Below are 98,527 nucleotides of genomic sequence, written 5' to 3'. Positions count from 1 at the left end.
GGCGGCTTCAACCGCGACCGTGGTGGCTTCGGTGCCGGCCGGGACCGCGACGACCGTCGCTCGGGCGGCTTCAACCGTGACGACCGCGGCGACCGTGGCGGCTTCAACCGCGACCGTGGTGGCTTCGGTGCCGGCCGGGACCGCGACGACCGTCGCTCGGGCGGCTTCAACCGTGACGACCGCGGCGACCGCGGTGGCTTCAACCGCGACCGCGACGACCGCGGCGGCCGCTCCTTCGGTGACCGTCCGGCCCGCTCCTTCGGCGACCGCCCGTCCTTCGGCCGGGACCGCGACGAGCGCGGCGGCAGCAACAGCCGCCCGTTCTCGCGCCGTGACGACCACCGCTCCGGCGGCCGTCCGCAGGCCGACCGCGGTGGCTTCAACCGGGACCGCGGCGGCTTCGACCGCGACCGCGGCGGCTTCAACGGCGGCGGCTTCAACCGCGACGACCGCAAGCCGCGCTGGAAGAACTGACGTCGTACGGCCGGTGGGCGACCACCGGCCGGGCTGAGCCGCACGGCTGAGGCCACGACCGAAGCGCAGGACCGAAACACACACGAAGGGCCCGCTCCGTCCCCGGAGCGGGCCCTTCGTGTTCCCCCGATTTTCCCCCGTGTCCCCCCGACCCCCCCCCGAACACCTCGCTGCTGCTCGCCCCCCGAGGTGTTGTTCTGGGAGTGAGAATAACCTGTGGCGCGCGGTGCCGGTAGTCCCGTAGCGTCACGGACATGAGCAGCAGACTGCATGAAGTGGCACGGGTGAACGAGGAGATCGCCGAGCGGGGGAGCTACCGGACGGCCGGGGGCGAGCTCGTGCAGGTGGGGGAGCAGTTGGCGGCGGCCAGGGCCGGCACGGTGTCCTACGCGCCGGCGGACCTGGACGCGCTGCTGGCGGCGGGGGAGCGCGGGCCCGGTCCGGCCGGCGGGCGGATCGAGGTGACGGCAGAGGGCAGCATGGACGCCGCCCGGCGGCTGGTCGCGGCCGGGGCCGGGCCGGTCGGGGTGCTGAACTTCGCCTCCGCGCGCAACCCCGGCGGCGGCTACCTGCGCGGCGCCCGCGCCCAGGAGGAGGACCTGTGCCGCAGCGCGCTGCTGTACAGCTGTCTGGTGGAGGCGCCGGACTACTACGAGGCGCACCGGGCCTCGACGGACCTGCGGTACAGCCACCGGGTGATCGTCTCGCCCGCGGTGCCGGTGATCCGGAACGGCCGGGGCGACCTGACGGCCCGGCCGTACCCGGTCACCTTCCTGACCTCGCCCGCGCCCAACGCCGGTCAGCTGGAACGGCGTTCGGCCGGTGAGGACGTCCGGCGGGTGCTCGCCGAGCGGGCCGTCCGGGTGCTCGCGGCGGCGGCCCGGCACGAGGTCCGCGCCCTGGTGCTCGGCGCCTGGGGCTGCGGGGTGTTCCGCAACGACCCGGCCCAGGTCGCCGAGGCCTTCGAGGGCGCGCTGGCCCGGTACGGGGGCGCGTTCGAGCAGGTGGTGTTCGCGGTCTGGGACCGCTCACCGGTCTCGGCGAACCGGGCCGCCTTCGAGGCGCGGTTCGGCGCGGCGGTCCGCTGAACCGTTGCCGGTCAGCGCTTGCGGGCGGCCAGCACGGTCGCGGCCGTGGAGGCCGCCGCGACCACCCCGGTGACGGCGAACACGGACGGCCAGGCGCCGATCCGCTTCGCCAGCGGGTGCGAGCCGCCGAAGGCCGCCACGTAGAGGCCGGTCAGCGCCGCCGCGGCGGCCGTGCCCGAGCTCCGGCGCCACTGCGCGGCCGCCCCGGCCCCGGCCACCGCCAGTACCGCGCCGCCCAGTTCGCGCCGGCCGCTCCAGCGGGCCACGCCGTAACCGCCGACCAGACCGCTCGCCGCGGTCAGCGCGGCGGGCGCGGCGGCCGCGAGCGCGTTCGGGACCTTCGCCATCGTCGACTCCACTCGTGGGGCTCGTAGGGGCTGTGCGTCGGCTTCCGACCATAACCCGGCGAACAGGACGGCCCCCGGGGGCCTGCGGTCGGGCCGCCCGGTCAGCCGAAGGCCGACACCGTGGACATCCCCGGCACCGTCCGGGCCAGCAGCCGCGCCGCCTCCGCCGGGTCCAGCACCCGCTCCAGCCGCAGGTCCCCCGGCACCTCCTGGATGAAGCGACCGGCCGACCAGCTGCGCTCGTACGGCAGTTGCTCCAGCACCAGGGTGCGCACGCCGTCCACCACCGGGATGTCGCTGGGCGTGCCCTCGTTCCAGAGCCAGGAGCCGTCCGGCGCCACCAGGTTGAAGGCGCCGGTGGCGATCAGCCGGCGGCCGTCCAGGAACTCCGTCCGGGCCAGCGCCACCACCTCCGGGTCCTGCGGGGTGCCGGGCAGGTGGCCGCCGCCGATCAGCACGTCGGCGAGCAGGGTGTGCAGCTGGAAGGTGTCGCTCAGGCCGCTCATCCGCAGCAGGTAGCCGGTGCCGGTGGGGCGGTCGAGCACCAGCAGCGGCTCGTCGTCGAGCATCAGCGCCAGGTGGGTCAGGCCCTTGAAGTCGTGCTGCTCGCCCTCGTACCGGTCGAACAGCTCCAGCAGCACCTCGGTGACGCCCGAGGCGCGGGCCTCGGCCCGGACCGACGCGTGCGCGTACACCGCCCAGGCGGCCTGCTGCCACAGGTGCAGCGTCCACCAGCCGACCACGGCCAGGTGGGCGTTCCACGCGTCGAGCTGCTCCGGGCCCTCGATCCGGGCGTGCGCCTCGGCCGGATCGTCCGCCTCCTGATCCGGCAGCGGGCCGCCGCCGGTCCGCGCCCAGTGTTCGACCAGCCGCTGCGCCCCGGTCAGCGCCCCGCGCAGGCCGGCCAGCACCGGACCGGCGCAGGCCACCGGGTCGGCGCCGGACTCCACGCAGGCGCCCACGACCATCGCCAGGTGGGCCCGCGGGAACGGCGGGGCGTCCGGCAGCAGCGGGGCCAGCCGGGGCCCGGCGGCCTGCCGCTCGGCCGGCCCGGACGGGCCGAACAGCCCGCCGACCAGGCCCAGGGCCGGGCCGAAGCGCTCGTCGTCGCCGGCCGCGACCACCGCCTCCAGTTCGGCCACCGCCTCCAGGAGGGTGGGCTGCTGACGCGGCGACGGGATGTTATCGGCGTTCTGCTCGTTGGACATTCGCCGCAGCATAGGCGGCGCGGCCGGTCCACCGGAAACGCCCCTGCACGTCGGCCTGGTGACGGATACTCGCGCGGTGACCGAGTCCCCTGTTTCTCCTGTCGCCCCTGATACGGACGAGATACCCGAGCCCGCCCTCAGGGTGGCGCCGCTCGAACTCTTCCTGGACCTCGTGTTCGTCTTCACCATCACCCAGCTCACCGGCAGTCTGGTCCACCACCTCACGCCGGGCGGTTTCGCCCAGGTGCTGGTGATGCTGGGGGTGATCTGGTGGATGTACGACGCCTTCATCTGGCTGACGAACGCGATGCCGCCGCGCACCCACGGGCGGCGCGGGCTGCTGATGCTGGCGATGGGCGGCTTCCTGGTGATCTCGCTGTCCGTGCCGCACGCCTTCGAGGGCAGCGGCGCCGCCTTCGGCTGGGCGTACCTGGTGGTGGTCGCCCTGCACACCGGGATGTTCGCCGCCGCCGGGGTGACACCCGCCGCGGTGCTCGGGATGGGTGCCTCCAACCTGGCCATCGGCGCCCTGGTGGTGGCCGGCGGCTACCTCACCGGCACCGTCCAACTCGCCTTCTGGGCCGTGGGTTTCGCGATGCAGTACGTCACCCAGCGGGCCGCCCGGCTGCCCGAGTTCCGGCTGCGCGCGGACCACTTCGTGGAGCGGCACGGGCTGATCGTGATCATCGCGTTCGGCGAGTCGGTGATCGCCATCGGGGTGGGGGCGGGAGCCGGCGAGCTCGGGCCCGCGCTGATCGCCGTCGCGCTGCTCAGCCTGAGCGTCTGCGTCGGGCTCTGGTGGGCGTACTTCGGGCACGACGACGACGCCCGCGCCGAGCACCACATGGCCGCGCTGTCCTCCGCCGAGCGCAACCGGGCGGCGGTGTCCGTCTACTACCTCGGCCACCTCGGGCTGCTGCTGGGCGTGCTGCTGTTCGCCGCCGGGGTGAAGTCGGCGACCGCCCACCCCGCCGCCGCGATCACCCAGCCGCAGGCCGTCGCGCTGGCCGGCGGCATCACGCTGTACCTGGTGGTGAACACCGCGATCCGGCGCTTCTTCGGGCTGGGGCCCCAGCTGCCCCGGCTGATCGGCGCCGCCCTGGTCGCGGGGACCGTTCGGCTGGGCACCGGGGTGTCGGCACTGGCCCAGGTCGGCGCCGTGGTCGCGGTGCTGGCCGCGGTCTTCGGCTACGAGGCCGTCTGTCGGCGCCCGGTGGGAGACTCCGGGCATGACTGACAGTGCGATCACCGACGGCCGCTACCGGATCCGCAACGTCGGCAGCGGCCTGCTGCTGGAGGTCGCCGAGGCCTCCCGGCGCAGCGGCGCCCGGATCCGCCTGGGCGCGGACGACGGCTCCGACGCCCAGCTCTGGCAGCTCTCCGCCGTCCACCCCGGCGGTGCGCTCTTCCACATCGAGAACGCCGGCAGCGGCAAGCGCCTCGACGTCACCGGTGCCTCCCCGGAGGACGGCGTCCCGATCCAGCAGTGGTCCGCCAACGCCTTCGGCGCCCAGGAGTGGCTGCTGGAGGCCCACGTCGACGCCCCGGGGACGTACACCGTCACCAGCTTCATCAGCGGCAAGCCGCTGACCGCCCCGCAGGCCCGGGAGGCGGGCGTCCAGCAGTGGGAGGACGTCGACTCGCCCACCCAGTGGTGGCGCTTCGAGCGGCAGGGGTAGCCCGAGCGCCCGCTTCCTCAGGCCGAGAGGTTGGCCCGGAGGGCGTGGAGGTCGGCGTCGGTGAGGCCGTGGGCGTGGAGGTAGGCGGGGACGGTGCCGTGGTGGATGCGGATCCAGGCGAGGGAGGAGGCGATGAGTTCGGCGCCGACCGGGCGGGAGAGGCGCTCGCTGCCGGTCTCGTCGACGTACGGGGTCGGGCCCTTGTCCAGGCCGAGGCCGGGGTTGGAGAGCAGGAAGTCGGCGGTGACGTCGGCGTCCGAGGCGCCCAGCAGGGCCTGGAGGACGGCGATGGTGAGGCCGGTGCGGTCCTTGCCGACCGCGCAGTGCACGATCACCGGCACCGCCTCGGGGGCGGCCAGCCGGCGGATGATCGCGGTGAGCGAGGGGCCGGCGGTCTCCGGCATGAAGGTGTAGAGCGCGGCCTGGTCCTCGGGCCAGGGCCGGTCGACGTCGCCGCGGTTGGCGGGCAGGGTCGGCAGGTTGAGGGACTCGTAGTCGAGGCCGTGCCGCTGGTCCGGCCAGGTCTCCAGCTCGAACGGGCTGCGCAGGTCGACCACCGTCCGCAGGCCGAGGTCCTTGAGCTTCCGGGCGCCCTCCTCGGTGAGCGTGTGGAGGGAGCCGGAGCGGTACAGCACGCCCCGGCGCAGCGCGCCGATCCCGCCCGCGTCACGGAAGTTGCGCACACCAGGGATGTCGATGAAGGCATCGGTCATGGCGTCCACCGTACGGGTGCGGACGGACCGGGGGAAGGAAACCGGAGGGGGCTGTTCGGCGTCGGGCGGGCGCCGAACAGGGCGCTCAGCGCCCGCCGGAGACCTCCAGGAACGCCCCCGTGGTGTACGAGGCGGCCGGGGAGAGCAGGAACAGGATCGCCTCGGCGACCTCCTCCGGCTGCCCGCCGCGCAGCATCGGCAGGGCCGGCGCGACCCGGTCGACCCGGCCCGGCTCGCCGCCGAGCGCGTGGATGCCGGTGTGGATCAGGCCGGGGCGGACGCAGTTGACCCGGATGCCCTCGGCGGCGACCTCCAGCGCCAGCCCGCGGGTCATCGAGTCCACCGCGCCCTTGGCGGCCGCGTAGTCGACGTACTCGTTCGGCGAGCCGATCCGGGAGGCGGCGGAGCCGACGTTGACGATCGCGCCGCCGCGCCCGCCGTGCCGGGTGGACATCCGGCGGACGGCCTGGGCCGCGCACAGGAACGGGCCGGTGATGTTGGCGGCCCAGATCCGGTTCAGCCGGTCCTCGTCGATCTCCTCCAGCCGGCACTGCCGCTCCAGCGTGCCCGCGTTGTTCACCAGTCCGGTGAGCGGCCCGAGTTCGGCGTCCACGGTGGCGAACAGCCGTTCCACGTCGGCGCTGCGGCTGACGTCGGCCCGGACGGCGATCGCGGTGCCGCCCGCGGCCCGGACGGCGTCCACGACGGCGGTGGCCGAGGCGTCGTCGGTACGGTAGTTGACGCAGACCCGGTAGCCGCGGCGGGCGGCCAGCAGCGCGGTGGCGGCGCCGATGCCGCGGCCGGCGCCGGTGACGATCAGGACCTCGTCGGTGGTGGTGGTCGACATGGTCGGTACGCTACCCGGCCGTCCCGGCTGCTGCGGCCGCCCGCAGCGCGGCGATCCTCGGGGCGCGGCTCCTCGGCGAGTCGAGGCTGAAGCCGCGGGCGTCGCCGAGCTCGTCCCGGACGAACGCCTCGGTGCGGGCCACCGCCTCGCGCAACGCGTCGTCCGGCGGGACGAAGGACAGGTGCACGATCTCGGCCCGCTCGGTGTCGTACTCCCACAGGCCGACGATCCGGCCGCGGTCCAGCACCAGGTGGGTCTGCGGGTCGGCCTCGCCGCCGAAGGTGCGCCCGGTCCGGCCGGCGGGCAGTGGGCGGGCGGCGTCGGCCGGGTCGAGCAGCCGGGACAGGTCGCGGTGCAGCAGGTGGATGCCGTCGATGCCGGCCAGCAGGGTGTAGTGCGGCTCGGTGGGTGCCTCGAACTCGGCGAACTCCTCGGCGAGTTCGGGTAGCAGCAGCAGTTCGGAACCGGGCTCCAGCGGGACCGCCCCGGCCTCGGCGACGGCCCGGCGGGCGGTGGCCGCGGTGAAGCCGGAGAACCAGCGGAAGTGCCCGAGGGTGGCCGGCCCCGCCCAGGAGAGGTAGCGGCGGGCGAGGTCGACGGCGCTGCCCGCGACCGGCTGGTCCCAGCCGATGTAGCCGTAACGCTGTTGGTCCAGGCGGCCGTTGACCGGCACCCGGCGGATCCGGCCGCGCGACTGCATCAGCCCGAGGGCGAGCGGCAGGGTGGTCGCCAGGCCGCGCTTGCGGCCCGCCTCGCCGAGCGGCCGGGCGGCGTCGCCGACCGCCTCCCGGATCGTGGTCGGGTCCAGCGGGCCGCCGTCGGACAGCACCCGCTCGATGGCGAGGCAGAGCTGCTCCACCTCGTCCCGGCTGACCCCCAGGTGCTTGGCCGCGGCGGCCAGTTCACCCTCCGGGGCGGCCGCGCCGACGGCCAGGCCGAGCGCGAAGTCGGCGGCGGGCAGCAGGTAGGTGCAGCCGCGGGCGGACGGCAGCTCGTGCACCTGCAACCCCGCCACCGCCGCGTCCACCGCGGCCCGGCCGAGCCCGGCCCGGGCGAACAGGCCCAGGTACGGGGCCGCGCCGCCGACCGAGCGGGCCCAGCCGGTGGCGGCCAGCACCTCGGCGGCGGACGCCCCGGGGTGCTGGCGGTCCAGCCACTGCCGGTGGGACCACCAGGCCCGCAACTTCTCGATGCCGACGGTTTCCGGACGGGGATCGTGCTGCATGGGGGCCAGTATCGACGGCCGGGCGGTCCCCGGTCCGGAAATCGCTCGCCCGGCGCGGCCCGCTCGGGAGAGGATGCGCTCTCCGGCAGGGCGTTCGAAAGGAGTCCAACGATGCTCACCTCGCCCGGCACCGTGCTGCTCTCCGGCATCGTCGGCTCCACCGCGTACGGCCTCGCCCACGCCGGCTCCGACCTCGACCGGCTGGGCCTGTTCGCCGTTCCCACCGAGGAGTTGCACGGCCTGCACCGCCCGGCCGAGTCGCACGTCACGACCGAACCGGACGTGACCCTGCACGAGGCCGCCAAGTGGTGCCGGCTGGCGCTGTCCTGCAACCCGACCGCCTCCGAACTGGTCTGGCTGCCGGAGGACCTGTACGAGACCCTCACCCCGCTCGGTCGCGAACTGGTCGGGATCCGCTCGAGCTTCCTCAGCGCACCGGCCGTCCGCAAGGCCTATCTCGGTTACGCGGACCAGCAGTTCCGCAAGCTGCTCACCCGCGACACCACCGACCCGGCCACCCGCCGCCGGGCCGCCAAGCACGCCCGGCACCTGGTCCGGCTGGTCGAGCAGGCCGTCCGGCTGCACCGCACCGGCCGGAACCTGATCCGGTTGCCCGATCCGGAGCGCGTCCGCGAACTGGGCGAACGCATCGCCGACCGCCCCGCGACCGCCGAACAACTGCTCGCCGACGCCGCCGAGCGCCTCGCCGGCCCCGGCGTCCTGCCCGAGGCCCCGGACCCGCGCCCCGCCGAGGCCTGGCTCCGTCGGGTCCGCGCCGCCCACTACGGTCCGGCCCGAGCCGCGCTCCCCGCTCCCGGCGCGCCCACCCAATCCACTGGCGGAGCCCTGGGGCCCACCGGGTAGGATCGCGGTGGCCCTCCCCACCCGGGACCAGCCCGGTACGGAGAGCCGCGGGGCATTAGCTCAATTGGCAGAGCTGCGGACTTTTAATCCGTAGGTTCAGGGTTCGAGCCCCTGATGCCCCACTCCAGCCGACGGCGGGGACACGGTGCGCCACCGTGTCTCCGCCGTCCTGGCATCCGGCCCCGTGCGGCGCCGAGGCGGCGCAAGCCCTGACGGCGGCTCCCGTCGAGCAGCCGGGCCCGGAGCAGCAGGGACTCGTCGGGACGGTGGTCCGCTGCCGGGGGCCGACTCGGCGAACCGACACCGGCGACGTGCGGCAGCCGCTCGGCCCACGGGTCGGCGAGGTTGATGACCAGCGTGGCCGCCGACGGTTCGTACTGCAGGCCGTTCACGAGCCTTCTCCAGAGTTCGTCGGGTACGGAGCCCTTGTGCGGGAACTCTCTCCTACGAGCCCGGAGAACCGGTCGAGCTGCCGGGGAGGCCGGCGCCGTCCGTCGGGGCCGATCGGGGAGGGGGCGCCGGAGTTGGGCGACGGAGGCTCAACTATCTTGATGTCATGGGACCTTTGAAACCGGATCTTGCCCAAGTCATTGTCGGACTCGTCTGTTTCTTCCTGATATTCGGGCTGCTCGGGGCGGTGGTGCTGCCGCGGATCGAGAAGCTGCTCGGGGAACGCCGGGATGCCACCGAGGGCGGTGTCGAGCGGGCCGAGGAGGCGCGGGCCGAGGCCCAGCGGGTGTACGAGGAGTTCCAGGCGGAGCTCACCGCGGCGCGACACGAGGCGGCGCTGATCCGGCAGACCGCGACCGAGGAGGGTGCGGCGCTGATCGCGCGGCTGCGGGCCGAGGGGCAGGAGCTGCGGGACCGGATGCTGGCCGAGGCGCAGGTGCAGCTGGCGGCGGACCGGGTGCTGGCCGAGGCCGAGCTGCGCGAGGACGTGATCCGGCTCGCCGGTGAGCTCGCGGGCCGGGTGATCGGTGAGCCGGTCGCCGAGCTGCCGCGCACCCGGGCGATCGCCGACGAGTTCTTCGCCGCCCAGGACGCCCGGGCGGGCCTCGGCGCCTGACCGCCCGCCCCCGTCGTACTTCCCCCACCAACGGCTCGGGTCCCGGGCAGTGGTCCAGCCACTGTCCGGGACCCGAGCCGTCCCGGCATCCGGAAGGAACGTGCACGTGGCCGCGGTGGGCGGCGCCAAGCTGGACCACACCGAGGCGGTGCTGCCGGCGGACGGGACGCACCTGGTGAAGGCGGCCCTGGTCGGCGGTGCGGAGCTGGCCTACCCGGAGGGCGCCTCGGCCGAGGTGGACGCGTTCTCGGTGTTCGGCGGGGTCGACCTGACCGTTCCGGCCGGGACCGCGGTGGAGGTCAGCGGGTTCTCGCTGCTCGGCGGCCGTAGCAAGGGCGTGGCCGGTGAGCCCGGTGGCGCGGTGGTCAAGGTCCGCTCGTACTCGCTGGTCGGCGGCGTCAAGGTCCGGCAGGCGGTCTGACCGGGCCGGACCCCCGTTTCGGGGCAGCGCCGCCACGACCGGGCCGGGACGGGTGCGGGAGCACCGGGGGCCGGGGCGGCGGTCGGGGGCACGGCCCCGCTGCGCATGCGTACGCCCGGGCGCCGGGACGTGCGTAAACGGGGATTTCAGTATGTACCGGGCCTCCGCGCGCGTGGTCGAATGACCGGGTAGTCGCTGGCGCCGGGGGCAGGCGGCCGGCCCTGGCGGGGTGCGGGAAATCCCCCCGCGTACGGGCCGGAAATACCTCGTCCTGACAGAACCTGGCAGACCGAGGAAAAAGAGGTAACCGTGGCCGAGCATTTCCTTTCCGCCTATCTCACGCCGCCGGGGCCGGGTGCGGTCTTCTCGGTCCGGCACGACCAGAACGTCGCGCTGTGGCGCCGGGACGGCGCGGACGTCGAGCTGGTCCGGGTCTGGGAACTGGAACGGGTCAGCGGACAGAAGCACCACTTCTGGCCGCTCTACACCGAGGGCCGGTCGGAGGCCTTCCTGTCCGCGCTGCTGGCGGAGGAGGGGCTGACCCTCGACGACGTCACCGCCACCTGGGGCACCCCCGGGCTGCCGAAGGCGCAGCCGGTGCCGAAGCCGGCCGGGGCCGAGGACTTCCCGCTGCACAGCCTGGCGCACCTGTTCAGCGGCGTGCTGCGGGACGTCCCGCTGTTCCGCGAGGGCCAGATCGTCGGCCTGGCGATCGACGCCCTGCCCGACTACGCGCAGGAGAGCCGCCCGAACCCGTACTGGTACGCCGGCTGCGTGGTCAAGCAGGGCCGGATCACCTTCGAGCCGGTGGAGTCCCCCGGGCCGCTGTACACCGCGGCCGAGACGGTGTTCGGGCTGGAGCCCGGCTCGCTGATGGCGCTCGCCTCCGCCTCCACGGCCGCGATCGAGTTCGACGCCGAGGCCGCGATCGCCGACGTCACCTTCTTCGGCGGCTCCGCGACCCAGCCCTGGAAGGCCGCCCACGACCTGGTGCGCTCGGTGGTGGACGCCGCCGAGCAGCAGCTCGCCGACGTCGAGCTGGACGACTCGCTCAGCCGCGAGGACCACCTGCGCAGCGCCGTGATGAAGGTGATCCAGCGCTGCTGCGAGGGCGTCGCGATCCGCAACGTGGAGCGGCTGCTGGAGGTCGGCGGCATCCGCGCCGAGGACACCCACCTCGCCACCACCGGAGGCTACGCGCTCAACTGCCCCACCAACACCCTGCTGATGGACCGCTTCGGCTTCCGCGGCCTGGTCACCCCGCCGTGCGCGAACGACTCCGGCCAGGGCATCGGCCTCGGCCTGCTCGGCCTGTACGGGGCCGGCGCGCTCGACGGCTCGGACCTGCGGATCGTCTCCCCGTACTACGGCCGGGACGTCCTGGACACCGAGGAGGCACTGGCCGAGTTCGCGCCGTGGATCGTCTCGGTCACGGACTTCGAGGCCGAGCGCTTCGTCGCCGACGTCTCGGACGGCGTGATCGCCTGGGTGGACGGCCGGGCCGAGCTCGGGCCGCGCGCGCTGGGCCACCGCAGCCTGCTCGGCGATCCGCGCTCGCAGAAGGTCAAGGACCTGCTGAACGAGTACAAGCGGCGCCAGTGGTGGCGGCCGGTCGCGCCGATGGTGATGGCCGAGCACGCGGGCGACTGGTTCGCCTCCGACCGCGAGTCGCCGTACATGCTGGAGGCCGTCCAGGTCCGGCCGGAGGTGCGGGAGTTGGTGCCGGCGATCGTCCACCTGGACGGTTCGGCCCGGCACCAGACCGTCACCGCGGAGTCCAACCCGGCGCTGCACCGGGCGCTGGACGCCTTCCGGGCCGCCACCGGGGTGCCGATCCTGTGCAACACCTCGCTCAACGACAAGGCCGAGGCCGTCGTCGACCAGGCCGCGCAGGCGCTCAACTTCTGTGTCCGCAAGGGAGTTCAGGTGCTGTACCTGTGCGGCCGCCGGGTCGAGCTGCGGGCCGAGCCGGTGCCGGCCGTCGAGGCGCCGACCGAGCCGCGGCCGCGCGCCCTGGAGTACTTCGCCGGGCAGGAGGCGGACCGCGACGCGCTGTGGCAGGGCTGGCTGGACGCCGGCTACACCGTCGAGGGCATGTACCACCTCTCGCGCAGCCACCAGTTGCGCGCCGAGCAGGAGCTGTCCACGCCGGAGCGGGTCAACCTGCTGGCGGCGTACCGGGCGAAGGTGGACCCGTCGTTCACCGGGCTGGTGAACAACTTCCGCCGCACCCACGGGCCGGGCGGCTCCTTCGTCGACCCGTCCACGCTGACCGGGGCGTTCGGGGTGATCAATCCGCTGCGGCGCGGCAAGTAGCACGCGGCGAGGCGGAACGGGTCGGGGGGTAAGGCTTTGAAGCCTTACCCCCCGACCCGTTGTGCTGCTAAGCCGCTCGGCGTCGACCCCACCGTCAGTAGCGCGGCTTCCGGGTCAGCGCCAGGCCGCCCAGCAGGAAGGCCACCCCGAGCACGCCGGCGACCACCGCGGAGGTGGTGTCGGCGGGCTTCTGGCTGGCGTCCATCACGGCGGTGACCAGGCCGGCGACGGCGCTGATGTAGCAGAAGATGGTGATGAAGATCTTCACCTTGGGGTGCATGGAGGTGTTCCTTTCCGGTGTCCGGGAGGGATGGTGGGTCAGCAGGTTTCCTGCGGTCCGCGACCCGCGGGTGCGGTCGCGGCGGCGGTGAGGCCGAGCAGCATCACCCAGGCGTCGGGGTCCGACCGGAAGCGGTTCCAGCGGTCCGCGGCGAGGGCGAGTTCGGCCAGTGAGAGGACGCCCCGGGCGACCAGCGGCTCCAGGCGCTGCGGGCCGAGCTGCGGGGCGAAGGCCTCGGTGGGGTGGTCGTCGTTGGTGGTGGCGAACGGGCGCAGCACCGGCTGTTCGAAGCCGGCCGCGCGCAGCAGCCGGGGGAGCCGGCGCCCGATCGAGCGGTCGCCGCCGTCGGCGCGCTGGGCGGCGGCCATCTTGGCGTGCACGCCCGCGAGTTCGGGGTACGAGGGCTCGGCCGCGCCCCACAGCGCGGAGTCCACCTCGGTGACGGCGACCCGGCCGCCGGGGCGCAGCACCCGGCGGACCTCGGCGAGCACCGCGACCGGGTCGGGCACGTGCTGGAGGACGTAGCGCAGCAGCACGAAGTCCACGCTGGCCTCCGGCAGCGGCAGTTCGGCGCCGTCGGCGACCAGCAGGGTGACGCCGGGGGCGGCCGCGTGGGCGAGCAGCTCGGCGTCGATGTCGGCGGCGATCAGGGTGGTGCCGGCGGGCAGTGCGGCGCGCAGCCGTCGGGTCACCGCGCCGGGGCCGGCGCCGAGTTCGAGCACCGTGCCGCTGCCGGCGAGGCCCAGCTCGCGCAGGATGCGCAGCTCCTCGGGGAAGGACAGCGCGGCCTGCGCCTCCAGCCGGTCCAGTTCGGCGCCCAGACCGCCGCCGGTGGTGCGGGCGGGGTCGTAGGAGCCGCCGACGGGGCGTGCGGACGTGGTCATCGGGGCCTCGCGATCATCGTCATGCCGTGCTTGGGGCGGAGGGTGACCAGGGCCTCGGGTTCGACCGGGAAGCCCTCGACCAGCTCCAGCCGGACCGACTGGAGCAGGGAGGCGAGCACCAGGACGGCCTCCAGCATCGCGAAGTGCTGCCCGACGCAGATCCGGTCCCCGCCGCCGAACGGCAGGTAGAGGTGGCTGGGCAGGTCGGCGCCGTCGAAGCGGTCCGGGCGGTACGCGTCCGGCTCGGTCCAGTACTCGGGGTGGCGGTGCAGCACCCACTGGCTGACGCACACCAGGGTGCCCGGCTCGACGTCGTACCCGCCGATGACGTCGGGACCGGCGGCCCGGCGGGAGATCAGCCAGACCGGCGGGTAGAGCCGCATCGCCTCCTGGATCGCCCGGCGGCAGGCCGGGAGGTCCTGGAGGTCGGCGGCGGTCGGCGGGCGGCCGCCGAGGACGCGGTCGACCTCCTCGCGGACCTTGGCCAGCTCCTCCGGGTGGCGGTCGAGCAGGTAGAGCGTCCAGGTCAGGGACTTGGCGGTGGTCTCGTGGCCGGCCATCACGATGGTCAGCACCTGGTCGCGCAGGTCCTCGTCGGAGACCAGGTGGTGGCTGGACATCATGGTGTCCAGCAGGTCGCCGCCCCTGGTGCCACTGCCGGCCGTGCTGCCGCCGCCCGCGCGGCGGGAGGCGATCAGGGTACGGGTGACGGTGTTGAGGAAGACCCGGGCGCGGCCGAAGTCGGCGTACCGGCGGGCGGTGTCGGCCGGGTCCGGGTCCGGGTTCGGTACGTAGTGGCCGATGCAGCGGTTGACGGCGTCCACCGCGCGGCCGAAGCCCTCGCCGATGCCGTCGATGTCGGCGCCGAGGATGGCGTGGGTGAGGATGCCCAGGGTGAGCGCGGTGAAGTGCTGGTCCACCTCCAGCGGGGTGCCGGCCTCGACGGACGGCCGCCAACGCTCCAGCATCCCGGCGGTGGCGTCGGTGACGATGGTGTCGAAGGTGCGGACCGCGCTGGGGCGGAACGCCGGTGCGGTGAGGTGCCGTTGGCGGGCCCAGTCGGCGCCGTTGCTGGTCAGCAGCCCGTTGCCGAGCAGCGGGCGCAGCATGGCGTCGTCCGGGGTGCCCTCCTTGGTGTAGTTGGCGCCGTTGTCCTTCAGGACGTGCCTGGCGTACTCGGGGCGGTTGAGCAGGTAGACGGTGTCGCCGTCGGCCCGGTGCCGCGTGATGTCGCCGTAGGTGCGGGCCAGGCCGGTGATGAAGTCGAGCGGCGACTCCCTCATCAGTGCCATGTCGACGTCGTCGGCAGGGCCTGGCGGGACGGTGTGCGTAGGCACGGTGCGGACCACCCCCGTGTTTCCTCTCGATGCTCACCCGGGATTTCCGGAATACGTACGCCCCGGCGAATACGTACGTACGCATTTCCCGGCGATTTCCCGGTATACGCATTCGGATGCGTATGCGATACGTATTCTGATGCGTATTCAGGGGTGCCGGACGCTTGAAATCTACCGCACCGGCCGCACGTGCTCAATACTTAGTCCTGGCACCGGAAGTGAGGTCTTGGCGGCCAATTGCGGCCGTGTCATTCTTCATTTGTCGGCGGCGCCGGGAAGCAGCAAGTGCCAAGCACCGAGTGCCGAGGGCCGCCGGCAATCCGGTAACCAGAGAAAAGGAAAAAGTCTCATGGCTTTGGACCAGAGGAAGCGGGCCGAGTTCGTCAACGGCTACACCCGCGCCCTGATCAGCGCCTGGTCGAGCGAGGAGTACGCGGCCCGCCTGCGTACCGACGCCCGTGCCGCCCTCGCCGAGGCCGGCCTGGAGCTCCCGGCCGACGCGGAGATCGTCATCGTCCAGACTGCCGCCGAGGGCGAGCAGGAGGGCAACCTCGAGGTGCAGGTGGAGCTGTACGAGATCGGTCTGGCGACCGGCCGTTACGAGTTCCACATCCCGGAGACCCCGCAGATCGACACCGCCGAGCTGAGCGAGGGCGACCTGTCGGACATCGCGGCCGGCGGCAACTCCTGCTGCTGCCCGTGCTGCTGCTGCACCTGATCGAGCCGGGAAACCCGCCCGCCGGGCAAGGCGCCCGGCCGGTCGACCTGAGCACCAGGTCGGCCTGAACACCCCACAGAGGAGCGATCCACAGTGGCGACTGCCGTCGGGGAACACCCCGTCTCAGTCCGCGGCCTGCGCAAGAGTTACGGCGACTGGCACGCGGTCCAGGGCCTGGATCTGGACATCCACCAGGGTGAGGTCTTCGCCCTGCTCGGGCCGAACGGCGCGGGCAAGACGACGACCGTCGAAATCCTGGAGGGCGTCCGCCAGCGAACCGGCGGTGACGTGCGGGTCCTCGGCTGTGACCCAGCCGAGGACCGGCGCGAGTGGCGCGCCAGGATCGGGGTGGTTCCGCAGACCACCGGCGCCTACTCGGACCTGACGGTCCGTGAGGTGGTCGAGCACTTCGCGGCGTTCTACCCGAACCCGCTCCCGGTCGGCCAGGTCATCGACATGGTCGGACTGGGCAAGCACGAGAAGAAGCAGAGCACGGACCTCTCCGGAGGCCAGGCCCGGCGGCTCGACGTCGCGGTGGGCATCGTCGGCGACCCGGACCTGATCTTCCTCGACGAACCCACCACCGGGTTGGACCCGGTGGCTCGCCGGGAGGCCTGGGACCTGGTCCGCTACTTCTCCGAGCGCGGTCGCACCACCGTGCTCACCACGCACTACCTCGACGAGGCCGAGGCGCTGTGCCAGCGCGCCGCGGTGATCGTCGCCGGCCGAGTGGTCCAGTGCGGGCCGCTGGCCGAGTTCGGCGGCCGCTCGCAGACTCCGACCACGGTCTCCTTCCGGATTCCGCCGGAGCTGGCCGGCCGCACGCTGCCGTCGTTGCCACCCGGGGCCGACCCGGCCCCGGTGGGCGCGGACGGCGTGCTCAGGATCGGCACCCACGCCCCGACCGCGCTGCTCGCGGCGCTGGTCCCGTGGGCGCACCAGGCGGGTGTCGCCGAGCTGCCCGAACTGCGGGTGCACCGGCCGACGCTGGAGGACGTCTACCTGGAGCTGATCCGGCAGAACGTCGACGGTACCGATCGTGGCGCCGACACCAGTCAGCTCATCTCCCAGGCGGGTACCCGATGACCCTCACCCAAGCCCCCGCTCCCAGCACGGGGATCGCCGAAACGCCCCGGCGCACCGGCCGGATGCCCGGCATCTGGCGGGCCGGCGCGGCCCGCTCCAAGGTGGAACTGCGGGCGTTCTTCCGCAACAAGCAGTCGCTGGTCTTCACCCTGATGTTCCCGGTGATCCTGCTGGTCGTCTTCGGCTCGATCTTCTCCGGCAAGGTGGCCGGCACCGACACCGACCTCAAGCAGGTGTTCATGGCCGGCATCATCGCCGCCGGCGTGATGAGCACCGCCTTCTCCGGCCTGGCCATCAACATCGCCATCGAGCGGGACACCGGCACGGTGCGCCGGCTCGCGATGACCCCGATGCCCAAGTCGGCGTACTTCGTCGGCAAGCTGGTACGGGTCATCGTCACCACCGCCCTGGAAGCGGTGCTGCTGATCGGCATCGCGCTGGCCCTGTTCGGACTGCCGCTGCCCAGCACCCCCGAGCGCTGGTTCACCCTCGGCTGGGACCTCGCGCTCGGCACCGTCGCCTGCGCGATGGCCGGCGCCGCCTACTCGGCGCTGATCCCCAACAGCCGGTCGGCGGCGGCGATCGTCACCCCGGTCTTCATGGTGCTGCAGTTCATCTCCGGCGTGTTCTTCCCGTTCGGCCAGCTGCCCGCCTGGATGCAGACGGTGGCCGCGTTCTTCCCGGTCAAGTGGATGGCCCAGGGCTTCCGCTCGGTCTTCCTGCCGGAATCCTTCAAGGCCGTCGAACCGGCCGGGAACTGGGAGCTGGGGCACATCGCGATGGTGCTCGTCGCCTGGTCGCTGGCCGGCCTGGTGCTGACCGCCTTCTCCTTCCGCTGGCGCGGGCCCCGGGTCCGCTGAGACCTCCTCGGAGCTGGATTTGACATCCTCCCCGCCCTGAACGGACGGGGATTCCCCTCAGCCTCGCGGCTGAGCCGCTGCGCGTGAGCGCGGCGGCGGGACGACTTCCTGCTTCACCGACGACCGCCCGCCCGGAGTGCTCCGTTGAGGTCTTACACCGTCTCCACAGGCTGCAACCGCCAGCCCGGCGGCCAGGATGTTCTTCGCCGCGTTCACGTCCCGGTCATGGGTCGCTCCGCAGCCGCACGTCCACTCACGGACGTTGAGCGGCATCTCGCCCCGCAAGATGCCGCAGGCCGAGCACAACTTGGACGAAGGGAACCAGCGGTCCACGACCACCAGGTCCCGTCCGTACCACTCGGCCTTGTACTCCAGCAGGGACCGCAGCTCGCTCCAGCTCGCGTCACTGACGGCGCGAGCCAGCGTCCGGTTCCTGAGCATGTTCCGGACGGTCAGGTCCTCGATCACGATCGTTTGGTTCTCACGAACGAGTCGAGTGGTGAGCTTGTGCAGGAAGTCCCTGCGCCGGTCGGCAATCCTGGCATACGCCCGGCCGACCTTGATCCGGGCCTTCACCCGGTTCGCACCGTCACCCTTGGCCTTACGGGACAACTCTCGCTGGGCCTTGGCGAGGCGTTCCCGGTCCTTGCGCTCGTGCTTCGGGTTGGTGATCTTCTCCCCGGTGGAGAGCGTCACGAGGCTGGCGATCCCGGCGTCGATCCCGACGGCCTTGTTGACCGGCGCGGGCATGGCCGGCCGGTCCTCGCACAGCATCGAGACGAACCAGCGACCCGCCGCGTCCTGCGACACGGTCACCGTGGACGGAACCGCCCCCTCGGGAAGAGGCCGCGACCACACGACGGCCAACGGCTCATCCATCTTCGCCAGGGTGAGGCGACCATCGCGGAACCGGAACGCGGACGATGTGTACTCGGCGGACCTGCGGGACTTCTTCCGGCTCTTGAACGTCGGGTACTTCGCACGCCTGGACCAGAAGTTGGCGAACGCCCCCTGCAAGTGCCGCAGCGCCTGCTGCAACGGAACCGACGACACCTCGGACAGGTACGCCAGTTCCTCGGTCCTCTTCCACGCCGTCAGCATCGCGGATGTGGCGTTGTAGTTCACCCGCTCCTGGCGCAGCGTCCACGCCTCGGTACGAGCCTGCAACGCCATGTTGTAGACCTTGCGCACGCACCCGAACGTGCGCGACAGCTCAGCCGCCTGCGCATCGGTCGGGTGGAAGCGGTACTTGAACGCCCGCTTCACGTGAGTGGTCGCCATGGACCACACACTAGCGCCACTGCGCATGGCCACGTGACGGGATGATCACCTACCGTGACGCCGGACCGCCTTGGCGGCGATACGGCTAACCCTGACCCTCCCCCAGCCTCCGGCCGGGGGTACCCCCATCGCGGGAGTTTCGTTTCCTCCCCCGGCTGAAGCCGGGAGTATCCACGAAAGGACTCCGATGACGACGGCGCCGGTGCGCCTGCCGGAGCACCTGATCCACCCGTTCGCCCCGGCCGGGCGGGCGAACCCGCACCCGGCGTACCGGTGGCTCAGGGACAACGACCCGGTCCACTACGACCCCGCCTCCCGGCTCTGGCTGGTCACCGCGCACGGCGACTGCGCGACGGTGCTGCGCGACCCGCGCTTCTCCGCCGCCCAGGGCCAGCGCGAGCGGGCCCGCGAGGACGCCCTGCCGCCGTCCATGCTCACCACCGACCCGCCGGACCACCACCGGCTCCGGGCCCCGGGGGCGCTGCTCCTGGGGCCGGCGGCCGTCCGGTCCGTCGCCGGCCTGCTCGCCGAGGACGTGGACGCGCTGGTCGACGCGCTGCCGGTGGGCGGTCGCGTGGACGCCGTCGCGGACATCGGCCGGCCGCTCGCCACCGCCGTGTACGCACGGCTGTTCGGGCTGCCCGCGGGGGAGCTGAAGCGCTTCGAGGCGCTCGCCCGGGCCGCCTCCGTCAACCTCGACCCGATGGTGCCCCCGGCCCGCGCCGCCCTCGGGCGCAGCGCGGCGACCGCGCTCACCCACTACCTGGACGGGCGCACCTCCTCGGTCGCGGGCAGCGAGGTGCCGCTGGCCGCCCTGGCCGCCGACGACCGGCTCAGCCGCGCCGAGATGCTCGGCATCCTCAACCTGGCCGTCATCGGCGGCTGGCAGCCGTTCGCCGAGTTCATCGGCAACGCGCTGCACCTGCTGCTGCCCGACCGTACGGCGGTGTCCTCCCTGGCGGGAGCCGACGAGGACCTCGCCCGCCTCGCCGTGGACGAGCTGCTCCGGTTGGAGGCGCCGATCCCCTTCACCGCCCGGGTCACCACCGACCGGGTCGAACTGGACGGGGGCGTACTGCCGTCCGGCGCCCGCGTCCTCGCGGTGCTCACCGCAGCCAACCGCGACCCGGCCGTCTTCGCCGACCCGGACGAGCTGCGTTTGGACCGCAGCCCCAATCCGCACCTCGGCTTCGGCGGCGGCCCGCACTTCTGCCTCGCCGCCCCGCTGGTCCGCCGGACCGCCGCCCTGCTGCTGCCCCGCCTGGTCCGCCGCTTCCCGGCCCTGCGCGGGCCGGACGGCGCGCCGGACTGGGACCAGTGCCTGGTGCCGCGACGGCTGCGGGCCTTCCCGATCGACCTCGGGGGTGCGCTGTGACCACGTACGACGTGATCGTGGTGGGCGCCGGAGCGTCCGGCCTGAACTGTGCCCGACTGCTGTCCCGGGAGGGCCTGTCCGTCGTGGTGTACGAGGCCCGGGAGCGGCTCGGCGGGCGGATCCACACCCACCAGCCCGCCGACGGCGGCCCGCCGCTGGAACTCGGCGCCCAGGTGGTGCACGGGGACCGCAACCCGGTGCACGAGCTGCTCGGTCCGGGGCGCACCAGCGCCGTACCGCGCCGGGTCACCGCCCGGATCGTCGAGGGCGGCGCCGACCGTCCGATGGGCTCGCTGAGCTCCGGCCGCCGCGCCCCCTGGCAGCTGGAGGCCATGCTGCGGCGCAGCCCCGGCGTCACCGGCCTGTCCGTCGGCAGTCGGCTGCGCGCGTGCGGCAGCACCGGCGCCGAGGCGGTGGCCGCTCTCGAGTGGTTCCGGCAGAACTGGGCCGCCGACCCGGAGCAGCTGAGCGCCGCCGGCGTCGCCGAGGCGCACCGCGGGGACGACGTCGGCGAGGGCGAGTTCGCCGTCGAGGGCGGCTTCGCCCGGCTGCCGGAGCGGCTGGCCGAGGGCCTGGACGGGCGGCTGCGGCTCGGCGAGCCCGTCCGGGAGCTGGCGTACGAGCCCGGGCGGGTCACCGTACGGACCGACGCCGGGACTTCGGCGGCCCGCGCGCTGGTGCTCACCGTCCCCCCGGCCGTCCCGGTCCCCGGGCTGCCCGTGTGGAAGCTGGCCGCCGCCGCCGACCTTCCGGCCGGGGACGGCTGCTGCGCGGTGATCACCCTGGACCGGCCCGCATCCGACACCGTGATCGTCTTCGACGTCGACGGCCGGACCGGGTTCACCCGTTGCACCGCAGGACGCCCCGAGGTGCTGGTGGTCGCCAAGGCCGGCGCCGCCGCCACCCTGCGCGCGGCCGGAGCCGACCGTACGGCGCTGTCCGCCCTGCTGGCCACCGCGCTGCCCTGGACCTCCGGCGCCGCCGTGCTGGACGTCGCGGTCGCCGACTGGGGCCAGGACCCGTACGCCGCAGGGGCGTTCACCGCGCCCCGGGCCGGCCTGGAGGACGCCGCCCGCCGCTGGGCCGAGCCGGTGGACGACACGCTGTTCTTCGCCGGCGAGGCGACCGTCGCGGGCGAACGACTGCCCTGGGTGCAGGGCGCCCTGGCGAGCGGCGAGCGGGCCGCCGAACAAGTCCTCAAGGCACTTCGATGAACGCGAGCCCCATGACTGTGCACCACGGCTGGTACCTGCTGGCCTTCCGATCCGAACTCGCCGACGAGATCACCCCCTTGGCGGTCGGCCCGCGCCGCCTGATCGCCGTCCGGGAGGAGGGGCGGGTGCGCGTGTTCGACGCCTCCTGCCCGCACCGCGGCGCCCACCTGGGCTACGGCGGACGGCGCGAGGGCGACTGCGTCGTCTGCCCGTTCCACGGCAAGCGGATCGGCCTCGGCGACCCCTCCAAGCACTGGTCGGTGGCCGAACACCGGGTGCTGGAGTGGGGCGACGCGTTGTTCGTCCGGCTCTCCGACGACCCGGACGGCGACCGCGGCTTCGAGCAGGCGGTGAAGGGCTGGGAGACGGACTACCCGCTGGTCGCGGCCGTCAGCCTGCCGGTGGACGTACCGTCCGAGTACGTGGTGGAGAACGCCTTCGACCCGGACCACTTCAAGGCCGTCCACGGCGTGCCCGGCAACCAGGGGATGGCCACCCGGACGGGCGAACACGGCGAGCTGGTCATCGAGGGCAAGTTCCTGATGCAGACCTCGCCCTGGCAGGACGCCCGGCGGTTGGAGGAGATCCGCTGGGAGGCCGTCCGGACGGGGCGCGTCCGCTGGGACTACAAGCCGCGCTTCCACGCCCAGGCGTTCAGCCCCAACGTGGTGGTCACCGAGTTCGGCCCGGAGGCGGAGCGGCAGGTGATCGTCACCGGTTCCGTGCCCACTGCGGACGGCGGCTGCACCGCCCGGGTCGCCATCGGCGTGCGCTCCGACCAGCGGGCAGCGCTGCCCGCCCTGCTCAGCGGCAGCGAGAAGGCACTCACCGAGGACAAGGTGGTGTGGGAGCACCTGGACCACGCCATGACCCCGCGCTACGACGCCCGGGACGAGCCCGTGCTCGCCTTCCGCTCCTTCTGCACCGACTTCGGGAGACTCGATGCCTGAGGGCCTGCACCTGCACCGCACCGGCAGCGGCCCTGCCGTGCTGTGGATCCACGGCTACACCATGGACTCCACCACCTGGCAGCCCCTGTGGGACCGCCTCCCCGGCTACACCCACATCGGCGTCGACCTGCCCGGCCACGGCGGCTCCGCCCCGCTCAGCCCGGGGCTCACGCTCCCCGCCCTGGCCGGGCAGCTGGCGGACGTTCTGAAGGAGACCGGCGCCCGCTCGGTCGTCGCACTCTCCTTCGGCTCCATGTCGGCCCTCCAACTCGCCATCCAAGAGCCGTCGTCGCTCGACCGCCTGGTACTCGCCGCCCCCACCCTCGCCGGCACCCCCAACGAGGACTCCGCCCGCGTCCGCTACCAGCAACTCGCGATGCTCTACCGCATGGTCGGCCCCGGCGAACAACTCGCCGACCTCTGGATGCAGTCCCCGCCCGACATCTTCACCGGCACCCAGCGCCACCCCGCCCTGCGCGCCGCCCTCCGCGAGGTGGTCGCCCGCCACAGCTGGGCCGAACTCGGCAACCGCGCCATGGACACCCTCACCGCCCACCGGCACACTCCCGAGGACCTCCGCCGCATCACCGCCCGCACCCTGGTGGTGCTGGGCGACGAGGACATGCCCGCGTTCGTCCGCAACGCCGAACTCCTGCGCGACACCGTCCCGGATTGCAGGCTGGAGACGCTGAAGGAGACCGGCCACCTCCCCCTCCTGGAACGCCCCGACATCTGCGCCGAGTTGATCGCCGCACACCTGTCCTGATCGCCGTGCGAAAGCGGCCCGCTCCCTGCCACCGCAGGGAGCGGGCCGCTTCGGTGCGCCGCGCTAACGAGTGTCGGCGGGACCGTCCACGTCCGTGGAAAGGGCCAGGTCCTTGGCCGCCTCCACCTCCGCCAACCGTGTCGTGAGGGCCTCCTGCACCAGGTGGTACGCGTCACTGCCCAGGAGCAGACGGCGCGGAGCGGGCTCGACGTCGACGGAGTCGATGATCGCCGCAACGATCTTGGCGGGGTCACCCGGAACGGGGAACTCGCCGGCCGCCGCAGCGCGGCGCATCTCCCCCACCGGCGTGTCGTCGTAGACCGCCATCGGCTCGGCCTGAGCGGCGCTGGAGCCGGCGAACTCGGTGCGAGCGCTGCCCGGTTCGACGAGCGTGACGCCGATCCCGAACGGCGCGATCTCCGGGATAACGGACTCGAAGAAGCCTTCGATGCCCCACTTGGTCGCGTGGTAGAGGCTCAGGTTGGGAAACGCGATCTGGCCGCCCATGCTGGACAGTTGGAGGATCCGGCCGGCGCCCTGGGCCCGCAGGTGCGGGATGACCGCGCGGGTGACGCGGATCGACCCGACCAGATTGGTGTCGATCTGGCGGGCGATCTGCTCGTCCGTGAGCTCCTCGGCGGCCCCGAACAGCGCGTACCCGGCGTTGTTGACGACCACGTCGATGCGTCCCAGGTCGGCGAACGCCTCGTCGACGACGGTGCGCACCGCCACCGGGTCTGTCACGTCGAGAGCGCGCACCCAGAGCCGGTCCCCGTAGCGCTCGGCCAGCTCGGCCAACGCGTCCGGCCTGCGCAGAGTCGCCGCCACCCGGTCGCCCCGCTCCAGCAGCGCCTCGGTGAGGCGACGCCCGAATCCGGACGACGTTCCGGTGATGAACCATGTCGACTGATGCATTCCCGCGCCTCTGATGTGTCGTTCCGTCATATTCCTTGACCTCCAGTGAGGTTAGCGATCCCGCCTTCCCCCCGTCGAGCGAGCCGGAACAGCGATCGTTGACGTCGCAAACGCGCCAGCTCCAGGGTGGGGCCGCTGCTGGACTGGTCGCATGCCCAGCACTTCCCTTCCCGCCTCGCCCGCTGCTGCCCGTACGTCCACTCGGGGACTGCTTCGCGGCTGGTTAGCGGTTGCCTCCGTGATGACGGGGATCTTCTCCATCGTGACCACCGAGATCCTGCCGATCGGCCTGCTCACCCCGATCGGCGCCACCTTCCGGATCTCGGACGGCACGGCCGGGCTGATGATGACCCTGCCGGGCATCATCGCGGCCGTCGCCGCCCCGGTCGTCACCGTCGCCGTCCGGCGGGCCGACCGGCGGGGCGTCCTCTGCGGCCTCATGCTCGCCCTCGCGCTCGCCGACCTCGTCAACGCGCTCGCCCCCGGCTACTGGGCGGTGCTCGCGGCGCGGGTCGTGCTCGGGGTCGTCATCGGCGCGTTCTGGTCGATCGGGGCCGGGCTCGCCCCGCGCCTGGTGGCGGCGGAGCGGCAGGCGCGGGCCAACACGGTGATCTTTTCGGCGGTCCCGCTGGGCTCGGTCCTCGGCGTGCCCGCCGGTGTCCTGCTCGGCCACCTGGCCGGGTGGCGGGCCGCCTTCGCCGCCATGGCGGTGCTGAGCCTCGCCGTGTCCGCCGCCCTCGCCGCGACCCTGCCCCCGCTGCCGCCAGAGGCCCCCACCCGCCTCGCCGTCCTGCGCGGGCTGCTCCGCACCCGTGCCGTCCGCGCCGGCCTCGCCATCACCCTCCTCCTGGTGACCGCCCACTTCGGCACGTACACCTACGTCACGCCGTTCCTGGAGGACGTCACCCACGCCGGCCCGGACGCCGTCACCGCGCTCCTGCTCGTGTACGGAATCGCAGGCGTCGCGGGCAACTTCGTCGGCGGCCTCTGGGCGGGGCGGCGCGCCACGTTCACCATCGCGATCAGCCTGCTCGCAGCCGCCGTCCTGCTCCTCCCCGTCCTCGGCACGGCCTGGCCGGGCGCAGCGTTGCTCCTCGTCGCGTGGGGCCTCGCCTACGGTGCCGTCCCGGTCTGCGCCCAAGCGTGGTTCGTCCGCGCGGCCCCGGACACACCAGAAGCGGCCACGGTCATCTTCACGTCCTCCTTCCAGGCCACCATCTCGCTCGGCGCCCTGGCCGGCGGCGCCGTCGTCGATACCTCCTCGCCGTCGGTGGTGATGCTGCTCGGAGGATGCGTTGCACTCCTCGCCGCCGCAGTGACCCACACTGCCGCTTTGCGGGATCAGTAGGAAAGCCGTACGAGTGTGGCCTGCTCCCTGCCACGGCAGGGAGCAGGCCGCTTCGGCGTGCCGGTCAGCCGAAGGGCAGGACCTGGGTGCTGCCGCCGGTCAGGACGCGCTGGTACTCACTCTCGCCGTTGAGCGACGTGCTGCACCTCAACGTACGCGATCTGCGGGCGCCCGGGAGGGGTGAGGAGACCTTCGCCTTCATCACGTCGTCCGCGACAGCCTTCAGCACCCCTCCAGCGCGATCCTCTGCACCCTCCTGCCCTTCGCGCTCCTGCTCGCGCTGCTCGCCTGGAGCGGTGGCCACAACCGTCCGAGCCGGCAACCCACTTCACCTCCGACCTCCACCCCCTGAAACGCAGAGGAGCGGGAAGTCGGCCCGGCCGACTTCCTGCTCCTCGATGCGATGGCTACTCCGCCAGGAAGGTGTCGGTGAAGCTGGTGCCGTTGGAGCCGAGGGCGCTGGTGCTGGCCTCGTAGACGCCGTTGGAGCTGGGGTCGAGGGCGACCGGGTTGTAGGAGCCGAGGGACCGGCCGTTGACAGTGGCCGAAGTGAAGGTCAGCGTACCGAAGTTGGGGTAGGACCCGGTCGGGGACTCGATGATGACCTCGGCGCTGGTCCGCTGCGCGGAGATGGACTTGGTGGTGCTGTAGGTCCAGCCGCGGGTGGAGTCGGTGAGCTTGAGGGTGTAGCGGCTGCTTCCGATGTAGGTCACCGAGGCGCTGATGTGGTCGCCGGCCGACACCGGGTACGAGCTGAGGCTCAGGTAGACCGGGCTCGACGGGTACATCTCGTACCAGGCCTGGTTCACCGGGCTGCCGCTGGAGCAGTCGGTGGCGACTCCGGTCTGCTCGACGGAGGAGGAGCCGTACCCGTCGATGCCGACCCAGGGGGCGTAGAGGTCGTTGGTGGAGTTGCAGGTCGCGTCCGGCTCGGTCCAGGAGGCCGAGACCGAGGTGAAGCCGCTCCCGGTGGCGGCGTAGCCGCCCCAGTTGTAGCCGTTGGTGTTGTACTGCAGGGGGCGGAACGAGAGGCCCTGGGCGGCCGCCGCGGTGGTCGGTGCGGCGGGGGCGGCGAGGGTGGTGGCTGCGGCCGCGAGGGTGGCGACACGTATCAGGAATCTGCGCATGCTGGCTCCTTCGTGGGGGACGAGCAGGAGGTTCAAGCGCCAGCCCGGGCCGTTGGGGCGACCGTTGAGGGGCGGCAGTACAGGATCGCCGACCTGTCATGATCCGGGCAAGGGGTGTGCCGCGATTGATTGCATGTGAAACAGTCCGTTAACGCAAGGGCTTGACGATGCATCGAGGAATCACGGGAAGGCCCGCGCCCTTCAACGCGGGCGCGGGCCTCCTCGGCCTCTCTCCTCGGGCTCAGATCACCCGCACCGGGCGGACCTCGACCAGGTCGCCGGGCGCCGCGGGCATCCAGCGGGCCCAGGACACGGCTTCCGCCTCGTCCGCGACGTCGATGACCCACAGCCCGCCCAGGTGTTCGTGCCCCTCCCGGTAGGGCCCGTCCGAGACCGGTGTCCCGGCGCCGCCGCCGGGCACCACCAGCCGGGCGCTGCAGCTGCGCCGCAGCCCGCCGCCGTAGCGGACGGTGACCCCGGCCTCGTGCAGCGCGCGCCCGAACCGCACGTGGGCGGCGTCGAGTTCGGCCTGTTCGGCCTCGCTCAGTCCGTTCCAGACCCGCTCGTCGCCGTGAATGAGCAGGGTGTATTCCATCGTTCTCTCTTCTCCGCTTACCTACTACATCTGCCGGTGTGCCAGCCGCGCGAACAGCCCGTCCCGGTCGGCCAACAGTTCCTCGTAGCGGCCCTGTTGGACCACCCGGCCCTGGTCCATCACGATGATCCGGTCGGCTTCGGCGACGGTGGACAGCCGGTGGGCGATCACCACCCGGGTCGCGTTGAGCCGGCGGGTGGATTCGGTGACCAGGCGCTGGGTGGGGTTGTCCAGCGCACTGGTGGCCTCGTCGAAGAAGACGATGCGGGGGCGCGAGACGAGCGCGCGGGCGATCATCAGGCGTTGCCGCTGGCCGCCGCTGAGGGTGCTGGTGCCTTCGGAGAGGACGGTGTTCATGCCCATCGGCATGGCCGCGATGTCCTTGTCGATGCCGGCCATCTCGGCTGCGGCCCAGGCGTCGTCGAGGGTGTGGTTGGTGGAGCCGACGATGTTGGCCTTGATGTCGCCGGCGAGCAGGGCGCCGTGCTGGAGGACGACGCCGCACTGGCGGCGTACGGCGGAGACCTCGAGTTCGCCGAGGTCCTGGCCGTCGTACAGCACGGTGCCGCTCTCCGGCCGTTCGAAGCCGAGCAGCAGCCGCAGCACGGTGGACTTGCCGCTGCCGGAGGGGCCGACGATCGCCACGAACTCGCCGGGTTCGATGCTGAGCGTGACGTCCTGGAGGGCGGCGGGGCCGTCCTCGCCGTAGCGGAAGGTGACGTGGCTGAGGCCGAGGCGGCCGGAGAGGTCGCCGGGGTCGGCCTTGGTGTCGTCGACCTCGGGCTTCTCCTCGAGGATCGGCCGCAGCCGTTCCAGCATCGGGACGACGCCCATCGCGGTGACGGCCGCCGAGGTGAACTGGAGGCTGGAGGCGATCAGCAGGTTGAAGGCGGTGAAGAAGGAGAGGAAGACCGGGATCGGCACGTCGCCGTCCAGCGGGCCGGCGATGACGCCGAAGATGACCACCGAACACACCAGCGGGAAACCGGCGTTGAAGGTGGTGACGGCGTTCTGCACCCGGCGCGAGGAGGCGGCCAGGCCGCGGCCCTTGCCGAGTTCGGCGGCCCACACCCCGAACACCCGGTCCTCGGCCGCGGTGACGCGCAACTTGGGGACGGCGGTGAGCAGTTGGAAGACCCGGGCGGACATCGCCTGCTCGTGGGCGTACAGCCGGCGCTGCCAGCGGACCTCGAGCCGCCCGGCGGCCAGGCCGACTCCGACGCCGACCAGCACCAGCAGGGTGGCGAGTGCGGCCAGTCGCAGGTCGTAGAAGTAGACCAGCACCAGGTTGGCGAGCCCGGTCAGCAGCCCGAGGGTCGCCGTGGTCATCATCCCGGAGAGGGTCTCCTGGGCGGCGCTGACGCCGAGCACCGTGGTGCCGAGCTCGCCGGTGGAGTAGTCGGCGAAGAACGGCGCGGGCAGCGACAGCAGCCTGGTCCAGACGCCGACCTGCATGGCGGCGGTGGAGCGGCTCTCGATCCGCAGCACCGCGATGTTCTGCACGATGGACAGCGCGGCCACCGCCATCGCGGAGCCGATCACCACCAGCGCGCCCTCGGTGATCAGGTTGCGCTGGGCGTGGGCGACGAAGGTGCCGAGCACCTCGCCGGTCATCACCGGGACGAGCAGGCCGATCAGCGCGACCAGGGCGGCCATCCCGGTGAACATCCACAGGTCCTGCCGGTTGTTGCGCAGGCCGAAGCGGAGCAGCCCGGCGACAGTGCGCACGGCGGCGGGCAGCGGCCGGTAGAGCACGGTGGCCTTGTTCTGCAGTTCGGCGGCGAGCTTCGGGGTCAGCGGGGTGACCTTGCCGCCCTCGGCCAGCACGTAGCCGTTGCCGAGCGGGAGCAGGGCGACCGGGGCGCCGGCCTTGCGGTAGCCGACCATCGCGCCGAGGTCGTTCTGCCACCACTTGCCGTCCAGTCGGACGGAGCGGGTGCGGACGTGGGAGGCCAACGCGATCGCCTGCAGCCGGTCGAGCCGGCGGTCGTGGCCGATGCCGGCCACCGGGGCGGTGACGGTGAAGCCCTCGTGGGCGGCGACCAGCCGGGCGGCGGCCAGGGTCGGCTCGTCGCCGGTGGCGTCCCCGATCCGCAGCCGGGAGGCGGTGTCGCGCAGGATGGTCTCGAAGCCGCGGGCGGAGTCGGCGAGGGTGCCGGCGTCGCGTTCCCGGCGGGTGGCGATCAGCTCGGTCTCGGCGGTGCGGCGGGCCTCGATCCGGCGGTCGACGGCGTCCAGCAGCCGCCCGCAGTGGGCGGCCAGGCGCTCCCAGAGGCCGCCCTGGTCGAGCAGTTCGCGCGGGGAGCGGGCCCGTACGGTGGCCGGGCCGGTGGCGACCAGCCAGTCCCGTTCGGTCAGCAACACCTCGGCGCCTTCGGTGAGTTCACCGTCGGAGCCTTCGGGCACCTCGACGCTGCCCTGCTCGACCCGCACCCACTGCAGGCCGTCCACCGAGCGCAGTGCCTGGCCGCGCTTCAGGACGGTCGGCTCGACGGGGTCGAGCGGGGTGAACTCGCGTGGCGGCAGGGTGTCGCGCAGCGCACCGGCGAGCGCGGTGAGGCCGCGGGCCAGCCCGGTGAGGAACTGGTCGGCGGCTCCGGAGGTGCCGCCGGACGCGGCACCGAGCAGCCCCTCGACCCGGGAAGTGGCGAGGAAGGACAGTTCGGCGCCGAGCACCGGCCGGGCGACGATGCCGCGCCGCGCCCCGGCGGCCGCCGTGCCGGGCACCAGGGTGCCCGCCTCGATCCGGCAGAGGAAGTGCCAACGCCCTTGGGGCGCACCGGAGTCGAGCTGGACGGCGAACAGGTCGACGGCGCCGGAGCGGACCAGCAGCAGCCGTCCGGGGTCGTCCAGCACGAGGTAGCGTTCGCCCGAGGGCTCGGCCGCCTCGGTGAGTATCGGCGAGAAGACCTCCACGGCAGTGCTCATGCGTCCACCTCTCCCCCAGCCTCCGGCCGGGGGGACCCCCACCGCTCGGCAGCCGCTTCGCTCAACTCGCACCTTCTGATGGTTCGCTCGCTTCGCTCCCTCACAGTTCGTCCTCCTCCTCGCGGCGCGCGGACTCGATGAGCGCGGTGTAGTGCCCGCCGAGCGCCAACAGCTCGTCATGGGTGCCGCGTTCGACGATCGAGCCCTCCTGCAGCACGATGATCTCGTCGGCGTCGCGGACGGTGGAGAGCCGGTGCGCGATGATCAGGCAGGCGCAGCCGCGGCGGCGCAGGTTGTCCATGATCACCCGCTCGGTCTCCGGGTCGAGTGCGCTGGTCGCCTCGTCCAGCACCAGCAGGGTCGGCTCGCTGGCCAACGCCCTCGCCAGTTCCAGGCGTTGGCGCTGTCCGCCGCTGAAGTTGCGGCCGCCCTCCAGCACCGGGCTGTGGATGCCGCCGGGCCGGGTCATCACGGTGTCGAAGACGGCGGCGTCGCGCAGCGCGGCGGTGACCGCCTCGTCCGGGACGTCGTCGTTCCAGAGCGTCAGGTTGTCCCGGACGGTGCCCTCGAACAGCGAGATGTCCTGGTCGACGTAGGCCAGCGAGGAGGCCAGCACGGTGCGGGAGATCTCCTCGCGCGGCCGCCCGTCCAGCAGGATCCGGCCGGACCACGGGGTGTAGAGCCCGGTGAGCAGCCGGCCCAGGGTGGACTTGCCGCTGCCGGAGCCGCCGACCACGGCGACCCGGCGGCCGGGGACGACGGTCAGGCTGAGGTCCTTGATGATCGGCTCGGAGAGCGGGCTGTAGCCGAAGCGGACGTCCTCGAACTCCAGGGTGCCGTCCAGCTTGGGCCCGGCCGGCGGCTCGGGCCTGGCGAAGGCGGCGGCCACCGGGTAGCGCTCGACGTCGTACAGCCGCTTGATGTCGGCCGTGACGTCCTGCAGCCGGCCGCCCAGGTTGGTGAGCTGGGTGACGGGGCGGCTGAGCGCGGCCAGCAGGGTCTGGAAGGAGACCAGGATGCCGACGCTCATCGCGCCGTCCACCACCCGCTGGCCGCCGACCAGCAGGATCAGCCCGCTGTTCAGCGCGGCCAGCATCGGCGGCACCACGGTGAGCACGGCGCTGGGGATGCCCAGCTTCTGCTTGGCGGTGACGACCTTGGCCAGGAAGCCGGCCCAGCGGCCGAAGGCGTCCTGCTCGGCGCCGGTGGCCTTGACGGTCTCGATCAGCGAGAGCGTGGTGAAGGTGGTCGCGGTGAGGTTGCCGCGGTCGGTGCGCAGCGCGGCGACCGCGTCGGTGCGGGCCCGGGCGACGGCCTGCAGCACGACGACGTTGAGCAGCGCCATGCCGACGCCGACCACGCCGAGCAGCAGGTCGTAGCGGATCAGCACGGCCGCGTAGAACAGCACCAGGCCGAGGTTGATCACGGTGAGCGCGAGGTCGCGGGAGAGGATCTCGGCGACCACGTCGTTGCCGGAGACCCGCTTGGCGACCTCGGCCGGGCGGCGCTGCAGGAAGAAGTCGACCGGCAGCCGCAGCAGGTGCCGGAAGAACCGGGCGGAGCTGACCAGCCCCATCCGGATCTCGATCCGCAGCAGGTAGTGCCGCTGGACGGAGGTCAGCACGAAGACGACCACGGCGGTGGCGGTCATGGCGGCCAGCAGCGGGAGGAGGTAGCCGCTCCCGCTGCCGGCCAGGACCCGGTCGATGAACACCCGGGTGTACGCGGGGATCGCGATGCCGGGCAGCACCAGCAGCAGGCTGGCGAGCAGCACCAGCGGCATGGCGCGCCCGGTGGGCAGCCGGCGCTCCAGCAGGGCGCGGCCGATGCCGCCCTTGTCGCCGCCGGGCTCGAAGTCGGGGCCCTTCTCGAAGGAGAGCACGATGCCGGTGAAGCCGGAGTCGAACTCGTCCCACTCCATCAGCCGGGGGCCGCTGGCCGGGTCGTTGACGGCGACGACGGTGCGGCCGTACCGGGTGCGGACGCCCTCGACCACCATGAAGTGCTGGAAGGCCCAGAAGATGATCACCGGGCCGTCGAGGTCGCGGAGGTTCTCGGCCTCGGTCTGGTAGCCGCGGGCCTTGAGCCCGTACGTGCGGGCGGCCTCCAGCAGGGTGGAGGCGCGGGCGCCGTCGCGGGAGACCCCGCAGACGCCGCGCAGGTCCTCCAGCGGGACCCAACGGCCGTGGTGGGCGAGGATCATGGCGAGGCTGGCGGCGCCGCACTCGACCGACTCCATCTGCAGGACGGTCGGGACGGCGTGCCGCCAGCGCCGCGGCGCGGCCGCCCGGGGGGGGCGGCCGCGGCGCGGCTTCTTTTCGGGTGCGGGAGCGGAGGCCGGGGTGGTCTCCGGGATCGTGGCTGTCATCGGAGCCCCCTCTCAGCGGCCGAGGATCAGGTTGAACGGGGTCTGCCGGCCCACGTTGATCGTGGCGGTGACGGCGACCTGGGTGCCCAGCGGGTTCGGCGGGCCGCTCTGCGAGGTCCAGGCGAAGCCGCTCGGGGTGTCGGGGTCGGGCGTCAGGTCGACGACGACCAGCCGGGGCGCGTCCTTGCCGAGGTAGCGCTGGGCGGCGAGGTCGCCGCCGACCAGGCCGGAGACGGCCTCCTTGGTGAGCGCGTACGGGCTGACCGAGCTGACCGTGCCGCGCAGCAGGCCGAAGGCGCCGGCCGGGCTGGTGGACACGTTGAGGTCCACCTGGTCGCCGGGCCCGAGCCCGACGGTGCGGGTCGCGGGCACGAAGACCATCGCGACCATCCGCTCCTTCGGGTCGTCCACCCGTTCGACCGAGGCGACCGGCGAGCCGGGGGCGACCACCTGCCCGTCGGTGACCGACAGGCCGACCACCCGCCCGCCGAACGGGCTGGTGATCTCCCGGCTGTGGCCCTCGGTGTCCTCGACCCGGACCACCGACTGGCCCTGCCGGACCTGGTCGGCGGGCTTGGCGAGCACCGTGCGGACCATCCCGCCGAACGGGCTCTGGATCATCGCGGTGCCGTGCGGGTGGGTCAGCAGGCCGGGGGCGTCCACGGTGATCGGGATCTTCCCGGTGAAGGTCCACAGCAGTGCGGTGGCCATGGTGATCATCACGACGAACAGGGCGATCCAGCCCCGGGGCGCGGCGAGCAGGGTCGGCGAGTCGAGCTCGTCCGGCTCGCGCATCCGCTGCAGCGCCTTGAAACGGAACTTCATCGTCTTGCTTCTCTCCGTGGGACGCCGACGTCCTGGCGCAGCGTCGGGGGCCGGCTGCCGATGACCAGCTCACCGACGCTGCCCTCGGTGAAGTAGTCGAGGCCGCTGGCCGCGGCGAAGTCGGCCGCGTCGCCGCCGCCGAGGCCGCAGACCGCGAGGTCCATGGCGGTGCCGACCAGGTAGAGGGTCTGGTAGAGCGCGCCGACGTGCTTGAGGATCAGCGGGTAGGCGACCGTCTCGTACTTCCACATCACCCGGCCGAAGCGCGCGGTGACCAGCAGCACCACCTGGGGATCGGTCTGCATCAGGCTGGACTCGCGGGCGCTCTTGACCAGTTGGGCGGTCGCGGCGCTCGGCTCGCTGACCAGTTCCAGCTCGTGCCGGTCGGTCGCGTAGTGCCACAGCCCGGGCTCCAGACCCGCGCAGGAGGTCACCAACGGGTACAGCTCCAGCTCGTGCACCGCGCCGCCGCTCGGGTACGGCCGGTCGGCCAGCTCCTGGCCGTCCCCGCCGGTGAAGGTCTGCCGGCGGCGGGCGCTGCGGTAGAGCAGCTCGCCGAGCTGCTCCAGGGTGATCGGGGTCTGCTCGTCGTGGTCGCGCACCGAGCGGCGCTGCTCCAGCACCTCGGTGAACGGCCGGTCGGCTCGGGCGAGTTCGTCCAGGTCCGGGACGGGCAGGGCGACCTTGCGGCCCGCGAACGGCGCCGGGGAGGCCGGCTCGGGGGCGAAGCGGTCGCCGAACCGGTAGGTGCCGCCGTACCCGGCCACGCTGGTGGGCCGGCGGGTGCGGGAGTGGAAGGCGAGGTCGGCGGCCGTCCACTGGGCGAAGCGCTGCTCCTCGGCCTCCGGCTCGGCACCGGGGGAGCCGTAGGCCAGCAGCCCGGCCGCGGCGAACAGCCGCAGGGTCTGCCGGACGGCGTCCAGCGGGAGCCCGCCGGGGAGTTGGGCGAGCGCGGCGGGGCTGGTCCAGCCGGCCAGGGCGGCCAGCAGGCCGGCGGCCCGGGTGGTCAGCTGGACGGCCAGCGGGCTGCCCGGGGCGCGCACCAGCAGGGCGCCGCCCTCGACCGAGGCGGAGGCGAAGCGGGACAGCTTCACCTGCCCGGTCGGGTCCGGGGTGGGCCCCGGCTCGGCGGCGCCCCGGCCGACCGGACGCAGCCGGGCCAGCGGCTCGTCCGCACCGTCGAGCACCAGGTGGACGGAGTGCTCCAGCATCCCGGCCGTGCCGAGCCGGCGGCGGGTCAGCTGCCAGCGCAGCAGCCCGGCGTCGCCGTCCCGGGCCGCGACCAGGGCGGCCAGTTCCTCCTCGGTCTGCTCCCCGGCGGCCAGCGCGGCCACCGCCTCCATGGCGCCGGGCGCCAGGTCGGGCAGGTTCAGCGCGCCGACCGGCGCGGTCAGCCGGACGGCCTTGGGGCCGAGCGGGGTGAGCGCGCCGTCGGGGCGCAGCCGCAGCCGGCGCACCGTACGGGCGGTGGCGGGCAGGTCGATCCCGTCGAGGGCGGTGGCCGTCGCGGGGGTCGTGGCGGTGGTCATCTCGTCTGCACCCGGCCGTTCCTAGAAGAAGACGTTCTTCGGGTTGAGCTGCTCCTCGGTGTGCGCGGCGGCCAGTCGGCCCTGGCGCACCGGCACGTCGTAGAGCCGGCCGGGGGCGAGGCGGCGCCAGAAGTGGCGCATGCCGGGGGCGATCACCTTGACCACGGCGAGGTCGAGGTCGGGGCGGCTCTGGTCGAGCACGATCACCTCGACGCCGGCCCGGCGGGCGCGCTCGACGCAGTCCCGGACGTGTCCGGCGAGGTCGTCACCGGTGAGCGGGGCGAAGTCGGCGAGGGTGCTGGCGGGCTGGGCGCGGTCGGGCAGCAGCCAGGGCTCGCCCGCGATCGTCGCGGTCCTGCACCACTCCAGGGTCTCCAGGTCGTCGGTGCGGTAGAGGGTGTTGCCGTTCTCGTCCCGCCGGTCGACGAAGGGGAGGAACTGGTTGACCTCGGTGAGCGCGCGGATCGCGGCGATCTTCGGGTCCGGATGGGCGCCGAAGCCGACCATGATGTCCTCGACCTCGTGCTTGCGCCGGGAGATCGCGGCGAACACCGGCACGCCGAGGTCGGAGGTGATGTCCAGGACCCACAGCTCGCGGTCCACCGAGGCGTAGAAGGCGCGCATGGTGTCCACGTACGGGTCGTTCAGCGAGTCGAGGTCGAACTCGGGCTGGGCGGTGCGGTTGTACCACCACAGGGCGACCGCGTCGCGCTCGACGACCTCGCAGAAGCCCTGCAGGATCGCCTCCTCCAGGGTGTTGCCGCTGGCGCAGCCGTTGGAGTCGCCGACGCAGTAGAAGTGCTGCTGGAGGTCGGGGTGGCCGTACCAGGCGTAGCCGGAGGGGACGAGGCGCTCCTCGTCGTGGGTGAGCGACCAGGCGCGGGTCCAGTCCAGTTCGGCGTCGACCGGGAACGGGTCGGGCACCAGGTGGAGCCGGTGCTTGGGGTCGGCGTTCCACTCGGCGCGGTTCGCGAACTGGGCGTCGGAGAACTGCAGCAGGGCGTCCATGTGGACGGCGACGGCCGGGTCGAGGTCGCGGTAGGCGGCGCGCACCACCGGCTCCTCGCCGCGCCAGACCGCCGAGTAGCGCTCGATCGCCTCGCAGATCGCGCTGACCTTGGCCTGGATCTCGGAGCGGCCCTTGCCGCCGCTCTGGCCGCGCATGTTGCGGCGCAGCAGGTCCATGTTGTCGTTGACCATGGCGAAGTTGTGGCCGGCGGTGAAGCTGTAGGTGATGCCGTTGCCGGTGTCCTCGTGCGCGCCGAGGCGGGTGATCGCGCCCAGGTGCGGGCTGATGTGGTGCTTGAGCCGGTCGTAGGTGAACTGCGGGGCCTGGACGCGGTAGCCGCCGTCGGTGGTGTGCCGGGCCGGGCTGGGCTGCAGGACGACCTTGGGGCTGCGCTCGGTGAGCAGCGCCGGGTCGCCGCAGCTGGGGCACTGGGGCTGGCGGACCAGGGTGTGCTCGGTGGTCTGCAGGGTGTTGAGGTCGAGGCTGACCATGGTGCCGGACAGCGCGGAGCAGCACTCGTCGGCCAGGATGCGGGCGGCCTCGGTGGCGAGCAGCTGGGCGGTCATCGCCGGGCCGGCCGGGATCGCGGCGCGGGTGGGGTGCAGCGGCACGGTCTCGCCGCGCTTGCCGGCCAGGTACCGCTCGACCTGGCGGTTGCCGCTGATCCGCTGGGCCAGGCAGCTCCAGCAGCCGGTCTCGCCGGGGCGCAGCAGCGGGCCGAGCCAGGGGGAGGTGCCGGTGGGCTTGGCGAGCAGCCAGGGGCGGCCGTCGGCGAGCCGGGCGGTGTTCAGCCGCTCCAGGGCGCGGTCCAGGTAGTCGTCGGTGAGGGCGACGACCAGGGTGTCCGGGCCGGCCGCGACGGCCTGGTCCTCGGTGACGGCGCGGGCGCGCAGGCCGGTGGCGGTCAGCGCCTCGACCAGCGGGGTGGCCTCGGCGGCGCCGAGGGCGAGCACCAGCAGCTCGGTGGCCCGGGCGGCCGCCAGCGCGACGGCCGGGTCGACGCCCTGGGCGTCCCAGTAGGCGAGCACGTGGTCGGGCAGGTCGGGCCGGCCCTCGGCGAGGTGCCCGGCCGCCTCGTAGCGGCGCAGCGCGGTCAGCGCCTGACCGAGGCCGATCTCGCCGCCGAGCTCCTGGAGGATCTCGGCGACGGTGCGCCGTCCGTCCAGGTAGGGCAGGAGGCGCACCGCGGCGGCTCCCGGGACGAGGTAGTCCTGCCCCTCTCCGAGCAGGAAGACCTTTTCGCCCACCGTCTCGGTGAGGAAATGGGCCTTGAGCCGCGGACGCTCCATAAGTCATCCCCCTGTGTTCACAAGTTCGTTGCGAGTATTCGAACACGGCGTCAAATGGCCTGTACATACTGCATATTCGGCGGGGCGGTCGAGTTACGCATCGCGCGGAATTGCGTATTCCGTCGGACCGGTACGTAGTCCCGTACGTATTCGGCCGGAGCGTTGACAGGGGGGCGCCGCAGGCGATACTGGTGTGTCCGCGCGACGGGGTATGACGGGGGGTTGCGGTGCCGACTGGGGTTTTGCTGCACCGGGAGACGGAGCTGGCGGAGCTGGCGCGTGCGGTGGCGGGTGCCGGCGCGGGCCGTTCCGCGGTCGTGCTGGTCAGGGGTCCGAGAGGGATCGGGAAGAGTGCGCTGCTGCGCGCCGCGCTGGCCCGGATGCCGGGCGAGGCGGTGGTGCTGCGGGCGCGATGTCACGACAACGAGCGGGACTTTCCGTACGGCGTGGTCCGTCAGCTCTTCGATCCTTTCATGCGCATGACAAACAACCCGGAGGCGACCCCGCAATTCCTGGGCGAATCGCCCGGGGAATTCCTCGCCGAGGCCCTTCCGGAGGCCCTTCCCGGGGGCGCCCCGACGGCACATCCGGCGGGTCCCGAAAGTGTCGGAAACGGGCGCGAACGGGTCCTGAACAACCTTTTCCACGCGGCCCGTTCGCTCACCTCACGAACACCCGTGGTGATGGCCGTGGACGACCTCCACCTGGCCGACGAGGAGTCCCGGCAGTGGTTCTCCTACCTCGCCCGCCGGCTCGACGGCCTGCCCGTCGCCCTGCTCGCCAGCACCGCCGACGAGGCGGCCGACCCGCTGGCCGCCGAACTCGCCGCGCTCCGGCACGCCCGCACCCTCACCCCCGGCCCGCTCTGCGACAGCTGCGTGGCCGACCTGGTGGCCGAGGAGTTCGACGCCCCGGTCGACCCGGAACTCGCCGCCGTCTGCCACAACCTCTCCCGGGGCAACCCACTGGTGGTCGAGGAACTCACCGCCCGGCTCGCCGCCGCCCGGATCTCGCCCGGCTCGCCCGACCTCGACAAGGTGCTGCGGATCGGCGCCGGGACCCTCGCCGACACCACCCTCAGCTGGCTGCGGCAGAGCCACCCCCGCGCCGCCGAACTGCTCACCGGCCTCGCCGTGCTGGGCGCCGACGCCGACCTCGCCACCGCCGCCCTGCTCACCGGCCAGGGCGAACTCCTCGCCGACGAGGCCCGCGAGGCGCTGCGCCGCACCGACCTGATCGAACCCGGTCCGCCGGAGACCTTCCGGCACGAGCTGGTCCGCACCGCCGTCCTGGCCCGCACCGACCCGCGCGTCCTGGTCGCCCTGCACGAGCGGGCCGCCGCCCTGCTCGCCCGGCTCGGCGCCCCGGCCGCCCGCACCGCCGAACACCTGATGTCCTCCGGCACCACCGGGCTGGACTGGGCCGTCCCGGTGCTGCGCACCGCCGCCCGGGAAGCCGCCGCCGACGGCCACTGGGACGACGCCGCCCGCTACCTCCAGCGCGCCCTCGCCGACGCCGCCGACCCGGAACTGGTCCGCTCGCTCACCGGGCAGCTCGGCACCGTCGAACTCCACCGCGACGTGGCCGCCGCCGCCCGCTGCGCCGCCGGCCTCGCGGCCGGCGCCCCCGACCCGGTCGAACGCGCCCGGCTGCTGCGGCCGTTCGCCGGCCCGGTGCTCGCGCTCAGCGCCGCCGGCGCCGCCGCCGTCCCCTCCGCCGAGGCCGCCGCGGCACTCGCCGGCACCCCCGCGCCCCCCGCCGAACTGCTGCTGCCGCTCGCCGCCCAGGCCGTGCTGACCGGTCGGCGCACCGCCCTGCGACCCGCCCTCGCCGCCCTGCGCGCCCACCCCGCCGAGCCCGCCGCCACCGGCATGCTCGGCGCCCTGGCCGCGCTGGCCGCCGCCGGGGGCCAGCCCCGTACGGCGGTGCGGCTGGCGGCGCGCTGCGTGCGGCGGGTCTCGCCCGCCGAGGCCGGGACGGACGTGCTGGGTGCGGCGATGGCCTACGCCTGGACCGGGCGGCTCGACGAAGCCGCCGCCTGGGCCGGCCGGGTGGTCCGCTCCGCCCAGCGCTGGAACCACCGCGGCGAACTCGCCCTCGCCCTGCTGGCCCGCTCCGACATCGCCCACCGGCAGGGCCGGCTCGACGCCGCCCTCGCCGACGCCGAACAGGCCGCCGAACTGGCCCGGCGGATCCGGGCCGAGGACCTCGCGGGCGCCGCGCGGGCGCTGGCCGTACGGGCCCGGCTGCGCCGGGGTCTGCCGGTGGACGCCGCGACCGCCGACGCCGAGCCGGCCGCGGTCGAACTGCCAGCCGAGGCCCACCCGTTGCTGCGCGCGGTGGTGCTGGAGGCCCGCGGCCTGGTCGCCGCGCACCGCGGCGACCACCAGCAGGCGCTGCGGCTCTTCCTGGAGTGCGGGCACCAGCTGGCCGCCCGCGGCGTGGCCAACCCGGCCTGCGTGCCGTGGCGCAGCCACGCGGCGCAGGCCTACCAGGCGCTCGGCGAGCACGCCGCCGCCCGGACCATCGCGGCCGACCCGCTGCCCGGCGGCGACGCCCGGCCACGCCCGGCCGAGGAGCGCGGCGGCCCGGCCATCGGCACCCGCGACGCCGGCCCGGTCCGGCTGACCCCGAGCGAGCGGCGGGTCACCGAGCTGGTGCTGCAGGGCCTGAGCAACCTGGAGGTCGCCGAGCGGCTCTGCCTCAGCAAGCGCACGGTGGACACCCACCTGGGCCGGATCTACCGCAAGCTGGCGATCAAGGGCCGGCCCGAACTGGGCGCCGCGGTCAAGGCGTTGTAGCGACGTCGTGGATCAAGCGGGGACCAGGCCGAACTCGGCCCCCCACGGGTCGCGCAGCACCGGCGGTTCCTCCGCGCCCGGCCGCACCAGCCGGGCGCCCAGCCCGACCGCCCGGCGGACGGCGTCCGCCGGGTCGGCCGCGCCGAAGAGCGGCAGCCAGCACGGACGGCCCTGGTCGCTCTCCACCACCCGGGCGTAGCCGAAGCCGTCGACCGCGAACTGCCCGTCCGCGCCCAGCCGGTAACCGAACAGCGGCCCGTAGAAGGCCTCGGCCTGGATGGCCGACGGCACCCGCAGCTCGTGGCCGCAGATCGCGCCCGGTTCGTCGGCGAGCACCACGCCCTCGGCCCGCGCGCCCTCCCAGAAGCCGACCGTGACCCCGGAGGAGTCGACGGCGAGCAGCAGCCGCCCGTTCTCCCCGGCGGGCACCGGCGGCATCACCACCCGCCCGCCGAGCCGGCCGACCTGCACGCAGCAGTGCTCCGCGTCCTTGGTCGCCAGGTAGACGTTCCACGCGGCCTGCGGCGGCAACCCCACCGGGGCGGCGCCGAAGCCACCGATGATCTCCCCGCCCAGCACCACCAGCTGGTAGTCCGGCGACTCGGTGACGAACTCCCAGCCCAGCAGCGCCGAGTAGAACTCCCGGCTGCCGCTCAGATCGGGAGTGATGCAGTCAGCCCAGCACGGAGCGCCGATGGCATAGCTGGTACGTCGAGGCACGGCTCGTCCTTCTCCTTGGTCATGGCTTGATCGATCAGACCGGCCGCCTCCTCCGCCCCGCTCACGCCGGGCAGGTGCAGGCAGTGGGTCGGCGCCCCGGCGAGCGCCCCGCTGGACCCGGCCGGCCAGGTGTGGGTCGTGAACTCCCATGGTGCCAACCGGACTTCCTCGTCGATGCTGCGGCAGAGCCGGACCAGCGAAGGGGGAGCCAGCCGGGCCCGCACCGGCACCACCGGGCCGAGGCTCTCCGGCCGCACCAGCAGCACCTCGCCGCCGACCGGCGAGGTGACGGTGCGCCACATCCCGTCCGGCAGCCCGGCACCGCGCAGCCAGGCCGCGGCCGGTCCGCGCGCCTCCAGCGGCGCGAGGTAGGGCAGTACGTGCCCGGTGCGACGGTCCAGCACCAGCAGCCGTCCGGAGACGAACTCCCAGGAGCGCTGCGCCAGCGCGGCGCCCACGTTGGCCTGCTCCGAGTACGGTCCGCCGACCAGCGCCACGGTGGCGCCGCCCTTGGCCAGCACCACGGCCTGGGCCAGGCAGAACCGGTCCTGCAGCGCCGCGAACGGCGGCACCGCGGACGGGACGTTCCCCCAGCCCCGGAAGGTGCGCCGCAGCAATGGCGTTCCGTCACTGCGGCGCACCAGGAAATCGCCGGGAGCGTCCTTCCCCGGGGTCCGGGAGAATTCCACCCACAGTTGGTCGGGGTCCCGGGAAATCCCGATGAGGTGCGGACCGAAATGGAACGAGATCTCGTCGCGGTCGGCCTGGACGAGGGCGATCTCGAGGCCGAAGAAGTTCAGCACAATCGGCTCGATAACCGGCACTGGTGCTCCTGGCGGTTTGTTGCACATTCAATTTATGCGGCGGTCCGAAGTCCCGCCGACGGACCTTCGTCACCGTCCGGCCGGGCTGCCCGTCGGTCCGGTCGTGGCGAGGAAGGAGTCAGGTGCCATGGCCTGCGGAAGCGACCGTCACCAGTGCCAGTCGCCCGGGGTCGCGGCGCCGCCGAGCGTCGGCAGCTGGGGCTGGCGCGGCTGGGTGGGCAGGTGGTTCGTGAACTGCTGCACCGAGGCGGTGGTGGGGCCGGCGGCAGGCGCGGCGTGCGCGGATCCGGCCAGGACGCCACCGGCGACAGCCAGCGCGGCGGCAGCGGTACAGGCGAACGTGCGGCAGGAAATCAACATGGAGGTCCCCCAGGACATGTGTGTTTCGGAAGCGGGTGCCGACCGGTTCCACGACCTCGTCGGTCGACCATCGGTGATGACGGTCCGTGGTCATCGGCGGGCCCGGCTGGGGAGCTCGCGGCTCCCCGACAACCGAAAGTCTGGAGGAAGTCGAGGGCTATCGGAAGGTGTTCGGGGCGGCAGGAAGATCACCGTGGCACCTTGGTGCCATTGCCGCCCCATGACCTTTATCGCGACCGGCCGATCCGGGGCCCCGGGGGAAAGGCATACGCGGTTGTCCTGACCTGTCCGTCCTGGCATGATCGGGCAGCGGGCTTCGTCCGGCCAGGGGCCGGAAATCGGTACGGGCTGCGGGGGAGTGGTGCGCCGATGACGCGGGAGATCGACGATGCCGCGCAGGCGGTCTATCGGTTGATGCTGACCGACCATCAGCTGGATGTCGAGGGTCTGGCCGGAAAGCTCGGCCTGACCGAGGAGCAGGTCCGGGCCGCCCTCGACCAGCTCGCCGGCCTGCGCCTGCTCCGCCCCTTCGAACCCTCCGGGGACGAAGCTCCGGGCGAGCCGTCCGGCGGCCTGCGGCCGGTCGACCCGAGGGTCGGACTGCCGGCCCTGCTGCGGTACTACGAATCCGTCCAGCAGCGCGCCCAGTTGGAGTTCGAGCAGCGCCAGGCCGAGATCTCCGGCATGCTCGCCCAGTTCCGCGACGAGTCGGCCCCCGAGGACAGCCAACTGGAGCGGCTGCTCGGCACGGCCACCGTGCACGCGAGGATGGAGGAACTGGTCGGCTCGGTCCGCGAGGAACTGCTCACCTTCGCCCCCGGCCGCGCCCGGTCCGTCGCCTCGCTCCAGGCCAGCCGCCCCGACAACGAGAAGCTGCTCGCCCGCGGGGTGACGATGCGCACCGTCTACCTGGACGTGGTGCGCAAGGACCGGGCCACCGTCCAGCACGCCGAGTGGCTGACCGGACTGGGCTGCGAGATACGGACGGTGCCCGCGCTGCCGCTGCGCATGCTGGTCATCGACCGGCAGGTCGCGCTCGTCCCGATCGACCCGGCCAACACCCTCAAGGGCGCCGTCCAGATCTCGTCACCGGGCGTGCTCGCGGCGCTGGTCTCGCTGTTCGAGCAGATCTGGTCCGACGCCACCCCCTTCGGCGCCCCGTGCGAACGCGACGAGGAGGGCCTCACCCGCCAGGAACAGGAACTGCTGCGCCTGCTCGGCCAGGGCTACACCGACGAGGCGGCCGGCAAGCACCTCGGCGTCTCGCTGCGCACCACCCGCCGGATGATGGCCGATCTGATGGACCGCCTCGGCGCCCGCAGCCGCTTCGAGGCCGGCCTGCTGGCGGGGCGGCGCGGCTGGCTCTGAGCCGGCTCCCGGGGCGGCGTGATCACCCGTCAAAACGGGCTGATTGATGGCAATCCGACGTCGAACTGCTTTGGCTTGATCCGATTCTGTGCTTCGCTGGGCCGCGACAGACCTGTCGAGGACGGGCCGACCGTCGGTCCGGGACCGGGGGAGCCATGGCCGAGAACACCGAGCAGCCGCCGCACGCCGAGCAGCCGCCGCGGGGCGGCCGCGCCGCCGCCCGCAAGGCCTCCGGCGGGGGCCGCTCCCCGCTGCTGATCGCCGGCCGGGTGGTGGCCTGCACGGTCGGGTTCACGGTGTTCGCGGCCAGCGGGGTGGTCTGGTACGAGTACACGTCCCTCACGGACGGGATGACCACGTCCAGCGTCATCGAGCAGACCAAGAAGGACGCCCCCAAGCACCTGGACAACTCGGTCAACCTGCTGCTGATCGGCCTGGACAGCCGCAAGAACATGGACGGTTCGGACGTCGACCCGGCCATCGTCCAGAACGAGTTGCACGCCGGGGCGGACTCCAGCATCGGCGGCTACAACACCAACTCGCTGATCCTGCTGCACATACCGGCGGGTGGCGGCAAGGTGCAGGGCATCTCCATCCCCCGCGACGACTACGTCATGACCTACGACGGGGACGGCAAGGAGATGGGCATGGCCAAGATCAAGGAGGCCTACGGCAACGCCAAGGAGGCGTTCAACAACAGCCCGAAGGCCAAGGGGCTCAAGGGCGCCGACCTGGAGAAGGCCGGCCGCGACGTCGGCCGCGCGGCCACCATCCGCACCGTGCAGAAGTTCGTCGACCAGCCGGTGGACCACATCGCCGAGGTCAACCTGATGGGCTTCTACGACATCGCCAAGGTGCTCCAGCCGATCGAGGTCTGCCTCACCCACCCGGTGGACGACCCGATCATCGCCAGGACCACCACCCACGAGGGTGGCGGTACCGGGCTCAAGCTCCCGGCCGGCCGCAGCAAGCTCGACGCCGCCCAGGCGCTCTCCTTCGTCCGCCAGCGGCACCACCTGAACGACGGCCACGGGGACTCGGACGACTTCGCCCGGACCCACCGCCAGCAGGCCTTCATCTCCGGAGTGATGCACAAGCTCAAGGAGCAGGGCGTCGTCGGCGACCTCGGGGCGATGCAGAAGATGTTCGGAGTGATCCAGCAGGACCTGGTGATCGACAACGAGTGGAACGTCCTGGACTTCGCCCAGCAGGCCCCGGCGCTGACCGGCGGCAACGTCGAGTTCAACACCCTGACCTTCGACCGGGAGGACATGAAGGGCGGGGAGGCGGTCAACATCGTCACCCCGTCGAAGATCCAGAAGGTGGTCAAGCAGGTGTTCGGCGGCGCCGACGCCGCCGCCCCCGCGCCCGCCCCCGCCGACACCCCGAGCGGCGACCCGACCGCCACCCAGGCGCCGACGCAGACCGCCACGCCCACCCAGGCCGCCGCCCCCGCCACCGTGGACGTGTTCAACGCCTCCTCCGCCGCCGGGGTGTCCTCCGCCAACGAGGCCAAGGTCCTGGTCGGCCTGGGCTTCAAGCAGGGGGTGACCGGCCCGGCGCGCACCAAGCCGAAGGCCACCACGGTGACCTACGGCAAGGGTGCCAAGGAGGCCGCCGACCAGATCGCCGCCCGCTACGGGGTCACCGCCACCGAGTCCTCCTCGGCCGGCGCCGGCCACGTCGTGGTCACCCTCGGCACCTCCTTCGACGGCGTCGCGTCCGACCGGCCCGCCGCCCCCAGCACGGCCCCGGACGACCCGGCCGCGAACGTCGCGATGCAGGGTCCCAAGGTCGAGGCCCAGTCCGACGGCGGCATCCCCTGCGTCTTCTGACGCCGGCAGTAGACACCCCGCCCGAATCGAGCGTTTTCGGTCGTTCTGTAGCGGGATCGTCCCGTGGCTGCCGAGGTGGTTGGTGTACCGGAGGTCAATGATCACCTTTGGTCTCAATATGATCGGAAGCCATGATGGTCGGACCGTACCGACCTTCGTACGTACAACCAGGGAGCGGTCCGGTACGTCTCCCCCTGTGCGGTGCGCCAGATCGTCCGGGGCGTCGCTTCCGTCGGTGAAAGGTACGCGCATGTCAGGTCGGAGGGGCGAGAGCCCGGCTCGGGGCGAGGACACGCCCGACGCGCTCCCGGCGGAAGGTGCAGCGGGCGCCGTGCCCCCGCCGCGCTCCGGCGGCCGGGCCGAGGCCCGCCGTGCCGCGCAGGGCAAGGGCGGCGGCAAGGCCGACGGTGGGCCGGGCGGCCGGGCGGCCGCGCGGCGCAGCGCCAAGCCCAAGAAGAACGTGAAGAAGATCGTCGCCTGGTCGGCGGCCGGCGTGCTGGTGCTGATCGCGGGGACCGGCGGGGCGATTTACTACAAGCTGAACGCCAACATCAAGTCCTTCGACGCCGACGCGATAGCCCCCGACCGCCCGCCGGAGGCCAAGGCCGACGCGGACGGCAACAAGCCGGTCAACGTCCTGCTGATCGGCTCCGACAGCCGGGGCGGCAACAACTCCGACCTCGGCGGCGGCGAGGACGGCGGCGCCCGCTCGGACACCACGATCCTGCTGCACGTCTACGCCGACCACAAGCACGCCGTCGGCATCTCGATACCGCGCAACGCGCGGGTGGACATCCCGTCCTGCAAGCTGCCCAACGGCAAGTGGACCAAGGGCGGCAACGACCTGTTCAACGCCGCCTTCTCGGTCGGCGGCAGCGACAGCGGCAACCCGGCCTGCACCCAGAACACGGTGGAGAAGGTCACCGGCATCCGGGTCGACCACACCATCGTGGTCGACTTCAACGGCTTCGCCGCGATGACCAAGGCCGTCAACGGCGTGGACGTCTGCCTGCCGAAACCGATCTACGAGGGCGACATCAACCCCAACCTGCACAAGAAGGGCAACCTCGTCCTCCCGCAGGGCAAGCAGACCGTCGAGGGACAGCAGGCGCTCGACTACGTCCGCCTGCGGCACGGCATCGGCGACGGCTCCGACATCGGCCGGATGAAGCGCCAGCAGGCCTTCATGAGCTCGCTCGCCACCAAGATGAAGAAGGAGGGGCTGAGCCCCACCAACCTGCTGCCGCTGGCCGACGCGGCCACCAAGTCGCTGACCGTCGACCCGGGGCTGAATTCGGCGGACAAGCTGCTCTCCTTCGGCCTGTCGCTGAAGAACATCGACATGCACGACCTCAAGTTCGTGACCACGCCCTGGCGCTACCGCACCCAGGACAAGGACCTCGACCTGGTCCAGCCGGACACCAACAAGCTCTGGGAGACCCTCAAGGCCGACCAGACCATCGACGGCCAGAACGCCACCGGCCAGCAGCCGGACGCCGGCGGCAGCCCGAGCGCCGCCCCGCAGCAGGCCGCGCCCAGCACGCCCCCCGCCCCGGCCGGGGACGCCTCCAACGCCGCGATCAAGGTCGCGGTCTACAACGGCACGCTCGCCAACGGCCTGGCCGGCAAGGCGACCGACCTGCTGAAGGGCGCCAAGTTCACGGCCAGCACGGCGGGCCAGGCGGCGAGCACCAAGTACAAGACCACCACGATCGAGTACAGCTCCAGCCAGAAGGCGAACGCCGAGAAGGTCGCCGCGCTGTTCCCCGGCGCCACCCTGGAACCCAGCAGCTCGCGGGGCATCTCGGTGATCGTCGGCCAGGACTTCGCCGCGGCCAACGGCATGGGCGCGCCCACGGCCGCCGGCAGCACCCCGGGCACCCAGACGCCCCCGCAGCCGCTGCCCACCACCGTCACCAACGACGCCCGCTCGGCGGACGACGACATCTGCGCGAACACCACCTACGGCAGCGGCGGCTGACCGCGGGCACCGGAGAACGGCGGCGGGACGACCCCGGGGCGCACGAGCCCCGGGGTCGTGCCATCGTGGCGGTAGGGCCTGTCGCTCGGGTCCCTTGCCGGGTCCCCCGGGCCCACCGGTCACCGAAAGGGCGGACCCCATGCCCGAGATCGCCATGCAGATCGACATCGCCGCGCCCCGGGACGTCGTCCTCGCCGCGCTCAACACCCACGACGGGCTGACCAGCTGGTGGACCACCGGCGTGGACCGCGAGGGCGACGTGCTGCTCTTCGACTTCCCCGACGCCCCCGAACCGTTCCGGCTGCGCCGCGAGCGGGCCGACCGGGACCGGGTGCTGTGGGCCAACGCCGGGGCCTTCCCGCCGCACTGGGCCGGCACCTGGATCAGCTGGGAGCTCGCCGACCAGCCCGACGCGCCCGACCGCACCCGGCTGCTGTTCCGGCACGGCGGCTGGCAGCCGGGCAGCGAGGAGGGCGTCCCGATGGTGGCCGGCACCTGGGCCGAACTGCTGGTCCGGCTCAAGGACTACGCGCAGAGCGGCAAGGTGCAGCCGTACTTCGTCACCGCGCTGCGCCACGACGCGCAGTGACCACCCGGTGGCCTCCGGGCCCCCGGTCGCCCGCCAGGGCGCCGTCCGGTGGCGGGAACGCGGCGGCGGACCGAAGGTGGGCGGTGTACCTCCGTCGTACCGTCGTCCGCGCGGACGGCCGTACCGGTCGGGCCGGGCCCCCGCCCGCCCCGACGACCACAGCCGGCCACCACCGCCTCCGGGAGGCCCAGCAATGCCCGTAGTGACCGATCCGTACAAGCCCGGCACCCCGTGCTGGATCGACCTGATGGCGAGCGACCAGCAGGCCGCGCTCGACTTCTACCGCGACCTGTTCGGCTGGCAGGGCGAGATCGGCCCGGCCGAGTTCGGCGGCTACGCCGTGTGCACGCTGGGTGGCCGCCCGGTCGCCGGGATCATGGAGCGGTCCGCGCCCGAGGGCCAGCCGCTGCCGCCGGTCGCCTGGACCACCTACCTCGCCTCGGACGACGCCGACGCGACCAGGGCCGCCATCGCCGAAGCCGGCGGCACGATCCTCTACGACCCGATGGACGTCGGCAGCATCGGCCGGATGATGGTCGCCGCGGACCCGACCGGCGCCGTGTTCGGCGTCTGGCAGGCGATGGACTTCATCGGCGCGGGCGTGGTCAACGAGCCCGGTGCGCTGGTCTGGAACGAGCTCAACACCTCCGACACCGCGGCGGCCGGCCGCTTCTACCAGCCGGCCCTCGGCCTGCGCCCGGCCACCATCCAGGGCATGGACGGCTACTACTCGCTGAACGTCGGCGACCGCACGGTGGGCGGCATGCAGGAGATCCCGAAGTACCTGGCGACCGGCACGCCCTCGCACTGGATGCCGTACTTCTCGGTGGACGACACCGACTCCGTGGTGGACGCCCTGGTCAAGAAGAACGGCACGGTGATCCAGCCGCCGTTCGACATGCAGTCCGGCCGGATGGCCGTGGTCCAGGACCCGCAGGGCGCGGTCTTCGCCGTCATCCAGGCGCCCGAGGCCCAACTGCCGGACTCGCCCTGATCCCGCCGGTCCGACGATCCCGCCGCGGCTACCGGAGGCCGCCCTTCCCGCGACGCGCCGCCGGGAATGGGCGGCATCCCCCGCTGCCCCGGGGCAGACTGCACCCATGCTGGGGCTACCGGACGACATCCGCGCTTTCCTCTTCGACCTCGACGGGGTGCTCACCCAGACCGCCACGGTGCACGCCGCGGCCTGGAAGGACACCTTCGACGCCTTCCTGCGCGCCGAAGCCGCCCGCACCGGTGGGCAGTTCGTCCCCTTCGACGCCGTCACCGACTACGACGCCTACGTGGACGGCCGCCCGCGCCTCGACGGCACCCGGGCCTTCCTGCACAGCCGGGGCATCGACCTGCCCGAGGGCGCCGAGGACGACCCGCCGAACGCCCGCACCGTGCAGGGGATCAGCCGGGCCAAGAACGACACCGTGCTGCGGCTGATCCACGAGCAGGGCGTCGCGCCGTACGACGGCTCGGTCGCCTACGTGCGCCGGCTGCGCGCGCTCGGGCTGCCCAGCGCGGTGGTCTCCTCCAGCGCCAACTGCCGGGACGTGCTGCGCTCGGCGGGCATCCTGGACCTCTTCGACCTGATCGTGGACGGCGTGGTCGCCAAACAGCAGGCCCTGCCCGGCAAGCCCGCCCCGGACACCTACCTGTACGCCGCCCGCGAGCTCGGCGTCGAACCCGCGCACGCCGCCGTCTTCGAGGACGCGCTCGCCGGGGTCGCCTCCGGCCGGGCCGGCGGCTTCGGTGCGGTGGTCGGGGTCAACCGCACCGGGCAGGCCGCCGAACTGCGCCGCGACGGCGCCACGGTGGTCGTCGACGACCTCTCCGAGCTGTTGGGGGAGGAGGAGGCATGAGTGAGCGGAGCGAGCTCATCATCGAGAGGTGCGTGTGGGCTCATGCCCCTGCCGAGCGCAGCGAGGTGGGCGCATGAGTCCTGCCGACAACTTCACCATCGACCCCTGGCAGATCACCGAACACGGCCTGGACCCGACCTCGATGGCCCGCGCCGAGTCGGTCTTCGCACTCTCCAACGGCCACATCGGCCTGCGCGCCAACCTGGACGAGGGCGAGCCGCACGGCCTGCCCGGCACCTACCTCAACGGCGTCTTCGAACTGCGCCCGCTGCCCTACGGCGAGGGTGGCTACGGCTACCCGGAGTCCAGCCAGAGCGTCATCAACATCACCAACGGCAAGATCATCCGACTGCTGGTGGACGACGAGCCATTCGACCTGCGCTACGGCGAACTCGTCAGCCACAGTCGCTGGTTGGACTTCCGGGAAGGCCTGCTGCACCGCGAGTGCGAATGGACCTCCCCGGCCGGGCGGACCATCCGGGTGCGCTCCTCCCGGCTCGTCTCGCTCACCCAACGCGCCATCGCCGCCGTGGAGTACAGCGTCGAGGCGGTGGACGGACCGGTGCGGATCGTGCTCCAGTCCGAGCTGGTCGCCAACGAGCAGCTGCCCGGCGGCCCCGAAGGAGACCCGCGCGTCGCCGCCGTGCTGGAGGCCCCGCTGCAGCCCGAGGTGCACCACGCCAGCGGCACCAAGGGCGTCCTGGTGCACCGCACCCGGTTCAGCGGCATCCGGGTCGCCGCCGGGATGGACCACGTCATCGAGGGCCCGGAACGGCTCGACACCGTCGCCGAGGCCGAGTCCGACCACTGCCGGATCAGCGTCACCACCGTGCTCGAACCCGAACAGCGGCTCCGGCTGGTCAAGTTCATGTCCTACGGCTGGTCCGGCACCCGTTCGCTGCCCGCCGTCCGGGACCAGGTCGAGGCCGCCCTGACCGCCGCCCGGTACACCGGCTGGGACGGCCTGATCGCCGAACAGGCCGAATTCCTCCGGGAGTTCTGGGAAACCAGCGACATCGAGATCGAGGGCGACGTCGAACTCCAGCAGGCCGTCCGGTTCGCCGTCTTCCACGTCCTGCAGGCCGGCGCCCGAAGCGAGGAACGAGCCATCCCCGCCAAGGGGTTGACCGGCCCCGGCTACGACGGGCACAGCTTCTGGGACACCGAGACCTTCGTCCTGCCGGTGCTCACCTACTGCCTGCCCGGCGCCGTCAACCAGGCCCTGCGCTGGCGGTACACCACCCTCCCGCTCGCCCGCGAACGAGCCGCCCAACTCGGCCTGGCCGGCGCGGTGTTCCCCTGGCGGACGATCCGCGGCGAGGAGTGCTCCGGGTACTGGCCGGCCGGCACCGCCGCCTTCCACATCGGCGCCGACATCGCCACCGCCGTCGCCCGCTACGTCCGGGCCACCGGGGACGAGGAGTTCGAGCGCGAGTACGGCCTCGAACTCCTGGTGGAGACCGCCCGGATGTGGCGCTCGCTCGGCCACCACGACAGCGCCGGGAAGTTCCGGATCGAGGGCGTCACCGGCCCCGACGAGTACAGCGCCGTCGCCGACAACAACGTCTTCACCAACCTGATGGCGCAGACCAACCTGCGCGCCGCCGCCGAGGCCGCCGTCCGCCACCCGCGCGAGGCCGGCGAACTCGGCGTCGACACCGAGGAGACCGCCGCCTGGCGCGACGCCGCCGCCGCGATGTACGTCCCGTACGACGAGGACCTCGGCGTCCACCCCCAGGCCGACGGCTTCACCCACCACCAGGTCTGGGACTTCGAGGACACCCCGCCGGAGAAGTACCCGCTGCTGCTGCACTACCCGTACTTCGACCTGTACCGCAAGCAGGTGGTCAAGCAGGCCGACCTGGTGCTCGCCATGCAGGTCCGCGGCGACGCCTTCACCGACGAGCAGAAGGCCCGCAACTTCGCCTACTACGAACGGCTCACCGTCCGCGACTCCTCACTCTCCGCCTGCACCCAGGCCGTCATCGCCGCCGAGGTCGGCCAGCTCGACCTCGCCTACGACTACACGGCCGAGGCGGCGCTGATGGACCTCCACGACCTCGGCGGCAACACCCGCGACGGCCTCCACATGGCCTCGCTCGCCGGCGCCTGCATCGCCCTGGTGGCCGGCTTCGGCGGCCTGCGCGACCACAGCGAGGTGCTCGACTTCCGGCCCCGGCTGCCCTCCGGGCTGATGAAGCTGAGCTTCTCCCTGCTGGTGCGGGACCAGCTGCTCGGCGTCCGGATCACCCACGACGGCACCACCTACACGCTGCGCCGCGGCGAGGTGCTCCACCTGCGGCACGACGGCGAGCCGGTCCAGGTCAAGGCCGGCTCCCCGGTCACCCTGCCCACCACCGTCCCGCCCGCCCAGGAACGCTGCGCCCAACCCCCCGGCCGCGAACCCGCCCGCCGCCAGCCCCAGGCAGGCCTGGTCGCCGGCAAACTCGGCCAACAGGACCACCTGGCCGCGGAGTGACCCACCCACCCCCGCCGGGCGCGGCCGCCCCGCGCCCGGCGGCCCCTTCCCGGCGCGCCCCCGTCCCCCGTCCTCCCATTTCCCGCCCCTCCGCCGCCCTCCTTTCATTCCCCGTGCCCCGACAGGGGACAGGGGCGCGGGGAACTGCGCGAAGCGGAAGGCCCCGAGCCGCACTCGCGCTCCCGCCTCCGGCCCCACCCCGCCCCCGCTCACCCGTTCGGCCCGCCCCGGGTGCATCCCCTCCCTCTCCGCCGGAGGCTGCACGTGTCCCGTGCCGATCGAAGGGAACTCCCCGTGGCGACCGTGGCCGAACAGATGGTGGAGGTGCTCCGGCAGTCCGGGGTGGAGCGGGTCTACGGCGTCGTCGGCGACAGCCTCAACCCCGTCGTCGACGCGATCCGCCGGGCCGAGGGCATCAGCTGGGTGCACGTCCGCAACGAGGAGGCCGGCGCCTTCGCGGCCGCCGCCGAGGCCGAGCTCAGCGGCCGCCTCGCGGTCTGCGCCGGTTCCTGCGGCCCCGGCAACACCCACCTCGTCCAGGGCCTGTACGACGCCCAGCGCAGCGGCCTGCCGGTGCTCGCGCTGGCCTCGCACATCCCGTCCGGGCAGATCGGCACCGGCTTCTTCCAGGAGACCCACCCCGAGCGGGTGTTCACCGACTGCAGCAACTGGTGCGAGATGCTCTCCACCCCCGCCCAGCTGCCCCGGCTGCTGCGGGTCGCCGTCCAGCACGCGCTCGGCTCGCACGGCGTCTCGGTGCTGGCCTTCCCCGGGGACGTCGCCGCCCTGCCCGCCGCCGGGCCGACCGGCACCAGCCACTTCCTCACCGAGCAGGCGGTCGCCGCGCCGCCGTGGTCCCAGGTGCAGGAGCTGGCCCGGCTGCTCAACGCGGCCCGCCGGGTGGCCCTGTTCTGCGGCGCCGGGGTGCGCGGGGCGCACGCGGAGGTGATGGCGGTCGCGCAGGCGCTGAACGCCCCGATCGGGCACTCGCTGCGCGGCAAGGAATGGATCCAGTACGACAATCCGTACGACGTCGGGATGAGCGGCCTGCTCGGCTACGGCGCCTGCCACGAGGCGCTGCACTCCGCCGACCTGGTGCTGCTGCTCGGCACCGACTTCCCGTACGACTCCTTCCTGCCGCAGGTGCACACCGTCCAGGTCGACCACGACGCGACCCGGCTGGGCCGTCGCACCGCGCTGGAGCTGGCCGTGCACGGCGACGTCGCGGCCACCCTGCGGGCCGTCCTGCCGCTGCTGGACGCCAAGCAGGACCGTTCCTTCCTGGACGGCATGCTGCGCAAGCACTGCCGGTCCCTGGAGGACGTGATCGGCGCCTACACCCGGGACATCGAGAAGCACCTGCCGATCCACCCCGAGTACGTCGCCTCGATGCTGGACGAGGTGGCCGCCGACGACGCGGTGTTCACCGTGGACACCGGCATGAACAACGTCTGGGCCGCCCGCTACCTCCAGCCGAACGGCCGCCGCCGGGTGATCGGCTCCTTCCTGCACGGCTCGATGGCGAACGCCCTCCCGCACGCGATCGGCGCCCAACTCGCCTGCCCGGGGCGGCAGGTGATCGCGATGGCGGGCGACGGCGGGATCGGCATGCTGCTCGGCGAGCTGCTGACGGTGGCCAAGCACCGGCTGCCGGTGAAGACGGTGGTCTTCAACAACGGCGCGCTCGGCATGATCAAGCTGGAGATGCTGGTCTCCGGCTACCCGGAGTCCGAGATCGACAACGGGGACGTGGACTACGCCGGCATCGCCCGGGCGATGGGCATCCCGGCCAAGCGGGTCGCCGAACCGGCGCGGGTCCGGGAGGTGCTGGCGGAGGCACTGGAACGACCCGGTCCGGCGCTGGTGGACGTGGTCACCGACCCCAACGCGCTGTCCATCCCGCCGCGGATCACCGCCGCCCAGCTGAAGGGCTTCGCGCTGGCGGCCGGGAAGACCGTGCTGTCGGGCGGCGTCGGCCGGATGGTCGACCTGGCGCGCAGCAACCTGCGCAACATCCCCCGGCCGTGAGCGCCGTGAGTGCGCCGATAGGGCTTTGCCTCTGAGGCAAAATTCTTGCCCAGACGGCAGGGGAGGTGTCCACTGGTCACATGACCACCAGCTCCACCGGCACCCCCGACGCCGGCGACCAGCTCGACGACCAGGAGGTCGCCGGCCTCGCCGCCCGTCTCCGCGAGCACCGGCTCAGCAGCCGGCTCACCCTGGAGGTCGCGGCGGGCCGAGTCGGCCTGTCCCCAGCCTACTTGTCCCGACTGGAGACCGGCCGCCGCCAGCCCTCGCTGCCCGTCCTGCTCGGCCTCGCCCGCGCCTACGGCACCTCGGTGTCCGGCCTGCTCGGCGAGGCCATGGTCGAGCCGGACCCGATCGTCCGCGGCGGCGCCATCGAACCCGGCCGGGCCGGCGGCTGGGGCTACCGCCGGGCCGGCGCCCCCGGCCGCGCCATGCAGGCCCTGCGGGTGCACGTGCCGCCGGGCGTGCAGGACGCGGTGGTCCGGGTCCATCCCGGCGAGGAGTGGCTGTACGTCCTGCGCGGAGAGTTGCGGGTGACCCTCGGCGACCGCGTCCACCACCTCGCCCCCGGTGACTCCGCCCACTACGACTCGCTCACCCCGCACTGCATCGCCGCCGAATCCGACGCCGGCGTCGAACTGCTCTTCGTCCACACCCTGTTGCAGAGCCCCGGCGGCGAACTCTGCCTCGGCGGCGGCCCCGCCGCCACCCACTGACCTGCCGTCAGACCCCTCGGAGGAGATCCCCATGGCCGATCCCACCACCACCGCCACCCCGGCCGCTGCCGCGACCGCCCCGGTCGGCGCCGCCGACACCTCCGCCGGCCCGAAGACCATGGACGCCGGCAAGTGGGCCAACAAGCGGGTCTACCTCCGCCTGGTCATCTACACCGCCGGCATCCACGCCTTCGCCGGCTTCATCATGCTGCTGTTCGAACTGGGCAACCGCAACAAGTAGTCGCCCCGCCAGGCGCAAAGACCCGGTGGCCTCCGCGCTCATACCGTGGTCGCCAGCCGCCAGCCGCCAGCCGCCAGCCGCCAGCCGCCAGCCGCCAGGCCCGGTTCGGTGCCGGCTCCGGCGCCACCTCGCCGGCCGCGCCCGTCCAGTGGCCGCCGCGCGACCTCCGATCACGCCAAGCCGCCCAACCTGTCCAACCCTTGTGCGAAGACGCGGCGTCACCATGTCGACCCGCCGAGGGGCGACCGGCTGCCACCGCCGGCCTCCTCCGGCCGCGGCAGCGGCCCCTGCGGCGTCAGCTCGCCCACCCTGCCGCTGCGGATGATCCCCCTCACCCCGTGCGGAGCACCTCGCACAGGGCCTCCAGGGCCGCCGGGAAGGCGTGCTCCGGCGGGGTCGCGTAGCCGATCACCAGCGCCGGCGCGGCACCCTCCGCCCCCTCCGCCCCCTCCGCCTCCTCGACCCCCTCCGCCTCCGGGGCGACGCGGTGCCAGCCGAGACCGCTGAGGGCGAGGCCGGCGGCTTCGGCGCGGGCGACGAGTTCGGCCTCCGGCGTCGAGCCGGGCGGGAGTTGGAGGACGGCGTGGAGGCCGGCCGCGATGCCGGTGACCCGGACGTGCGGGGCGTGTTCGGCGAGGGCGGCGACCAGCCGGTCGCGGCGGCGCCGGTAGTGCAGCCGGCAGCGCCGCACGTGCCGGTCGTACGTCCCCGAGGTGATCAGTTCGGCCAGCGTCAGCTGGTCGAGCACCGGGGACATCGTGTCGGCCAGCGCCTTCAGCCGGGCGACCGGTTCGACCAGCGCGTCGGGCAGGGCCAGCCAGGCCAGCCGCAGGCCCGGAGCGAGGCTCTTGGCGGCCGTGCCGGCGTACACCACCCGTTCCGGGTCGAGCGCCTGCATGGCGCCGAGCGGCTGCCGGTCGTAGCGGAACTCGCCGTCGTAGTCGTCCTCGATGAGGTACCGGTCCTGTTCGCGCGCCCACCGCACGGCGGCCGCCCGCCGGTCGGCGGACAGCGGGGCGCCGGTGGGGTACTGGTGGGCGGGAGTGAGCAGGGCGGCCCCGCAGCGGGCGTCGAGCCGGTCGACCAGCGCGCCCTCGCCGTCCAGCGGCAGCGGGACGGTGGACAGTCCGGCGGCCCGCACTACGGCGTGCTGCGGCGGCAGCCCGTACGCCTCGACGGCCAGCGACCGGGCCCCGCGCTCCCGCAGGGCCGCGCAGAGCAGCCCGAGGCCCTGCTGTACGCCGCTGCAGATGAGCAGGTGGTCCGGGTCGGTGCGCACGCCGCGGACCCGGGCCAGGTAGTGGGTGAGGGCCTCCCGCAGTTCGATCCGGCCGAGTGCGCTGCCGTAGCCGAGGGCTTCGTGCGGCGCGGTGGCGAGGGCGCGGCGGGCGGCGGCGAGCCAGGCGGTGCGGGGGAAGAGCGAGAGGTCGGGGCGCCCGGTCGACAGGTCGTGCCGGACGGCCGGCCGCCGCGCCCGCGGCCGTACGGGCCGTACGGCGGGCGAGGGCGCGGCCCGCCGGGCGACGGTGGTGCCGGAGCCCTGCCGGGAGCTGAGCCAGCCCTCGGCGGTGAGTTGGCCGTACGCCTCGACCACCGTGTTGCGGGCGATGCCGAGGTCCTCGCCGAGTGCCCGTGAGGAGGGCAGCCGGGTGCCGGGCCCGAGCCGCCCGTCCTGGACGGCCTCCCGCAGGGCGTCCTCCAGGGCGGCCCGCAGCCCGGTGCCGGCGGCGCGCCGCTCGCTGAGATCCAGGTGCAGGTCGCCGCCGAAGGAGGTCCAGGAGCCGTTCACGGACCCATTCTCGCGTGTGGCCGGTGGTCACCAGCTGGCGCCGGCGGGCTCCTCGATGGTGGTGTTGATCCGGTTGAAGAAGTTGGTCAGGCCGATCATCAGGATGATCGCGGAGAGCTGCTCCTCGTTGAAGTGGTCGGCGGCCGCGTCCCAGATCTCGTCCGGGACGGCCTTGCCGGAGCGGTCGGCGATCCTGGTGGCGGCCTCGGTGAGGTCGAGCGCGGCGCGCTCCTCGTCGGTGAAGAAGGGGGCCTCGCGCCAGGCGGCGACGGCGTGCAGCCGCTCGTCGGTCTCGCCGTGCTTCTTCGCGCCCTCGACGCCGGCGAACACGCAGGCGCTGCAGCCGTTGATCTGGCTGGCGCGCAGGTGGACGAGCTCCAGGATCTGCGGCGAGACGCCGCCCTGGTACATGGCCTTGTAGATGTTCTGGATGCCCTTCATCGCGTCCGGCAGGACCAGGGCGGGGTTCTTCATGCGGGCGGTGCGGGTGGTGCTGTTGTTGCTGGTGGAAGCGGTGGTCACCGCGGTCTCCTCTTGTTCGGTTAGCGTCCGTCACTGATCCGACGGATCCCGACGAGAGGATGTGACAGATGGACGGGGAAATTTCCCGGCCTGATTTCCTGGCCGCGCAGTTCGAGGCGGAGCGCCCCCAACTGCGGTCCGTGGCCTACCGGATGCTGGGTTCGGTGGCCGAGGCCGAGGACGCCGTCCAGGAGGCGTGGCTGAAGCTGAGCCGCAGTGACGTCAGCGAGGTGAAGAACCTCGGCGCGTGGCTGACCACGGTGGTCGGCCGGGTCTGCCTGGACCAGCTGCGCTCCCGGGCCTCCCGCCGGGAGGATCCGCTGCCCGAGCAGGAGGGGCAGGTGCGGCTGCCGGATCCGGTGGTGAGCGGGCTGGCGACGCTGGACCCGGTGCAGGAGATCCTGGTCGCGGACTCGGTGGGGATCGCGCTGATGGTGATCCTGGAGACGCTCTCCCCGGCGGAGCGGGTGGCCTTCGTGCTGCACGACATGTTCGACGTCCCCTTCGACGGGATCGCCGAGGTGCTCGGCCGCACCTCCGCCTCGACCCGTCAGCTGGCCTCCCGCGCCCGCCGCCGGGTGCAGGGCGCCACCCCGCCCGCCGACTCCGACGACAACCGCAAGCGCGCGGTGGTGGAGGCCTTCCTGACCGCCTCCCGGGGCGGCGATTTCGATGCTCTGTTGGCCCTGCTGGACCCGGAGGTGCTGGCCCGCTCCGACGGCGGCACGCTGGTGCCGAGCGTGCTGCGCCGGGGCGCGGCGGACGTCGCCGCGCAGGCCGTCACCTTCGCCCGCTTCGCCGCCGAGGCGCGGCTGGTGCTGGTCAACGGCTCGCCCGGGGTGGTCTCCTTCGCCGACGGCCGCGCGCTGTCGGTCATGTCGTTCACCATCCACGACGGCCGGATCACCGGTCTGGACGTCCTCACCGACCCGACCCGGCTGGCCGCCCTCGGCCTCACCGCGTAGCCGCGGACGCGGACGGGCCGTCCGGCACACCGCCGGACGGCCCGTGAGAGCTGCGTTCAGAGCGCCAGGTACACCGCGCTGCCGACGCCGGCCAGGAAGCAGTAGACCGCGAAGGGGGTCAGGCTGCGGGTCTCGAAGTACTTGGTGAGGAAGCGCACCGAGACGTAGCCGGCCACGAAGGCCGCGACGCTGCCGGCCGCGACCGGGCCGAGGACGCCGGAGTTCTCCGGCTTGAACAGCTCGGGCACCTTCAGCGCCGAGGCGGCCAGGATGACCGGGGTGGCGAGCAGGAAGGAGAACCGGGCGGCGTCCTCGTGGTGGAGTCCGCGCAGGATGCCGGCGCTCATGGTGACGCCGGAGCGGCTGATGCCCGGGAACAGCGCGAGGATCTGGGCGGCGCCGATCCAGGCGCCCTGGCCGTAGCCGAGCCTGGTCAGCCGGACGTCGGAGGCGACCGCCGGGTCCAGGCCCGGTTCGTCGACGGGGGCGGCGTGTCCGGCCCGGCGGCGGCCGGTGCCGCCGCGCTTGAGCCGTTCGGCGCCGAGCAGCACCAGCCCGTTGAGGGCGAGGAAGACGGCGGCGGGGACGGGCTTGCCGAGCGCGTGCCGCAGCGCCTTCTCCAGGACGAGGCCGGCCACACCGACCGGGATGGTGGAGATGATGAGCAGCCAGGCGAGCTTCTCGTCCCGGGTCCGCACCCGGCGGTGCCGGATCGAGCTGAACAGGCCGCTGACCACCCGGACCCAGTCCCGCCAGAAGAACACCACCAGGGCGAGCGCGGTGGCCAGGTGCAGGGCGACCAGCGCGGCGAGGTAGGAGGAGCCGTCGGCGGTCATGTCGAGGTCCTGCTGGATCTTCCCGCCGATCACGGCCGGAAGCAGGATGCTGTGGCCCAGGCTGGAGACCGGGAAGAGTTCCGTCACACCCTGCAGCAGGCCGACGCCTATCGCTTCCGGGTAGGTCAGGGTGGACATCTCGCACCTTCGCTCGGGGGTCGGTGGCCCGTCCGATCCCGGGGGCCTCCGCGAAGCTACTACCGGCACGTAGACGCCCGGCAGCCCCGCCGCCAGAAGTTCATCGAGCGTATGTCCCGGCGTCATCGGGCCCTCGGGCGTGCCCGAATTGCCGGACCAGCAGCCCGGTGACGATGCCCGGCAGCCCGGGCGACGGCACGGTGACGGACGGTACGGCCCGGTGCACTGCGTCGCCGAGCAGCACCCCGGCGGTCACCGCGACCGGGGTGCCCACCAGCGGCAGGGCGACGGCCAGCACGGCGGGCAGCACCGCGGACGGGCGGTGCGGTCGGCGCATCCAGGCGGCAGGGCGGTCCATCGGGAGCCTCCTTCGAGGACGAGGGGTCGACGGACGCCCACGATGCAGCCTCCCGCTGCGTCAGTTTCAAGTCCTCGGTTTCAAGTCCTCGTTTCACGCCCTCGGTTTCACGTCCTCGCCGGGAACTCCCGGTTCAGACCGCCACCCGTCGCCATCCCGACCCGTCGGCCGGCACCGGCGCGGTCGCGAAGTCGTAGCGCAGCAGCTCCGGTCCGAGCGCCAGCAGGGAGATCGAGGAGGCCCCCCAGATCCGCCCGTCGCCGAAGTCCCGGCGCTGGATCAGCGCGGCGTCCTCGTCCGGCGCCAGCCCGTCGCCGGTGACGATCGGCAGCCAGCCGCCCCAGGCCCGCTCGGTCGGCTCCCCGGCGGCCGGTTCCGGGCGGGGTGCGGCGGCGAAGCGGGCCCGGAAGTGGTCGGCGCGTGCGGCCATCAGCCCCCGGACCCGCTCGGAGGCGGTGCGGTTGGCGGCCCTCCCCTCCAGTCCGTCGTTGAGCACCACGCTGAGCCCGGTGGGCAGGTCGTGCTCGGTCAGCAGCCCGCCGCCCCAGCTGGTGACGCGGGCGCCGTCGGGGCGGACCTGGACGAGGTGGAAGGGGTCGTAGCGGTCCAGGTCGAGGTGTCCGATCCCGCCCTCGCGGACGGCGGTGAGCGGCAGTTCGCCGCGGCTGAGCCGGGTGTCGGCGGGGGCGAGCGGGCCGAAGCCGTTGAGCAGGCAGGCGGCGGTGCGCCGGGCCGGGTCGACGGCCAGCCAGGTGCCGCCGGCGGTGAGGTCCAGTCCGCCGAGCAGTCCGGGCCGCCGCGGCCAGTGGTGGTCCGGCGGCAGCCAGGCGCGCCCGAGGTACTCGTCCCGGACGGACAGCAGCAGCACCGGTACCGCCGCTTCCGGTTCGATGCTGACGAACGCCGTGCACACGGTCGGTTCTCCCTGCCGCAGTCCTGCCGAAGATCTCCGCAAGCGATCCTCGCACGCCTGTTCGTGCACCGGAAGTGGCCCAAGGAGCCGGCCGCCGAATGCACCAGGACCGCGGGCCACCGGGCTCATAGGCTGGCCACCGTGACGACGAACAGCTCCTCGAACAGCTCCCCGAACGACCCCGTGCCCGCCCCCGGGCAGCGCCTCCGGATGCCGGAACTCGCCCCCGACTTCTACCAGGCCATGATCGCCGTGGACCGGGCCTCCCGGCAGGGCGTGGACCCGGTCCTCGCCGAGCTGGTCAAGGTGCACGCCTCGATGATCAACGGCTGCGCCTTCTGCATCGACATGCACGCCACCGACGCCCGCAAGAACGGCGAGCAGGACCACCGCCTGCTCTCCCTCCCGGCCTGGCGCGAGACCCCCTGGTTCACCGCCCGCGAGCGCGCCGCCCTCGCCCTCACCGAGTCGGTCACCCTGCTGACCCAGGGCCACGTGCCGGATGCCGTCTACGACGAGGCCGCCGCCCACTTCGAGCCGGCCGAGCTGGCCCGGCTCATCGCGCTGATCGCCACCATCAACGCCTGGAACCGGATCGGCGTGTCCACCCGCATGAGCCCGGCCGCGAAGTGAGCGGGCCCGTGATGACCACCCAGCGGGAGAAGGCCCGGCTGCTCAGGGAGCTGCACCGCCCGGGCGAGCCGGTCGTGCTGGCCAACGTGTGGGACGCGGCGAGCGCCCGGCTGGTCGCCGGCGCCGGGGCGCGGGCGGTGGCGACGGCCAGCGCCGCCGTCTCCTGGTCGCTGGGCAGCCCGGACGGCGGCGGCGCCGACCGCGAGCAGGTGCTGGCCCGTACCGCCGAGGTGGTCCGCTCGGTCGAGCTGCCGGTCACCGCGGACCTGGAGAGCGGCTACGCGGACACTCCGGCCGGGGTCGGCGAGACCGTCACCGCGCTGCTCGCCACCGGCGCGGTCGGGGTGAACCTGGAGGACGCGGAGTACGCCCCGCAGGAGGCCGCCGAGCGGATCGCGGCCGCCCGGGCGGCGGCCGACGCGGCGGGCGTGCCGCTGTTCGTCAACGGCCGCACCGACGTCTTCCTGCACGGCCTGGGCGAGCCCGAGGGCCGGCTGGACGAGGCGGTCCGCCGGCTGCGGGCGTACGTCGAGGCGGGTGCGGACGGCGTGTTCGTCCCCGGCGTCGCCGATCCGGAGACCATCGCCGCCCTGGTCGCGGCCGTCCCGGCCCCGCTGAACGTGCTGGCCGCCCCCGGCTCCCCGTCGGTCGCCGAGCTGGCGAAGCTCGGCGTGGCCCGGATCAGCCTGGGCCCGGGCCTGGCCAAGGTGGCCTACGCGGCGGTCCGCCGCGCGGCCGAGGAGGTGTACGCGAGCGGCACGTACACCTCCCTGGACGGCGGGCTGACCTACCCGGAGCTCAACGGCCTCTTCACCGGCTGAGCGGCACCCGGCTGAGCGGCACCCGGCTGAGCGGCACCCGGCTGCGGGTCCGACTGTCGGGTACGACCGCCGGGCACGGCTGCCGGGCACGAGCGGGCGGCTGACCGGACGGGGGCGGTCAGCCGCCCGCTCGACGGCCGATCAGGGGTTGATCTGCCCGCTGAGCCCCGGGTGGGACATCTGGTTGGTGCCGATCGCCTCCACCTCGTTGGCGGTGTGGCCGACCACCGGGAGCTTGCCCGCGGTCTTCAGGGCGAGGTCGGCGGGAGAGACCTCGAGTCCGTCGGTGAGGCCGCCGGTGGCGTCCGGCGAGCTGGCGATCTGGGTGGTGGCGGAGGCCGCCGGGGCGGCGAGGGCGAGGCCCGCCATGGTGAGGGCGGCCAGGGTGGCGAGTTTCTTCATGCCCTGCCGAACGACCGGGCCGCCTTGAGGTAACCCCGTGGCTCAGACCGTCACCCGCAGGGTCCGCACGCTGTTGCTCACGAACGAGCCGATCGGCTCCGGCCGTTCGCCCTCCGCCAGGGCCAGTCCCGGGAACCGGGTGAACAGCTGCCGCAGCGCCGCTTCCGCCTCCAGCCGGGCCAGCCCCGAGCCGAGGCAGAAGTGCGGTCCGTGGCCGAGCGACAGGTGCCGGGCGGGCTGCCGGGTGAGGTCGAAGCGGTCGGCGTCCGGGTAGTGCCCGTCGTCCCGTCCGGCCGCCGCGTACGAGGCGAGCATCGCCTCGCCGCGCCGGATCACCACCTCGCCGACCGCGATGTCCTCGATCGCGTAGCGCAACGGGAACTGGCCGACCGGCGAGTCGTAGCGCAGCGTCTCCTCCACCACCGCCGACCACGGCTGCGCGCCGTCCAGCACCAGCCGCAGCTGGTCCGGGTGGGCGAGCAGGGCCCGTACCGCGTTGGTGATCAGGTTGAGCGTGGTCTGGTGCCCGGCGACCAGCATCAGCAGCAGGGTGCCGACGAGTTCGGCCTCGCTGAGTCGCTGCTGGTCGAGGCGGTGGCCGGCCTCGCGGGCGGCGATCAGGTCGGTGGTCAGGTCGTCGCCGGGCTCGGCCCGCTTGGCCGCCACCACCGAGGCCAGCAGCGCGTTGAGGTCCCGCTGGGCGGCGAGGGCCGCCTCCGGGGTGGCGGAGCTGGAGACCAGGACGTCGGACAGCGCGTGCAGCCGGTCCTGCTGCTCCTCGGCGAGGCCGAGCAGTTCGCCGATCACCTGCATCGGCAGCGGGTAGGCGAAGTGCTCGCGCAGGTCGAACGCGCCCTCCAGCTCCGCCATCCGGTCCAGCAGGGCGGCCGTCCGGGCCTCGACCGCGGGTGCCAGCGCGGCCGTCCGGCGCGGGGTGAAGGCCTGGCTGACCAGCCCGCGCAGCCGCTTGTGGTCCTCGCCGTCCGCGGTGATCATGCCGGGTACGGCGACGAAGTTGAGCAGCGGCCAGCCGTGCGGCAGCCGGCCCTCCCGGAAGGTGGTCCACAGCGCGGGGTCCTTGCCGACCCGGGGGTCGGCCAGCAGCTCCTGCAGGGCGTCGTGGTGGGTTATCGCCCAGACCACCACCCCGCCAGGGAGTTCCACCAGGACGGCCGGGCCGGCTGCCCGGAGCCGGGCGTTCTCTCCGTGCTGGTCGCGTCCGAAGGGATCGAGCCGGACGGGCTCGGGCCGGACGGGCTCGGGGCGGGATCCGCGGGCGTGGTCGACGGTGTCCATGCGGGCCTCTCGGGGGCTGGCGGGCGGGGCGGGGTGAAGGCGCTGTACAGCACCGGCAGGGCGACCAGGGCCCGCGACCAGGGGGACGGCCGCCAGGTCAACTCACCCGACGGCACGGCCAGTTGGAGGTCCGGAAGGCGGTGCATCAGGGTCTCGATCGCGGTCTCGACGATGATCCGGGCCGGGTGCTGCGCCGGGCAGACGTGCCGGCCCGCGCCCCAGGCCAGGTGGGCCCGGTTGCCGCCGAGCGAGCCCTCCGCGGCCGAGGCGGCGCCCTGGGCGGCCGGGTCGGCGTTGGCCGCGGCCAGGCCGAGCACCAGCATGTCGCCGGCGCTGATGTACTGGCCGCCGAGCACGGTGTCGGCGGTGGCCCAGCGTCCGGGGAAGTTCTGGGTCGGCGGGTCGCGCCAGAGCACCTCCTCCAGTGCGTCGGAGACGGTGAGCCGCCCGCCGGCCAGGGTGGCCCGGAAGCGCCGGTCGGTGAGCAGCAGCCGCAGGGTGTTGCCGATCCAGTTGATGCAGGTCTCGTTGCCCGCGATCATCAGCACCACCAGGTGGTGCGCCGCCTCCTCGTCGGTCAGCGCGGCCGGGTGGGCGAGCAGCCAGGAGGTGAGGTCGGCGCTGGGGGCGGTCCGGCGGTGCCGGACCAGTTCGGCCAGGGTCGCCTGGAACTCCCCGGCGGCGCGCACCGATTCGGGCCCGCTGTCGACGAAGTGGCTGATCAGCTCGATCATCCGCGGCCCGCTGCCGGTGGGCAGGCCGACCAGTTGGGTGGAGACCAGCAGCGGCAGCGCGCGGGCGTACTGGCCGATCAGGTCGGCGGTGCCGTCCGGGCCCCAGCTGTCGATCAGTCCGTTGGCGGCGGCCTCGGTGGTCCCGCGCAGCTGCCGGTGGTCGATCTGGGCCAGGGTGTCCGAGACGGCGGCGCGCAGCCGCTGGTGCTCGGCGCCGTCCAGGTTGAGCAGGGTGGGCCGCCAGGCGGTCATCGGCTGCAGCCGCGAGTCGGGGGCCAGCCGGCCCTCGGAGGGGACCCGCCAGTGCCGGGAGTCCTTGGAGAACAGCGCCTCGTTGCGGGTGAGTTCGAGCAGTTCGCCGTAGCCGAGGACCAGCCAGGCCTCCACCCCGGGCTCCAGCTCGATCGGCGCGACCGGTCCGTAGCGCTCGCGCAGTCGGGCGTACAGGCCGTGCGGGTCGTCGGCGACGGCCTGCCCGTACAGCGGGGTCAGCGGGACGCCGGTGGGCAGCCCTCCGCCGAACCCGGCGCCGTGCGCCGTTCCGTGCGCTGCTTCGTGCGCCGTTCCGTGCGCGACCGGGCAGCCGGACGCCCGTGGGGGCTCGGGTGCGGTCACCGCTGCAGCTCCAGGAGCGAGCTGCGGTGCAGGTGGTCGACGAAGTCGATCAGCAGGTCGTAGGACTGCCGCCGGTCCCGGGCGTCGCAGTAGAGGATCGGCACCTCCGGCAGCAGGTCCAGCGCCGAGCGGAGTTCCTCCTCCGGGTAACTCGGCGAGTCCGGGAAGGTGTTGACCGCCACCGCGAAGGGGATGCGCTGCTCCTCCAGCCGGCCGAGCACGTCGAAGCTCTCGTCCGGCCGGCGCAGGTCGACCATCGCGATGGCGCCGAGCGCGCCGCGCGACAGGTCGTCCCACAGGGGCCAGAAGCGCTGCTGCCCGGGCGTGCCGAACAGGTACAGCGCGAGCCGGGAGTTGAGCGTGATCCGGCCGAAGTCCAGCGCGACCGTGGTGGTGGTCTTGTCGCCGCGCCCGGTGAGGTCGTCCACGCCGCTGCTGGCGGCGGTCATGGTCTCCTCGGTGCGCAGCGGGGTGATCTCGCTGAGCGAGCCGACCAGGGTGGTCTTGCCGACCCCGAACGGGCCGGTGACCAGGATCTTCACCGCGCCCTGCACCGAGGAGGGCAGGTACTGCGGCCCGGCCGGCAGGTCGGCGGGGGCTTCAGCGGAGTTGGCGGAGGCCAACGAGCACCTCTTCCAGGAGGGTTGTGGGCAGGCGTTCGGCCTGCGGGACGGGCGGGAGCACCTGCACGGCGCCGAGGTCCCAGAGGTCGCCGACCAGCACCTTGACGACGCCGAGCGGCAGCCCCAGGTGGGCCGCCACCTCGGCGACGGACAGCAGGCTGTGGCAGAGCCCGAGGATGCGCCGGTGCTCCCGGTTGAGCAGGACGTGCTCGGGCAGCGCCGGGGGCTCGGATAACGCGCTGACCAGGCTCTCGATGGCCAGGTCGGGGCGGGTGGGGCGGCTGCGGCCGCCGGTGATGACGTAGGGCCGGACCGGCCCGTTCACCGCTGGCCCCCCGCCGCGTGGTCGACGCGCGGCGGGCTGGTGAGGTGGGTGCCGATCCGCTCGACCAGGACCTGCATCTGGTACGCGACCAGGCCCGCGTCCACCGCCTCGCTGGTCACCACGGCCAGGTGGGCGCCCGCCCCGGCGGCGACGATGAACAGGTAGCCGCCGCCGTACTCGATGATGATCTGGCGGGTGGCGCTGCCCGGGCCGCCGAAGCCGGCCGCGACGCCGCGGGCCAGCGACTGCAGTCCGGAGCAGGCGGCGGCGAGCCGTTCGGCGTCCTCCCGGGGGATGTCGGCGCTGCGGCCGATCTCCAGGCCGTCGTTGGAGACGACGACGGCGTGCTGGACCTGGGGGACGGCGATGATGTCGGCGAGCAGCCAGCCGAGGTCGGGCGTGGTGGTCATGGAACTCTCCGGAGCGCTGGGGAAGTCGGGGGAAGCGGGGGGAAGTCGGGGACGTCGGGGGAAGCGGGGCGGTAACGGTCAGTGCGGGCCCGGCGGTTGGCCCTGGGCGCGGGCGGCCGAGCGGCCGTTGGCGGTGCCGGCCTGGAACATCGCCATGAACGCCTGCGCGTCCCGGGCGGAGCGGTACGGGGGTTCGGGCGGCGGGGGAGCCGCGTGCTGGGGGCCTTTGGCGCGGTCGCGCCGGTGGCTCCGGCGGGGCAGCGGCGGCGGGGTGCCGCCGGTCGCGGGGGGCGGGCCTGTGGGCGTGCCGGTGGGCGGGGGCTCCACCAGCGGACGACCGGCGCCGGGATGACCGGCGACGGGGTGGGCGGAGCCAGCGGTCGGCCGCGGGTCGGGGTCGAACACCCGCTCCGGGTCGAACGGCCGGTCGTTCCCGCCGAGTCCGAGCCCGTGCCCGAGCCCGGCGCCGGGGCCGACGCCGAGTCCGGGGACGGTCGGCGGCAGCGGCTCGGTGAGCAGGGCGTTCGGCAGCAGCACGACGACGCGCACGCCGCCGTACGGCGAGGGCGCCGAGCTGAGGGTGACCCGGAAGCCGTAACTCTCGGCGAGCCGGCCGACCGCGGCCAGCCCCAACTGGGGCACCTCGCCCAGCCGGGAGACCTCCAGGCTGCTGCCCCCGGCGAGCGCGGCGGCGGCCTTGGCCACGGCCTGCTCCGGCATGCCGACGCCACCGTCGTCGATCTCGATGACGGCGCCGTTGTGCACCGGCATCAGGGTGACGAACACCTGGGTGCTGGGCGGGGAGTAGCGGGTGGCGTTGTCCAGCAGCTCGGCGACGGCGTGGATCAGGGCCTCGGCGGCGGCGCCGACCACCGCGGTCTCGATCCGGCTGCGGACGACCACCCGCTGGAACGGCAGGATGCGCGACTGGGCGCCGCGCACCACGTCCTCCAGCGAGACCGGCTCCGGCCAGTGCCGTCCGGCCCGGGCGCCGCACAGCACGGCCAGGGTCTGGGCCAGCCGGGCCTGTTGGGCGGCGGCGTGGTCGGCCTTGAGCAGGCCCTCCAGCAGCGCCGGGTCGTCGTGGGTGCGCTCCATCTCGTCGAGCAGGGCCTGCTGGTCGTGGGCCATGACGAGGATCCGGCGGGCCACGCTGAGGAAGGCCCGCTGGGTGGAGGCGGTGAGCTCCTGCTCCTGCTGGACGGCGGCCAGGTCGGCGCCCCGGCGGGAGAGTTCGGCGGTCAGCTGCTCCTGGAGCCGGGCGAGTTCGCCCTCCAACGCGTCGGCCCGGCCGCGCTGGGTGACGGACACGGCGCGGTACCGGGCGGCGGCCACGAGGGCGAGGACGGCGAGCACGCCGGTAGCCGTTGCGTACCACTGAGTCATCGTCACGCGGCGAATTCTAGGGCGATGATCCTACGAAGGTGTGAACGGATCTCGCCATGTGACCGGATCTCGTCAATATCGAGTCAATACGCCCTCATCCAGGTGCCGTTCGGACGCGATCCCGCTGCTCCGACGAGCCCTCCGATCGTTCGTCCAGGGCATTCCGGCCCCTCCGGCGGGACGGGTGACGGCCGGTGCGGGTCCCGGATGTGTGGGGCTGGTGTGGACCATGTTGTTGAACGGACGACATTCGGTGCAGCCGAACCAGTGCGCCGGCCGTCACGGAACGGGTGGCAGCTCCAGCTCGACGGCCGTGACGTCGGCGGCGATCCGCACCGGCGCCAGGTGCCCGGCCCGGGCCGCGGTCAGGCCGCCGTCGGCCGGGTCCAGGGTCAGGTACAGGCGGGTCGCGAACAGCTCGGTGTCCAGCTCGGCCGGCAGCCGGCTGGTCCGGGTCAGCGTGGCGGCCGGGTCGTGACCGTCCGTCGCGTACGCCCGCAGACCGCTGCGCAGCTCGCACATCACCGCGGTCGCCTCGGCGTTGTGACCCTGCACGTCGCCGATCACCAGCCCGATCCGGCCGTCCGGGAGCTTCAGCAGGTCGTACCGGTCGCCGCCGATCCGCATGCCCCCGGTGCTCGGCAGGTAGCGGGCGGCGCAGGCGATCCCGGGCAGCCGGGGCGGGGTGCGCGGCAGCATCGCGCGCTGCAGCTCGCCGGCCCGGTGGTGATGGGTGTCGTACAGCCGGGCCCGCTCCAGGGACTGCGCGAGGAGGTCGGCGAAGGCCGAGTAGAGGGTGCGGTCCTCGCGGCTGAAGGCGTGCTCGGCGGCGAAGGTGATCAGGCAGGAGCCGACCTGCCGGGGCAGCACCGCCCAGGACGGCCGGGGCGTCCGTACTCCTCCGTTTCCCGTCCGGCTCGCTGAACAGCGGGGCAGGGCGGGCCGGCGAGTGCCGCATCACCCCGTCGGACAGGCCCGCCGGCCGGTTCAGCTCGGCGCGGCGCGAACCGCCGTACCCGGTGTGCGAGACCGGCAGCAGCCGGCCCTCGTCCACCAGGTCCAGCACGGTGCTCGCGGCGCCGAAGGCCGGGCGGGTGCGACATCGGTGACGGCGGCGGTGACGTCCCGTACGGTCACCGCGCGGGACGGCACCCGGGTCGGCGACAGCAGTCGTCCGCCGCGGCGTCAGCCGGCGGGTTCGCCGCCCAGACGGCGACGCCTGCGCCTACCTCCCATGTCGTCCGCCGGCCGGCTCTCCGTCCATGCGGCTCGACGGTGGTCGGTTCCGCTCATGTCTTGTGCGCGTTCGCCGGGGGCGGCCCGGTGTGTGCGAGAAGTCGGCGGGTCCGACTTCTCGCGCGCGCCGCTGGTGGGCGTCGGCCGCGTGGGAGGTCGGTTCCGTCGGGGCGGCCCGGTGTGTGCGTGAGAAGTCGATGGGGCCGACTTCTCGTGCGTGCTTGTTCGCCGGCTGGGTGGGAGGTCGATTCTGCTGGCCTCTGGGGCCGGCTGCCTACTCCGCGTTGGGCCACGTCCGGAGGCCCGTGGTGAGGGTGGTGATGAGGCGGGCGTGGGTGGTGGCGAGGTCTTCGGAGAGTTGGAAGGCCCCGGCGATGGTGAGGGCGGCGAAGCCGTGGGCGAGGGAGCGGACGGTGCGGGCGGCGTGGATCACCTCGGGGCCGTCGAGGCCGTACCCGCGGAGGACGGCGACGATGACGCCGACGAGGCGGGTGGCCGCGCGGGTGAGGTCGTCGTCGGGTTGGGGGGCCTGGGGGAGGGCGGTGTAGCGGTGCGGGTGTTCGGTGGCGTAGGCCTGGTAGGCGCACAGGACGGCGGTGATCGCGTCGTCCCCGCTGCGGCCGACCGCGGCCTCCGCGAGCCGGTCGGCGAGCTCCCCGGTGACCCGGACGGCGATGAGCCTGCGCAGTTCGGCGAGGCCGCCGCTGACGTGCTTGTACAGCGAGGGGGCGGCGACTCCCGCGCGGGCGGCGACGGAGGCGAGGGCGAGGGCTTCGGCGCCCTGGTCGTCGATGAGGGCGAGGGCGTGGTCGACGACCTGGTCGGGGGTCAGTCCTACGCGTGGCATGGCGTCCGGTTCTCCGTGAAGCGTGAAGCGTGAAGCGTGCGGGCGGGTTCAGGCGGGTTCAGGCGGGTTCAGGCGAGTTCGGCGAGGAAGGGCAGCAGGGCGTCGGCGACGGCCTGCGGGTTGTCGGCCATCGGGTAGTGCCCGGACCCCTCGATCATCACCTTCCGTGCGCCGAGCTTCTCGGCCTGGAGGTCGGCGACGGCCTCCGGCTCGGGGAAGTCGGGGTCCTTGCTGCCCATCAGCACGAGGGCGGGGCAGCGGACGGCCGCGCTCCAGCCGATCGGTGCGGAGTCGCCGGTGACCTGGCCGCGGGTGGCGGACTTGCGGCCGGGGGTGCGCAGGGCTGCGACCAGCCCGTCCACGTAGCCGTCGAGGTCGGCGGGCCGGGGGCCGGGGAAGGCCATCTTGCGCAGGTAGTAGCCCCAGACGCCCGGCCACTGGACCATCGCGGCACCCATGACGACCATGACGCCCTTCATGAGGACGTTCGCCCGGTGCTCGACGAAGGCGTCGATGAGCGCGATCCCGGCGACCCGCCGGGGTGCGTCGCCGGCGAGCTTGACGACCGTCGCCCCGGTGTAGGACTGCCCGACCAGGACCGCCCGCTCGATGCCGAGGTGGTCGAGCAGGGCGAGGACGTCGATGGCGACGGCGGACGGGCTGTAGTCGTCCCAGGCGATCGAGGACTCGCCGAAGCCGCGCGGGTCCATGGTGATGACCCGGCGTCCGGCCGCGGTGAGCAGCGGGTGCAGGTGCCGGTAGGCGCGGCGGGAGTCGAGCATCCCGGGGAGCAGGACGACGGGGAGGCCGTCGCCCTGCCGGGTGTCGTCGTACGCGAGCCGGCCGCCGGGGACGTCGAGGTACTGGGTGCGCGGGGTGATGGTGCCGTTCATGGTGGGCCTCCACGGGCTCGCTCGCTCCTGCCGATAGCCATAAAGCTACGGCTAATAGCCTTAGCCGTCAAGGGCTCGCCCGGGCCGCCGAAGCCCCCCGCTCAGACCCCGTCGACCTTGAACGGGTCGTGCTCGCTGAGCAGCTTCTCCAGTCGGGCCTGGTCGACCCGGGCGACGGTGTCCGACGACTCCTGCCGGTCCCGGACCACCTTGGCCAGCGTGAACGAGGAGGTGACGGTGTAGAGGAGGCCGATCCCGAGGAAGGCCCGGGTCCATCCCCCGACCGGCAGGTAGGCGATCCCGGCGGCGAGGGCCGTGGCGGAGAGGGCGAAGGAGAGGACGGCCTGGACGTAGTACGCGGCCGTGGTCCGTGACTGCATCGGTGCGCTCATGGCGCCAGGATGCGGCGGGCCGGCCGGGTCGCACATGAGTAGGAGTACTCAGATGAACCAGGCGGCTGAGCGGTCGTTCGTTGACGTCCGATCACCTGCTCCCCCGCCGTCGCGGATGGATGGCTTGGAATCAGGGCCTCCTAGGATTAACGTTTGATAACGCAGCGCGGTCGTCAATGCCGTACCCAGACGGCACCGTGCGCCGTCGCCTAATCCCGCCGGCCGGCCTCCGGGCAGGTCAGGGAGCCGGGGAACCACGTTCCTTGGGGTGAATCGGCGGGGCTCCGGCCCGGCCGTAGGAGACCTTCCTGCTCCGAACCCGTCAGCTAACCCGGTAGGCGCGAGGGAAGGAAAGGAGCGCGCCTCCGTGGCGTCGACGCACACCCCGGCACACCCGGCCGGCCCCGCAGCCGGTACCCAGCTCCTCGACCACCCCGGCCCGAACGGCTCCGAGCCCCGCGACGCCGGGCCCGCCGACCCGTTCGTCCCGGAGACCGAGGCCAACCGCCACCGGATGCCGCGTCAGGCCCGTGGGGCCTCCCCGCTGCTCGGCGTCACCGCCGTCGCCGCCACCCTGGGCGCCACCGGCTTCGCCTCCGCGACCCCGGCCGCCGCACCCGCCGTCGAGGCTCCGGACGAGACCCCGGTCGCCCTTGCCGCCGACCCCGGCCTCGCGCTCGCCGCCCGCATCCAGCAGCAGGCCGACAGCCAGCGCACCGCCGCCGAGGAGAGCGCCCGGGTGCAGGCCGCCCAGGAGGCGGCGGCCAAGGCCGCCGCCAAGGAGGCCGAGGCCAAGCACGCCGCCGAGGAGGCCGAGCGGGCCAAGGCCGCCGCCCTCACCCTGCCGGTGAAGGACTACAGCCTCTCCGCCCACTACGGCCAGAGCGCCCGCTACTGGGCCCATCTGCACACCGGCCTGGACTTCGCCGCCGACACCGGCACCCCGGTCCACGCGGTCGGCCAGGGCACCATCACCTCGGCCGGCTGGTCCGGCGCGTACGGCTACCGGATCGTCGAGACCCTGCCCGACGGCACCGAGATCTGGTACTGCCACCTGTCCTCGATCATCCAGGGCTCCGGCCAGGTCACCTCCGGCCAGCAGATCGGCAAGGTCGGCGCGACCGGCAACGTCACCGGCCCGCACCTGCACCTGGAGGTCCGCCCCGGCGGCGGTGCCCCGGTCGACCCGGAGACCTGGCTCCAGCAGCACGGCCTCAACCCGTAACGGCCCCGAGAACCCGTACAACGGCCCCGAAAACCCGTAACGGGAAAGCCCCGGGCACCGCCCGGGGCTTCTCCACGTCTCACACCGGCATGTCTCACTCCGGCACGTCTCACTCCGCCGGCAGCTGCGCCAGGTACGCGTCGATCTCCTCCGCCCCCGGCTCCGGCGCGAGCTCCGGGAACTCCTCCACCAGCAGCCGCGGCAGCCCGGCCACCGTCCACTCGCCGAGCAGGTCGAGCGCCACCTCGGCCGCCGCCGCCTCGAACTCCTCGAAACCCCCGGCCAGTTCGTCCGGCATCGGCCGCCCCAGCGCGGTCAGCTCGGCCAGGTTGCGGTAGCTGCGCCGCATCAGGCCCTGTTCCAGCAGTCGCCGCGCGCCGTCGGTGGCCATGCCGACCGACAGCACCCGGCCCGGCCCCCAGCCCTGCTCGTCCGGCTCGTCCAGCCAGCCGGTCGGCACCAGCGCCTCGTACCCGGCCAGCCGCTCCTCCTCGCCGAGACCGGCGAAGCCGGTCAGCCAGTCCCGGACGGCGGCGAGGTCCGTCACGTCCACGTCGTGCGCGTGCAGCAGCACCGCGTACAGCCGGGGCCAGGTCACCAGGTCGGCGCGGCGCAGCAGCCCCGCCGCGACCTCGCCCTGCCACTCGGCCTCGGCGTGCAGCCGCTCCTGGCGCTTGGCGTTGAGCCGCTTCGCCGCCCGCTGGTGGTCGACCAGCAGCCGTACGGCGTCGCCGTACGCGAGCGGGTCCTCCTCCGGCGCGGGTTGGACGTAGAGGTGGAGCCGTTCGTACAGCAGGTGTTCCACCGCGTTGGAGGTCAGTTCGGGCCAGCCGTCGTGCATCCTGCCCTCGCCCAGCTCCAGCAGCGCCAGCACCGTGCGCAGCGGCCGCTCGGCCACCGGCGCGCGGTCCTGCCCGGCCGCCCAGGCGAGCAGCTCGGCGGCCCTGGTGCGCGGGGCGAGTCGCAGGTCTTCGTCGTTCATGTTCCGAACGGTAGCCGCCGGACGGGGGGTAGGGTCGGCAGCCATGGTCCCCGTACGCCTCACCGGCCCCAGGCTCGCCATCCGCGAGTACCACCACACCCCGGAGGAGCTGGACGCGCTGCACGCGCTGTACGGCGATCCGGAGGTGACCCGCTACCTCCCCTTCGAACCGCGCGACCGCGAGACCTGCGCCGACCAGATCGAGCTCTACCTGGAGGAGGCGATGGCCGAGGAGCGGGACACCTACCGGCTCGCCGTCGTCCGCCGCGAGGACGCCGAGGACCCGGAGGACGCGCTGCCGATCGCGCACGCCAGCCTCACCCTCGGCAAGTACCGTTCCGCGTACCTCGGTTACGTGCTGAGCCGCCCGGTGTGGGGCCGCGGCTACGCGGGCGAGATCGCCGGACTGCTCTGCGAGCTCTCCTTCGACCGGCTCGGCCTGCACCGGCTGGTCGCCCGGGTCGACGTGGACAACACCGCCTCGGCCAAGGTGCTCACCAAGCTCGGCTTCCAGCTGGAGGGGCGGGCCCGGCACGACCTGTACAAGGGCGGCGTCTGGTCCGACTCGTACCAGTACTCGCTGCTCGCCGACGAGTGGACCGGGCCGATCGCCGCACCCCAGGGGGGTTAACCCCACCCCGGATCCGCCGGGTCCCCGGATGTCTCGCACGCCGCCGCCCGGCCAGACTGGAACCGTCAACGAGTACGGAAGACCGCGACGACGAGGGGCCGGGGGCCGGGAGATGAGCAACAGCACGCTGGGGCAGGAGTGGGACGCCCCGGACGGTTACGGCGCCGGCGGCACGCGCCCGGCCCGGGCCCGCCGCACCGAGCAGCCGCCGGGCTTCTGGCGGGCGCCGTTCTCCGGGCACTACTACCGCGAGGTCGGCTACGCGCTCACCGGCCTGCCGGCGGCGATCGTCGGGTTCACCGTCGCGATCACCCTGCTCTGCCTCGGCCTCGGCACCTTCGCCACCGTCCTCGGCCTGCCGGTGCTGGCCGGACTGACCACCGCCGCCCGCAGTCTGGGCCGGGCGGAGCGGGCCCGGGTGCGCGAGATGCTCGCCCTGGACGTGCCCGGCCCGGCGCCGGTGCGCCAGGTGCGCCCTGGCAACTGGGGCGCGATCACCGCGCGGCTGGCCGACACGGCGGGCTGGAAGGCCGCGCTGTACCAGGTGGTGATGTTCCCCTGGGCGGTGTTCAGCTTCTGCCTGACCCTGACGTTCCTGCTGCTCGGCTGGGCGATGGCGCTCTACCCGCTCTACCACTGGGTCTTCCCGCGCTACACCCCCTGGCGCGGCTACCAGCTGTTCGACTTCACCGACAGCCACCACGTCCGGCACGCCTACTACGTCGAGGGCACCTGGCAGATCGCCGCGTTCTCGGTGGCCGGGGTGCTGCTGATCTTCCTCACCGCGCGGCTGGTCCGCGGCCTGACCGACGTCAACCGGGCCGCCGCCCAGCGGCTGCTCGGCGGCTGAGCCCGGCCCGGGCCCACCCGCGCCCCCTCGCTCCACCCCGCCCCGCCCCGCCCGCGCTCCGGGTGCGGGCGGGGCGGTCCCGTGTTCGGATGGCCGGGTGATCACCGCCCCGGCCCCGGACCGCGCCCAGGACGCCGCCCCGGACCGCGCCGCTGATCCCGCCCCCGAGCCGGACGTCCTGGTCACCTCCCGTCCGTTGGACGAGTACTGCGCCCTGTTCGGCCTCACCCGCGCCCGGCTGGCCGCCCTGCCCGGCCCGCTGCTGGACTGCCCCGGCGGCGCCGCGGGCCTGGCCGCCGAGGCGCGCGAGCTGGGCTGCCGGGTGATCGCCGCCGACCCGGCGTACGCGCTGCCGCCGCCCGAGGTCGCCGCCCGGGCGCTGGCCGCCAGGGCGGCGATGGCCGTCGCGATGGCCGCCCGCCCCGAGCTGTACCCGGCGCCGCGTCCGTGCCGCCCGAACCGTCCGGAGCGCTACCTGCGCAGCTGGGACCGCGCCCGCCGGCTGTTCGCCGAGGACTCGCTCGCCCACCCGCAGCGCTACGTGGCCGCCGCGCTGCCCCGGCTCCCGTTCGCGGACGGCGCCTTCGCCCTCACCCTGAGCGGATACCTCCTCTTCGCCTATCCCGAACTGTTCGGCCCGGAGCACCAGTTGGCCGCCCTGGCCGAGCTGGTCCGGGTGACGGCCGCGGACGGGGAGGTGCGGGTCCAGCCGCTGCACGACGGCCGCGGCCGTCGCTGAGGCCACCTCGACCGGCTGCGGCCGTCCGCGGCCACCTCGACCGGCTGCGGCACGCGCTGGGCGAGCGCCGGATAGCCAGCGAGGTTCGCCGGGTGCCGCGTGGGGACGGCCGCACCCGGCGGGTCCTGGTGCTGCGGTCCGCCGAGCGCCGAGCGCCGCCCGCGCCGCCCGCTGCCGCCGAGCGCGATGTAATGGTCACTAGGCAGGTGTGGTCCTATACTCATTCCCATGAGCGAGACCACGATCCGGCCCGCCCAAGCGGCCGACGCCGACCGGCTCACCGCACTGATCCAGGCCTCCAGCGCCTACCGCGGCGCCTACTTCGCGATGATCGACGGCTACGTCGTGGAGCCCGACTACCTCCGACGCCACGAGGTCCGGATGGCCGTGGACCGCGCCGACGACCGGCTGCTCGGCTTCTACGCGCTGATCCACGAACCGGCCGAACTGGACCTGATGTTCGTCGCCGACGAAGCCCAAGGACTGGGCATCGGGCGGGCGTTGATCACGGACATGCTCGACCGCGCCCGGACGGCCGGGATCGCGACCGTCAAGGTCGTCTCGCACCCGCCCGCCGAGGGCTTCTACCTGCAGGTCGGCGCCGAGCGCACCGGCACCCGTCCGCCACAGCCCAAGACCCCCTGGGAGCAGCCCGAACTGCGCTTCACCGTCTAGGGTCCCGGCGGCTGCTGGGGGTCCGACTGCGGGGAGCCGGCCGGCGCGGAGTTCGCCGGCTCGGCGGCGGTCGGCTGCGCCGGGACGAAGGCCGTCGGTTGCAGCCGGGACAGGATCTTCTCCGCCAGCCAGCTGCGGTCCGAGCCGTACGGAATGCCCTGCGGGTCGACCAGCTGCGCCGCCACCGCGTCCCGCAGCCGTTGCGCCTCGGTGCCGGCCAGCCGGGAGAGCAGGCCCCGGGCGGCCAGCAGCGCGTGATACTGCTCGAAGCCGGAGCGCGGGTGCTCGATCGCGTCCAGCACGCTCGGCAGGTCCGCCAGCGACGGGTCGCCCTGCATCAGTGCGAGCGCCTGGATCCGGCGGCCCTCCGAGCCGTCCGCGAAGAGGTCCCGGACCTGGTCGGCGGTCAGCGCCGAGCGCTTCGCGGTCGAGCGGACCTCCGCGACCACGCCCTCCGGCCCGGCCGGGGAGCCCGCGGCGGGCGGCAACTGCGCGGCCAGCGCGGCGGGTTGCCCGGCACTGCCGCCGAGCAGCCCGAGCTGCTGCATCGCGCGCACCCGCAGGTCGTCGGCGCCCACCTTGTCGCCGTGCCGGTCGCGGTCCTGCCCGGCCAGGAAGAGGTCCAGCGCCTCGTCCGTCTCGGTCAGCACCCGCGGCAGCGCCAGCCTGGTGACCAGCCAGCCGGCCAGGAAGCCGAGGACCAGGAAGTACAGCACCAGCGCGGCCCCGAACGGCACTGCGGAGTCGTCCCCGCCGAGCGCGGGCGCCAGCGCCGTACCGAGCTGGTGCAGCCGCTCGCCGAGCGAGCCGAGCTGGGTCAGCCCGACGCCCAGCAGCACCTTGGTCAGCCAGTCGGAGACCTGCTCCAGGTTGGTGTTCGGCGCGTACGAGCCCTGCGGCTCGCCGGCGCCGCTCCGCACCCGGGGCACCCCGAACAGGAAGCCCAGCGCGCCGCCGAGCACCGTCGAGGCCCCGGCCACCACCAGTCCGCCGCCGAGCGCCTGCCAGGCGTGCGCCCGGCCGAGCGCGAACAGCAGCAGCCCGAGCAGGCCGGTACCGCCCAGCACTCCGGCCGCCGTCCACTGCGCCCTCCGCAGCGCCGACGTGCCGACCCGTCGTCGTGCCCTCGTCATCGCCCACCCCCTGTGCCCGCGGCCGCTCCGCCCCATCGTCCCTGTGGTGGGGCCGCGGCGACTCTAGCGCCGCGGCCCCACCACGGGAACGCACCGGGGGCTCCGCCGCTACGACGCGGTCGGCGGCCGGTCTCGACTCCGGAAACGCAGACGGCCCGCAGGCTGCTCCTCGGCGCCGGCCCGTGCACTGGCCTGGCGCCCGAGGCACCGGGGATGTACCGGTGAGCCTGCGGGCCGGGTGACTGCTGTGGATTTCGCCTGCCGGAGGCCTGGGGCCTCACCCTGCGCAGGCAGGGGCGGCTCTAGCGAGCAGCCACCTCACGCATCCTGATGGTACTCAATTCAGGATCACCTCCTTTCAGTGTGCAGCCACTGTAGGCAGGCTCCTGGCGGGAGGGCAACGGATTATTCGCGGGCTCCGCTCAGGCGCCCTTCACCTGGGCCTTGAACTTGGAGAAGTCGATCACGTTGTCGGCCGGCGGGGCCTGGACGGTGAGCGGCTTGTCGAAGTCGGAGAAGTTGATCGTGGTGTTGCCGTCCTTGGCCGAGACCGTCTCGACCTGCACCAGGTAGGGCTTGCCCTCGGTGGCGATCTGGAGGGTCGACTGCTCGCCCGAGCTGTCGGTGACCTTGAGGCTGAAGGTCTTCACGCCGTTGACGTTGCCCGCGACGCCCTTCTCCGCCTTGTCGGTCTTGCCGTCGACGATCTGCTTGCTGAAGTCGCTGAGGCTGCAGAAGCTGGTCATCATCTTCATCTGCGGGTCGCTGTCGAACCCGGTCAGGTAGCGCCCCTTGAGGAGCTCGGCGACCTGGGCGCCGTTCTTGTCCCCGGTCTGGCCCGCCATGGCGGCCAAGAAGGTGGGGTCCCCCTTCAGGTAGGAGGCCTTGCCGTCTCCGATGATGTCGATCTTGCCCATGCCCGGCAGGGTCACGGTGCCCAGGCACTGGCCCTTCTTGTCCATGGACAGGTCCATCTCCATCTTGCCGTCCGCGTCGGCCATGGTCCCGGAGATCCTGAGGGCGGTGGCGCCCGCCAGGGCGTCCTTGGCCTTCTGCTCGAGCTCCTGGGCGCTCAGCTTGTCGGTGTCGAGCTTCGCCACGGTCGGGGTCGGCGTGGCGGTCGGAGTCGCGGCAGCGGCGGCGGTGGTCGCGGGCGCGGCGGCCTTGTCCGAGTCCTTGTTGTCACCGCAGGCGGCCGTGCCGGCCCCCAGGAGGAGGCAGATCGCGGCAGTGCTCACCAGGCGCTTCGACAGCATCGAGGTCGTTCCTTATCCAGGGCACGGCCCCCCGCCGTCCCCCACTTGGCTGAAATTTTCCTCAGTATGGGGGAGCCCTACGACAGGAGATCTTGGATTCCGCCCCCGTTACCGCTTCGTGGCGGGACCGTGCTCTGCCCGTACCCGGAAACGCGAAAGGGCCCGGAGGAAGAATCCTCCGGGCCCTTCGGCTACTGAGTAGCGGGGACAGGATTTGAACCTGCGACCTCTGGGTTATGAGCCCAGCGAGCTACCGAGCTGCTCCACCCCGCGTCGGTGAACACAACAATACGTGGAAGTCGCCGAGATGGGAAATCGGTTCTTCGAGCCGGCCCCGGGCTACCCCCGTACGGGACGCCGTGCGCGCCGCCCGGCATGCCGCGCGGCGCGGGATCTGGCCCAGAGCGCGAAGCAGACCAGCGCCACGAAGCAGGGCACCATCAGCACCCCGTAGACCACCAGGAACCCGTCCGTCCCCAGGTCGGCGGCGGCGTTCCAGGTGCCGTGCAGCACCATCGCCGTCAGCAGCCCGGCGGGTGCGGCCAGCCGGGCCAGCCAGCGCCGGCCGGTGGTCAGGGTGACGGCCAGGCCGATCCCGGTGAGGGCGGTGAACAGCGGGTGGGCGAAGGGGGAGAGCAGGGCGCGCAGCACGAAGGTCTGCACGGTGCTGTCGAAGTCGCGCAGGCTGGGCGGATCGCCCAGGCCGATGCTGTCCAGCCGGTTGCGCTGGTCGGTGGTGAAGGCCCGGCCCAGGTAGAGGGCGTTCTCGGTGAAGGCGAAGCCGCAGGCCGTCATCCCGCCGAGGACCACTCCTGCGGCCAGGGTGCGCGGTCGGGAGCGGCGGTGCGGGGTGCCGGGGGAGGGCGGGGCCGGGCACAGGTAGGGCAACGGGCGCAGGTACGGCCGGCCCCGGGCGTGCGGTCCGGCCGGGCGGCGCAGGGACGGGCGGGGGCGCCGGGGCGCGGGCGACCGGTGCAGCAGCGGCGCGCAGGGGCGCCCGGAGCGGCGGCCGTGGCAGCGCAGCCGCTGGCCGAGCGGCAGGAGCAGCACCAGGAGGGCGGTGGCCTTGGCGCTCTCCTCGATCACCGGGGTGGCGATCCCGGCCCCGAGCAGTCCGCCGAGGGCGCCCTGGTGGGCGGTCAGGTAGTCGGCGGTCCAGTTGTTGGCGAGGATCGCGACCGTGGTGGCGGCGCAGGCGCCCCAGCCCAGGCAGAACACCGTGTGCCGCAGCGGCACCCGGGCGGTCAGGTTGAGCCAGGCCAGGCCGCCCAGCACGAAGGGCAGCGGCACCATCGCCAGGCCCAGGCCGACCAGCAGTCCGACGGTGCCGGTCTGCCGCTGGACCAGGTGCAGGATCAGCACCCCGCAGCCGATCAGGACCAGCACGGCGGTCGCGGTGACCGAGGAGAGCGCCATCGAGCGGCTGCGGAGCGGTGGCGCCGCAGGCGGTGGCCCGTCCGGACCGGGTGCCGAGGTGGCCGCGGGCTGCGGTGGCGCTCCGCCGGGCCGGGGCAGCAGCCGGTGGGCCCGGCGCTCGCGGGGCCCCGGGATGGTCCGGGTGTCACCGGTGCGCGGGGCCGTCCCCGGTGCGTCGGCGGCGGTGCGGACGGTCGTCCGCCCCAGCGAGACGCCCCGGCCGCCGCCCGACGGGCTGCCCATGCGGCACAGGGTAGGCCACGGCGGCGGCCCGTCGGGAGGAGTCGGGACGAATCGTTCGTCCCGGCCCCGACCGGCCGGTCAGCCCGCCGGGGCCCGTTCGAACGGCTGCCGACGGTTCAGCGGCGGCGGAACAGCAGGTCGTGCACCACGTGGCCCTTGGCGATCCCGGCCCGCTCGAACTTGGTGACCGGCCGCCAGTCCGGCCGGGGCGCGTAGCCGGGGATGCTGCCGTCCGGGTGGTCCGCGGGCTCCAGCCAGCCGGTCCCGTCACCCTCGGGGTGCAGGTTCTCCAGCTCCGGCGAGGCGGACAGCACGTCCAGCATCTGCTCCGCGTACGGCTCCCAGTCGGTCGCGCAGTGCACCAGGGCGCCCGGGGCGAGCCGGGGCAGTACGAGATCGAGGAAGGACGCCTGGACCAGTCGGCGCTTGTGGTGCTTGGGCTTCGGCCACGGATCGGCGAAGTAGACCCGCAGACCGGCCAGCGAGGCGTCCGGCAGCATGTCGCGCAGCAGGATGACGGCGTCGCCGGCGGCCAGCCGGACGTTCTGCGAACCGTCCCGCTCCAGCATGCCGAGCAGGTTGCCGTGGCCGGGGGTGTGCACGTCGGCGGCGAGGATGCCCATCGACGGGTCGGCGGCGGCCATCGCGGCCGTGGTCTCGCCCATGCCGAAGCCGATCTCCAGGGTGACCGGCAGGCCGCCGAACAGCTCCCGCAGGTCGAGCGGGGTGCCGTCGATCGGGACGCCGTACGTCTCCCAGCTCCGGTCCAGGGCGCTCGCCTGGGCGTTGGTCATCCGGCCCCGGCGCGGCTGGAAGCTGCGGATGCGCCGCTCCCGGTGCTGTTCCTCGGTGGCCTTGTGCGGGTACATCGGCGCGGGGTAGGCGGCCGGCGCCGCGGACAGCCGGGCGGACGGCGATTGCTGGGGGATCGGGGCGGTGGCAGTCACAATCACCCGAGTCTACGGGGCTTCGGGGGCCGTTCCGCAGGGCCTGTGACAGGACTCATCCGCCGGCCTCCAGGGCGGCCAGGGCCCGGCGGGCGACCTCGCGGCCGATCGGCAGCGAGGCCGTCGCGGCGGGGGAGGGGGCGTTCAGCACGTGCACCGTGCGGCGCGGGGAGCGCGGGTCCTCCGGGTCGAAGCCCGCGAAGGCGAAGTCGTCCAGCAGCGAGCCGTCCCGGGCCACCGCCTGCGCCCGCACCCCGGCGGCGGCCGGCACCAGGTCCGCGGCGGTCACGGCGGGCAGCAGCCGTTGGACGGCGGTGGTGAACGCCCGCTTGGACAGCGAACGGTGCAACTCGCCCACCTCGTACCGCCAGTGCCGCCGGAGGATCCGCCAGGTGCCGGGGAAGGCCAGGGTCTCGGCCAGGTCGCGCGGGCGGACGGTGCGCCGGTCGTACCCCTCGCGGGCCAGGGCGGGCACCGCGTTCGGGCCGACGTGGACCTCCCCGTGGATGCCCCGGGTCAGGTGCACGCCGAGGAAGGGGAAGGCCGGATCGGGCACCGGGTAGACCAGTCCGCGCACCAGCTCCCGGCGCTTCTCGGCCAGTTCGTAGTACTCACCGCGGAACGGCACGATCCGCACCCCCGGGTCGTCCCCGGCCAGCCGGGCGATCCGGTCGCTGTGCAGCCCGGCGCAGTTCACCAGCACCCGGCAGCGCAGCTCCCCGTCGGCGGTGCCGACCGTCACCCGGTCCCGGCGCCGGACGAGCGTCCGCACCTCGGTACCGGGCCGCAGCTCGGCGCCCGCGTCCCGGGCCAGCCGGGCGTACGTGGTCGCGACGGCCGGGAAGTCGCAGATGCCGGTCGTGGCCACGTGCAGCCCGGCCCGCCCGGCGACCTCCGGCTCGTAGCGGGCGATCCCGGCCCGGTCCAGCTCGGTGACCGGGATGCCGTTCGCCCGCCCCCGCTCGGCCAGCGCCGCCAGCCGGGGCAGCTCGGCGTCGTCGGTCGCCACGATCAGCTTGCCGGTGACCTCGTGCGGGATGCCGTGCTCGCGGCAGAACGCGACCAGCTCGGCGGCGCCCGCGACGGCGAACCGGGCCTTGTACGAGCCGGGGCGGTAGTACACGCCGCTGTGGATCACCCCGCTGTTGCGCCCGGTCTGGTGCGCCGCGAAGCCGTTCTCCTTCTCCAGCACCGCCACCCGCAGGCCGGTCCCGGCCCGTTCCCGGGTCAGGGCGTGGGCCGTGGCCAACCCGACGATCCCGCCGCCGACCACCACGACATCGAACTCGTCCGCCACCCTGTGCTCCTCGTCCGCTGCCCGCCCCTGATGCCGGGCCGACGCGGTCCGCCCGCCCGGCCTGCGTTGCCGATGCTGCCACGGGTCGGGGGCGGTGGCGCCCGTTTCCCGTCGGTTGCCCGGTCCGGGCCGGTGATGCTGTGGCGGGGATCGGTCGCCGGTGACGTCGTGACGCGTGATGCGCGGGGCGGGTGGCGGGCGCGGCCGAGGTTCGCGTGCACCGGTCGGCCCGTCAAGGCTCCGCTGCGCGGCTTCGCGGCCCGCCGCCCGTTCGCCGCGCGGCGCGGCTGGTGCGGGAGCTGCCCGCCGTGGTCCGGCGGGTGGCATGCCGAGGTGGGCGGCAGTGTCCCTGCCGCCCCCCTCGGGTCCGGGGCGGAGCCTCCCCTGGTGGCTCCGTCCCGGGGCTTCGGCCGGTCCCCCCGGTCCGGCCGTCGGTGGTGGCGCCGGGTCCCCCGACCCCGCGCCACCGTCACCCCCCGTCCGGCCGTGGCGATCGCGTGCCGAGTCCCCCGACTCCGCGCGCCACCGCCGTCCCCCGTCCGGCCGGGTCGCGGTGCGCCGGGCCCCCGACCCGGTGCACCGGCCGCTGCTAGACCTCTAGACCTCCCAGGGCCAGCCGGTGTCGGACCCCGCCTCCAGGAGGGGGATCAGCCGGAAGGCCGCGTCGCTCAGGCCGCCGAAGGTGTGCCGGTTGCCGCCGCCGCTGGGGCCGTGGCCCAGGACGTAGCCCGCCAGGTTCCAGGTGTAGACGGGAACGTGGGCCGGGACGGCGGCGAGCGGGTCGCTGCCCCGGTAGCCGAAGCCGGTCTGTTCGTCGGTGACGATCACCACCCGGTCGTGGCCCCGGTAGTGGGTGCGGACGGCTTCGGCGGTGTTGGTGCCGCCGAGGTCGGAGAACCGTTCCAGCACCCGCAGCACCGCCTCCCCGCGGCCGACCTCGATCACCCGGCTGCTGCTGCCGAACTCGACCAGGTCCGCCTCGGCCGCCCGGACCTTCAGCGCGGTGCCGAAGATCGCCGCCGAGTCCGCCCGGTTGAGCTGGGTCTGCGCGCTGGGCCGGTCGAACATCGAGCCGGAGCGGTCGACCAGGATCAGCGTCCGGCCGGGCAGTTCGGGCACGTTGGCGAGCGAGTGGCCGAGCGCCGTCTCCAGCGCGTGCCCCCACCGCAGCGAGGGCGCGTGCCGGTGGGCGGCCAGGTAGCGGAACGGGAACTGGCGCGAGCGCCGTACCTCGCCCGGGTCGGAGATCCGCCGGGCCACCTCGGCCGCGACCTCGTCCGACACCCGGGCCCGGTCGAAGTTGCGCAGGTTCCGGACCAGCGCCATCGGGCCCATGGAGGGGATGACCGCCTCCCAGGCGGCCGCGTCCAGCGGGCCCTGCAGCCAGCCGGCCAGCGCCTCCCAGGTCAGCCCGGCGGCGGCGAGCCGCTGCGCGCCGTCCTCGGCGGTCACGGCCGCCCGGCGCTGCTCGACCGGCAGCGCGAGCAGCTCGCGGTTGGCGGTCAGCAGCGGGAGGGTCGCGGGCGGGACGGCCTCCTCCGGCCGGTGCCGGCGGTCCAGCGCGTACGCGAACAGCGGGCCCTGCCAGGGCTTGTCCGGGTCCGGCGTCGGGTGGGTCAGCTCCAGGACGTCGCCGAAGCGGTAGCCCTTGCCCGCGGTGTCGTACTTGAGCAGCGAGCGGGCGTCGTACAGCCGCCGCACCGCGTCCGCGACGCCGCGCTTGAGCGGCTTGGGCAGCGCCCGGCCGTAGCGCGAGGTCCAGTACGCGAGCAGCTCGCCGGGCTCGTCGGCGCGCCGCAGCACCGCGTCGACGGCCTGCCGGGAGTACCCGTGGGCGCCCGCGGCCAGTCGGGCGCGGGTGAACTCGGCGGCGCCGACCAGCGCGGCGGTGCGCATCTGTGCCCCGTACCGCAGCCAGCGCAGCAGCCCGAGGGTCCACTCCGGCTCGGCGACGGCGAGTTCGCGCACCAGCGCGGTGAAGCGGTCGTCGCGGTCGCCGCCGAGCTCGTAGAAGGTGTCCTGGCCGACCATGTTGGCCACGGCCAGCAGGAACAGCTCGGACTTGCGGTCCCGGACGTAACCGGTGCCGCCCTCGTGGGTGAGGCCGTGCCGCCCGGTCGTGGTCACCGGCGAGCTCGGACTCGCCTTGGCCTTGCGGACGTTGAACCTGGACATGCTGCAGCCCCCCTCGGCGTGCTTGGTCGTCTACGGGAGGGAGGCATGCCGCGGTGAGGATTGCCCGAGATCATGCCGGTCGTTGTCCAACGACCGACGTCGGCGGAGGTGTATGCCTTGTGCTCTTCCGAATTGAGCTAGCGGCCGCACTCGCGCACGGCACGCCCGGGACTTGAACCCGGAACCGCAAGATCCGAAGTAACCCCCGCCTGCGCACCGGGCACCCCGAAGCGCAACTGCCTCCCGAGATCAAAGGTGGCCGCGGTCGATGGAACTCAGCTTCACCGCGCCCCGTGAGGGGCACTCCACAGAAGTAACCGCTGCCGTCGCACCGGGAGGTGCGGAATTCTATTCACGTGTAGGTGTCCAGAGTTCGAGGTCGGCTGAGGTGACGAAGCTGCTCTACCGACTGAGCTACACCGGCCCGAAGCCGATGACGGGACTCGAACCCGCGACCCGCCCATTAACAGTGGAAGTAACCTCTGCCTGCGCACCTGGACGAGAGAGACCTTAGCCAGGCCCCTCCCGCAGGCGCATCTGATTTATCGCCGGCTTCGCGCCGCTCACGCCGGAGCGACGATCACCGCCCGCGCCCGCTCCGTCAACTCCCGTACCCGGCGTTCACCCTGGAACGGCTCCAGTCGGCGCAGCATCTCCACCACGTACTCCCGGCTGCGCTGCGAGGAGATCCGGCCGGCCACCTCGACGGCGCGCTCGCCGGCGGCGACCGCGGCGTCCAGGTTGCCCGCCTCGGCCTCGGCCATCGCCGAGACCACCAGCCGCAGGCCGTGCGAGCGGACGAAGCCCTCGGTGGGCTTGGCCAGCGCCTCGCGGGTGAACTGGCGGACCTTGGAGGGCACTCCGAGGTCGCGGAAGCACTCGGCGGCGTCGGCGGCCAGCCGGTCGTAGGCGTAGAAGTCGATCCACGCCGGATCGGGATCCCCGGCGCGCGCTCGCTCGAGTGCGCTCTCCGCGGCACCGAGCGCCGTCGCACACGCCGCCGCATTGCGGGCCTTGGCCTGGGCGCGTGCCTCCACCAGGTGGAAGAAGCTCATGGTCCGGGCGGTGGCCAGGCTCCGGTTGCGCTCCAGCGCGGCCTGGGCGAGGTCGACGGCCTCCTCGGCGAAGCCCCGGTAGCCGGCCTGCAGGCTCATCGAGGCGAGCACGTACCCGCCGAGCGGTACGTCGGCGGCGGCCCGGGCGAGCCGCAGGGCCTGGATGTAGTAGCGCTGGGCGGCCTCGTGCTGCCCGGTGTCGAAGGCCATCCACCCGGCCAGCCTGGTCAGTTCGGCGGTCGCGCCGAACAGCGCCCGGCCGACCGCGTCGCTGTACGAGGCCAGCAGCAGCGGCGCCGCCTCCACCCGCAGGCACTCCGGCACCATCGACGAACGCCAGTCCCCGCCGCCGTACTTGGAGTCCCAGCGGCGGGCCTCCTGGGCGGCCTCGCGGAGCTTGACGGCGTCCGAGTGGCCGACCCGGTACGAGGAGTTCTCGCTGGGGGAGCGGGGTGCCTCGCGGGCCACCGAGCCGTCCGCCGGGTTGATCAGCCAGCGGGAGACGGGCGTCGCGTACGCGGCGACCGAGAAGGTGCCGGCCAGGCTGTCGCTCCAGCGGCCGCCACCGGGGCCGCGGCGCAGGTCGAGGTCGACCCGGAACAGGTCGGTGGCGGAGCGCACGGCGTCGGCGACGTCGCGCGGGAAGGCCAGGCCGAGTTCGGGCGCCGGGTCGGTGTCGCCCAGGCCGATCTCCTCCAGCGGGACGGGCCGGCCGAGCTTGCCGCCGATCGCGGTGGCGATCAGGTGCGGGACGGGCCCCTGCGGGACCATGCCCTTGCTGACCCAGCGGGCGACCGAGGTCTTGTCGTAGCGCAGCGTCAACCCGCGCTGGGCGCCCAGGTCGTTGACCCGGCGGGCCAGGCCGGCGTTGCTGATCTGGGCGAGGGTCAGGAGCGTGCCGAGCCGTTCGTTCGGTCCTCGTGGGCTGACGGTCATGGTGGCGGCGGCACCTCCTGCGGCCTTGTGCGCGGGGCCCGGGCGGCACCGGGCCGTAGCTGCTGTACCTAGAGTAGTCGGACGCGTTCCGACGGTTAAGAGGCCGCATTCCGGATGGCGGGATCGCGCACCCGGCGCCGCCGCACCCGGCCGTTGCGGCGGTTGGTCCGGACCACCCGGAGCGGTTCGGCCGCGCCGCGCGCCGGAGCGCCGTGCTCCGGTCCCGTGTTCACGTGCGCCCGGCCGTGCCCCCTGGCTCGACCGGCTGCTCGGCGATTCGCTGGTGGTCGTGGGTCGGCCCGCCGTCGAGGACCCGGCGGGCCGGGGGATGCCGCCGCCACAATCCCCGCGGGCGGCGGTGAAGTCCGGGAGGGCATGCGGATGCCCTCCCGGGCGGGGCGACGCCTTTCGGCCATCTCGCGATGCCCATGCCAAGGGCGGCGCCCGGGCGGTCCGGGCCAGGGAGGGGGAGGCCCGGCCCGCCCGAATCCATCCGCGCCGGAGTCCTGTCGAGTCCCGTTCGAGAGGTGCCGCAGCGCCGGCGAAACGGAAACGGAACCGACAACACCGACCCCGGCCGCGTGCGGTGGTGGCACCATGTCTCCTGACGGCGCGCCGGAACGAGGGCACGCCCGGACGCGCGGGCGGGCCGCCCCGGCACCCCACCCGGCCGCCCGCCCGGCGCCGGACGCGCCGCGCGAGTGCAGGTCCTCGTCCGGTGGAGGCGCGATGCGGTGGCTGACGGGCTGGAGCACGGGCACGCCCCGGGCGGGTGCGCCGGCGCACGAAGCCCTCGCCACGGTCGCGCCGATCGCCGCGCGGCCCCTGTGGACCGGCCCCAACCCGCTCTGGGCCGTGGGCGACTGGCGGCCCGAGGAGATCCGCCTGGTCACCCTCCGCCCCGGCGCCCCCGCCGCCGTCAGCACCGGCCCGACCGCCCCCGACCCGGTCGAGGACACCCCCGCCACCACCCGGCTCGCCGTCCTCGGCCACTGCGGAGCCACCGACGCCGAACTCGCCGCCGGCCTCGCCGCCGCCCGCGGCGGCGCCGTCCGCCACCTGACCGCCTGGCCCGGCAGCTACACCGTGGTGCTGCGCACCGGCACCCGCTCCACCCTGCTGCTCACCGACCTCGCGGGCGCCCAGCCCGTCTTCCACACCCCCTGGGCCGGCGGCACCGCGTACGCCACCGCCGCCCTCCCGCTCGCCGACCTGGTCGGCGCCGCACTCGACACCGGCCACCTCGCCGCCCGGCTCGCCTGCCCCGAGTCCCCGGAGGCGCTCGGCACCGGCACGCCGTACCTGGGCGTCCAACGGGTGCCGCCCGGCCACGTGCTCGCCATCCGCGGCGGCCGCCCGTACCTCGACGCCTACGACGAGCCGCCCGGCGCCGAACAGCCGCGCGACGAGGCGCCCGCCATCCGCGAACTCACCCGCGCCCTGCTGGAATCCGTCCGCTCCCGGGTCCGCACCAGCACACCGGCCGCCGGCCCCGCCGGGCGCGCCCGGCTCGGCGTCGACCTCTCCTACGGCACCGCCTCCGCCACCGTCGCCCTGCTCGCCGCCGCCGTGCCGCTGCCACCGGTGCCCCCGGTCGTCGGGACCGCGCCGCTCGCGGTCGGCGCCAGGAACGGCGCCGGTAGCAGCGCCTGGGGCAGGAGCGGGGCCGGGATCAGGAGCGGCGCTGTCAAGGGATCCTGGGTCCGGGAAACCGCCCAGGAACCGTCCGCCCCCGAGCAGTTGGCCGCCGTCACGCTCGGCGAGACCGAGCCGCCCACCACCCTCGCGCTCACCCCCGACACCCCCAGGCTGCGGCACACCGTGCTCGCCCCCGGCCCGGACACCCTCCCGTACGCCGTACTGCGCGCCGACCCCCAGTCCGGACCGCTCACCGACGAACCGGGACCCGAACTCGTCGCCGCCGCCCGCGCCCAGGCCCGCTTCGACGCCGGCGGCACCGACCACCTCACCGGCTACGGCGCCCGCCAGGTCCTGGACGGCCACCCGGCGCGGCTCGCCGACCTCATCCGGACCGGGCGGCCCCGCGAACTCCTGCCCCCGGTCGCGGCACTGGCGGGAGTCGACCGGGCGGCGGCGGGCGTACTCGCCGGCGCGCTGCGCACCCCGCTCACCGTGGTCCGGGCCGCCCACCGGCTCTCCCGGGTCCGCTACGCCGAGGCGCTGGACGAGGCGGCCGCCAAACTGACCGCCCGCCACGTCCCGGACGGCGCGGGCACGGCGGGCGACCGCTCGGCCGTCGACCTCGCCTGGTGCGTCCCCGGCCCGGCCGCCCGCTGGCTCTCCGACGAGGCGCTCTCCTCGGTGGCCCTCCGGCTGCGACTGGCGGCGCGCAAACCGGCGCCCGAGGAACACCCCGGCGCACACCGCGCCCGGCACGCCCTCCACCGCCAGGCGCGCTCCTACCGCACGCTCGTGCACGCCGCCGAACGACCCGGCCAGCGCCTGCACGCACCCTTCTTCGACAACCAGGTGGTCCGCGCCGCCCGGCTGCTCCCCGACGACGTCCGCCTCCAACCCGGCGCCCGGCACGCCCTCCTGCACGCCGTCCTCACCGGCGCTGGCCGCACCGACCTGCCCCCCGACTGGGGCCGCGGCCCCCGCCCCGACCGCACCGCCCCCACCCGGGCCGGCCTGCGCCTCGCCGCCGACGGCCTCGCCGAACTCTTCGACGCCCCCCTCCTCGCCGAAGCCGGCCTCATCGACCTCCCCGCGGTCCGCGCCGGCCTCGCCCACTCCGCCGACCCCACCACCCCCCTCTCCCCGGCCGCCCTCGCCGGCCTCGCCGACCTGGTCTCCACCGAACTCTGGCTCCGCCGCCTCCGCGCCCGCCGCCACGGCGCCTGCTGGACCGGCCTCCCCCACCCCCACCCCCCGGCCCTCACTCCCTGACTGCTCCCAGGCCCGCCACCGGTCGCGCCGGCCCGGCACGCCCGAGCTCGACCCGTCGTCCCTCGCCGCCAAGAGGGACCGTGCCCGGCCGACCGGCCATCTCGCGCCCACCGGTTGCCTACACATCCACGGCCCCGACCGACCTGCGACAGCAGCGGCCGGCCCGATGGCACCGCGGCTCGCAGCGCTCATCCCTCCCGATCGTCCAACCCGGACGGACTCCACCCCATGCTTCGGCCCGGCTGTCCCGAGCCGTCCCGCCGGGTCGGCATGCCCCGCCCCCCTCGTCCGGCGCGGCTGTCCCGAGCCGTCCCGCCGGGCGGGTGATGATGGCGGGGCTGTGAGTCCGCGGTGAGGAGTGTGCGTGGTGGCCGGTGTGAGCCCGGGGCAGGAGGTTCCCGTGGTGCTGTCGGTGCTCGGGCGGCCGCCGTCGGGGCGGCCGCCCGGGGTGCTGGCGGCGTGTGACGGCTCGGACGGGTCGCTGTGGGCGTTGGACCGGGCGATGACGGAGGCGGAGCTGTTCGGGCTGCCGCTGTACGTGCTGGCCGTGGTGAACCCGGCGCCGGCCGGTTACCCGCCGGGGATGGCGGAGCTGGTGCAGGAGAGCGTGGAGACGCTGGTCGAGAGCATGGCGGACGGACTGCGCCGGGCGGTGGCGGCCGTGCTGCGGCAGCGGGTCCGACCGTACGCGGGGGAGCTGTCGCTGCACGTGGTCCTGGGCAACGTGATCGAGGTGCTGCTGGAGGCGTCGACCCGGCAGCACACGCTCGTGGTGGGCACCCGGGGCAACGGGGGCTTCGCCCGGCTGCTGCTGGGTTCGGTGAGCTCGGCGGCGGTGCACCACGCGGCCTGCCCGGTCCTGGTGGTGCCGGCGCCCGCGGAGGGCTGAGTCGGCGGTGTCGGGAATGTACCGAGATGGTTCATCGTTCACCCATCCCGTACATCCGCCCGCGACGCCCCCTGGAGCCCCCCGAACATGAAGGTCGAGATCTGGTCCGACATCGCCTGCCCCTGGTGCTACATCGGCAAGCGCCGCTTCGAGCAGGCCCTGGCGGACTTCCCGGGCAAGGAGGACGTCGAGGTCGTCTACCGCCCGTACCAGCTGGTCCCGGACGCGCCCGCGACGGCGAGCCCGCACCGAGCCTGGCTGGCCGAGCGCTACGGTCCGCAGTCGGTCGCGATGGACGCGCGGGTGGCCGAGCTGGGCCTCACCGAGGGCATCAGGTACGACTTCGACGCCGCCCTGCACGCCAACACCTTCCTGGGCCACCGCCTGCTGCACCTCGCCGAGACCGAGTACGGTGCCGAGGCGCAGGGCCGGCTCAAGGAGGCGCTGCTGAAGGCGCACTTCACCGACGGCGTGGACGTCGGCGACCGCGCCGCGCTGGCCGACGTCGCCGTGGCGGCGGGCCTGGACCGCGAGCGGGTGACCGCCTACCTGGCGGGCGACGAGGGCACCGCCGAGGTCCGCGCCCAGCTGGCCGAGGCCCGTGAGCTGGGCATCAGCGCCGTGCCGACCTTCGTGTTCGAGGGCAAGTGGGCGGTCCAGGGCGGGCAGGAGGCCGAGACCTTCCGCAAGGTGCTGGAGCAGGTCGCCGCCGAGATCGGCGAGCGCCGCCCGGCGCCGGTGCCGGTCGCCCCGGCCGGGGAGGCCTGCGCGGACGGTTCCTGCGCCATCTGAACAGGACCGCAGGATCCGGGGCCCGTTCCCGGGGAGCCGTCAGCGGCCTCCGGAACGGGCCCGTGCCCGAGCCGTGACCAGCGCTACGAGCACCTGAACCGGGCCTGCGCCCAGTCCGCGAGGTTCAGCGCCGACCAGATCCCGTGCACCGGCGTGACCACCAGCCGGATCGACGTCCGCCCGGCCAGCGGCACGTGCACCGGCACCGCGTCGTCCCCGGCGCTGAGGGCCGGGGAGCGCCACAGGGTGGTGCCGTCGCCGCCCTGGACGGTGAAGACCACCGCGCCGGGGCTGAGCGTGGCGTCGTCCACCCCGGCGACCGCGTCGAAGGACGTGCAGCTGCGGTTGAGGTCGATCAGCGTGGTGGCCGGCGCGTGCACGGTGATGGCGTGCGGGTGGTACTCGCCGCCGATCCAGCCGCCGTCGCGCTGCCAGAACCTGTCGCTGCCCTTCTGCCGGATGCTCGGGCCCTCCGGGGGCACCCGGTGGTGGCCGGGTTTGACCACGGGCAGCGTGTCGCCCCAGAAGTCGCTGGGCGCGGGCGGGGTCGGCGGGGTGACGGTCGGCGTCGGCACCGGCGGGACGGTGGGCGTCGGGATGACTGGCACCTCCGGCGTCGGCACCGGCGGGAGGGTCGGCGGGGTCGGGGTCGGGATGACCGGTGCCTCGGTGGTCGACGCGGTGGTCGACGCGGTGGTCGACACGGTGGTCGGCTCCGGAGTCGGCTCGCGCCGCGGGGCCCGGGTGGCCGCCGGGGCCTGGGCCCGGGTCGACTTCGGGGCCGGCTTCGGACTGGGGCTCGCGCTCGGGCTGGCCGCGGGCTGCTCGGGGGCCGGGGCGGCGCTGCTGGGCATCGGGGCCGGCGGAGCGGGCGCGGGCACCACGGGGGCGGGCGAGGCCGGGGCGGAGGCGACCGGGGGAGCGGCCACGGGGAGCTTCGGCTCGGGCGAGCCGGTCAGCGCGTATGCGGCCACCGCGGCGGCCGCCACCGCGACGGCGGTGGCGACCCCGGCCTTGGCGGCGGTCCCCAGGCCCTCGCCGGCCACCGCACCGGCCGCGCTCCCGCCGGAACCACCCGAAGCGCCGGAAGCCCCCGCCGCACCCGAGGCCCCCGCCGCACCGGCCGAACCCGAAGCACCGGCCGTCCCCGCGGCCGTCCCCGAGGACCCGGCCACCGCCGATCCCGCCGCGGCGGCACCGCCGACCGCGGCGGCACCGCCCACCGCGGCCGCGGCGGCGCCGAACCCGCCGACCCCGATCCAGACCAGCACGCCGCCGGGCAGCAGCGCGCGCAGACCGGTGTTGATCTCGGTGAGTTCGAGGCAGGCCGCCGTGCAGCGGTCGCACTCCTTGAGGTGGCGTCCGACCTCCGCCGAGGCCCGCTTGCGCAGCGAGCCGCGCGCGTACGCCCCGAGCCGGTTGGCGTACGCCTCGCAGGTGCTGTCCTGGCTGCCGGAGACGTGTGCCTGGAGGAAACCGGCGGCCAGCCGGTCGCGGGCCCGGTGCGCCTGGACGGCGGTGGCGTTGGCGGTCTTGCCGAGCATCACGGCGACGGTCTTCGGCGACTCCCGCTCGACCTCGGTGTGCCAGAGCACCACCCGGTCGTCCTCGGGCAGCTCGGCGTAGGCCCGCATGACCATCCGCTGGTCGGCCATCGCCATCGCCCAGGCGTCGGCGCCCGGGTCGGCTAGGTCGAAGTCGACCACGGCGGCCGAGCTCTGGGCGAACGCGCCGAAGTCGTCGACGAGTTGTTCGCGCCGCTCGCTGCGGGTCCAGGCGGCTGCGACGTTGCGCACCGCGGTCAGCAGGTAGGCGCGGACGGCGAACTCCGGTCCCTTGCCCGCCTTGAGCGCCTGCAGGGTGCGGGCGAAGACCTCGCCCGCGAGGTCCTCTGCGGTGAAGCTGTCCCGGCAGCAGGTGCGGGCGTAGCGGCGCACCGAGTGGACGTGCCGGAGGTAGATCTCCTCGTACGCGGTGTCGTCGCCGGCCCGGACCCGGGCGGTCAACTCGGCGTCGGAGGGCGGGCGCTCGCCGTCCACCGGGTCGGCGGGGGCGGGTACGGTCGGGCGGGCCGGGCGGCCGTCGCCGACGAACGCCTCGGGGGCGACGCCGCCCCGGCCCGCCGGGGCCTGGCCGGGCACCCGACCGGGCGGCAGCGGGGTGGAGGAGGCGGAGAGCGACTCGCGGCCGGGCCATCCGCCCTGGTCCGGGACGTGCCCGGCACCCGAACCGGCCGCGGCACCCGAACCGGTGGCAGCGCCCGAACCGGTGGCGGGGCCCGGGACTTGGGTGGCGCCGCTACCACCGGGTCCTGCGGCGGATCCCTCGGCCGTACTACCGGAGAGACCCCCGAAGTCGAGGCCGTACCCGTAGTCGTTCTGTTCCTCGGCGCTCACAACGGACCCCAGATTCCACGACAGCCCCCGTAGTGTGGCAGGGCGCGCGGGAGTGCGTAGGTGCACGGTTCCCCGGCGTACGGCGCCGACGGCGCGCGAAGGGCGCGCATCGGGACATTGGCTCCAACCACGGGCAAAGGATGGCATAGCGCAGGGGCGGGTGGTAGCCGGACCGGCCGGTACCCACTCTTCCGAGGGGCCGTCGCGGATGGTTCGCCCAGCGTGCGGCGGTGGGTCGCGCGACGCCCGCACCCGGCGCGCGTGCCCTGTGCGCGCGCCGGTGTCCCGTTCAACTTTCGTGCCCGTCCGGCGCGTCGACCGTGCCTGCCCGACGCGACGGCCGCAGCCCGTTCGCCGCACCGAGGTCCCGTCCGCTGGCCGTCCGCTGTCCGACCGCGGAGGCCGACCGCGAAGGCCGGGGTCGGACACCGGATCAGCGCGCCCGCAGACCGTCCAACAGGATCTGCAGCAGCCGGTCCGACGGCCCCGCGGCCGGTTGACCGTCCGTCTGCGGCCCAATCGCCGTGAACCCGGCCGCCGTCGGCGCCGAGACCGAGGGGCGCGCCGCGTGCACCGGCACCGACGCGGTCAGCACCAGCACCACGTCCGACACCGTGACGCCCGGCCGCAGCTCGCCGGCCGCACCCGCCCGCGCCACCAGGGCCGCCAACAGCTGTAGCAGCAGCCGGGGATCGGCGTCCGCCGACGAGGGATCGACCGCCGCCCCGGACCGAGCCTCCTCGCCGCGCAGGTCGAAGCGGACGGCCGCCGGCGGTTCCGGCGCCCGCTGCTCGGCCACCCGGCCCAGCTCCTCCGCGTACCGGAACGCCTCCGGCGGCAACAGCCGCCCGGCGCCGGTGCTCACGGCCCGGGCGAGGTACCCGGCCAGCGCCTCCCAGGCGCCGTCGCCGCCGTACAGCGACTCCCGCGCCTGCGCGGTCAGCCAGGCCACCTCCTCGGCGGCGATCCGCTGGACCAGCACCTCCTTGCTCGGGAAGCGCCGGTAGACCGTGCCGACCCCGACCCCGGCCCGGCGTGCGACCTCCTCCATCGGAGCGCCGTAGCCGAACTCGCCGAACACCTCCCGGGCGGCCCGCAGCACGCTCTCGAGGTTCCGCCGGGCGTCCACCCGCAACCGGGCCCCGGGTACCGGCGCGGTGGTCTGCGGGGGCTCCGCCCGGTACGGGACGGCCGCGTACGTCATCCCGCCCTGCGGCAGGTCCACCGGGCCCCGCTGCTCCGGCACCACGCCCTGTCCGGCGTGCGGTGCGCCCGCCCGCCCCAACACCTGCTTCTGTTCCATCATCCCAACTCTCCCCCGCAGGCGTCCGAAACCGGACCCTGTCGTCGCCCGCCCCTGCACCCCCCGGTGCAGCTCAGCCCGTCAGAAATGACCAGATGACCCATCGCTCGTGCCGCCCGTCCCGTTCCGGTGACCACGGTCGTGCCGCCGGGCCGCCTTGACGTCCGGCTCGGTGCGTCGGCACCGCCCGGGGCCTCGTCCGGGAACTACCCTTCCCCGGATGACTGTTCCCCAGTCGGGTTCTCGCGCCAATGCTGGAACTGGCCGTAGTGGCCGCTCCACGGTGCGTCGCCGCCGGTTGTCATGGCGGTGGCCGCTCCAGCACACAATCCGACCATAGTTCACGGCTCTTCGAGGCCGAAAGTGCGTCAGAAAGTCGCCCGGCGAGCACAACTGGCCACGGCCGTCACTTCCGTCACAACCAGCCCGGTACGGACTGTGGACAAGACCACCTCCGCCGGTCCTTCATAGGGGGCGTGATGGGGGGACACCCCCCCGGCCGTCGGACGCCCGGGGCCGGGACGAAACGTCACATCGGCAGGAGGTGCACCATCAGGATCCTGATCGCCGGCGGCGGCTGCGCGGGGATGGCCACCGCGCTCCATCTCCAGCGTGGCCTGCGGGAGCGGCTGCGGCGCGGCGAGGTGGAGATCACCGTCGTCGAACCCCACGCCTACTCCACCTACCACCCGCTGCTGGCCGAGGTCGCGGCCGGCTCGATCGACCCGCGGCACGTGGTCGTCCCGCTGCGCCGGGCCCTGCCGGACTGCCGGGTGCTGACCGCCCGGATCACCCGGATCGAACACGCCGCCCGCCGCGCCCTGGCCGACGCCGCGGGCCCCGGCGAGCCCCCGGCGCCGCTCGAACTCCCTTACGACGTCCTGGTGCTGGCCCCCGGCTCGGTCTCCCGGACCGCCCCGGTGCCGGGCCTGGCCGAGCACGGGCTCGGCTTCTCCACCGTCGGTGACGCGGTCCACCTGCGCAACCACGTGCTGGAGCAGCTCGACCTCGCCTCCGCCACCCGCGACCCAGCCCTGCGGCAGTCCGCGCTCACCTTCGTCTTCGTCGGCGCAGGCTACGCGGGCGTCGGCGCGCTCGCCGAACTGGAGGACATGGCCCGCACCGCCGTACGGAGCTACCACAACGTCCGCGCCGAGGACCTGCGCTGGGTGCTGGTCGAGACGACCGACCGGATCCTCGCCGAGGAGTCGCCCGAACTCGCCGAGCACACCCTCGGCCAGCTGCGCGAACGCGGCGTCGACATCCGGCTGCGCACCACCCTGGAGTCCGCCGTCGGCGGGGTGGCCGCGCTCTCCGACGGCAGCCGCTTCGGCGCCCGCACCCTGGTCTGGACAGCGGGCGTCCGGCCCTCCCCGATGCTGCGCGACACCGATCTGCCGCTGGACGCCCTCGGCCGGGTCCGCTGTCTGGCCACCCTGCAGGCCATCGGCCCGGACGGGCGCGCCCTGCCGGGCGTCTGGGCGGCCGGCGACGGCGCCGCCGTACCCGATCCGCACGCGGACGGCGCCCCCTGCGCGCCCAACGCCCAGCACGCCGTCGCCCAGGCCGAGCTGCTCGCCCGCAACATCGCGGTGGCCCTGGACGGCGGACCGCACGCGCCTGGGCTGGTCGGGTACCGGCCCGGCCCCGCCGCCTGCTCGACCTCGCTCGGCCTGCACCGGGCCGTCGCCCACACCCGGCGCGGCGGGCGGATCACCGGCCGGCGGGCGTGGTGGCTGCACCGGGCGCGGCACCTGCGGCGGCTGCCGAGCGCGGAGCGCCGGGCGCGGGTGCTGATGGACTGGGTGCTGGGCGGGGTGTTCTCCCGCGAGGTGGTTTCCCTGGGGGCGATGGAGCACCCGCGTGCGGTCTTCGAGGACGGTTTCGATTCCGGAGCGGGCCGACCGCCCGGCCCCGGACCGGAAGGGCCCCGGTGAACGCCCCGGTCGGCCGGGGCCGACGGCCGATCCGACGGCCACGCCGGGCGCGCGACTTCCGGAACCGGCCCTCCGCCTGACAGGATCAGCCCGAACTGGTCATTACCCCGTGTGCTGACGTGCGCACAAAAAGTGATGATATGTCTGGAAAACGAGGAAGCGGCCGTCGTTTGAACCTCATGCGCTGGAGCGCCCGGCTCACCGGAGTCCCCTGGCGTGCCGCCCCACCCAACGGGGCCGGCACCGACGAGGGCACGCCCTCCACCGACGGCGTCGTCGTACCCAGCCCCCGCGACCCGACCAGCCCCACCACCACGGTCGAGCTCCTCGAACCGCACAAACCCCAGAACCTGCGCGAGGTCCTCAACCGCATCCCGGCCCCGGTCGCCGTCACCTACGGCCCGCTCCACCAGCTCGGCTACGCCAACCGCGCCTACCGCGAACTCTTCGGCGACCGCCCCACCGGCCTGCCCGCGGGCGAGGCCCTCCCCGAACTCGCCACCATGGGCGTCCTGCCCCTGATGGACCAGGTCATCCGCGGCGGCCGCCCCCGCAGCGTCAAGGCCCGCTGCATCCTCGGCCTCACCGGCAACCGCTACTACAACGTCTCCTGCGTCCCGCTCGGCTCCGGCGAGACCGGAGACACCCCCACCGAGGGCCCGCCCGCCGGAGTCCTGATCTTCGCCGCCGAGGTCACCGACCAGGTCCTCGCCGCCGCCCGCCTGCGCGAAGCCGAACGCCGTCAGCGCGAGGCCGCCGTCACCCTCCAGCGCAGCCTGCTCCCGCAGAAGCTCGACCAGCCCGCCGACCTGCGGGTCGCCGCCACCTACCAGCCGGGCGGCGCCGAGGCCGCGGTCGGCGGCGACTGGTACGACGTCATCGCCATCGCCGGCGGGCGCACCGCACTCGTCATCGGCGACGTCATGGGCCGGGGCCTGCGAGCGGCCGCCGTGATGGGCCAGCTGCGCACCGCCGTGCGCGCCTACGCCCGCCTCGACCTGCCCCCGCACGAGGTGATGTGCCTGCTCGACGGCCTCGCCATGGAGATCGACGCCAACCAGATCGCCACCTGCACCTACGCGGTCTGGGACCCGCAGCACCGCACCCTCTCCTATGCCTCGGCCGGCCACCTCCCCATGCTGCTGCGCTGCCCCGACGGCACCATCCTGCGCAGCGAGGAACAGAACGGCCCCCCGCTCGGTACCGGCGGCGGCCTGCACGTCTCCCACACCCTGCGCCTGCTCCCCGGTACGACCGGCGTCCTCTACACGGACGGCCTGGTCGAGCGCCGCGACGAGGACATCGACCAGGGACTCGACCTGCTGGCCCGCACCCTCACCGGCGCGGTCGGCGCCCCCGAGGTGATCTGCGCCCGGCTGCTGCGGGCGATGGGCGTGACCTCGGAACACGACGACGACGTCGCCGTCCTGGCCTTCCAGCTGCCGACGGAGGAGGGCGCCGAGAATTCGGTTGCGGAGCTTGACTCGGCAAGACCACAGGTCTAGTGTTCTTCGAGTTGCCTGGCAGGGAGCACCGGACACGCGTCGGCGCGGACGGTCCCGGGGCAGCCAATCCCTTGAAACACCACTTCTCGGCTCGTGCCGGTCGTTTCGCGTTCTCGCGTCGCGGCTCGGTGCGTATTCGGTGTGCGCGTTTTATCGGATTGCGGTCGGACTCGGCTGGATTCGCTTTTCGGAGCGGGGATCGGCTAGAGTTTGAAACGTCGGACGGGGCGTCAAGCGTCGGAAGGCAGCAGCGAGTTGGATGACGAAGCCCCGGAAAACGGAGCGGAAAACATCTGATAAGCTGGAAACACGAAAGAACGAAGCGCCCGGAGGGCCCGCTGGAAGGCGGTCCGAAGGAAGCGTCCGTTCCTTGAGAA

Annotated in this window: 85 protein-coding genes, 3 tRNA genes, 2 pseudogenes and 1 riboswitch; of the genes and pseudogenes, 41 read left to right on the top strand and 49 right to left on the bottom strand. The window is 73.8% G+C overall.

Annotation, left to right across the window (positions count from 1 at the left end; genetic code table 11):
* Both ACWCYO_RS14790 and ACWCYO_RS14785 read left to right on the top strand, forming a co-directional pair.
* Nucleotides 1–474 (top strand): annotated as a pseudogene (locus tag ACWCYO_RS14790) (DEAD/DEAH box helicase); the annotation flags it as partial.
* A 254-nt stretch (nt 475–728) separates the two neighbouring features.
* The gene (locus ACWCYO_RS14785) at nt 729–1,562 is read left to right on the top strand and encodes a TIGR02452 family protein (RefSeq protein WP_270145260.1); all 834 of its coding nucleotides are present in this window, start codon (nt 729–731) and stop codon (nt 1,560–1,562) included.
* Nucleotides 1,563–1,573: 11 nt separating this feature from the next.
* Here the strand turns inward: ACWCYO_RS14785 and ACWCYO_RS14780 are convergent, their stop codons facing one another.
* Nucleotides 1,574–1,909 carry a hypothetical protein gene (locus ACWCYO_RS14780; RefSeq protein ID WP_270145258.1) on the bottom strand — a complete coding sequence of 112 codons (336 nt, stop codon included), beginning with the start codon at nt 1,907–1,909 and terminating at the stop codon, nt 1,574–1,576.
* A gap of 101 nt (nt 1,910–2,010) precedes the next feature.
* Complete coding sequence (locus tag ACWCYO_RS14775) at nt 2,011–3,117, bottom strand: hypothetical protein (protein WP_449784463.1); 1,107 nt, start codon at nt 3,115–3,117, stop codon at nt 2,011–2,013.
* 142 nt (nt 3,118–3,259) lie between these two features.
* On the opposite strand from ACWCYO_RS14775, the gene ACWCYO_RS14770 reads away from it, so the two are divergent.
* Both ACWCYO_RS14770 and ACWCYO_RS14765 read left to right on the top strand, forming a co-directional pair.
* The gene (locus tag ACWCYO_RS14770; RefSeq protein WP_449784462.1) at nt 3,260–4,354 is read left to right on the top strand and encodes a low temperature requirement protein A; all 1,095 of its coding nucleotides are present in this window, start codon (nt 3,260–3,262) and stop codon (nt 4,352–4,354) included.
* On the top strand, nt 4,347–4,796 hold the full coding sequence (locus ACWCYO_RS14765; protein ID WP_270145253.1) for an RICIN domain-containing protein: 450 nt from the start codon (nt 4,347–4,349) through the stop codon (nt 4,794–4,796). The genes ACWCYO_RS14770 and ACWCYO_RS14765 overlap by 8 nt, the downstream gene beginning before the upstream one ends.
* 17 nt (nt 4,797–4,813) lie before the next feature.
* Here ACWCYO_RS14765 and ACWCYO_RS14760 read toward each other — a convergent pair whose 3' ends face one another.
* The 3 genes from ACWCYO_RS14760 to ACWCYO_RS14750 all read right to left on the bottom strand — a co-directional run bounded on the left by ACWCYO_RS14760 (nt 4,814) and on the right by ACWCYO_RS14750 (nt 7,581).
* On the bottom strand, nt 4,814–5,509 hold the full coding sequence (locus tag ACWCYO_RS14760) for a tyrosine-protein phosphatase (protein ID WP_449784461.1): 696 nt from the start codon (nt 5,507–5,509) through the stop codon (nt 4,814–4,816).
* An 85-nt stretch (nt 5,510–5,594) separates the two neighbouring features.
* Nucleotides 5,595–6,356, bottom strand: a complete 762-nt coding sequence (locus tag ACWCYO_RS14755; protein ID WP_449784460.1) for an SDR family oxidoreductase — start codon at nt 6,354–6,356, stop codon at nt 5,595–5,597.
* 10 nt (nt 6,357–6,366) lie between these two features.
* Nucleotides 6,367–7,581, bottom strand: a complete 1,215-nt coding sequence (locus ACWCYO_RS14750; RefSeq protein WP_270145247.1) for a DNA glycosylase AlkZ-like family protein — start codon at nt 7,579–7,581, stop codon at nt 6,367–6,369.
* Between the two features lie 111 nt (nt 7,582–7,692).
* On the opposite strand from ACWCYO_RS14750, the gene ACWCYO_RS14745 reads away from it, so the two are divergent.
* The 5 genes from ACWCYO_RS14745 (at nt 7,693) to ACWCYO_RS14725 (ending at nt 12,248) form a co-directional block, all read left to right on the top strand.
* Nucleotides 7,693–8,445, top strand: a complete 753-nt coding sequence (locus ACWCYO_RS14745; protein WP_270145245.1) for a nucleotidyltransferase domain-containing protein — start codon at nt 7,693–7,695, stop codon at nt 8,443–8,445.
* 49 nt (nt 8,446–8,494) lie between these two features.
* Nucleotides 8,495–8,567, top strand: a tRNA-Lys gene (locus ACWCYO_RS14740).
* Between the two features lie 434 nt (nt 8,568–9,001).
* The gene (locus ACWCYO_RS14735) at nt 9,002–9,511 is read left to right on the top strand and encodes a F0F1 ATP synthase subunit B family protein (RefSeq protein WP_270145243.1); all 510 of its coding nucleotides are present in this window, start codon (nt 9,002–9,004) and stop codon (nt 9,509–9,511) included.
* A gap of 106 nt (nt 9,512–9,617) precedes the next feature.
* Nucleotides 9,618–9,932, top strand: coding sequence for a hypothetical protein (locus tag ACWCYO_RS14730; RefSeq protein WP_449784459.1), 315 nt, complete (start codon nt 9,618–9,620; stop codon nt 9,930–9,932).
* Between the two features lie 309 nt (nt 9,933–10,241).
* A complete protein-coding gene (locus ACWCYO_RS14725; protein ID WP_449784458.1) occupies nt 10,242–12,248 on the top strand; it encodes a carbamoyltransferase C-terminal domain-containing protein in 2,007 nt (668 codons plus the stop codon).
* A gap of 94 nt (nt 12,249–12,342) precedes the next feature.
* On the opposite strand, the gene ACWCYO_RS14720 is transcribed toward ACWCYO_RS14725, so the two are convergent.
* From ACWCYO_RS14720 to ACWCYO_RS14710, 3 genes are read right to left on the bottom strand one after another with little or no spacing between them, the layout of a single operon-like run.
* Complete coding sequence (locus tag ACWCYO_RS14720) at nt 12,343–12,528, bottom strand: hypothetical protein (protein WP_030289436.1); 186 nt, start codon at nt 12,526–12,528, stop codon at nt 12,343–12,345.
* Between the two features lie 38 nt (nt 12,529–12,566).
* Complete coding sequence (locus ACWCYO_RS14715; protein ID WP_449784457.1) at nt 12,567–13,412, bottom strand: class I SAM-dependent methyltransferase; 846 nt, start codon at nt 13,410–13,412, stop codon at nt 12,567–12,569.
* Nucleotides 13,409–14,704 (bottom strand): cytochrome P450, encoded by a 1,296-nt coding sequence (locus tag ACWCYO_RS14710; RefSeq protein ID WP_449784456.1) that lies wholly within the window; start codon nt 14,702–14,704, stop codon nt 13,409–13,411. The genes ACWCYO_RS14715 and ACWCYO_RS14710 overlap by 4 nt, the downstream gene beginning before the upstream one ends.
* Nucleotides 14,705–15,098: 394 nt before the next feature.
* Here ACWCYO_RS14710 and ACWCYO_RS14705 point away from each other — a divergent pair, with 394 nt between their 5' ends.
* The 3 genes from ACWCYO_RS14705 (at nt 15,099) to ACWCYO_RS14695 (ending at nt 17,413) form a co-directional block, all read left to right on the top strand.
* On the top strand, nt 15,099–15,467 hold the full coding sequence (locus ACWCYO_RS14705; protein WP_223886012.1) for a hypothetical protein: 369 nt from the start codon (nt 15,099–15,101) through the stop codon (nt 15,465–15,467).
* 93 nt (nt 15,468–15,560) lie between these two features.
* On the top strand, nt 15,561–16,553 hold the full coding sequence (locus ACWCYO_RS14700) for an ABC transporter ATP-binding protein (protein ID WP_270145232.1): 993 nt from the start codon (nt 15,561–15,563) through the stop codon (nt 16,551–16,553).
* Complete coding sequence (locus ACWCYO_RS14695; RefSeq protein WP_270145230.1) at nt 16,550–17,413, top strand: ABC transporter permease; 864 nt, start codon at nt 16,550–16,552, stop codon at nt 17,411–17,413. Before ACWCYO_RS14700 ends, ACWCYO_RS14695 begins: the two co-directional genes overlap by 4 nt.
* A 57-nt stretch (nt 17,414–17,470) precedes the next feature.
* Here ACWCYO_RS14695 and ACWCYO_RS14690 read toward each other — a convergent pair whose 3' ends face one another.
* Nucleotides 17,471–18,694, bottom strand: coding sequence for an RNA-guided endonuclease InsQ/TnpB family protein (locus tag ACWCYO_RS14690; RefSeq protein ID WP_270145228.1), 1,224 nt, complete (start codon nt 18,692–18,694; stop codon nt 17,471–17,473).
* 187 nt (nt 18,695–18,881) lie between these two features.
* Between ACWCYO_RS14690 and ACWCYO_RS14685 the strand changes: the two genes are divergently transcribed.
* The 4 genes from ACWCYO_RS14685 to ACWCYO_RS14670 are packed head-to-tail and all read left to right on the top strand — an operon-like array spanning nt 18,882 to nt 22,999.
* On the top strand, nt 18,882–20,069 hold the full coding sequence (locus ACWCYO_RS14685) for a cytochrome P450 (protein WP_449784455.1): 1,188 nt from the start codon (nt 18,882–18,884) through the stop codon (nt 20,067–20,069).
* Nucleotides 20,066–21,283: a flavin monoamine oxidase family protein gene (locus ACWCYO_RS14680; protein ID WP_449784454.1), complete on the top strand. Its 1,218-nt coding sequence runs from the start codon at nt 20,066–20,068 to the stop codon at nt 21,281–21,283. The genes ACWCYO_RS14685 and ACWCYO_RS14680 overlap by 4 nt, the downstream gene beginning before the upstream one ends.
* 11 nt (nt 21,284–21,294) lie before the next feature.
* Nucleotides 21,295–22,233, top strand: a complete 939-nt coding sequence (locus ACWCYO_RS14675; RefSeq protein WP_449784453.1) for a Rieske 2Fe-2S domain-containing protein — start codon at nt 21,295–21,297, stop codon at nt 22,231–22,233.
* Nucleotides 22,226–22,999, top strand: coding sequence for an alpha/beta fold hydrolase (locus ACWCYO_RS14670; RefSeq protein WP_449784452.1), 774 nt, complete (start codon nt 22,226–22,228; stop codon nt 22,997–22,999). The genes ACWCYO_RS14675 and ACWCYO_RS14670 overlap by 8 nt, the downstream gene beginning before the upstream one ends.
* Before the next feature lie 63 nt (nt 23,000–23,062).
* On the opposite strand, the gene ACWCYO_RS14665 is transcribed toward ACWCYO_RS14670, so the two are convergent.
* A complete protein-coding gene (locus ACWCYO_RS14665; RefSeq protein ID WP_449784451.1) occupies nt 23,063–23,914 on the bottom strand; it encodes an SDR family oxidoreductase in 852 nt (283 codons plus the stop codon).
* A gap of 151 nt (nt 23,915–24,065) precedes the next feature.
* On the opposite strand from ACWCYO_RS14665, the gene ACWCYO_RS14660 reads away from it, so the two are divergent.
* Nucleotides 24,066–25,262, top strand: a complete 1,197-nt coding sequence (locus tag ACWCYO_RS14660; RefSeq protein WP_449784450.1) for an MFS transporter — start codon at nt 24,066–24,068, stop codon at nt 25,260–25,262.
* Nucleotides 25,263–25,326: 64 nt separating this feature from the next.
* Here the strand turns inward: ACWCYO_RS14660 and ACWCYO_RS14655 are convergent, their stop codons facing one another.
* The 8 genes from ACWCYO_RS14655 to ACWCYO_RS14620 form a co-directional block, all read right to left on the bottom strand.
* Nucleotides 25,327–25,491, bottom strand: a complete 165-nt coding sequence (locus ACWCYO_RS14655) for a hypothetical protein (RefSeq protein ID WP_449784449.1) — start codon at nt 25,489–25,491, stop codon at nt 25,327–25,329.
* A 178-nt stretch (nt 25,492–25,669) separates the two neighbouring features.
* Entirely contained in the window at nt 25,670–26,389 is a 720-nt protein-coding gene (locus tag ACWCYO_RS14650) for a G1 family glutamic endopeptidase (RefSeq protein WP_270145211.1), read from the bottom strand.
* A gap of 241 nt (nt 26,390–26,630) precedes the next feature.
* Nucleotides 26,631–26,984 (bottom strand): YciI family protein, encoded by a 354-nt coding sequence (locus tag ACWCYO_RS14645; RefSeq protein WP_270145209.1) that lies wholly within the window; start codon nt 26,982–26,984, stop codon nt 26,631–26,633.
* A 24-nt stretch (nt 26,985–27,008) separates the two neighbouring features.
* On the bottom strand, nt 27,009–29,912 hold the full coding sequence (locus ACWCYO_RS14640; RefSeq protein ID WP_270145207.1) for an NHLP bacteriocin export ABC transporter permease/ATPase subunit: 2,904 nt from the start codon (nt 29,910–29,912) through the stop codon (nt 27,009–27,011).
* Between the two features lie 100 nt (nt 29,913–30,012).
* A complete protein-coding gene (locus ACWCYO_RS14635) occupies nt 30,013–32,280 on the bottom strand; it encodes an NHLP family bacteriocin export ABC transporter peptidase/permease/ATPase subunit (protein ID WP_449784448.1) in 2,268 nt (755 codons plus the stop codon).
* A 12-nt stretch (nt 32,281–32,292) separates the two neighbouring features.
* Nucleotides 32,293–33,105 (bottom strand): HlyD family efflux transporter periplasmic adaptor subunit, encoded by an 813-nt coding sequence (locus ACWCYO_RS14630; protein WP_449784447.1) that lies wholly within the window; start codon nt 33,103–33,105, stop codon nt 32,293–32,295.
* Nucleotides 33,102–34,634 (bottom strand): SagB family peptide dehydrogenase, encoded by a 1,533-nt coding sequence (locus tag ACWCYO_RS14625; protein ID WP_449784446.1) that lies wholly within the window; start codon nt 34,632–34,634, stop codon nt 33,102–33,104. The genes ACWCYO_RS14630 and ACWCYO_RS14625 overlap by 4 nt, the downstream gene beginning before the upstream one ends.
* A 21-nt stretch (nt 34,635–34,655) precedes the next feature.
* Nucleotides 34,656–36,932, bottom strand: coding sequence for a TOMM precursor leader peptide-binding protein (locus ACWCYO_RS14620; protein WP_270145199.1), 2,277 nt, complete (start codon nt 36,930–36,932; stop codon nt 34,656–34,658).
* Nucleotides 36,933–37,159: 227 nt separating this feature from the next.
* On the opposite strand from ACWCYO_RS14620, the gene ACWCYO_RS14615 reads away from it, so the two are divergent.
* Nucleotides 37,160–39,733 carry an ATP-binding protein gene (locus ACWCYO_RS14615; protein WP_270145197.1) on the top strand — a complete coding sequence of 858 codons (2,574 nt, stop codon included), beginning with the start codon at nt 37,160–37,162 and terminating at the stop codon, nt 39,731–39,733.
* 12 nt (nt 39,734–39,745) lie between these two features.
* Here ACWCYO_RS14615 and ACWCYO_RS14610 read toward each other — a convergent pair whose 3' ends face one another.
* From ACWCYO_RS14610 to ACWCYO_RS14600, 3 genes are all read right to left on the bottom strand, one after another.
* Nucleotides 39,746–40,453: a VOC family protein gene (locus ACWCYO_RS14610; RefSeq protein ID WP_270145195.1), complete on the bottom strand. Its 708-nt coding sequence runs from the start codon at nt 40,451–40,453 to the stop codon at nt 39,746–39,748.
* Nucleotides 40,387–41,277, bottom strand: a complete 891-nt coding sequence (locus ACWCYO_RS14605; RefSeq protein ID WP_449784445.1) for a hypothetical protein — start codon at nt 41,275–41,277, stop codon at nt 40,387–40,389. The genes ACWCYO_RS14610 and ACWCYO_RS14605 overlap by 67 nt, the downstream gene beginning before the upstream one ends.
* Nucleotides 41,278–41,424: 147 nt before the next feature.
* Entirely contained in the window at nt 41,425–41,637 is a 213-nt protein-coding gene (locus ACWCYO_RS14600) for a hypothetical protein (RefSeq protein WP_270145191.1), read from the bottom strand.
* A gap of 369 nt (nt 41,638–42,006) precedes the next feature.
* Between ACWCYO_RS14600 and ACWCYO_RS14595 the strand changes: the two genes are divergently transcribed.
* The 10 genes from ACWCYO_RS14595 (at nt 42,007) to ACWCYO_RS14550 (ending at nt 54,724) form a co-directional block, all read left to right on the top strand.
* Nucleotides 42,007–43,005: a helix-turn-helix domain-containing protein gene (locus ACWCYO_RS14595; RefSeq protein ID WP_270145189.1), complete on the top strand. Its 999-nt coding sequence runs from the start codon at nt 42,007–42,009 to the stop codon at nt 43,003–43,005.
* A 155-nt stretch (nt 43,006–43,160) separates the two neighbouring features.
* A complete protein-coding gene (locus ACWCYO_RS14590) occupies nt 43,161–44,840 on the top strand; it encodes an LCP family protein (RefSeq protein WP_449784444.1) in 1,680 nt (559 codons plus the stop codon).
* 331 nt (nt 44,841–45,171) lie between these two features.
* The gene (locus ACWCYO_RS14585; RefSeq protein ID WP_449784443.1) at nt 45,172–46,821 is read left to right on the top strand and encodes an LCP family protein; all 1,650 of its coding nucleotides are present in this window, start codon (nt 45,172–45,174) and stop codon (nt 46,819–46,821) included.
* A 139-nt stretch (nt 46,822–46,960) separates the two neighbouring features.
* Nucleotides 46,961–47,410 carry an SRPBCC family protein gene (locus ACWCYO_RS14580; RefSeq protein WP_270145183.1) on the top strand — a complete coding sequence of 150 codons (450 nt, stop codon included), beginning with the start codon at nt 46,961–46,963 and terminating at the stop codon, nt 47,408–47,410.
* A gap of 193 nt (nt 47,411–47,603) precedes the next feature.
* Complete coding sequence (locus tag ACWCYO_RS14575) at nt 47,604–48,404, top strand: VOC family protein (protein WP_270145181.1); 801 nt, start codon at nt 47,604–47,606, stop codon at nt 48,402–48,404.
* A 106-nt stretch (nt 48,405–48,510) separates the two neighbouring features.
* Nucleotides 48,511–49,260 (top strand): HAD family hydrolase, encoded by a 750-nt coding sequence (locus ACWCYO_RS14570; protein ID WP_270145179.1) that lies wholly within the window; start codon nt 48,511–48,513, stop codon nt 49,258–49,260.
* Between the two features lie 73 nt (nt 49,261–49,333).
* Nucleotides 49,334–51,739, top strand: a complete 2,406-nt coding sequence (locus ACWCYO_RS14565) for a glycoside hydrolase family 65 protein (RefSeq protein ID WP_449784442.1) — start codon at nt 49,334–49,336, stop codon at nt 51,737–51,739.
* 294 nt (nt 51,740–52,033) lie between these two features.
* Nucleotides 52,034–53,767 carry a pyruvate dehydrogenase gene (locus ACWCYO_RS14560; RefSeq protein WP_449784441.1) on the top strand — a complete coding sequence of 578 codons (1,734 nt, stop codon included), beginning with the start codon at nt 52,034–52,036 and terminating at the stop codon, nt 53,765–53,767.
* Between the two features lie 80 nt (nt 53,768–53,847).
* Nucleotides 53,848–54,483: a helix-turn-helix domain-containing protein gene (locus tag ACWCYO_RS14555; RefSeq protein WP_270145173.1), complete on the top strand. Its 636-nt coding sequence runs from the start codon at nt 53,848–53,850 to the stop codon at nt 54,481–54,483.
* A 31-nt stretch (nt 54,484–54,514) separates the two neighbouring features.
* Nucleotides 54,515–54,724, top strand: a complete 210-nt coding sequence (locus ACWCYO_RS14550) for a DUF6126 family protein (protein ID WP_270145171.1) — start codon at nt 54,515–54,517, stop codon at nt 54,722–54,724.
* Nucleotides 54,725–55,055: 331 nt separating this feature from the next.
* On the opposite strand, the gene pdxR is transcribed toward ACWCYO_RS14550, so the two are convergent.
* Entirely contained in the window at nt 55,056–56,513 is a 1,458-nt protein-coding gene (gene pdxR / locus ACWCYO_RS14545; RefSeq protein ID WP_270145169.1) for a MocR-like pyridoxine biosynthesis transcription factor PdxR, read from the bottom strand.
* Between the two features lie 27 nt (nt 56,514–56,540).
* Nucleotides 56,541–56,987 carry a carboxymuconolactone decarboxylase family protein gene (locus ACWCYO_RS14540; RefSeq protein WP_449784469.1) on the bottom strand — a complete coding sequence of 149 codons (447 nt, stop codon included), beginning with the start codon at nt 56,985–56,987 and terminating at the stop codon, nt 56,541–56,543.
* A gap of 116 nt (nt 56,988–57,103) precedes the next feature.
* Here ACWCYO_RS14540 and sigJ point away from each other — a divergent pair, with 116 nt between their 5' ends.
* Nucleotides 57,104–58,000, top strand: a complete 897-nt coding sequence (sigJ, locus tag ACWCYO_RS14535; RefSeq protein ID WP_270145168.1) for an RNA polymerase sigma factor SigJ — start codon at nt 57,104–57,106, stop codon at nt 57,998–58,000.
* A gap of 56 nt (nt 58,001–58,056) precedes the next feature.
* Here sigJ and ACWCYO_RS14530 read toward each other — a convergent pair whose 3' ends face one another.
* From ACWCYO_RS14530 to ACWCYO_RS14520, 3 genes are all read right to left on the bottom strand, one after another.
* Complete coding sequence (locus ACWCYO_RS14530; protein WP_449784440.1) at nt 58,057–58,974, bottom strand: undecaprenyl-diphosphate phosphatase; 918 nt, start codon at nt 58,972–58,974, stop codon at nt 58,057–58,059.
* A 100-nt stretch (nt 58,975–59,074) separates the two neighbouring features.
* The gene (locus ACWCYO_RS14525; RefSeq protein WP_270145165.1) at nt 59,075–59,332 is read right to left on the bottom strand and encodes a hypothetical protein; all 258 of its coding nucleotides are present in this window, start codon (nt 59,330–59,332) and stop codon (nt 59,075–59,077) included.
* 133 nt (nt 59,333–59,465) lie between these two features.
* Nucleotides 59,466–60,245, bottom strand: a complete 780-nt coding sequence (locus ACWCYO_RS14520; RefSeq protein ID WP_449784439.1) for an NRDE family protein — start codon at nt 60,243–60,245, stop codon at nt 59,466–59,468.
* A gap of 141 nt (nt 60,246–60,386) precedes the next feature.
* On the opposite strand from ACWCYO_RS14520, the gene ACWCYO_RS14515 reads away from it, so the two are divergent.
* A complete protein-coding gene (locus ACWCYO_RS14515; RefSeq protein WP_449784438.1) occupies nt 60,387–60,878 on the top strand; it encodes a carboxymuconolactone decarboxylase family protein in 492 nt (163 codons plus the stop codon).
* Between the two features lie 11 nt (nt 60,879–60,889).
* Nucleotides 60,890–61,699 carry an isocitrate lyase/PEP mutase family protein gene (locus ACWCYO_RS14510; RefSeq protein WP_270145161.1) on the top strand — a complete coding sequence of 270 codons (810 nt, stop codon included), beginning with the start codon at nt 60,890–60,892 and terminating at the stop codon, nt 61,697–61,699.
* 141 nt (nt 61,700–61,840) lie between these two features.
* On the opposite strand, the gene ACWCYO_RS14505 is transcribed toward ACWCYO_RS14510, so the two are convergent.
* The 11 genes from ACWCYO_RS14505 to ACWCYO_RS14455 form a co-directional block, all read right to left on the bottom strand.
* Entirely contained in the window at nt 61,841–62,101 is a 261-nt protein-coding gene (locus ACWCYO_RS14505) for a hypothetical protein (protein WP_270145159.1), read from the bottom strand.
* A 42-nt stretch (nt 62,102–62,143) separates the two neighbouring features.
* Nucleotides 62,144–63,265 (bottom strand): cytochrome P450 family protein, encoded by a 1,122-nt coding sequence (locus tag ACWCYO_RS14500; protein ID WP_270145157.1) that lies wholly within the window; start codon nt 63,263–63,265, stop codon nt 62,144–62,146.
* Nucleotides 63,229–64,746, bottom strand: coding sequence for a cytochrome P450 (locus ACWCYO_RS14495; protein WP_449784437.1), 1,518 nt, complete (start codon nt 64,744–64,746; stop codon nt 63,229–63,231). Before ACWCYO_RS14495 ends, ACWCYO_RS14500 begins: the two co-directional genes overlap by 37 nt.
* The gene (locus ACWCYO_RS14490; RefSeq protein ID WP_270145154.1) at nt 64,743–65,369 is read right to left on the bottom strand and encodes a GTP-binding protein; all 627 of its coding nucleotides are present in this window, start codon (nt 65,367–65,369) and stop codon (nt 64,743–64,745) included. Before ACWCYO_RS14490 ends, ACWCYO_RS14495 begins: the two co-directional genes overlap by 4 nt.
* Nucleotides 65,347–65,694, bottom strand: coding sequence for a DUF742 domain-containing protein (locus ACWCYO_RS14485; protein WP_270145152.1), 348 nt, complete (start codon nt 65,692–65,694; stop codon nt 65,347–65,349). The genes ACWCYO_RS14490 and ACWCYO_RS14485 overlap by 23 nt, the downstream gene beginning before the upstream one ends.
* A complete protein-coding gene (locus ACWCYO_RS14480) occupies nt 65,691–66,104 on the bottom strand; it encodes a roadblock/LC7 domain-containing protein (RefSeq protein ID WP_449784436.1) in 414 nt (137 codons plus the stop codon). Before ACWCYO_RS14480 ends, ACWCYO_RS14485 begins: the two co-directional genes overlap by 4 nt.
* A 78-nt stretch (nt 66,105–66,182) precedes the next feature.
* Entirely contained in the window at nt 66,183–67,490 is a 1,308-nt protein-coding gene (locus ACWCYO_RS14475) for a sensor histidine kinase (protein ID WP_449784468.1), read from the bottom strand.
* Nucleotides 67,491–67,769: 279 nt separating this feature from the next.
* Nucleotides 67,770–68,360 carry a PP2C family protein-serine/threonine phosphatase gene (locus ACWCYO_RS14470; RefSeq protein ID WP_449784435.1) on the bottom strand — a complete coding sequence of 197 codons (591 nt, stop codon included), beginning with the start codon at nt 68,358–68,360 and terminating at the stop codon, nt 67,770–67,772.
* 640 nt (nt 68,361–69,000) lie between these two features.
* Complete coding sequence (locus ACWCYO_RS14465) at nt 69,001–69,573, bottom strand: TetR/AcrR family transcriptional regulator (RefSeq protein WP_449784434.1); 573 nt, start codon at nt 69,571–69,573, stop codon at nt 69,001–69,003.
* A 68-nt stretch (nt 69,574–69,641) separates the two neighbouring features.
* Nucleotides 69,642–70,466, bottom strand: a complete 825-nt coding sequence (locus tag ACWCYO_RS14460; protein WP_449784433.1) for an alpha/beta fold hydrolase — start codon at nt 70,464–70,466, stop codon at nt 69,642–69,644.
* 101 nt (nt 70,467–70,567) lie between these two features.
* Complete coding sequence (locus ACWCYO_RS14455; protein WP_449784432.1) at nt 70,568–70,858, bottom strand: YiaA/YiaB family inner membrane protein; 291 nt, start codon at nt 70,856–70,858, stop codon at nt 70,568–70,570.
* 196 nt (nt 70,859–71,054) lie between these two features.
* Nucleotides 71,055–71,213, top strand: a riboswitch (cyclic di-AMP (ydaO/yuaA leader).
* A gap of 12 nt (nt 71,214–71,225) precedes the next feature.
* Here ACWCYO_RS14455 and ACWCYO_RS14450 point away from each other — a divergent pair.
* Nucleotides 71,226–72,083 carry a M23 family metallopeptidase gene (locus ACWCYO_RS14450; protein ID WP_270145142.1) on the top strand — a complete coding sequence of 286 codons (858 nt, stop codon included), beginning with the start codon at nt 71,226–71,228 and terminating at the stop codon, nt 72,081–72,083.
* 109 nt (nt 72,084–72,192) lie between these two features.
* On the opposite strand, the gene ACWCYO_RS14445 is transcribed toward ACWCYO_RS14450, so the two are convergent.
* Nucleotides 72,193–73,065 carry a hypothetical protein gene (locus ACWCYO_RS14445; RefSeq protein WP_449784431.1) on the bottom strand — a complete coding sequence of 291 codons (873 nt, stop codon included), beginning with the start codon at nt 73,063–73,065 and terminating at the stop codon, nt 72,193–72,195.
* A gap of 43 nt (nt 73,066–73,108) precedes the next feature.
* Between ACWCYO_RS14445 and ACWCYO_RS14440 the strand changes: the two genes are divergently transcribed.
* The 4 genes from ACWCYO_RS14440 to ACWCYO_RS14425 all read left to right on the top strand — a co-directional run bounded on the left by ACWCYO_RS14440 (nt 73,109) and on the right by ACWCYO_RS14425 (nt 75,960).
* A complete protein-coding gene (locus tag ACWCYO_RS14440; RefSeq protein WP_270145140.1) occupies nt 73,109–73,696 on the top strand; it encodes a GNAT family N-acetyltransferase in 588 nt (195 codons plus the stop codon).
* Between the two features lie 112 nt (nt 73,697–73,808).
* Complete coding sequence (locus ACWCYO_RS14435) at nt 73,809–74,546, top strand: sensor domain-containing protein (protein WP_270145138.1); 738 nt, start codon at nt 73,809–73,811, stop codon at nt 74,544–74,546.
* A gap of 97 nt (nt 74,547–74,643) precedes the next feature.
* Entirely contained in the window at nt 74,644–75,285 is a 642-nt protein-coding gene (locus tag ACWCYO_RS14430; protein WP_449784430.1) for a class I SAM-dependent methyltransferase, read from the top strand.
* 228 nt (nt 75,286–75,513) lie between these two features.
* Nucleotides 75,514–75,960 (top strand): GNAT family N-acetyltransferase, encoded by a 447-nt coding sequence (locus ACWCYO_RS14425; protein ID WP_449784429.1) that lies wholly within the window; start codon nt 75,514–75,516, stop codon nt 75,958–75,960.
* Here ACWCYO_RS14425 and ACWCYO_RS14420 read toward each other — a convergent pair.
* The 9 genes from ACWCYO_RS14420 to ACWCYO_RS14380 form a co-directional block, all read right to left on the bottom strand.
* Nucleotides 75,957–77,093, bottom strand: a complete 1,137-nt coding sequence (locus ACWCYO_RS14420) for a hypothetical protein (RefSeq protein ID WP_270145130.1) — start codon at nt 77,091–77,093, stop codon at nt 75,957–75,959. The genes ACWCYO_RS14425 and ACWCYO_RS14420 overlap by 4 nt on opposite strands.
* Before the next feature lie 422 nt (nt 77,094–77,515).
* Complete coding sequence (locus ACWCYO_RS14415; RefSeq protein ID WP_270145128.1) at nt 77,516–78,349, bottom strand: hypothetical protein; 834 nt, start codon at nt 78,347–78,349, stop codon at nt 77,516–77,518.
* Nucleotides 78,350–78,548: 199 nt separating this feature from the next.
* Nucleotides 78,549–78,622: transfer RNA gene (locus ACWCYO_RS14410), tRNA-Met, on the bottom strand.
* Between the two features lie 66 nt (nt 78,623–78,688).
* Nucleotides 78,689–80,008 carry a PrsW family intramembrane metalloprotease gene (locus ACWCYO_RS14405; RefSeq protein WP_270145126.1) on the bottom strand — a complete coding sequence of 440 codons (1,320 nt, stop codon included), beginning with the start codon at nt 80,006–80,008 and terminating at the stop codon, nt 78,689–78,691.
* Nucleotides 80,009–80,124: 116 nt separating this feature from the next.
* A complete protein-coding gene (gene trmB / locus ACWCYO_RS14400) occupies nt 80,125–80,955 on the bottom strand; it encodes a tRNA (guanosine(46)-N7)-methyltransferase TrmB (protein ID WP_270145124.1) in 831 nt (276 codons plus the stop codon).
* A gap of 55 nt (nt 80,956–81,010) precedes the next feature.
* A complete protein-coding gene (gene lhgO / locus ACWCYO_RS14395; RefSeq protein WP_449784428.1) occupies nt 81,011–82,252 on the bottom strand; it encodes an L-2-hydroxyglutarate oxidase in 1,242 nt (413 codons plus the stop codon).
* A 597-nt stretch (nt 82,253–82,849) separates the two neighbouring features.
* Complete coding sequence (locus tag ACWCYO_RS14390) at nt 82,850–84,427, bottom strand: TROVE domain-containing protein (RefSeq protein ID WP_449784427.1); 1,578 nt, start codon at nt 84,425–84,427, stop codon at nt 82,850–82,852.
* Nucleotides 84,428–84,852: 425 nt separating this feature from the next.
* Nucleotides 84,853–84,983, bottom strand: a tRNA-Asn gene (locus ACWCYO_RS14385).
* A gap of 7 nt (nt 84,984–84,990) precedes the next feature.
* Entirely contained in the window at nt 84,991–86,418 is a 1,428-nt protein-coding gene (locus ACWCYO_RS14380; RefSeq protein ID WP_270145103.1) for an MFS transporter, read from the bottom strand.
* A 729-nt stretch (nt 86,419–87,147) separates the two neighbouring features.
* Here ACWCYO_RS14380 and ACWCYO_RS14375 point away from each other — a divergent pair.
* The 3 genes from ACWCYO_RS14375 (at nt 87,148) to ACWCYO_RS14365 (ending at nt 91,009) form a co-directional block, all read left to right on the top strand.
* Nucleotides 87,148–89,328 (top strand): asparagine synthase-related protein, encoded by a 2,181-nt coding sequence (locus ACWCYO_RS14375; protein ID WP_449784426.1) that lies wholly within the window; start codon nt 87,148–87,150, stop codon nt 89,326–89,328.
* Nucleotides 89,329–89,695: 367 nt separating this feature from the next.
* Complete coding sequence (locus ACWCYO_RS14370) at nt 89,696–90,217, top strand: universal stress protein (RefSeq protein ID WP_270145099.1); 522 nt, start codon at nt 89,696–89,698, stop codon at nt 90,215–90,217.
* Nucleotides 90,218–90,304: 87 nt separating this feature from the next.
* Nucleotides 90,305–91,009 carry a DsbA family oxidoreductase gene (locus ACWCYO_RS14365; RefSeq protein WP_449784425.1) on the top strand — a complete coding sequence of 235 codons (705 nt, stop codon included), beginning with the start codon at nt 90,305–90,307 and terminating at the stop codon, nt 91,007–91,009.
* A gap of 83 nt (nt 91,010–91,092) precedes the next feature.
* Here the strand turns inward: ACWCYO_RS14365 and ACWCYO_RS14360 are convergent, their stop codons facing one another.
* Together ACWCYO_RS14360 and ACWCYO_RS14355 are read right to left on the bottom strand one after the other, a co-directional pair.
* Nucleotides 91,093–93,405 carry a sigma-70 family RNA polymerase sigma factor gene (locus tag ACWCYO_RS14360; RefSeq protein ID WP_449784424.1) on the bottom strand — a complete coding sequence of 771 codons (2,313 nt, stop codon included), beginning with the start codon at nt 93,403–93,405 and terminating at the stop codon, nt 91,093–91,095.
* Between the two features lie 433 nt (nt 93,406–93,838).
* The gene (locus ACWCYO_RS14355) at nt 93,839–94,609 is read right to left on the bottom strand and encodes a TetR/AcrR family transcriptional regulator (protein WP_449784467.1); all 771 of its coding nucleotides are present in this window, start codon (nt 94,607–94,609) and stop codon (nt 93,839–93,841) included.
* Between the two features lie 686 nt (nt 94,610–95,295).
* Between ACWCYO_RS14355 and ACWCYO_RS14350 the strand changes: the two genes are divergently transcribed.
* A complete protein-coding gene (locus ACWCYO_RS14350) occupies nt 95,296–96,645 on the top strand; it encodes an NAD(P)/FAD-dependent oxidoreductase (protein ID WP_449784423.1) in 1,350 nt (449 codons plus the stop codon).
* Between the two features lie 170 nt (nt 96,646–96,815).
* Nucleotides 96,816–98,108 (top strand): annotated as a pseudogene (locus ACWCYO_RS14345) (SpoIIE family protein phosphatase); the annotation flags it as partial.
* Nucleotides 98,109–98,527: the final 419 nt, after the last annotated feature.

Source organism: Kitasatospora sp. NPDC001683 (assembly GCF_053596495.1).
Note: the sequence above shows the minus strand (reverse complement) of the source record. Positions and strands in the feature narration are given on the sequence as shown.

Coding starts and splice junctions, on each gene's coding strand:
- ACWCYO_RS14530 (WP_449784440.1), bottom strand. CDS start 58,974: ATGTCCACCCTGACCTACCCGGAAGCGATAGGCGTCGGCCTGCTGCAG.
- ACWCYO_RS14455 (WP_449784432.1), bottom strand. CDS start 70,858: ATGAGCGCACCGATGCAGTCACGGACCACGGCCGCGTACTACGTCCAG.
- ACWCYO_RS14620 (WP_270145199.1), bottom strand. CDS start 36,932: ATGGAGCGTCCGCGGCTCAAGGCCCATTTCCTCACCGAGACGGTGGGC.
- ACWCYO_RS14715 (WP_449784457.1), bottom strand. CDS start 13,412: ATGACCACGTCCGCACGCCCCGTCGGCGGCTCCTACGACCCCGCCCGC.
- ACWCYO_RS14375 (WP_449784426.1), top strand. CDS start 87,148: ATGCGGTGGCTGACGGGCTGGAGCACGGGCACGCCCCGGGCGGGTGCG.
- ACWCYO_RS14405 (WP_270145126.1), bottom strand. CDS start 80,008: ATGGGCAGCCCGTCGGGCGGCGGCCGGGGCGTCTCGCTGGGGCGGACG.
- ACWCYO_RS14760 (WP_449784461.1), bottom strand. CDS start 5,509: ATGACCGATGCCTTCATCGACATCCCTGGTGTGCGCAACTTCCGTGAC.
- ACWCYO_RS14675 (WP_449784453.1), top strand. CDS start 21,295: ATGACTGTGCACCACGGCTGGTACCTGCTGGCCTTCCGATCCGAACTC.
- ACWCYO_RS14690 (WP_270145228.1), bottom strand. CDS start 18,694: ATGGCGACCACTCACGTGAAGCGGGCGTTCAAGTACCGCTTCCACCCG.
- ACWCYO_RS14480 (WP_449784436.1), bottom strand. CDS start 66,104: ATGACCACCACGCCCGACCTCGGCTGGCTGCTCGCCGACATCATCGCC.
- ACWCYO_RS14665 (WP_449784451.1), bottom strand. CDS start 23,914: ATGCATCAGTCGACATGGTTCATCACCGGAACGTCGTCCGGATTCGGG.
- ACWCYO_RS14505 (WP_270145159.1), bottom strand. CDS start 62,101: ATGAAGAAACTCGCCACCCTGGCCGCCCTCACCATGGCGGGCCTCGCC.
- ACWCYO_RS14720 (WP_030289436.1), bottom strand. CDS start 12,528: ATGCACCCCAAGGTGAAGATCTTCATCACCATCTTCTGCTACATCAGC.
- ACWCYO_RS14785 (WP_270145260.1), top strand. CDS start 729: ATGAGCAGCAGACTGCATGAAGTGGCACGGGTGAACGAGGAGATCGCC.
- ACWCYO_RS14540 (WP_449784469.1), bottom strand. CDS start 56,987: ATGAAGAACCCCGCCCTGGTCCTGCCGGACGCGATGAAGGGCATCCAG.
- ACWCYO_RS14350 (WP_449784423.1), top strand. CDS start 95,296: ATGGCCACCGCGCTCCATCTCCAGCGTGGCCTGCGGGAGCGGCTGCGG.
- ACWCYO_RS14425 (WP_449784429.1), top strand. CDS start 75,514: ATGAGCGAGACCACGATCCGGCCCGCCCAAGCGGCCGACGCCGACCGG.
- ACWCYO_RS14555 (WP_270145173.1), top strand. CDS start 53,848: ATGACCACCAGCTCCACCGGCACCCCCGACGCCGGCGACCAGCTCGAC.
- ACWCYO_RS14565 (WP_449784442.1), top strand. CDS start 49,334: ATGAGTCCTGCCGACAACTTCACCATCGACCCCTGGCAGATCACCGAA.
- ACWCYO_RS14745 (WP_270145245.1), top strand. CDS start 7,693: ATGCTCACCTCGCCCGGCACCGTGCTGCTCTCCGGCATCGTCGGCTCC.
- ACWCYO_RS14625 (WP_449784446.1), bottom strand. CDS start 34,634: ATGACCACCGCCACGACCCCCGCGACGGCCACCGCCCTCGACGGGATC.
- ACWCYO_RS14685 (WP_449784455.1), top strand. CDS start 18,882: ATGACGACGGCGCCGGTGCGCCTGCCGGAGCACCTGATCCACCCGTTC.
- ACWCYO_RS14755 (WP_449784460.1), bottom strand. CDS start 6,356: ATGTCGACCACCACCACCGACGAGGTCCTGATCGTCACCGGCGCCGGC.
- ACWCYO_RS14765 (WP_270145253.1), top strand. CDS start 4,347: ATGACTGACAGTGCGATCACCGACGGCCGCTACCGGATCCGCAACGTC.
- ACWCYO_RS14635 (WP_449784448.1), bottom strand. CDS start 32,280: ATGACAGCCACGATCCCGGAGACCACCCCGGCCTCCGCTCCCGCACCC.
- ACWCYO_RS14775 (WP_449784463.1), bottom strand. CDS start 3,117: ATGTCCAACGAGCAGAACGCCGATAACATCCCGTCGCCGCGTCAGCAG.
- ACWCYO_RS14590 (WP_449784444.1), top strand. CDS start 43,161: ATGGCCGAGAACACCGAGCAGCCGCCGCACGCCGAGCAGCCGCCGCGG.
- ACWCYO_RS14600 (WP_270145191.1), bottom strand. CDS start 41,637: ATGTTGATTTCCTGCCGCACGTTCGCCTGTACCGCTGCCGCCGCGCTG.
- ACWCYO_RS14750 (WP_270145247.1), bottom strand. CDS start 7,581: ATGCAGCACGATCCCCGTCCGGAAACCGTCGGCATCGAGAAGTTGCGG.
- ACWCYO_RS14660 (WP_449784450.1), top strand. CDS start 24,066: ATGCCCAGCACTTCCCTTCCCGCCTCGCCCGCTGCTGCCCGTACGTCC.
- ACWCYO_RS14650 (WP_270145211.1), bottom strand. CDS start 26,389: ATGCGCAGATTCCTGATACGTGTCGCCACCCTCGCGGCCGCAGCCACC.
- ACWCYO_RS14735 (WP_270145243.1), top strand. CDS start 9,002: ATGGGACCTTTGAAACCGGATCTTGCCCAAGTCATTGTCGGACTCGTC.
- ACWCYO_RS14440 (WP_270145140.1), top strand. CDS start 73,109: ATGGTCCCCGTACGCCTCACCGGCCCCAGGCTCGCCATCCGCGAGTAC.
- ACWCYO_RS14630 (WP_449784447.1), bottom strand. CDS start 33,105: ATGAAGTTCCGTTTCAAGGCGCTGCAGCGGATGCGCGAGCCGGACGAG.
- ACWCYO_RS14525 (WP_270145165.1), bottom strand. CDS start 59,332: ATGGACCGCCCTGCCGCCTGGATGCGCCGACCGCACCGCCCGTCCGCG.
- ACWCYO_RS14595 (WP_270145189.1), top strand. CDS start 42,007: ATGACGCGGGAGATCGACGATGCCGCGCAGGCGGTCTATCGGTTGATG.
- ACWCYO_RS14355 (WP_449784467.1), bottom strand. CDS start 94,609: ATGACGTACGCGGCCGTCCCGTACCGGGCGGAGCCCCCGCAGACCACC.
- ACWCYO_RS14365 (WP_449784425.1), top strand. CDS start 90,305: ATGAAGGTCGAGATCTGGTCCGACATCGCCTGCCCCTGGTGCTACATC.
- ACWCYO_RS14445 (WP_449784431.1), bottom strand. CDS start 73,065: ATGAACGACGAAGACCTGCGACTCGCCCCGCGCACCAGGGCCGCCGAG.
- ACWCYO_RS14465 (WP_449784434.1), bottom strand. CDS start 69,573: ATGCCACGCGTAGGACTGACCCCCGACCAGGTCGTCGACCACGCCCTC.
- ACWCYO_RS14460 (WP_449784433.1), bottom strand. CDS start 70,466: ATGAACGGCACCATCACCCCGCGCACCCAGTACCTCGACGTCCCCGGC.
- ACWCYO_RS14580 (WP_270145183.1), top strand. CDS start 46,961: ATGCCCGAGATCGCCATGCAGATCGACATCGCCGCGCCCCGGGACGTC.
- ACWCYO_RS14640 (WP_270145207.1), bottom strand. CDS start 29,912: ATGAGCACTGCCGTGGAGGTCTTCTCGCCGATACTCACCGAGGCGGCC.
- ACWCYO_RS14415 (WP_270145128.1), bottom strand. CDS start 78,349: ATGCTGTCGAAGCGCCTGGTGAGCACTGCCGCGATCTGCCTCCTCCTG.
- ACWCYO_RS14670 (WP_449784452.1), top strand. CDS start 22,226: ATGCCTGAGGGCCTGCACCTGCACCGCACCGGCAGCGGCCCTGCCGTG.
- ACWCYO_RS14420 (WP_270145130.1), bottom strand. CDS start 77,093: ATGACGAGGGCACGACGACGGGTCGGCACGTCGGCGCTGCGGAGGGCG.
- ACWCYO_RS14695 (WP_270145230.1), top strand. CDS start 16,550: ATGACCCTCACCCAAGCCCCCGCTCCCAGCACGGGGATCGCCGAAACG.
- ACWCYO_RS14510 (WP_270145161.1), top strand. CDS start 60,890: ATGACCACCCAGCGGGAGAAGGCCCGGCTGCTCAGGGAGCTGCACCGC.
- ACWCYO_RS14550 (WP_270145171.1), top strand. CDS start 54,515: ATGGCCGATCCCACCACCACCGCCACCCCGGCCGCTGCCGCGACCGCC.
- ACWCYO_RS14705 (WP_223886012.1), top strand. CDS start 15,099: ATGGCTTTGGACCAGAGGAAGCGGGCCGAGTTCGTCAACGGCTACACC.
- ACWCYO_RS14645 (WP_270145209.1), bottom strand. CDS start 26,984: ATGGAATACACCCTGCTCATTCACGGCGACGAGCGGGTCTGGAACGGA.
- ACWCYO_RS14710 (WP_449784456.1), bottom strand. CDS start 14,704: ATGGCACTGATGAGGGAGTCGCCGCTCGACTTCATCACCGGCCTGGCC.
- ACWCYO_RS14575 (WP_270145181.1), top strand. CDS start 47,604: ATGCCCGTAGTGACCGATCCGTACAAGCCCGGCACCCCGTGCTGGATC.
- ACWCYO_RS14475 (WP_449784468.1), bottom strand. CDS start 67,490: ATGACTCAGTGGTACGCAACGGCTACCGGCGTGCTCGCCGTCCTCGCC.
- ACWCYO_RS14780 (WP_270145258.1), bottom strand. CDS start 1,909: ATGGCGAAGGTCCCGAACGCGCTCGCGGCCGCCGCGCCCGCCGCGCTG.
- ACWCYO_RS14380 (WP_270145103.1), bottom strand. CDS start 86,418: ATGACCGTCAGCCCACGAGGACCGAACGAACGGCTCGGCACGCTCCTG.
- ACWCYO_RS14570 (WP_270145179.1), top strand. CDS start 48,511: ATGCTGGGGCTACCGGACGACATCCGCGCTTTCCTCTTCGACCTCGAC.
- ACWCYO_RS14390 (WP_449784427.1), bottom strand. CDS start 84,427: ATGTCCAGGTTCAACGTCCGCAAGGCCAAGGCGAGTCCGAGCTCGCCG.
- ACWCYO_RS14435 (WP_270145138.1), top strand. CDS start 73,809: ATGAGCAACAGCACGCTGGGGCAGGAGTGGGACGCCCCGGACGGTTAC.
- sigJ (WP_270145168.1), top strand. CDS start 57,104: ATGGACGGGGAAATTTCCCGGCCTGATTTCCTGGCCGCGCAGTTCGAG.